The 91,592-nt window shown below is 71.6% G+C and carries 79 protein-coding genes, 4 pseudogenes and 1 riboswitch; of the genes and pseudogenes, 41 read left to right on the top strand and 42 right to left on the bottom strand.

All coding sequences use genetic code 11. The annotated features are described in order from the left end of the window. Positions 1–439: pseudogene (locus ABZZ74_RS34310) on the top strand (hypothetical protein); the annotation flags it as partial. Positions 440–445: 6 nt separating this feature from the next. Here the strand turns inward: ABZZ74_RS34310 and ABZZ74_RS34305 are convergent. Further along, positions 446–3,646, bottom strand: coding sequence for a VCBS repeat-containing protein (locus ABZZ74_RS34305; protein ID WP_356771700.1), 3,201 nt, complete (start codon positions 3,644–3,646; stop codon positions 446–448). Between the two features lie 220 nt (positions 3,647–3,866). On the opposite strand from ABZZ74_RS34305, the gene ABZZ74_RS34300 reads away from it, so the two are divergent. Then, entirely contained in the window at positions 3,867–5,216 is a 1,350-nt protein-coding gene (locus tag ABZZ74_RS34300) for a polysaccharide lyase family 1 protein (RefSeq protein WP_356771698.1), read from the top strand. A 71-nt stretch (positions 5,217–5,287) separates the two neighbouring features. Here ABZZ74_RS34300 and metG read toward each other — a convergent pair whose 3' ends face one another. Both metG and ABZZ74_RS34290 read right to left on the bottom strand, forming a co-directional pair. Then, positions 5,288–7,003 (bottom strand): methionine--tRNA ligase, encoded by a 1,716-nt coding sequence (metG, locus tag ABZZ74_RS34295; RefSeq protein WP_356771696.1) that lies wholly within the window; start codon positions 7,001–7,003, stop codon positions 5,288–5,290. A gap of 127 nt (positions 7,004–7,130) precedes the next feature. Continuing rightward, the gene (locus ABZZ74_RS34290) at positions 7,131–8,678 is read right to left on the bottom strand and encodes a VWA domain-containing protein (RefSeq protein ID WP_356771694.1); all 1,548 of its coding nucleotides are present in this window, start codon (positions 8,676–8,678) and stop codon (positions 7,131–7,133) included. A 375-nt stretch (positions 8,679–9,053) separates the two neighbouring features. Here ABZZ74_RS34290 and ABZZ74_RS34285 point away from each other — a divergent pair. After that, positions 9,054–9,340, top strand: a pseudogene (locus tag ABZZ74_RS34285) (phosphatase); the annotation flags it as partial. 147 nt (positions 9,341–9,487) lie between these two features. Here ABZZ74_RS34285 and ABZZ74_RS34280 read toward each other — a convergent pair. After that, positions 9,488–10,438, bottom strand: a complete 951-nt coding sequence (locus tag ABZZ74_RS34280) for an endonuclease/exonuclease/phosphatase family protein (RefSeq protein ID WP_356771692.1) — start codon at positions 10,436–10,438, stop codon at positions 9,488–9,490. 11 nt (positions 10,439–10,449) lie between these two features. Next, on the bottom strand, positions 10,450–11,193 hold the full coding sequence (locus ABZZ74_RS34275) for an alpha/beta hydrolase (RefSeq protein ID WP_356771690.1): 744 nt from the start codon (positions 11,191–11,193) through the stop codon (positions 10,450–10,452). 89 nt (positions 11,194–11,282) lie between these two features. Between ABZZ74_RS34275 and ABZZ74_RS34270 the strand changes: the two genes are divergently transcribed. Beyond that, positions 11,283–12,605: a PLP-dependent aminotransferase family protein gene (locus tag ABZZ74_RS34270; protein ID WP_356771688.1), complete on the top strand. Its 1,323-nt coding sequence runs from the start codon at positions 11,283–11,285 to the stop codon at positions 12,603–12,605. Here ABZZ74_RS34270 and ABZZ74_RS34265 read toward each other — a convergent pair. Together ABZZ74_RS34265 and ABZZ74_RS34260 are read right to left on the bottom strand one after the other, a co-directional pair. Further along, on the bottom strand, positions 12,511–13,428 hold the full coding sequence (locus ABZZ74_RS34265; RefSeq protein WP_356771686.1) for a hypothetical protein: 918 nt from the start codon (positions 13,426–13,428) through the stop codon (positions 12,511–12,513). The two genes, ABZZ74_RS34270 and ABZZ74_RS34265, sit on opposite strands and share 95 nt — an antisense overlap. Before the next feature lie 78 nt (positions 13,429–13,506). Further along, a complete protein-coding gene (locus ABZZ74_RS34260) occupies positions 13,507–13,974 on the bottom strand; it encodes a hypothetical protein (RefSeq protein ID WP_356771684.1) in 468 nt (155 codons plus the stop codon). A 207-nt stretch (positions 13,975–14,181) separates the two neighbouring features. Between ABZZ74_RS34260 and ABZZ74_RS34255 the strand changes: the two genes are divergently transcribed. After that, a complete protein-coding gene (locus ABZZ74_RS34255) occupies positions 14,182–15,255 on the top strand; it encodes a hypothetical protein (protein WP_356771682.1) in 1,074 nt (357 codons plus the stop codon). 21 nt (positions 15,256–15,276) lie between these two features. Here ABZZ74_RS34255 and ABZZ74_RS34250 read toward each other — a convergent pair whose 3' ends face one another. Then, complete coding sequence (locus ABZZ74_RS34250; protein ID WP_356771680.1) at positions 15,277–16,515, bottom strand: amidohydrolase; 1,239 nt, start codon at positions 16,513–16,515, stop codon at positions 15,277–15,279. A 79-nt stretch (positions 16,516–16,594) separates the two neighbouring features. Between ABZZ74_RS34250 and ABZZ74_RS34245 the strand changes: the two are divergent. The 5 genes and pseudogenes from ABZZ74_RS34245 to ABZZ74_RS34225 all read left to right on the top strand — a co-directional run. After that, positions 16,595–17,107: pseudogene (locus ABZZ74_RS34245) on the top strand (hypothetical protein); the annotation flags it as partial. Between the two features lie 247 nt (positions 17,108–17,354). Further along, the gene (locus tag ABZZ74_RS34240; RefSeq protein WP_356771678.1) at positions 17,355–18,698 is read left to right on the top strand and encodes a tetratricopeptide repeat protein; all 1,344 of its coding nucleotides are present in this window, start codon (positions 17,355–17,357) and stop codon (positions 18,696–18,698) included. Positions 18,699–18,976: 278 nt separating this feature from the next. Next, positions 18,977–19,360, top strand: coding sequence for an ANTAR domain-containing protein (locus ABZZ74_RS34235; RefSeq protein WP_356771676.1), 384 nt, complete (start codon positions 18,977–18,979; stop codon positions 19,358–19,360). 82 nt (positions 19,361–19,442) lie between these two features. Beyond that, on the top strand, positions 19,443–20,279 hold the full coding sequence (locus ABZZ74_RS34230) for a GAF and ANTAR domain-containing protein (protein WP_356771674.1): 837 nt from the start codon (positions 19,443–19,445) through the stop codon (positions 20,277–20,279). A gap of 57 nt (positions 20,280–20,336) precedes the next feature. After that, complete coding sequence (locus tag ABZZ74_RS34225) at positions 20,337–21,074, top strand: GAF and ANTAR domain-containing protein (RefSeq protein ID WP_356771672.1); 738 nt, start codon at positions 20,337–20,339, stop codon at positions 21,072–21,074. 22 nt (positions 21,075–21,096) lie between these two features. On the opposite strand, the gene ABZZ74_RS34220 is transcribed toward ABZZ74_RS34225, so the two are convergent. Further along, complete coding sequence (locus tag ABZZ74_RS34220) at positions 21,097–21,870, bottom strand: hypothetical protein (RefSeq protein ID WP_356771670.1); 774 nt, start codon at positions 21,868–21,870, stop codon at positions 21,097–21,099. Positions 21,871–22,155: 285 nt separating this feature from the next. Here ABZZ74_RS34220 and thrS point away from each other — a divergent pair, with 285 nt between their 5' ends. Both thrS and ABZZ74_RS34210 read left to right on the top strand, forming a co-directional pair. Then, a complete protein-coding gene (gene thrS, locus ABZZ74_RS34215; protein ID WP_356771668.1) occupies positions 22,156–23,391 on the top strand; it encodes a threonine--tRNA ligase in 1,236 nt (411 codons plus the stop codon). 48 nt (positions 23,392–23,439) lie between these two features. Beyond that, the gene (locus ABZZ74_RS34210; RefSeq protein WP_356771666.1) at positions 23,440–24,405 is read left to right on the top strand and encodes a nucleoside hydrolase; all 966 of its coding nucleotides are present in this window, start codon (positions 23,440–23,442) and stop codon (positions 24,403–24,405) included. 30 nt (positions 24,406–24,435) lie between these two features. On the opposite strand, the gene ABZZ74_RS34205 is transcribed toward ABZZ74_RS34210, so the two are convergent. Then, the gene (locus ABZZ74_RS34205; protein WP_356771664.1) at positions 24,436–25,518 is read right to left on the bottom strand and encodes a HoxN/HupN/NixA family nickel/cobalt transporter; all 1,083 of its coding nucleotides are present in this window, start codon (positions 25,516–25,518) and stop codon (positions 24,436–24,438) included. Positions 25,519–25,543: 25 nt separating this feature from the next. After that, positions 25,544–25,733: riboswitch (cobalamin riboswitch) on the bottom strand. Positions 25,734–25,813: 80 nt separating this feature from the next. Between ABZZ74_RS34205 and ABZZ74_RS34200 the strand changes: the two genes are divergently transcribed. Further along, positions 25,814–26,173, top strand: a complete 360-nt coding sequence (locus ABZZ74_RS34200; RefSeq protein WP_356771662.1) for a metalloregulator ArsR/SmtB family transcription factor — start codon at positions 25,814–25,816, stop codon at positions 26,171–26,173. Positions 26,174–26,795: 622 nt separating this feature from the next. On the opposite strand, the gene ABZZ74_RS34195 is transcribed toward ABZZ74_RS34200, so the two are convergent. Both ABZZ74_RS34195 and ABZZ74_RS34190 read right to left on the bottom strand, forming a co-directional pair. Further along, on the bottom strand, positions 26,796–27,719 hold the full coding sequence (locus tag ABZZ74_RS34195; protein ID WP_356771660.1) for an LAETG motif-containing sortase-dependent surface protein: 924 nt from the start codon (positions 27,717–27,719) through the stop codon (positions 26,796–26,798). A gap of 312 nt (positions 27,720–28,031) precedes the next feature. Further along, a complete protein-coding gene (locus ABZZ74_RS34190; protein WP_356771708.1) occupies positions 28,032–28,784 on the bottom strand; it encodes a DUF4142 domain-containing protein in 753 nt (250 codons plus the stop codon). 264 nt (positions 28,785–29,048) lie between these two features. On the opposite strand from ABZZ74_RS34190, the gene ABZZ74_RS34185 reads away from it, so the two are divergent. Then, positions 29,049–29,735: a DUF6445 family protein gene (locus ABZZ74_RS34185; protein ID WP_356771658.1), complete on the top strand. Its 687-nt coding sequence runs from the start codon at positions 29,049–29,051 to the stop codon at positions 29,733–29,735. 22 nt (positions 29,736–29,757) lie between these two features. Here the strand turns inward: ABZZ74_RS34185 and ABZZ74_RS34180 are convergent, their stop codons facing one another. Continuing rightward, a complete protein-coding gene (locus ABZZ74_RS34180; RefSeq protein ID WP_356771656.1) occupies positions 29,758–30,126 on the bottom strand; it encodes a DUF6479 family protein in 369 nt (122 codons plus the stop codon). 43 nt (positions 30,127–30,169) lie between these two features. On the opposite strand from ABZZ74_RS34180, the gene ABZZ74_RS34175 reads away from it, so the two are divergent. Beyond that, positions 30,170–30,406: a GrpB family protein gene (locus ABZZ74_RS34175; protein WP_356771654.1), complete on the top strand. Its 237-nt coding sequence runs from the start codon at positions 30,170–30,172 to the stop codon at positions 30,404–30,406. 206 nt (positions 30,407–30,612) lie between these two features. Here ABZZ74_RS34175 and pstB read toward each other — a convergent pair whose 3' ends face one another. From pstB to pstC, 7 genes are all read right to left on the bottom strand, one after another. After that, complete coding sequence (pstB, locus tag ABZZ74_RS34170; protein WP_356771706.1) at positions 30,613–31,377, bottom strand: phosphate ABC transporter ATP-binding protein PstB; 765 nt, start codon at positions 31,375–31,377, stop codon at positions 30,613–30,615. A gap of 91 nt (positions 31,378–31,468) precedes the next feature. After that, complete coding sequence (locus tag ABZZ74_RS34165; RefSeq protein WP_356771652.1) at positions 31,469–32,359, bottom strand: sortase; 891 nt, start codon at positions 32,357–32,359, stop codon at positions 31,469–31,471. 82 nt (positions 32,360–32,441) lie between these two features. Next, the gene (locus ABZZ74_RS34160) at positions 32,442–34,439 is read right to left on the bottom strand and encodes an Ig-like domain repeat protein (protein ID WP_356771650.1); all 1,998 of its coding nucleotides are present in this window, start codon (positions 34,437–34,439) and stop codon (positions 32,442–32,444) included. Positions 34,440–34,703: 264 nt separating this feature from the next. After that, positions 34,704–37,316, bottom strand: a complete 2,613-nt coding sequence (locus ABZZ74_RS34155; protein ID WP_356771647.1) for a hypothetical protein — start codon at positions 37,314–37,316, stop codon at positions 34,704–34,706. Then, positions 37,313–38,977, bottom strand: a complete 1,665-nt coding sequence (locus ABZZ74_RS34150; RefSeq protein ID WP_356771645.1) for a substrate-binding domain-containing protein — start codon at positions 38,975–38,977, stop codon at positions 37,313–37,315. Before ABZZ74_RS34150 ends, ABZZ74_RS34155 begins: the two co-directional genes overlap by 4 nt. Continuing rightward, positions 38,977–40,269 (bottom strand): phosphate ABC transporter permease PstA, encoded by a 1,293-nt coding sequence (gene pstA / locus ABZZ74_RS34145; protein ID WP_356771643.1) that lies wholly within the window; start codon positions 40,267–40,269, stop codon positions 38,977–38,979. The genes ABZZ74_RS34150 and pstA overlap by 1 nt, the downstream gene beginning before the upstream one ends. 1 nt (position 40,270) lies before the next feature. Then, complete coding sequence (gene pstC / locus ABZZ74_RS34140; RefSeq protein ID WP_356771641.1) at positions 40,271–41,287, bottom strand: phosphate ABC transporter permease subunit PstC; 1,017 nt, start codon at positions 41,285–41,287, stop codon at positions 40,271–40,273. Between the two features lie 246 nt (positions 41,288–41,533). Here pstC and ABZZ74_RS34135 point away from each other — a divergent pair, with 246 nt between their 5' ends. Both ABZZ74_RS34135 and ABZZ74_RS34130 read left to right on the top strand, forming a co-directional pair. Continuing rightward, positions 41,534–41,935, top strand: a complete 402-nt coding sequence (locus ABZZ74_RS34135; RefSeq protein WP_356771639.1) for a luciferase family protein — start codon at positions 41,534–41,536, stop codon at positions 41,933–41,935. Positions 41,936–42,092: 157 nt separating this feature from the next. After that, positions 42,093–44,054, top strand: coding sequence for an Ig-like domain repeat protein (locus ABZZ74_RS34130; RefSeq protein ID WP_356771637.1), 1,962 nt, complete (start codon positions 42,093–42,095; stop codon positions 44,052–44,054). An 80-nt stretch (positions 44,055–44,134) separates the two neighbouring features. Here the strand turns inward: ABZZ74_RS34130 and ABZZ74_RS34125 are convergent, their stop codons facing one another. Continuing rightward, positions 44,135–44,491: a hypothetical protein gene (locus ABZZ74_RS34125; RefSeq protein ID WP_356771635.1), complete on the bottom strand. Its 357-nt coding sequence runs from the start codon at positions 44,489–44,491 to the stop codon at positions 44,135–44,137. A 328-nt stretch (positions 44,492–44,819) separates the two neighbouring features. Further along, a complete protein-coding gene (locus ABZZ74_RS34120) occupies positions 44,820–45,344 on the bottom strand; it encodes a hypothetical protein (protein WP_356771633.1) in 525 nt (174 codons plus the stop codon). 503 nt (positions 45,345–45,847) lie between these two features. Here ABZZ74_RS34120 and ABZZ74_RS34115 point away from each other — a divergent pair. Beyond that, positions 45,848–46,462, top strand: a complete 615-nt coding sequence (locus ABZZ74_RS34115) for a DUF4328 domain-containing protein (RefSeq protein WP_356771704.1) — start codon at positions 45,848–45,850, stop codon at positions 46,460–46,462. On the opposite strand, the gene ABZZ74_RS34110 is transcribed toward ABZZ74_RS34115, so the two are convergent. Further along, positions 46,440–47,297 carry a hypothetical protein gene (locus ABZZ74_RS34110; RefSeq protein ID WP_356771631.1) on the bottom strand — a complete coding sequence of 286 codons (858 nt, stop codon included), beginning with the start codon at positions 47,295–47,297 and terminating at the stop codon, positions 46,440–46,442. The two genes, ABZZ74_RS34115 and ABZZ74_RS34110, sit on opposite strands and share 23 nt — an antisense overlap. 151 nt (positions 47,298–47,448) lie before the next feature. After that, positions 47,449–48,513 (bottom strand): chitinase, encoded by a 1,065-nt coding sequence (locus tag ABZZ74_RS34105; protein ID WP_356771629.1) that lies wholly within the window; start codon positions 48,511–48,513, stop codon positions 47,449–47,451. A 212-nt stretch (positions 48,514–48,725) separates the two neighbouring features. On the opposite strand from ABZZ74_RS34105, the gene ABZZ74_RS34100 reads away from it, so the two are divergent. Together ABZZ74_RS34100 and ABZZ74_RS34095 are read left to right on the top strand one after the other, a co-directional pair. Next, the gene (locus ABZZ74_RS34100) at positions 48,726–49,859 is read left to right on the top strand and encodes a substrate-binding domain-containing protein (protein WP_356771627.1); all 1,134 of its coding nucleotides are present in this window, start codon (positions 48,726–48,728) and stop codon (positions 49,857–49,859) included. A 165-nt stretch (positions 49,860–50,024) separates the two neighbouring features. Continuing rightward, complete coding sequence (locus ABZZ74_RS34095; protein WP_356771625.1) at positions 50,025–50,828, top strand: hypothetical protein; 804 nt, start codon at positions 50,025–50,027, stop codon at positions 50,826–50,828. Between the two features lie 28 nt (positions 50,829–50,856). Here ABZZ74_RS34095 and ABZZ74_RS34090 read toward each other — a convergent pair whose 3' ends face one another. The 3 genes from ABZZ74_RS34090 to ABZZ74_RS34080 are packed head-to-tail and all read right to left on the bottom strand — an operon-like array spanning position 50,857 to position 53,633. Continuing rightward, positions 50,857–51,678, bottom strand: coding sequence for an SAM-dependent methyltransferase (locus ABZZ74_RS34090; RefSeq protein ID WP_356771623.1), 822 nt, complete (start codon positions 51,676–51,678; stop codon positions 50,857–50,859). A 45-nt stretch (positions 51,679–51,723) separates the two neighbouring features. Continuing rightward, positions 51,724–52,383 carry a response regulator transcription factor gene (locus tag ABZZ74_RS34085; RefSeq protein ID WP_356771621.1) on the bottom strand — a complete coding sequence of 220 codons (660 nt, stop codon included), beginning with the start codon at positions 52,381–52,383 and terminating at the stop codon, positions 51,724–51,726. Beyond that, on the bottom strand, positions 52,371–53,633 hold the full coding sequence (locus ABZZ74_RS34080; protein ID WP_356771619.1) for a sensor domain-containing protein: 1,263 nt from the start codon (positions 53,631–53,633) through the stop codon (positions 52,371–52,373). The genes ABZZ74_RS34085 and ABZZ74_RS34080 overlap by 13 nt, the downstream gene beginning before the upstream one ends. Before the next feature lie 171 nt (positions 53,634–53,804). Here ABZZ74_RS34080 and ABZZ74_RS34075 point away from each other — a divergent pair, with 171 nt between their 5' ends. The 3 genes from ABZZ74_RS34075 to ABZZ74_RS34065 all read left to right on the top strand — a co-directional run bounded on the left by ABZZ74_RS34075 (position 53,805) and on the right by ABZZ74_RS34065 (position 57,409). After that, positions 53,805–54,041, top strand: a complete 237-nt coding sequence (locus ABZZ74_RS34075) for a hypothetical protein (RefSeq protein WP_356771618.1) — start codon at positions 53,805–53,807, stop codon at positions 54,039–54,041. Continuing rightward, positions 54,038–54,757: an ABC transporter ATP-binding protein gene (locus ABZZ74_RS34070; protein ID WP_356771616.1), complete on the top strand. Its 720-nt coding sequence runs from the start codon at positions 54,038–54,040 to the stop codon at positions 54,755–54,757. The genes ABZZ74_RS34075 and ABZZ74_RS34070 overlap by 4 nt, the downstream gene beginning before the upstream one ends. A gap of 132 nt (positions 54,758–54,889) precedes the next feature. Next, positions 54,890–57,409, top strand: a complete 2,520-nt coding sequence (locus ABZZ74_RS34065) for an ABC transporter permease (protein WP_356771614.1) — start codon at positions 54,890–54,892, stop codon at positions 57,407–57,409. Between the two features lie 20 nt (positions 57,410–57,429). On the opposite strand, the gene ABZZ74_RS34060 is transcribed toward ABZZ74_RS34065, so the two are convergent. Then, the gene (locus ABZZ74_RS34060) at positions 57,430–57,915 is read right to left on the bottom strand and encodes a hypothetical protein (RefSeq protein ID WP_356771612.1); all 486 of its coding nucleotides are present in this window, start codon (positions 57,913–57,915) and stop codon (positions 57,430–57,432) included. A gap of 183 nt (positions 57,916–58,098) precedes the next feature. On the opposite strand from ABZZ74_RS34060, the gene ABZZ74_RS34055 reads away from it, so the two are divergent. Both ABZZ74_RS34055 and ABZZ74_RS34050 read left to right on the top strand, forming a co-directional pair. Beyond that, a complete protein-coding gene (locus ABZZ74_RS34055; RefSeq protein WP_356771610.1) occupies positions 58,099–59,373 on the top strand; it encodes a histidine kinase in 1,275 nt (424 codons plus the stop codon). Next, positions 59,361–60,011, top strand: coding sequence for a response regulator transcription factor (locus ABZZ74_RS34050; protein ID WP_356771608.1), 651 nt, complete (start codon positions 59,361–59,363; stop codon positions 60,009–60,011). The genes ABZZ74_RS34055 and ABZZ74_RS34050 overlap by 13 nt, the downstream gene beginning before the upstream one ends. 47 nt (positions 60,012–60,058) lie before the next feature. Here ABZZ74_RS34050 and ABZZ74_RS34045 read toward each other — a convergent pair whose 3' ends face one another. Then, positions 60,059–60,715 carry a TetR/AcrR family transcriptional regulator gene (locus ABZZ74_RS34045; protein WP_356771606.1) on the bottom strand — a complete coding sequence of 219 codons (657 nt, stop codon included), beginning with the start codon at positions 60,713–60,715 and terminating at the stop codon, positions 60,059–60,061. Between the two features lie 103 nt (positions 60,716–60,818). On the opposite strand from ABZZ74_RS34045, the gene ABZZ74_RS34040 reads away from it, so the two are divergent. Next, positions 60,819–61,850: a medium chain dehydrogenase/reductase family protein gene (locus ABZZ74_RS34040; protein ID WP_356771604.1), complete on the top strand. Its 1,032-nt coding sequence runs from the start codon at positions 60,819–60,821 to the stop codon at positions 61,848–61,850. An 81-nt stretch (positions 61,851–61,931) separates the two neighbouring features. Here the strand turns inward: ABZZ74_RS34040 and ABZZ74_RS34035 are convergent, their stop codons facing one another. After that, positions 61,932–63,284: a S53 family peptidase gene (locus ABZZ74_RS34035; protein WP_356771602.1), complete on the bottom strand. Its 1,353-nt coding sequence runs from the start codon at positions 63,282–63,284 to the stop codon at positions 61,932–61,934. A gap of 164 nt (positions 63,285–63,448) precedes the next feature. Further along, positions 63,449–64,867 carry a helix-turn-helix transcriptional regulator gene (locus ABZZ74_RS34030; RefSeq protein WP_356771600.1) on the bottom strand — a complete coding sequence of 473 codons (1,419 nt, stop codon included), beginning with the start codon at positions 64,865–64,867 and terminating at the stop codon, positions 63,449–63,451. 186 nt (positions 64,868–65,053) lie between these two features. Here ABZZ74_RS34030 and ABZZ74_RS34025 point away from each other — a divergent pair, with 186 nt between their 5' ends. Both ABZZ74_RS34025 and ABZZ74_RS34020 read left to right on the top strand, forming a co-directional pair. After that, complete coding sequence (locus tag ABZZ74_RS34025; protein ID WP_356771598.1) at positions 65,054–65,800, top strand: DUF4232 domain-containing protein; 747 nt, start codon at positions 65,054–65,056, stop codon at positions 65,798–65,800. Between the two features lie 113 nt (positions 65,801–65,913). After that, positions 65,914–66,510, top strand: a complete 597-nt coding sequence (locus ABZZ74_RS34020) for a hypothetical protein (protein WP_356771596.1) — start codon at positions 65,914–65,916, stop codon at positions 66,508–66,510. A gap of 26 nt (positions 66,511–66,536) precedes the next feature. On the opposite strand, the gene ABZZ74_RS34015 is transcribed toward ABZZ74_RS34020, so the two are convergent. Both ABZZ74_RS34015 and ABZZ74_RS34010 read right to left on the bottom strand, forming a co-directional pair. Then, positions 66,537–67,577, bottom strand: a complete 1,041-nt coding sequence (locus tag ABZZ74_RS34015) for a LacI family DNA-binding transcriptional regulator (protein ID WP_356771594.1) — start codon at positions 67,575–67,577, stop codon at positions 66,537–66,539. Between the two features lie 119 nt (positions 67,578–67,696). Beyond that, a complete protein-coding gene (locus tag ABZZ74_RS34010; RefSeq protein WP_356771592.1) occupies positions 67,697–68,470 on the bottom strand; it encodes a polysaccharide deacetylase family protein in 774 nt (257 codons plus the stop codon). Positions 68,471–68,649: 179 nt separating this feature from the next. Between ABZZ74_RS34010 and ABZZ74_RS34005 the strand changes: the two genes are divergently transcribed. Both ABZZ74_RS34005 and ABZZ74_RS34000 read left to right on the top strand, forming a co-directional pair. Further along, positions 68,650–69,024, top strand: a complete 375-nt coding sequence (locus ABZZ74_RS34005; protein ID WP_356771590.1) for a hypothetical protein — start codon at positions 68,650–68,652, stop codon at positions 69,022–69,024. A gap of 596 nt (positions 69,025–69,620) precedes the next feature. Further along, positions 69,621–70,208 carry a hypothetical protein gene (locus tag ABZZ74_RS34000; RefSeq protein WP_356771588.1) on the top strand — a complete coding sequence of 196 codons (588 nt, stop codon included), beginning with the start codon at positions 69,621–69,623 and terminating at the stop codon, positions 70,206–70,208. On the opposite strand, the gene ABZZ74_RS33995 is transcribed toward ABZZ74_RS34000, so the two are convergent. Next, positions 70,196–71,173: a hypothetical protein gene (locus tag ABZZ74_RS33995; RefSeq protein WP_356771586.1), complete on the bottom strand. Its 978-nt coding sequence runs from the start codon at positions 71,171–71,173 to the stop codon at positions 70,196–70,198. The genes ABZZ74_RS34000 and ABZZ74_RS33995 overlap by 13 nt on opposite strands. A gap of 257 nt (positions 71,174–71,430) precedes the next feature. Further along, positions 71,431–72,816: a glutamate decarboxylase gene (locus ABZZ74_RS33990; protein ID WP_356771702.1), complete on the bottom strand. Its 1,386-nt coding sequence runs from the start codon at positions 72,814–72,816 to the stop codon at positions 71,431–71,433. Positions 72,817–72,987: 171 nt separating this feature from the next. Between ABZZ74_RS33990 and ABZZ74_RS33985 the strand changes: the two genes are divergently transcribed. The 7 genes from ABZZ74_RS33985 (at position 72,988) to ABZZ74_RS33955 (ending at position 78,779) form a co-directional block, all read left to right on the top strand. Further along, positions 72,988–73,323 (top strand): hypothetical protein, encoded by a 336-nt coding sequence (locus tag ABZZ74_RS33985; protein WP_356771584.1) that lies wholly within the window; start codon positions 72,988–72,990, stop codon positions 73,321–73,323. After that, positions 73,320–74,165, top strand: coding sequence for a hypothetical protein (locus ABZZ74_RS33980; RefSeq protein WP_356771582.1), 846 nt, complete (start codon positions 73,320–73,322; stop codon positions 74,163–74,165). Before ABZZ74_RS33985 ends, ABZZ74_RS33980 begins: the two co-directional genes overlap by 4 nt. A gap of 201 nt (positions 74,166–74,366) precedes the next feature. Beyond that, on the top strand, positions 74,367–75,125 hold the full coding sequence (locus ABZZ74_RS33975) for a DUF4232 domain-containing protein (protein WP_356771580.1): 759 nt from the start codon (positions 74,367–74,369) through the stop codon (positions 75,123–75,125). Positions 75,126–75,178: 53 nt separating this feature from the next. Further along, positions 75,179–75,313, top strand: coding sequence for a hypothetical protein (locus tag ABZZ74_RS33970; RefSeq protein WP_356771578.1), 135 nt, complete (start codon positions 75,179–75,181; stop codon positions 75,311–75,313). A gap of 272 nt (positions 75,314–75,585) precedes the next feature. Continuing rightward, positions 75,586–76,248, top strand: a complete 663-nt coding sequence (locus ABZZ74_RS33965; protein ID WP_356771576.1) for a hypothetical protein — start codon at positions 75,586–75,588, stop codon at positions 76,246–76,248. A 421-nt stretch (positions 76,249–76,669) separates the two neighbouring features. Then, positions 76,670–78,010, top strand: a complete 1,341-nt coding sequence (dacB, locus tag ABZZ74_RS33960) for a D-alanyl-D-alanine carboxypeptidase/D-alanyl-D-alanine-endopeptidase (RefSeq protein ID WP_356771574.1) — start codon at positions 76,670–76,672, stop codon at positions 78,008–78,010. Positions 78,011–78,194: 184 nt separating this feature from the next. After that, positions 78,195–78,779: a TerD family protein gene (locus tag ABZZ74_RS33955; RefSeq protein WP_356771572.1), complete on the top strand. Its 585-nt coding sequence runs from the start codon at positions 78,195–78,197 to the stop codon at positions 78,777–78,779. A 62-nt stretch (positions 78,780–78,841) separates the two neighbouring features. Here ABZZ74_RS33955 and ABZZ74_RS33950 read toward each other — a convergent pair whose 3' ends face one another. The 3 genes from ABZZ74_RS33950 to ABZZ74_RS33940 form a co-directional block, all read right to left on the bottom strand. Next, a complete protein-coding gene (locus tag ABZZ74_RS33950) occupies positions 78,842–79,543 on the bottom strand; it encodes a hypothetical protein (protein ID WP_356771570.1) in 702 nt (233 codons plus the stop codon). Positions 79,544–79,680: 137 nt separating this feature from the next. Continuing rightward, positions 79,681–80,400: a hypothetical protein gene (locus ABZZ74_RS33945; protein ID WP_356771568.1), complete on the bottom strand. Its 720-nt coding sequence runs from the start codon at positions 80,398–80,400 to the stop codon at positions 79,681–79,683. 40 nt (positions 80,401–80,440) lie between these two features. Further along, positions 80,441–80,986 carry an RNA polymerase sigma factor gene (locus tag ABZZ74_RS33940; RefSeq protein WP_356771566.1) on the bottom strand — a complete coding sequence of 182 codons (546 nt, stop codon included), beginning with the start codon at positions 80,984–80,986 and terminating at the stop codon, positions 80,441–80,443. Positions 80,987–81,093: 107 nt separating this feature from the next. Between ABZZ74_RS33940 and ABZZ74_RS33935 the strand changes: the two genes are divergently transcribed. Further along, positions 81,094–81,999 (top strand): serine/threonine-protein kinase, encoded by a 906-nt coding sequence (locus ABZZ74_RS33935; protein ID WP_356771564.1) that lies wholly within the window; start codon positions 81,094–81,096, stop codon positions 81,997–81,999. A 20-nt stretch (positions 82,000–82,019) separates the two neighbouring features. On the opposite strand, the gene ABZZ74_RS33930 is transcribed toward ABZZ74_RS33935, so the two are convergent. The 4 genes and pseudogenes from ABZZ74_RS33930 to ABZZ74_RS33915 all read right to left on the bottom strand — a co-directional run bounded on the left by ABZZ74_RS33930 (position 82,020) and on the right by ABZZ74_RS33915 (position 87,285). Further along, positions 82,020–82,319: a hypothetical protein gene (locus ABZZ74_RS33930; RefSeq protein ID WP_356771562.1), complete on the bottom strand. Its 300-nt coding sequence runs from the start codon at positions 82,317–82,319 to the stop codon at positions 82,020–82,022. Positions 82,320–82,461: 142 nt separating this feature from the next. Continuing rightward, positions 82,462–83,078: pseudogene (locus ABZZ74_RS33925) on the bottom strand (ATP-binding cassette domain-containing protein). A 299-nt stretch (positions 83,079–83,377) separates the two neighbouring features. Further along, entirely contained in the window at positions 83,378–85,156 is a 1,779-nt protein-coding gene (locus ABZZ74_RS33920; protein ID WP_356771560.1) for a sigma-70 family RNA polymerase sigma factor, read from the bottom strand. A gap of 191 nt (positions 85,157–85,347) precedes the next feature. Continuing rightward, positions 85,348–87,285 carry an autotransporter gene (locus ABZZ74_RS33915; protein WP_356771558.1) on the bottom strand — a complete coding sequence of 646 codons (1,938 nt, stop codon included), beginning with the start codon at positions 87,283–87,285 and terminating at the stop codon, positions 85,348–85,350. 356 nt (positions 87,286–87,641) lie between these two features. On the opposite strand from ABZZ74_RS33915, the gene ABZZ74_RS33910 reads away from it, so the two are divergent. The 3 genes from ABZZ74_RS33910 (at position 87,642) to ABZZ74_RS33900 (ending at position 91,590) form a co-directional block, all read left to right on the top strand. Then, positions 87,642–88,172, top strand: a complete 531-nt coding sequence (locus ABZZ74_RS33910) for a SigE family RNA polymerase sigma factor (protein WP_356771556.1) — start codon at positions 87,642–87,644, stop codon at positions 88,170–88,172. Continuing rightward, positions 88,169–88,963, top strand: coding sequence for a hypothetical protein (locus ABZZ74_RS33905; protein ID WP_356771554.1), 795 nt, complete (start codon positions 88,169–88,171; stop codon positions 88,961–88,963). The genes ABZZ74_RS33910 and ABZZ74_RS33905 overlap by 4 nt, the downstream gene beginning before the upstream one ends. A gap of 197 nt (positions 88,964–89,160) precedes the next feature. Then, positions 89,161–91,590 carry a non-reducing end alpha-L-arabinofuranosidase family hydrolase gene (locus ABZZ74_RS33900; protein WP_356771552.1) on the top strand — a complete coding sequence of 810 codons (2,430 nt, stop codon included), beginning with the start codon at positions 89,161–89,163 and terminating at the stop codon, positions 91,588–91,590. Positions 91,591–91,592: the final 2 nt, after the last annotated feature.

Here is a 91,592-nt window from a genome sequence, read left to right as displayed (position 1 = left end):
GCTCGCGGCGCTGTTGGTCGCCGGTTCCGCCGGCGCGGTCGTCGCACTACTGCGGTTGCAGGCCGGCCGCGGCACGTCCGGGCTGGACGCGGAGGCCGAGGCCAACCGCTGGCTGATCCGGCTGGGCGCCGGTCTGATCCCGCCCGGCGCCGCCACCTGGGCGAGCGCCGGCGAGACGGCGGGCCGGGCGCTCACCGAGGCCGCCGAGTGCCACCGCACCGCCCGCGCCCTGCTCGCCGAGGCCCGCACGGCGGCGGAGTACGGCCGCGTGACGCGCACCGCCCAGGAGGGACTGCGTCACGTCGACGCGGCCCGCGAGGCCCTCGGCCTGTCCACGCACCCCGCCCCCACCACGCCGGAGCCCCGGGTAAGGCAAGCCTTTCCCGGGGCCCTGACCAACAACGGCTCGAAACCGACGGCGATTTCCGCCCACCCCTGAAACAAGTCAGGAAAGGGTCTTGTACGACCCCCAGCCGCTCGCGATCTTCACCCGCGCCCCGAACGACCCCTTGCCGTCACCGCTGTTGCGGTACACATTGCCGCCGGAGTCACGGGAGACGAGGTCGGCCCGGCCGTCGTCGGTGATGTCGCCGACGCCGACGATCGCGTTGTAGGAACCGCCCCAGTCGGTGAAGAGCTTGGTCCGCGCCGCGAAGGTGCCGTCGCCCTTGCCGTTGAAGCGGTACAGGGTGTTCGCCCCGTCCTGGGCGAGCAGGTCGCCGATGCCGTCGCCGGTGATGTCACCGACGCCCACGATCTTCTTGTAGCCCTTCCAGCCGTCGTACAGCTTCACCCGGGCGGACAGCTTGCCGGTGCTGGTCGCCTTGTACAGGTACACGGCGCCGGTGGCGGAGTTGCGGGCGACCAGGTCCGTGCGGCCGTCGCCGCTGACGTCGCCGGGCGAGGTCAGGACGTCGTACTGGTTCCAGCCGCTGCTGCCGAGGGTCGTGTACGACGTCGACGGCTTGAGGGCCGCGTTGCAGCCCGGTTTGTACAGCCGCAGGGCGCCGCTGCTCAGCCGGACCAGGACGTCGTTGCAGCGGTCGCCGCTGAGGTCGCCGAACGGCACGAACCGCGCGCTGGTAGGCCAGCCGGTGCCGGTGGTCTTCTGCCCGAACTTCCCCGTGCCGGTGCCGTGCTGGTACGTCAGCCCGCCCGAGGAGCTGAGGGTCAGCAGGTCACCGCGGCCGTCGGGGCCGTCGACGCTGGCGAAGTCGTGGCGCACGGGGTTGCCCCGCTGCAGGAAGCCCGCGCCGGAGGCCACCGTGACCGGGGTGGCGGTGCCGAGGCCGGTGGCCCTGAGGGTCCAGGTGAAGTCGCCGTTGGGGAAGCGGTCACCGCTCGCGGTCTTGCCGTCCCAGCCCGCCGACAGCTGCGCCGTGACCGCCCCGCCGGTGATCGTGCGGGTGGCCCGGCCCTTCGGACCGCTCTGCACGGACGTGAAGGTCAGCGACCAGGAGGCGACCGGACGGGACAGCAGCCACGCGCCGGTCCAGGCGGTGGAGCCGCCCGGCTGCACATAGCTGCCGGTCTCCGTGCGGAAGGCGATCGGCGCGGACGGGGTGACGCCGGTGGTGGCGACGTGCGTCTGCTCGAACCGGTCGACCCAGGCGACCAGGCCCGTGTACTCGTCGACCGTCCAGCGGAAGCGGCGGTCCGCGGCGAGGCCCGTGTCGGGCAGCTCGGAGGCGATCACCCGGGTGGCGCCGGTCGTCGCGTCGGTGAGCACCAGCCGGTCTGCCTCGTGGTCGTGGCGGACGGTGAAGCCGTCGCCGAGCAGGACGTCACCGGGCGTCACCGCGACGGACTTCGCGGCCCTGGTGTCGTACACGCCCGCCGACGCCGTGCCGCAGGCCCAGTACACCCAGCGGCCCGCCGCCTGCAGCTCGCTCGGCGCGCAGGTCAGCGAGGGGATGGTGACCGTGGCGAGGGTCTTCTTCTCGGAGAGGCTGTAGGAGGTGAGTCGTCCGGTGGTGGCGGCGCTCCAGAGGGTGGAGCCGTTCAGCGCGGCGGCGCGGACGGAGCGCTTGAGCTGCTCGCCGTAGCCGAACTCGCCGACGTACTGGGTCGGCGTGGCACCGCCCGAGTTGTAGATCGCGTACCCGTCGGACACGTCGACGATCCCGCCGCCCGCGGTGCCGAAGCTCAGCTTGTCGTCGGAGGTGCCGTCGCCGATGGCGACCAACTGGTCGGTGTTCTCCGGGCCGTTGTCGTTGTAGTACGTGTTCTGGAAGACGTCCTGGGGTCCGTCGCCGGTGTTGCCCCACAGCACCGAGCAGGAGACGCCCGGGTAGGGGCAGACGGGCGCGATCGAGTCGCCGTCCCTGGCGTCCGACGCCGTCAGCCCGGTTCCGCCGTTCGTCGTGAGCGTGCGCTCGGACGTCGTGTCGGAGGTGCTGCGCGGATTGTCCTCGGCGACGCGCAGGCTGCCGCGGCTGAGCGCCAGACCCGTCTTGGGGTTCTCGTACGGCGGGATCTTGACCAGTTTCGTCAGCTGCGGGGTGCCGTCGGCGCCGAGGGAGACCCGCTGCACCCACCAGTCGGCCGCGGTGGTGCCGCCGGTGACGAGGGCGCCACCGTCGGGTGCGGCCAGCGGGGTGCCGTAGGAGGCGGTGAGCAGGGTCTTCTTTCTGCCGTCCGACAGGTTCACGGCCTGTACGCCGGGGGCGCCCGTCAGCACCGCCCAGTCCCCGACGAGCACCGGGACCGGCTTCGGGGAGACGTCGCTCTCCTCGCCGGCCAGCGGGACCGTCTCCGCCGCCGTGAGATCGGCGCGCGGCTTGAGGTGGAGGCCCGCGGACTGCGTGTACCAGCCCACCCGGTCGGCGGTGAGCACGACCTCCGGCGCCTCGTCCTCGGCCAGGCCGGTGAAGACGGGGGTGAAGCGGGCGGCGGCGAAGTCGACATAGCCGACGCTGTACGTCGTGAACTGGCCGTTCGCGTCGCGGTCGGGGTAGGCGAACAGGGCGCCCTTGTCGTCGCCGGTGCGCCCGTTGTTCCACTCCCAGGTGCCGTCGACCGGATAGCCGGTGACCACGCGGTCGCGCTGCTCGCCGTCGACCAGGTCGACGAGGTGCAGGACGTAGCCGTCCAGTTCCTGCCCGTCGACGACGCCGTCGTACTCGACGGTGACGCTCGTCTCGCCGTACGTCCCTACCCGGTCCGCCGACTGTCTCAGATCCACCGTCCGCAGGGCGCCGCCGCCCGGGCTCCACAGCGACACCGGGTCGCCGTAGGTGCGGTGGGGCAGCGCCACGGTGTCGGCGGCCTGTCCGAAGACGCCCGAGGCGCAGCGCGTCTCGATGTCGTTGCAGCTGGTCGTGGTCGGCTTGTAGACGCCGGACGGTCCCTCGACGGTGACCGTGCGACCCCCGTCGTAGTCCGTCCACAGCAGACCGGCGACGCCCGACTGCCGGTGCAGGAAGCCCGTCCGGCCCGCCGCGAGCAACTGCTCGGTGCGGGGGGAATCGGTGCGCGGGTCGTCCAGGACGAGCTCGGCGGTGCCGGCCGCGGCGGTGGTGGCGGCCTGTGCGGTGCCCCCGTCACGCGTGCCGGAGAACAGGGTGATCGAGCCGGCCGCCAGGACGACCGCGAGCGTGGAGACCAGGGCGTGCCGACCGCCCCGTCCCAGGGCGTGTCTGCCCACGTGAGGTTCCCTCCCCGCGAGGGCCCCCGCCCTCGCACAAGTGAGCGGACTTTACCAGTGCATGGGCCATGCATGGGAAGCGGGTGGGGATCCGGTGGGGAAAGGAAGGCGATCCGGACGGCAACTTCCTTGCTCTCGGCGGCCACTTGAGAAGAGAAGCGCTTTTCACGGGTGCTCCACGAACCGCACATGTCTCTCGACCGCTCGTAAGGAATTCCTCGTGGCCTCTGTGTCCCACCGCCGGTCCCTCCGCAGGCGGCGCACCCTCGTCGTCTCCGCCGCCGTCGTGGCCGCCGGTGTCGGTGCCGGTGTGCTCGTGATGAACGCGAACGCCGGGACGACCACCGTCGACCTGTACCACCGGACGCTCGCCGCCAAGGACGGCTGGGCGTCCTCCGGTTCCGGCACGACCGGCGGCGCGAAGGCAGACTCCGCGCACACCTTCACCGTCTCCACCCGCGCCCAACTGGTGAAGGCGCTCGGCTCGGTGTCGGACACCGCCCCGCGGATCATCAAGGTCAAGGGCACGATCGACGCGAACACCGACGCATCCGGGAGGAAGCTGACCTGCGCGAACTACGCGGCCGGCACCGGATATTCACTGGCGTCGTACCTGAAGGCGTACGACCCCGCCACCTACGGCCGCTCCAAGCTGCCCTCCGGCACGCAGGAGAAGGCGCGGGCCGCCGCGCAGAAGAAGCAGGCCGCGACCATCGTCTTCAAGGTGCCCGCCAACACCACGATCGTCGGCGTGCCCGGCACCAAGGCCGGCATCACTGGCGGGATGCTGCAGATCCAGAAGGTCGACAACGTCATCGTCCGCAACCTGACCTTCTCCCACACCGAGGACTGCTTCCCGCAGTGGGACCCGACGGACGGCTCCAGCGGCAACTGGAACTCGCAGTACGACTCGGTCACCCTGCGCGGCGCCACCCATGTCTGGGCGGACCACAACACCTTCACGGACGCGGGGCACTTCGACAGCGCCAACCCCAAGTACTACGGCCGTGAGTACCAGGTCCACGACGGGGCCCTGGACATCACCAAGGGCTCCGACCTGGTGACCGTCGAGCGCAACCAGTTCACCAACCACGACAAGACCATGCTGATCGGCGCGAGCGACAGCGACAGCACCGGCAAGCTGCGGGTGAGCATCCACCACAACGTCTGGAAGGGCATCGTCCAGCGCGCGCCGCTCTCCCGCCTCGGCCAGATCCACATCTACAACAACGTCTACGAGACGGCCACGCTGAACGGATACGCCCTGCAGTACAGCATCAACTCCCGGGCGAAGGCCCAGGTCGTGGCCCAGAACAACTACTGGCGGATCCCCGCGGGCCAGAAGATCTCCAAGCTCCTCAGCGGCGACGGCACCGGCTCCGTCAAGGGCAGCGGCAACGTCGTCAACGGCACGACGACCGACCTGGTCGCCGCATACAACGCCGCGAACTCGAAGAAGATCAAGACGACGGTCAACTGGACGCCGACCCTGACGGCGGGCCTGGAGTCCTCGGCGAAGAACCTGCTGACGGAACTGACGTCGACGACGGGGGCGGGCGTGCTGTCCTGACGGTGCCGGCCTGACGACGGCCAAGGGCCCGGAAGCCGTGTGCTCACCGGGCCCTTTCCTGTGCGGTGAGGCTACGCGGCCTCGCCGCCGAAGCGCTCCTTGTAGTTCTCCAGGTCCTCGTCCGTGAGCTTGGCGAAGAGGACCGGGGGGACCGTGAACGGGGTGCCGGCGGGGACCGAGGTGAGGGACTTCGCCTCGTCCGCGGTGACCCAGGAGGCGGTGTCGTCGGTCAGGGTGAAGGCCTGGCGCATGGCCGCCGACGTCGCCGGGATGAACGGCTCCGAGACCACCGCGTAGAGGTGGATGAGGTTCATCGCCGTGCGCAGGGTGAGGGCGGCGCCCTCCTTGTCGGTCTTGATCTCCAGCCAGGGGGCCTTCTCCTCCAGGTAGGAGTTTCCGGCCGACCACAGGGCGCGCAGCGCCGCCGCGGCCTTGCGGAACTGGAGGGACTCCATCTGGGCCTCGTACTCGGCGAGCAGCCGGGCGATCTCCTCACCCAGCTTCCGCTCCGCCTCACCGGGCTCGCCGCCCGCGGGTACCTCGTCGCCGAAGCGCTTGCGAGAGAAGGACAGGACGCGGTTGACGAAGTTGCCGAGGGTGTCGGCCAGGTCCTTGTTCACCGTGGCCGTGAAGTGCTCCCAGGTGAAGGAGGAGTCGTCGGACTCGGGGGCGTTCGCGATGAGGAAGTAGCGCCAGTAGTCGGCGGGGAGGATCTCCAGGGCCTGGTCGGTGAAGACACCGCGCTTCTGGGAGGTGGAGAACTTGCCGCCGTAGTACGTCAGCCAGTTGAAGGCCTTGACGTAGTCGACCTTCTTCCACGGCTCGCGGACGCCGAGCTCGGTGGCCGGGAACATCACCGTGTGGAAGGGGACGTTGTCCTTGGCCATGAACTCCGTGTAGCGGACGGTGTCGTCCGCCTCGTACCACCAGGACTTCCAGTCCCGGTTCTCCGGGTCGAGGTCCGCCCACTCCTTGGTCGCGCCGATGTACTCGATCGGGGCGTCGAACCACACGTAGAAGACCTTGCCCTCCGCCGCCAGCTCCGGCCAGGTGTCGGCCGGGACGGGGACGCCCCAGTCCAGGTCACGGGTGATGGCGCGGTCGTGCAGGCCCTCGTTCAGCCACTTGCGGGCGATGGAGGAGGCCAGCTGCGGCCAGTCGTCCTCGTGCCGGGAGACCCACTCCTCGACCTCGTGCTGCAGCTTGGACTGGAGCAGGAAGAGGTGCTTGGTCTCGCGGACCTCGAGGTCGGTGGAGCCGGAGATCGCGGAGCGCGGGTTGATCAGGTCGGTCGGGTCCAGGACGCGAGTGCAGTTCTCGCACTGGTCGCCGCGGGCCTTGTCGTAGCCGCAGTGGGGGCAGGTGCCCTCGACGTAGCGGTCCGGGAGGAAGCGGCCGTCGGCGGGGCTGTAGACCTGGCGGATCGCCCGCTCCTCGATGAAGCCGTTCTCGTTGAGGCGGCGGGCGAAGTGCTGGGTGATCTCGACGTTCTGCTGGGAGGAACTCCGGCCGAAGTAGTCGAAGGCCAGCGCGAAGCCGTCGTAGACCGCCTTCTGGGCGTCGTGCGCCTGGGCGCAGAACTCGGCCACGGGGAGGCCCTGCTCCTTCGCCGCCAGCTCGGCCGGGGTGCCGTGCTCGTCGGTCGCGCAGATGTAGAGGACGTCGTGGCCGCGCTGGCGGAGGTACCGGGAGTACACGTCCGCCGGGAGCATGGACCCCACCATGTTGCCCAGGTGCTTGATTCCGTTGATGTACGGAAGGGCGCTGGTGATGAGGTGTCGAGCCATCGGGGGCTGCTCCCAGGTCGGTTTCGTTGCTGGTTTGGCGAACCTTGAAATCGTAGCCGACATGTGTATGCCGCCCGCTTCCCGTTTTGCGGGCTGAGAAGCGGGCGGCGTGGGTGCGCTGCTGTGTTTACGGGCGCCAGTCGATCAGGATGCCGTCGTAGAGCTCCGCGTCGGTGAGCTCCAGGGGGGTCGGGCCCGCGTGGAAGAAGGCCGTGTTGTCGGTCTTCAGTTTGCGGAGGTAGTCGAAGGCCTTGTTGTCGTGGTCGCCGAACGCGACGAAGGAGAAGAACACCGAGGGGTGGGTCTTCGCGGCGTCGGTGAGGGACTGGGTGGCGGGGGTCTTCGCGTCGGGGGCGCCGTCGGTCTGGAAGACCACCAGGGCGGGGGTGCCGGGGGTGGCGTTCTTGTCGTAGTGGGCGAGTACGGCCTCTACGGCGGCGTGGTAGCTGGTGCGGCCCATGCGGCCGAGGTTGGCGTGGGCCTCGTCGATGGCGTTCTCGGGGGAGGCGGGGGTGAGGTCGGTCGTGCCGTCCACTTCCGTGGAGAAGAAGACGACGTGGACGGTGGGGGCGTCGGGGGTGAGGTGCGTTGCGAGGGCGAGGGTCTGGTCGGCCAGGGCCTGGGCCGATCCGTCCTTGTAGTACGGGCGCATGCTCGCGGAGCGGTCCAGGACGAGGTAGACGCCGGCTCGGGTGCCGGTGAGGTTGGCCTTGGTGAGGGCGGTTGACGCGGCGTCGCCGGCGACCACGGCCTCGGCTTCGCCTTCGGCCGTTTCGTTCCCACCCGCACCACCCGTGACAGTCTCGTCGTCGGGTGCAAGTGGCCCCTGTGGGGCGTCCTCGCCGTCGGCGACCGCGGGTTCGTCCGCTGCCGCGGCAAGGGTCGGCTGGGGCTCGGGTTCGGCGGTCACCTCGTCAGCGGCCTCATCGGGAACCTCTGCGGCCTCGGCCTTCGGCTCGGCGGTTTCGGGCTCCGCTGCCGTGGGCTCTTCCGCGACCGGTTCCTCGGCCGCCGGCTCGGTCAGCGGCGGTTCCGGTGTCTCTTCGGCTACGGGCTCGGTCGCCTCGGGCTCGGCTGCCTCTGCCTTGGGCGCTTCCACCTCGGTCGGGGCCGGCTCAGGCGTGGATTCCGCCTCAGCGGTCACCGTCGGCTCAGCAACCTCGGCAACCTCAGCCGACTCAGCGGCCGGCTCCTCAACCGCGGGCTCCTCGACCGCAGCCTTCGCCTCCGTCGGCTCCTCCGCAGGCGCCACTTCCGCAGCCTCCGTCGGCTCCTCCGCCACCGGCGCCTCTGCCACCGGTGCCTCTGCCGTCTGCTCCTCCGCCACCGGCTCCTGGACCGCCGGCGCCGCAGTGTCCGCCGGTTCCTCGGCCGCCCGCTCTGCAGGCTCCGTCGGCTCCGTGCCCCCCGGCTCTGTCGGCTGGGCCGGCGCCGGGACGGTGACGTTGTCGAAGGCCGCCGAGACCAGTTCGTGTTCGTCGTCCTTCGGCGGTTCCGGGGTCTCCGTGCGGGGCTCCGGGACGTGGGCGGAAGGGGTCGGTTCCGGGGCCGGGGAGGGGGACGGGACCGTGGGTGCCGGTGTCTGCGAAGGCGTTCCGTCGGCACCCTCTGTTTCGGAGGCACGCCCCTTGCGTGACCTGCCGAACGCATTCCGCAGGAGAGTGAGAATGCCCATGTGCGCAACCCTTCGCGTGAGTTGAAGCCCGTCAATCGCTGGCCAGGACGGACACGTAAGGTTAGCGGCCCCAGATGGCGATCTTGGGCAGGGGCGGAAGAGGGAAATCGTCCTGTGTCAATAGCGCCTGGACTCAAGGGCGTTCACTCATCGTTCATCTCTCGGCGATGCCCCCGCGCCTACGTCCTCCTATCGTCACGTTCACACCAAGGAGTAGTAAGGGGACAGTAAAGTGCGCAAGCTGCTGCCGCTCATCACGACGCATCCGGGTGGGCGGTCCGCCCTCACCTGCCGTTTCCGGTGTGGTGACGCCTGTTTCCATGACGTCCTCAACACCAGCGACAACGAGTACGTCGGCGACGTCATCGCCGGTGCCTCGTCGCCGGGGATCCCGATGACCCCGCCACCTACTTCGCCGGGTTCCCGAAGGACGCGTCAGTCCGATCTCCTGCCCGGACAACGTCGCCGTGCCGACGGGAGCGGAGACCTGCGGTCCCGTGATCCAGGAGCGGCGCGTGCTCGTCGCCGTACAGCATCCGGGAGAACTCGACGGGGCGTCCGTGGAGAAGCCGGCGAGCACCTGGCCGGACGGGCCCGGGCGGATCACCCGGCCCGCCGTGGTCGCCGTGTGGCGCAGGGACGGCCGCGACATCGGCGTCTGAGGCGTCCGGGGCGTCTGAGGTGCTTGGCGGTGTTCCGGGCGTCTCGGGTGGCTGAGAATCGGCTACGGGAGCGTCGGGACCGGGGTGCGCGGGTGCCGTGCGGCCCTCGCACCCTCCAGTTCCAGCCATTCCCGGTACGCCGGACCGTCATCCCCGCTGGTGAAGTGTGAGACGCACCAGCAGCGCGCGGTGGTCGGTGTCGGACACGTGCAGGAACCGGGCGTCGCTCGCCGAGAACTCCTTGGAGACGAGCACATGGTCGATCTGGGCGCCGATCACCGGGGCGGTGCGGGCCGGCCAGCTGGGGGTGCGGTCGTGGCCGGCGAGCCGGGCGGCGTCGCGCAGACCGGTGTCGAGGATGCGGCGGAAGGCCTCATGGTCCTGGGAGGCGTTGAAGTCGCCGGCCAGGATCAGCGGTGCGCGGGTCGCGGCGGCCGAGTCCCGCAGCCGCCCGAGTTCGCGGCTCCACAGGCCGACCTGGCCGGGCAGCGGGGGCATGGGGTGCGCGAGCTGGAGCCGTACGGCGTGTCCGCGCACGTCGGCGACGGCGCCGGGCATGCCCATGGTGCCGGTGACGGGGGCCGTGCCCCGCAGCCGGAAGCGGCTGAGGATGACCGAGCCCCCGGAGCCGTCCGCCTCGACGGACTGCCGGTAGGGGTAGTCGGTGCCGAACTCCCGGCGCAGGGTCGCCTGGCAGGTGTACTCGCACTCCTCCACGAACACGATGTCCGGTCTCCTGGCGCGGATGACGGGGACGAGGGAGCCGGTGCCGCGCCCGAACTCGACGTTGGAGGTGAGCACCTCGACGTCGGCGAGCGGGGTGCCGTGCGGTTCGCCGGACGGCCCGTACGGACGGATGAACCACGCCAGCAGGGCGAGGACGGCCAGACACCACACCAGGCCGAGCCGCCACCGCGCGAGGAGGGCGAGGAACACGGCCAGTGCGGTGGGCACCAGCAGCCAGGGAAGGAACGCGAGGACCTGCGGGATCGGCGTGACGCCGTCGGTGCCGGCGGCTCTGCAGCCCACGACCACGCTGACGGCGGCCAGCAGCAGCCCGGCGCACCAGGCGCCGAGCCGCCGGGCTGAGTAGGTCACGCATCCCGAGATTACGGGCGGTCGTCGATCCGCGCCAGGAACCGCCTCAGCGCCTCGTCGAACTCCTTGGGCCGCTCCAGGTTCGGCATGTGGGCCGTGCCCTCGATCACGCACAGGGTCGAGTCCGGGAGGGCCGCGTGCATCGCGTCCGCCTCCCGGACCGGCGTGTACTCGTCGTCCTCGCCCACGACGACCAGGGCCGGGACGCCCACCCTCGTCAGCAGGTCGCGGTAGTCGGGGCGGGCGGCGCGGGCGCGCAGGGCCGCCGCGGCGGAGGCCGGGGACGTGCCCGTCATCATGCGGTGGACATGCGCCTTGACCCGGGCGTCGGCGTAGGGGGCGACCATCTTCTCCAGGACCTCGTCGGCGTACCCGCGCATGCCCTCCCGCAGCAGACGGTCCGCCATGGCGTGGCGGGTGCGGACGCCCTCGGGGGTCTCGGCCGCCGGGAAGGTGTCGGCGAGGACCAGGCCCCGGACGCGGTCCGGGAACCGCCGGTAGCAGTCCATCGCGATCTGGCCGCCCATGGAGAGCCCGGCGATCACGCAGGTCTCCACTCGCTCCCGGTCCAGCAGCGCCTCGATGTCCTCGGCGAACTCCTCGAAGCGGGTCACCTCGGGGCCGGCCGGGGCGCCGCCGTAGCCGCGCAGGTCGGGGGCGATGACGCGGCGGCCGGGAGAGAACGCCTCGAGCTGCGGGTTCCACATCGTGTGGTCGAAGGGGTGGCCGTGGATCAGCACCAGGGGGATCGCCATGACCACGACCCTAGGTCGGCCCAACTCCTCGGTGCAATAAGATCTTTGCCCTCGGTGCAATCGATCCGTACAGGTCAGGGGGGCCTCGCATGGGACACGACTACCGGCGCATCGCCGACCGCATAGCCGCCGACATCGCCGCCGGACGCCTCCAGCCCGGCGAACGGCTGCCCCCGCAGCGGACGTTCGCCCGCCGGCACGGACTGGCCGCGTCGACGGCGGAGCGGGCGTACGGCGAACTCGTCCGGCGGGGCCTGGTCGTCGGCGAGGTCGGACGCGGCACCTTCGTACGGGCCGCTCCCCCGCGGCCGGGCGGACGCGCGCTCACCGAACCGGCGACCACGGCACCGGTCAACCTGGAGCTCAACTACCCTTCCGCGCCGGGCCAGGCGGAGCTCCTGGCCCCGGCCCTCGCGCCACTGACCCGCCCCGACGTCCTGACCGACGCCCTCCGCCCGGCCCCCGCCGCCGGCACCGCGGCGGCCCGCGAGGCGACGTCCGCCCTGCTCGGCCTCCCCGGCCACGTCCTGTTCACCGGCAACGCCCGGCAGGCCATCGCCGCCGCCCTCGCCTCCCTGGTCCGGCCGGGCGGCCGGGTCGGCGTCGAGGAGCTGACGTATCCGCTGGTCAAGGAGATCGCGGCGCGTATCGGCGGCACGCTGGTGCCGCTCGCCACGGACGGGGACGGACTGCTCCCGGACGCCGTGGCCGCGGCCCACCGCAGTGCTCCCCTGGCCGCCCTCTACGTCCAGCCGACCCTGCACAACCCGACCTCGGTGACCATGAGTGGCGCGCGCAGACGTCAAGTGGCGGCGGTCGCGAAGGACTTGAACATCCCGGTCGTCGAGGACCGCATCTGGTCCTTCCTGGCGGACGGTGCGGAGGAACGGCTCGCCGTCCACGCCCCGGGGCTCACCCATGTCGTCGACGGGCTCTCCAAGCGGGTCGCGCCCGGGCTCACCGTCGGCTTTCTCGTCGTACCGCCGCGCCGGGCGGAGGAGGTCGCGGACGTGGTGCGGTCCGGGGGGTGGAGCGCGGGGCGGTTCGCGCTGGAGGCGGCGGTGCGGTGGATCGAGGACGGGACGGTGGCCCGGCTGGTGGCTGCCAAGCGGGAGGACGCGCGGCACCGACAGCTGCTGGTTCGGCGATGGCTGGGCGGCTTCCGGGTGCGGTGCGATCCGCGGGCCTACTACGCCTGGTGGGAACTGCCCGCACCCTGGCGGGCGGACACCTTCACGGCCGCGGCGGCCAAGCACGGGATCGCCGTGACCCCGGGACCCGCCTTCGCCGTGGATTCCGGCCGGACGCCTGACGCCGTCAGGCTCGGACTTGCGTCGGCTGCTGTGCCGGATCTGGAACGGGCGCTGGCGACACTCGCCGCCGTCGCACGAGCCGGCCCCAATGGCCGCTGAGCCATGTGGTCAGAGCGACCCCCAGCCCGATCGCGACGAGCAGCCAGGCGGCCTCGCGCAAGGTCTCGGTGAGGGCGTCGTACACGGCGCCCGCGGCCGGACGGCGGGCCTCCTCGGGCAGGTCGGCCAGGGTGAGACTGCGGCCGACGACGACCGCGAGGCCCAGCAGCGCACCGCCGAGCGCGGTGCCGAGGGCGGTCGCGGTGAGCGCCCGGCGGCGGCGGACGGCGACCGCGATGCCCGAGAGGGCGAACACGACGGCCGCCACGGGGAGCCAGAAACCGGCGACTTCCAGCACGTGGAACCCTTTCCGGAGCCGGTCCAGGTCCTGGGCCGGGAGAACGTTGACCGCCGTGTGCTCGACCGGGATACGGCTGGCCAGCGGCATGTGGTCGTCGGCCAGCCGCTGCTTGACCTGCGCGGTGACGGGCGCGAGGTCGACCGTCACGTCGCCCTCGCGGTCGTCGCGCAGGGCCTGCAGCACCGCGTCGTGCAGGACCCGGTTGGCGGCGTCCCAGGCGGCGCGGAAGGCCTCGGTGCGGGTGAAGGAGCGCACCGCGTCCTGTACGAACGGGCGCACCGCCGAACGCATCGGGCGCACGTCGGCCCGGTCGCCGACCTCATCCATGATCCCGGCGCCCACGGTGTCCGCGACGGCGTTGCGGACGTTCGGGTCGGCGGCCAGCGGCGCCATCGTGGTGACGTACACGCCGGTGTCGGCGAGCCCGTACGCCGCCCAGGCCGCCAGCGCGCCGCAGGGCGCGAGCAGACAGGCGAGGGCGATCAGAGCGGCCGACAGGGCGCTCCTGAGGCGTGAGGGCACGCTCCCAGGCAACCGCCCGAGCGCCGGACCTGCGAGCGGTACGACTCCGTACGGGTGTACCGGTGCCGTCGCACCCGGTCAGCGGACGCGGTTGCCGACGGCGTCCTCGCGTGTGTAGTAGCGGTAGAAGAAGACGAGGAAGACGCCGGCCGTCACCACCACGCCCAGCGCGACCGAGCGCAGGACCGACTCGCCGGTCTGGCTGTAGAGGAAGCCGATCGAGGCGCCCGCGAAGGCGGACTTCACCAGGGAGTGCAGCTCCCGCCTGAGCAGCGGCGCGAAGGTCGCGACGGCGATGCACAGCACGATGAACACCGCGGCCGTCACGAAGCCGAACAGGATGTTCCAGCCGGTGATCTCACCGCCGCCACGGCGGTTGGCGGCCGCCCAGAAGCCGTAGAGGAGTCCGAGCACCACGGGGATGCCGTACCGCCCCGCGGTGTGGACGCGTTCGTCGAAGAGGTCGGGTGTACGGGTGGGGCGGGCGGCCCGGTTCGCCCGGACCCGCCCCATCATTCCGCCGGACGTGGATGCCGCATGAGCCATGAGAGCGCTCCTCTCTCTCCGCGCCTCCCTACCAATGCACACCTGGGGAAGGGGTCTGGCAAGTGGGGGGCCTGGCACGTGGGAAAGGGAAGGGGCAGGGCGGCGGACGGGGGCGGAAGGGCACGTTTGCAGTCCTGAGACCCACCTTTGCAGCCGCAGCGGTTACGGTGCTGCCGTACGTGATCGACGGGGGATGGGGAGGGACCGATGCCAGGAACCGTGCTGCTGCTCGCCGCCGCCCCGGCGGGCAAGGGGTGCTTGGTGGACGCGGCCTCCGTCCTCCCCGTCCTCGCCGCCGTCCCGCCGTCGGTGCTGGCGGGCACGGACACGGCCAACGTCGTCGAACTCGCCGACCCCCTGGAGCCGCAGGCCGTACTGACCCGGCTGCGGGCCGCCGCGGCGGCTCCCGGCCCGCTCACCGTCTTCGTCGCCGGACAGCTCCAACTCGACCGCCGCCAACGGCTTCCGCACCTGGCGCTGGCTCGGACGACCCCCTCCACGGTCCGTTACACCGGCCTGCCCTGGCACTGGATCCGGGAGGAACTCCGGCTGCGCCCCGCCGGTTCGACGACCCTGCTGCTCGATCTGCACGCGGACGCCGAGACCTGGGAGTGGCTGCGGGCGAACGCTCTGGACTCCGGCCGCACGACCGTGGTCCACGGGCGGATCGCGCCGCCGCCCGCCCGCAGGGAGGTGGCCGTGCCGACGTACATGAAGGCGGTGGCGACCCTGCTGAGAAGCGGCCGGCGTCCGCCCCTGGAACAGCTCCACCAGCAGGCGCTGAGCCGGATCGCCGACGAGGCACCGGGACTGGTGCTGACCGCGCCGACGCCGCCGCCCCGACAAGCGCCGGCCGTCGACGACCCGCACGCCGTCATCTCCGCCGCCGTCCGCTCCGGACGGCACCCCGACGCCGACGCGCTCGCCGCCCGGCACGAGCAGGCGGCCCTGAGGGCGTACGGTCCCGGTTCCGAGCCCGCGCTGCACTGGGCCGAGGTCCGGGCGGACCTGGCCATGTTCGCCGGGGATCCGGTGCGCAGCTGCCGTACCTGGCTGGGGGTGGCCGCCGCGCGGCTGACGGCGGGACAGGCTGCCGACGCGCCGCAGGTCGAGACGGCGGTGGACCGGGCGCACCACCAGTGGGGGCAGATCCGGGACCCGGAGGCGGCCCGCGAACTCGGGGCCCGGCTGGCGGACCTGCGCTCCCGGGTGCCCGGCCGCCGACAGGGGGCGCTCGACCATGTCCAGCGCCAGCTGCGTCAGTTGCAGACCCAGGGCTGAGCCGGCGCCCGGACGTCCCGCCTAGCCGGCGAGATACGCCAGCGCCCCCGACACCAGCGTCCGCACGCCCGGTGCGATCGTCGCGAGGTCGGGTGCGAAGCGGGGGCTGTGGTTGCTGGGGACGGCGAGGAACTTCTCCATCAGGTCCGCGCCCTCGGCCGCGTCCCAGACCTCGGCCGACGTCGTCGTCACGAACCAGTAGTCGTACGGGATCCCGCCCTCGGCCAGCCGCGGGAAGTCCTCGCTGCCCATCACCGGGCCGAAGTCCAGCACCGTCCCCGCCCCCAGCACCTCCTCGTGCACGGCGGCCACCCGGCGGTCGGTGTCCGCGTCGTTGACGGTCACCGGGAAGGTGGCGCCCACCCGGATCTCCGGTTCGCGGGGGCAGCCGGCGGCGAGCGCCTCGCCGGCCGCGATGCGTCGGATCGCCGCGACCATCCGCTCGCGCACCTCGTCGGACTGGGTGCGCAGGTTGAGGGCGATGCGTGCCTCGGAGGGGATGATGTTGTGCCGGGTGCCCGCCTCGATGCGCCCGACGGTCAGCACGGCCGACTCACGGGCGGCTATCTCGCGGGAGACGACCGTCTGCAGACGGGTGACGAGGTAGGCGGCGGTGACGACCGGGTCGACGGTCGTCTCGGGCCGTGAGCCGTGCCCGCCCCGGCCGTGCACGACGATGTCGATGTCCGTCGAGGCGGACATGATCAGCCCCGGGGTGTGGGCGTAGAAGCCCACCGGACCGGGCGCCGCGTGCTGTCCGAGCAGCACGTCCGGCCGGGCGAGCCGCTCGTACAGGCCGTCCGCCACCATCCCTGCCGCGCCCTCGCCGGTCTCCTCGGCGGGCTGGCCGACCACGAGCAGGGTGCCGCTCCAGGCATCCCGCCCCGCGGCCAGCGCCTCCGCGGCGCCCGCGAGCCAGGTCACGTGCAGATCGTGCCCGCAGGCGTGCATCACTCCCGGCACCTCGGAGGCGTACGGCAGCCCGGTCTCCTCGGTGACCGGCAGGGCGTCCATGTCCGCGCGCAGCAGGACCGTCGGCCCGTCGCCGTTCTGGAGCATGCCGGCGACGCCGGTGGCGCCGACGCCCTCCTCGACCTCGTACCCGGCCTTCCTCAGCCGCTCGGCGAACCGGGCCGCCGTGCGGTGCTCCTGGAGGGAGAGCTCGGGATGGCGGTGCAGGTCCCGGTAGAAGTCGGCCAGGTCGGCGACCGGGAGGTGGGCGGTGAGGTCGAGTGCGGCGCGGGCGGCGGCAGAGGTCACGGGAGGCAGCGTACGCAAGGCGGCCGCCGACGGCAGGGGGGAGTGCCGTCGGCGGCCGCGTTCTGGGGGCCCGGTGTCAGAACTCTTCTTCGGCCGGGGCCGGGTGATCGACGAGGTGGGCGAGCTGGTCCGCGGGCACCGGTTCGCCGTGCTGTTCGGCCTCTCGGGCAGCGGCAAGTCCTCCCTGCTGCGCGCCGGTCTCATCCCGAGGCTGCGGCAGGAGATCGCGGTACGCGCCTGCCCGGCCGCCCTGCGCATCCTCACCCCCGGCCCCACACCCGCCGCCACCTACGGACACCTGCTCAGTCCCGCGCCGGGGGAGCCCGAGAGCTGGGTCGTGGTCGACCAGTTCGAGGAGGTCTTCACCCTCTGCCACGACCGGCGGGAGCGCTCACGCTTCATCGACCTGCTGCTCGCCGCCCGCGACCCGGGCAGCGGGCTGCGCGTTCTGGTCGCCGTGCGCGCCGACTTCTACGCCCGCTGCGCCGAACACCGGGGCCTGGCGGACGCCTTGTCCGGCGCCGGGCTGCTGCTCGGCCCGATGACGGCCGACGAGCTGCGCGAGGAGGCGGCGGTCACCGGCCCGCGTCGTGGATCTGCTGTACCTGGCCGACCTCCCGCGCGTCGTCCGCCTTCGCCGGGACCGCGTTGGCGGCCAGCAGGAGGGCGGCCACCGCGACGATGGCTGCGCCGAGACCTCGGGCGTAACGCTCGGAGATGTTTCGGAGCACGGCAACCTCTCAATGGCGTTTCAACAGTGTTGTATTAAACGCGCTTAAGGTGCCGCTTAACCTAGGGGCTCCAGCGGACAACAGCAAGAGGGTCAGGGGGAGTTGGGGATGGCGGAACGTGACGATCCGGAGACCATCGGGCGCAGGGTGCAACAGTGGCGAGGAGAACGTGGGCTGACACAGCGGCAGTTGGCGGAGCCCGCGTACACGCCCGCCTACATCTCCACCCTGGAGGCCGGCCGGGTGCGGCCCTCCGACGAGGCGCTGCGGCACATCGCCGAGCGCCTCGGCGTGGCCTACGAGGAGCTGGTCACCGGACGACCGGCCCACCTCGCCACCGACCTGCGGCTCCGGCTGACCGGGGCGCAGCGCAGCCTCGCGGCCGGCGAGGTCGAGGAGGCCGCCGACCGGTACACCGCCCTGCTCGCCGAGGCCGAGGAGCACGACCTGGCCGACGTTCGGGCCGCCGCGCTGCTCGGACTCGGCGAGTGCGCCCTAGAGAGCGGCGAACTGACCGCCGCCCGCGGGTACTTCGAGCGCACCGAACAGGTCCTCGCCGACGCGCCGCTGCCCGCCCGGGTGCCGGCCCTGCGCGGGCGCGCCGTCTCCCACTACCTCGCCGGTGAACTCCGTTACGCCGTCTACCTGCTGGAGTCGACCCTCGACGAGCTGAACCGGGGCGGGCTGCACGACCCCGACGCGCTGCTGCTGCTCTACGCCAGCATCATCGGCCCCTACATGGACATGGGCGTCCACGCCCGCGCCGCCAAGGCCGCCGAGTTCGCGCTCGCCCTCGCCCCGCAGGCCGGGGACCCTGCGCTGGTCGCCCGGATGCACCGCTCGGTCGCCCGTACCCTGCTTGCCGAGGGACGCATCGCCGAGGCCGACGCCTCGCTCGCCAAGGCCGCCGAGCTGTACCGGACCCTGCAGCTGCGCACCGAGCTGGCCAACTGCCACTGGATGCGCGGGTACGTCTGCGCCCAGAACGGCGAACTGGAGCGGGCGGAGAGCGAGTTGCGGCAGGCCCTGAAGATGCTCTCGGCGGGCCGGGCCGCCCTCTACAGCAGCCAGGCCGCCGTCGAACTCGCCGACGTGCTGCACCGGCGCGGCAAGTCCGAGGAGGCCGCCGACCTGCTGAACGAGGTGCTCAGCACCCTCAACTCCGAACGCGGCGCCCTGCACTCCGCCGCCGCCCACCGCCTGCTCGGCATCATCGCCGAGGACGCCCGCGACACGGAGGCCGCCGAGGAGCACTACGTACGCGCCCTGAGCCTCCTGGAGCGGGCGGGCGCCGCCGGCGACCTCGCCGACCTGTGCCGTCTGCTGGGCGACCTGCTCCGCCGCACGGGCCGGGTCGAAGCAGCCCTCGACGCCTACCGCACGGGCCTCGGCCATCGCACGGCCCCCGGCACCACCACCCTAGGCCCGGCCCCGGCCCAGCCTCCCCTGTGACAAGGGCCCGCACGGCACCCGGGCAGGGGTGGCGGCCACCGCCTGGTGGTGGGCGGTGGCCGCCGGGCGAGGGCGCGCCGCTCCCCGTACGCGCGCTCGCCCGGGAAGCCCCGTGCCCGCTCGGGACGGCGGGAGACGCCCCGGTCGGCGTGGCGGTCACGGGGACGAGGGCTCGCGGGCGGTCCGGCGGGTCGGGCCGACGGTAGGGAACGCCACCGTGCGGGCGGCTCGGGAGAAGCACTCACAACGGGATCCGGCCACAGGCCGGCACACCGCCCGTGAACGCCCACCCGGGAGCGGCGCCACCGGGCTCGCCCTCGTGCGGCCGCTGCCAGACGCGCACCACAGCCGACGGTAGCGAGCGGTGCCCGCGCTGTGAAGCCCGGTCCGGGAAGCCGCTTCCCGGCAGCGCGATCGTCTCGCGCGGCGTCATCGACCAGGCCCTCGGCGTGATCATGGCCGGCCGCCGCTGCACCGCCGACGAGGCCTTCGAGCTCCTCACCCGCGCCTCCCAGCGCCGGAACATGAAGCTGCGCGACGTCGCCGCCGAGTTCGTCACCGGTGTCACGGGCGAGCCTCCTTCCCCGCGCCCTCCGGCACCGCGCAGGTCACCGCTGGGCGGCGAGGACACGACGACGTTTCGCTTCTCGGGCGACGGGTAGTCGGGGTGCGCCCCTGAGCGGGCTCGCCACGATTCACGAACCCTCCTCCGGGTGAACCCGCCCCGGGGAACCGTGGTCGATAATGGCCGCGCTGCGATTGAAGGAGGCGGTGGCCGTGCGGCCCAGGGACGACCGCGACGGCTTCTACGGTGACGGACCGGGAGACGATCCGCGTCGCGGCGGTGCCGACGCACCGGCGGAGCGCAGGATCAACCGGGTCCGGGCCGCCGACGTGATCGCCGAGGGGGTGCGGGGCGCCGAACCCCGCGAGATCCCCGGCCGGCTCTGCACGGTCGCGGTCAAGCTGCTGCCGGTGGCCGGTGCCAGCGTCTCCCTGCGCAGTGACGGCATGCCGATACAGCTCAGCGCCAGCGACGACCAGGCGGCCCATCTCGCCGAGGTGCAGGCCACCCTGGGCGACGGACCGTGCATGTACGCCGCCGAGATCGGCGCCCCGGTCCTCGCCTCCGATCTGACGGACGGCCCGGACGCACGCCGCTGGCCCGTGTTCGCGCACGAGGCGACCTCCCTCGGCGTCTCCGCCGTGTACTCGGTGCCGCTGGGCAACGACGCCGTCTGCGTGGGCACGCTCGACCTGTACCGCGACACCCCCGGCGAGCTCACCGAGCGCGAGGTACGCACCGCGCTGCTGGTCGCCAGCGTCATGACGATCGCGCTGATGGCGCTGCCCCGGCAGGCGGACAATGGACCGCCGGGCGGAGACGAACCCTGGCTGAGCGGCCTCGCCACCGATCACGACGAGGTCTACCAGGCCATCGGCATGATCATGGCGCAGCTCGGGGTCGACTCCGACGAGGCGCTGGCCCGGCTGCGTGCCCGCGCATTCGCGCAGAACCGCACGGCGCTCGAGGTGGCGCGCGACATCGTCATGCACAGGAAGAGGTTCGACCGTGACTGAGGGCGCTCCGGCACGCCGACCGGTGAACAGGCGTAGTGTCGGAGTGAGGAGGAACGGATGAACCGCGAGCTGCGGCTGACGCGTGCCTTCGTCGATCTGGCGGACACCCTCGCTGCGCACTTCGACCCGCTCGACCTGTTCGCCCGGCTCGGCGAGCACTGCCTCGGCCTGCTGGCCGTGGACGCCGTCGGGGTCGTGATGGCGGACTCACGGGGCGAGTTGCGCCCCATGTCCGCCTCCGAGGACGGGCTCGGCCGCCTCGACCTGTTCCAGGTGCAGCGGGACCAGGGGCCGTCCGTCGACTGCTACCGCACCGGGGAGCCGGTCGCCGCGGACGATCTGCGCTCCGGTGGCCGCTGGCCGGAGTACACCGAGTGCGCGCTGGCCGCCGGTTACGCCTCCATGCACGTGCTGCCCCTGCGCCTGGACGGGCGTCCGATCGGCGCGGTGGCGCTGGCGAACCGGCACAGCGACGTGCTGTCGGCCGCCGACCTCGTCGTCGCCCAGGGCATGAGCGACATCGCCGCGCTCACCCTGACCCACTGGCCGGCCGCGCCCAGGCGCCCGCACGACCTGCTGACGTCCCTGCAGGCGGCGGTCTCCGCCAAGGCGACCGTGGAACTGGCCAAGGGCCTGCTCGCGGAGACCGTGGGCATCTCCCTCACCCAGGCCTACGAACTGCTGCGCCGGCACGCGGAGAAACGGCAGCTCTCCCTGTCGACGGTCGCCCGCGCCCTCGCCGAACGCAGACTCGACCCACGGGAACTGCTGGAGGAGACCCCGGAGCCCCTCTGAGCGCTCCGCGGGTCCGTGCCGCTCAGACCTGTGCGCGGCCCTGTTTGCGTACGTCGGCCAGGCGTTGGAGGCCCTTCTGTACGGCCGTCGCGGTCACGTCGGGGGAGACGTCCCCGAGGCCGCCGTCGGTGACGGCGACGGTGTCCTCGCCGGCCCGGACCGCTGCGACGTCCAGTGTCAGCACGGTTGGCTCGCCGTCCGCCGCCGCGCCGGTCAGCGTGACCCGCAGCCCCTGCCGCGCGTCCCCGACCTCGGGCAGCCGCGCCTCCGTGACCTGCACGCCCTGCACGGCCCCGTACTGGGTGACGGCCGTGAACCGTCCGCACGTCCGCGGCAGCGCCCGCATCCAGTCCAGGGTCCGCGACACCTCCCCCGCGTCCAGCGTGAGCACCTGGTAGCGCAACTGGGCCTGGTCGAGGGCGTCGTCAAGCCCCACCACGGCCCGGACCCGGGCGTCGGTGCCGAACAGGTCGTCGGCGTACAGGGCGTCCAGCAGCCGACGGCAGTCGGGCGCGTCGGTGGTCGCCTTCAGTACCCCGTCCCGCCAGGTCGCCGCCCCCTGCGTGGGCGCCCAGGGGTCCCCCAGGTCCGCGGCCGTGACCAGCGCGGCCTGCGCCTGCGCCTCGGTGAGGGCGGGCGGCGCGGCAGGGGCGGTCGACGAGGGTTTCGCGGTCGGGGAGGCACCCCGCACCGGCTGCTCCGCCCCGTCCGTCAGAGCCGTGCAGGCGCTCGCGCCGGCGAGGACGGCGGCGGTGAGGGCGGAGGCGGCGAGGACGCGGGCGGGGGTGCGGGGCATCGGGGGCTCCTGACCGACGTACAGGACGGTGTACGTCTCCCACGGGACCATCGCCTCCGACGGCCCACCACCGAGCCGGGCCGTACGGGTTACGAGGACCGTTAATCCCTCGCGGCCCCGGCCGCCCCCGCGCTACGGTCGTCGCCATGCAGCGCGCCCAAGCCTTTTCCACGACGACGCCGGAGAACGTCCCGGCGCGCTGAACACCGGACTGGATGTCCGAAGCCCCGGGGCGAGTGCCCCGGGGCTTCGTCATACGTCGCCCGGGTCGCCCGTCCCTCCCGAGTGAGGAGGAGGACCATGCACGACCACCGACGTCTCGGCCGTGAACTGGCGCTGTTCGACACCGATCCGCTGATGGGCGCGGGGCTGCCGTACTGGCTGCCCGACGGCGCGACCGTGCGGCACGTGCTGGAGGAGTACGTGAGGGGGCTGGAGCGGGTGGCCGGGTACCGGCACGTGTACTCGCCGGTCCTCGGCAAACGCGAGCTGTACGAGATCTCAGGGCACTGGGCGCACTACGGCGACGACATGTTCCCGCCGATGCGGCTGGGCGGCGAGGAGGTCGTGCTGCGCCCGAGCCTGTGTCCCCACCACGCCCTGATCTACCGCTCCCGGTCCCACAGCTACCGCGAACTTCCCTTGCGTATCGCCGAGTTGGGCGGCATGTACCGCTCCGAGCCGTCCGGGGTGCTCGGCGGGCTGACCCGGGTGCGGTCCATCCAGCTCAACGACGCCCATGTCTTCTGCACCCTGGAGCAGGCGGTGGAAGAGGCGCGCGGGGCCTTGGAGTTGATCGGGCGGGCCTACGCGGACCTGGGCATCCGAGCCGCCCGTTACCGTCTCTCCCTCCCCGGCGAGGGCGGCAAGTACGTCGCGGACCCGGCCCTTTGGGAACGGGCCACCGCCCTGCTCCGCGAGGTGCTGGACGGGGCCGGCGTCGCCTACGACGCGGTCGAGGGCGAGGCCGCCTTCTACGGCCCCAAGATCGACGTGCAGATCGCCGACCCGGCCGGGCGCGAGTCGACCCTGTCCACCGTGCAGATCGACTTCCACCAGCCCGAACGCTTCGACCTGCACTACATCGGCGCGGACGGGGCGAGGCACCGGCCGGTCATGGTGCACCGCAGCGTCATCGGCAGCATGGAGCGGGCGGTCGCGCACCTCGTCGAACAGCACGGCGGCGCCTTCCCCGCCTGGCTCGCCCCCGTCCAGCTGGTGGTGCTTCCGGTGTCCGAGCAGCAGCGCCCGCAGGCGCAGGCCCTCCTGACCAGGGCCCTCGCCCGTGGTCTGCGAGCAGAGCTCGCCGGCCCCGAGCACGGCTCCCTCGGCGCCCGCGTCCGGGCTCACCGTCTGGTCCCCTACCAGGCGGTGATCGGCGAACAAGAGGCAACCGAGGGCCTGGCGGCCCCGCGCCTCCGCGACGGAACCCACCCCGGAGCCCTGCCGGCGGAGGAACTACTGCGCCGGATCGACGCCCGGGTGGCAGCCAGGAGCACCGACTTGTGGGCGCCCGCATAGGCATAAGGTCGGTCTCGTACCGATGGTGTGACGAAGAGGGAGTCCGCTGTGACCGGTCAGCCCGTTCCTGTGATCATCGACTGTGACACCGGTGTCGACGACGCCCTCGCCCTGCTGTTCGCGGTGCGGCACCCGGGGATCGATCTGCGGGCGGTCACCTGTGTCGCCGGGAATACGGACGTGGACGGCGTCGTGCGCAACACCCTTACCGTGCTGGAGCAGGCCGGTGCCCCGGAGATCCCCGTCGGCCGGGGCGCCGAGCGGCCGTTGATCGAGCCGGTGCGCACGGCACGGCATGTGCACGGGGTGGACGGCATGGGCGACATCGGTCTGCCCGCGCCGACCCGCGCCCCGGCCGACGTGGACGCCGTGACGCTGCTGCGCCGCGAGATCCTCGCCTCGCCGCGCCCGGTGACGCTGGTCCCGACGGCGCCCCTGACCAACATCGCGCTGCTGCTGCGGACGCACCCGGACGTGGTCCGCAACATCGAGCGGATCGTCTTCATGGGCGGCGCGGTCGCGACCGGGAACGCCACGGCGGTCGCCGAGTTCAACGTCTGGCACGACCCGGAGGCCGCCGCCGTCCTGCTCACCGCCGGCGTGCCGATCACGATGTACGGCCTCGACGTCTTCCAGCGGGTCGTGGTGCCGGGCGCGGACGTACGACGGCTGCGGGCGAGCGCGGAGCCCGGCACCCGTCTCGCCGGTGAACTCCTCGCCCACCGCCCGTCCTCGCCCGACCCGGACAGTGACGAGACCGCCGGCGGGCTCGGTGACGCGGGCGCGGTCTGCTCCGTCGCCGACCCGGCCGGCATCACCACCAGCCTGCTCCCCGTCGAGGTCTCCCTCGCCCCCGGACCCACCCGGGGTCAGACGATCGTCGACCGCCGCGCCCGCCCCGGCGAGTCCGAGATCCACGAGGGCGCCCGCGAACAGCCCCTGGTGGACGTGGCCTTGGACGTGGACGTGCCCCGCTTCGTCAAGCTGTGGCTGTCGGCGGTCGAGAGGCAGTGACGGCGCGCCGGCCGGCAAGGACGGTGCGGGTCACGGGGTTTCCGCGGTCCGCACCGACCACTTCTGTTCCACCTTCGCCACCCGCCAGTAGGTCAGCGCCGCCGCCCACACCACCACGAACAGGCCGACGATGACGTAGCCGACGTTGTCCAGGTCGAGGTCGGCTATCCAGCCCGTGACCGAGTCGGTCAGGTCGAACTTCTCGTGCAGGACGCCCACCAGCTCGATCGTGCCGATGAAGAAGGCCACCGCGATGGACAGGCCGGTGATGGTCAGGTTGTAGAAGACCTTGCGGACCGGGTTGGAGAAGGCCCACTGGTAGGCGAAGTTCATGAACGTGCCGTCCAGCGTGTCGAACAGGCTCATCCCGGCCGCGAAGAGCAGCGGCAGGCACAGGACCGCGTACCAGGGCAGCCCCGCCGCCGCGCCGGAGCCCGCCATCACCATCAGCGTGACCTCCGTCGCGGTGTCGAAGCCGAGCCCGAAGAGGAAGCCCAGGGGGTACATCTGGCCCGGGCGGGTGATCGACCTGGTGAGGCGGCCGAGGATCCGGTTCATGAAGCCCCGGGAATCCAGGTGCGCCTCGAGCTCCGACTCGTCGTACGTCCCCGCCCGCATCGCCTTGAAGACCTTCAGGATGCCCATCAGCGCCACCAGGTTGAGCGCGGCGATGACGTAGAGGAACGTGCCCGAGATCGTCGTACCGAGGAAGCCGAGCACCTTGTGGGTGCTTGAGTTCTCGTTCATGACCTTGCCGGCGAGTGCCGTGCCGCCCGCGATCATGGCGGCCAGCACCACGACCACACTGGAGTGCCCCAGCGCGAACCAGAAGCCCACCGACACCGGCCGTTTGCCGTCGGCCATCAGCTTGCGGGTGGTGTTGTCGATCGCGGCGATGTGGTCGGCGTCGAAGGCGTGCCGCACGCCCAGGGTGTAGGCGGTGACGCCGAGGCCGATGCCGAAGGCCTTGGAGCCGACCTCGTAGTGGCCGGGGACGACGAGGAGGAAGAGGATTCCGAAGGCGGCGACGTGGAGGGCGGCGATCACCGCCACCAGCCCCACGGTCTTGACGGTGTCCTCGCGCTGCCAGCGGAAAGAAGCAGCGTCGGCCATGTTCACGCTCCAGCACCTCGTGGATCATCTCGTGAGATGCCGTGGCCGGTCTCCTGGCTGACGGGTCGTGCGTCCCCGGTCCGCCTTCCCGGCCGTGGTGAAACGGCCAGTGGCTGTCCCGTGCGGGACGTGGACCGGTGACTTCCCGATCACAGTGGCGAGGGCCGCGTCGGCATCGCACCGACTTCCCGAACACCACGGCCCGCCCACCGTAGGGGGGAGCGGCCCTTCCTGCATAGCTGCGTACCTGTGCAGGTATCGAAGATCACAGAGGCGCGCCTGCGAGGATGTGCGCATGCATCTCGTCCCGGCCGACCGCGCGGACCGCCGCACCATCGATGGCCACCGGGTGTGCGACGCCATCGCCGCCATCGGTGACGAGGCCCATGTGCGCACCTGGGCCGACCGCTTCTCGCTGCTCGCCGACCCCAAACGGCTCGCGCTGCTGCTCGCCCTGCACCGCACCGGCCCGCTCGCCGTCTCCGACCTCGCGATCGCGACCGGCATGAACGACCCCGCCGTGTCCCAGGCCCTGCGCCTGCTGCGGGCGGCCGGGGTGGTGGCCGGCGAGAAGGAGGGCCGCGTCGTCCGCTACCGCGTGGTCGACGAGGACACCCGCCTCCTCCTCAAACACTGCACAGCCGACGGCACGTGACCGCCGACGGCACGTGAGGGCCGTCGGGTCGTGGGCGTCGACGGTTCGTGGGTGGGTGAGGGTGTGTGAGGGGTGGCGGTCGTGGGTGGGTGACGGCGTGCGGGGACCGACGTTCGTGGGGGGTGACGGTTTCTGGGGGCCGACGGGTCGTGGCGGTCGACGGGGCGGTCGTGGCGGTTGACAGCATGTGGCCATCAAGAGCTCGTGACCGCCGAGCCCTCATGCCCCGGGAACTCATGACCGCCGACAGCTCGTGACGGCGGACGGCACGGGAGCCTGACGGCACGGGAGCCCGACGGTGTGTGACAGTCGCCAGCTGATGACTGTTCGAGGGCACACGGCTGGCGACGACTCGTGACCAGCGACCGCACAAGGCTGACGAGGGCTCATGACCGCGAGGGAACACGCCCCGACGGCCAATGACCACCGGGGGCGTGGGCCCGTCGAAGGCTTATGACCAGCAACGGCACATCACCGGTCACGGCACATCACCGCTCATGACCAGCACCCGCACCGCACACCACCCGCACCGCACACCACCCGCACCGCACACCACCAGTGCCGCGTGCGAACGAACGCCCCGGAGCGGGGGATCTCCGGGGCGTTCGTCTTCGGGGGTGGTTCAGGAGCGGGCGCCGCGGCGGCGCTTGCTCGCGACGACGATCGCCGCGCCGCCCGCCAGGAGCGCCGCCGCGCCGCCGGCGATCAGGCCGGAGTTGCTGCCGCCGCCGGTCTCGGCGAGGCCGCCGCCACCGCCGTTCGGCGTGGCCGCCGGGACGGTGGTGGACGCCGAGGCGACCGGGGTGTCGGTCGAGGCCGGCGTCGACTCGGAGGCACTCGGTGTCGGGGTGGCGCTCTCGGAGGCCGGGGGCGTCGACGGCGGCGTGGAGGCCGGCGGGGTGCTCGGGGGCTGCGACTCGGTGTTCGTGCAGTCCTTCGTACCGCCGTTCCAGGACGCGATCAGCTTGTCCTTGATGACCGCGTGGTCCGGGCCGGCCGGCAGGTCCCCGTGCTGGAAACCGTCCTTGGCGTCCAGCTTGCCGTCGAACTTGGTGGCGCCGCGGTAGAGGTCGATCTGCGCGAAGCAGCCCGCGTCCGGCACCGCGATGTCCAGCGAGTCGGTCTGCCCGGACTTGACCGTCACGGTGTCGAAGTCGACGAAGACCTGCTGCCCCGAGGTCGCGAAGGTCGCGCCGTGGGCGAGGTAGGAGGCGAGCGAGGCGGTACAGGTGGAGGCGTCACCGGCGGTACGGACCTTGATGTGGACCTTGCCGTCGTCGGTGGGCTTCAGCGTCTGGTCGTCGACCTTCACCGAGTCGTAGAAGCTCGTGCCGTCCAGCGAGAACTGGCAGCGGTCGGCCTCCGTCTTGGTGCCGGCACCGGTGCCGGGCTTGTAGGAGCCGCCGGCCTTCCAGCCGTCGCCGCCCGGAGTTCCGCCGTGGGCCCAGGCGCCGGAGGCGGCGGCGACGGTTGCGGCGCACAGGGCGAGCGACGCGGCGCCCGTCCCCATGAGGCGGCGCACGGTGACACGTCTCACTATGGACATGCGGATCCCCATCTTCGCGTGCGTGACCCGGGCACGGCGGCGCGGGACAGCACGCGGCGGCCGGCCGTGCCGGGGAGAATGGTCTGTGAAAACACCAGGCCCATTGGTCACATGCGCCTCAGTGCGCTCACATGGTGGATGTCCCGGCCGAACGCTGTCAACCTGCGGTGATGCGCCGAAAGTTCAACCAGCCATCACGATTACGCCACAGTAGGAACGGGCGGATCCGCTTCCGTTCGACCGCCCGAACCTCCAGTCCCACACGGGCCGTACGACCGTGCCCGTAGGGCCGTACGACCGTTCCCGTGGGGGCTATCCCACCGTCGGGCTGGGGCTGGCCGCGGTGCCTCCCGCGCCGCCCGTGCCGGGCGAGGACTCGCCGGGCAGGATGGGGGGCTGGGTGGTGGTGTCCACCGGCGGGGTGAGCACGATCTGGGGCTGGCCCGCGAGCGGAGGCGGCGGGGTCAGGTCCTTGGCGGGCAGCTTCGGCGGGGTGGTCTCCTGGAAGAGCACCTGGTCGAAGTTGACCAGCCCGGTCTGCTCCATGACCGTGATGTGGTCCAGGACCGTCGCGTTGGCCTGGTCGGCCAGGGCGCGCACCACGGTGTTCTTGGTCGTGGAGCGGATCTTCGCGATCGTGTTGAAGATCGAACCGTGCGTCACCCGCAGGATGTTGGCGAAGTCCGTGTCGAACTGCTTGCCGCTGTCCGCCTTGAGGGTGTTGACGAAGCCGACCTGCTGGGGGCTCGCGATGTTGGGGATCGTGATGTTCAGCATCGTGCTGATCTTGCGGCAGCTGGCGTCCAGCGCCGCGTGACCGTCGATCAGGTGCTTGCTGGCGATCTTGACCGCCTGGCTCTGGCCCTTCTGCAGGCCCAGCTGGCCGACGGGGTACTCCCACAGACCGGCCGCGCGCACCTTGACCACGAAGTCGCGGTCCGACTCCGTCAGCGGACCCCACTGGGTCTGAGCGATGACTCTTGTTCCTGAGGCCGACACGGTGTTCACCCCGAGCATCGCGGGATAGGCGAGCGCGGCCAGAGTCAGACTCAGAGCACCGCCCACGAAGAGAGTTCCCGTCGCGTTCCGCGAAAAGCGCACCGTGCCTCCTGCCCGGTCGGGGATCCGCCGTCGTGCGGCGGGGTAGGACGGTGTGGAATACGGACCGGACCCGGGCGCGGAACCTTTTGGTTTGGTAAAAACCGGGGGATGTGAGCCATGTCTCCGGGGAGTTGGCGGTCCGGTTCTTCGGTGGCCATGACAAGGCGTTGACGGAATGTTGACCCGTTCACGGGAGAGTGCGGGGAACCCCCGACCTAGATTCGGCTCATGCCCCCACAGCCCGCGCCCAGGGTCCCCGCGGCCCTTCCCGTCCTGCCCTACCGCAAGCCCACCAAGGGCCGCGACTACTGGGTCATCGACGACGTCCTGCCGGACGTGGACGCCGTACGGGAGCGCTGTCTGGCGAAGGACGACTGGGTCAAGGGCTACCCGTACACCTCGGAGACCTGGCCGGGCCTGCGCACCATGCCGGGCCTGGAGCCGGACGAACTCGCCCGCGTCGAGCGCCTGGTGAGGAAGGCGACCGGGGCGAGGGACCTGTGGGTGCAGCAGGCGCCCGGCGGCGGCACGCTCAACCACAACTGCGTCCAGGTCGTGGGCGAGGGCGAGAGCGAGCCGCGGCCGCACACCGACTCACGGGCGCTGTGCCGGTACGCGGCCGTGCTGTATCTCAACCCCGGCGTCGGCAAGGACTGCGGTACCGCGTTCTACCGCCAGTCGCTGCCCGGCGGACGGCTCGGTGGCAACATCGTGCAGGCGCCGCACAACAACCTCGTCGAGGCGCTCGGCACCCGGTTCGTGCCCGGGGACCACTTCGAGGAGGACATACGGGTCCCGCACAAGTACAACCGGCTGCTGCTGTACCACGCCAACCTGGTGCACAGCGCGACCGGCTACTCCGGCAGCACGCTGGAGGACAAGCGGATGACGGCCGTCTTCTTCTGGATGGCCTGAGCCGGCCACGCCGGCCGCGGGGCTAGCGCACGCCCAGGCCGCCGCTGCCGAAAGAGCCGCTGGAGCCGGGCATCCAGCGCCGTCGGTGCTGGTCCTTGCCCGTCCTGCTCGACGAGGGATGCATCTCGTGGGGCATCAGCCGTTTCCCGTCCTCGGACAGCGGCACCTCGTCCGGTTCGCGCACCTCGCGCATCTCGCGGACGGCTCCGCCGTCGGGAAGGTGGGGCTGCTCGTCCGGGAGCGGCCGCGGCAGCTCACGGTCGCGCACCCGCATGCCGAACCAGAAGGCCCAGACCAGGGCGCCGGCGATGACCAGGCCACCGATGAAGGCGCCGACCACGTGGCTTATGTCCACCGACGTGGCCGCCATGACAAACGTCGCCGTACTCATGCCTCGATTATCGACCCAAACGCCGCGAAAGGGGAGGTCGAGCATGCGCATCGTCGCCTCCGACCCGGACCGACCCCGCCGGGCGGCGGAGGCGATCGACGCGCTCCTGGCCGCCGCGCTCGGACCGTTCGTGGCGCTCGAGCCCATCGGCTCCACCGCGGTCCCGGGCCTCGCGGCCAAGCCCGTGATCGACCTCATGGGCGCCGTCCCCGCCCTGACCGCCGCCCGCCCCCACGAGCCGGCCCTGGCGGCACTCGGCTTCCGGCTGCACTCGGCATGACCGACCGCCTCCTGTACGTCCGCGCCGACGCCGGCGTGCGCAGCCACATCCTGCACGTGGTGACGCCTGCACGTGGTGACGTACGACAGCCGGGCCCGCCGCCCACGCAAAACGCCCGGCTGGGAAACCCCGGCCGAGCGCCTGCATGAACCGCTCACGGCCTGATCAACACAACCACGTGTTGCAACGACCGTCAGAAACTGCCGTCAGCCGAAGCGGCCCGCCACGTAGTCCGCCGTGCGCTGGTCCTTCGGGGTGCCGAAGACGTCGTCGGTCGGGCCCGCCTCGACGATGCCGCCGGGGGTGCCCTGCTCGGCGAGGAAGAAGGCGCACTGCTGGGAGACGCGGGCCGCCTGCTGCATGTTGTGGGTGACGATCACGACCGTCACCTGGTCGGCGAGCTCGTGGATGGTCTCCTCGACACGGCGGGTCGAGGTGGGGTCCAGCGCCGAGCACGGCTCGTCCATCAGCAGCACCCGGGGCCGTACCGCCAACGCCCGGGCGATGCACAGGCGTTGCTGCTGGCCGCCGGAGAGCGCGCCACCCGGCTTGCGCAGCCGGTCGCGGACCTCCTTCCACAGGCCGGCCCGGGACAGCGACTCCTCCACCAGCTCGTCCTTCTCGCGGCGGTTCGCGCGGGCGCCGGTCAGCCGGAGGCCGGCCACCACGTTGTCGTAGATCGACATCGCCGGGAACGGGTTCGGCTTCTGGAAGACCATGCCGATACGGCGGCGGGCGTCCGTCAGCCGCCACGAGGCGTCGTAGATGTCCTCGCCCTCGAAGAGCACCTCGCCCCCGAACTGCGCCCCCGGGATCAGCTCGTGCATCCGGTTGAGCGTGCGCAGGAACGTCGACTTGCCGCACCCGGACGGCCCGATGAGCGCGGTGACCCGCCCCGCGGGCATGGTCAGCGACACCTGGCTGAGCACCTGGTGCCCGCCGAACCAGGCCGAGACCGACCGGGCCTCGATCGTGGCGGGAGCGGTCGCGGCGGCGGTCTCCACCGGCGGCAGGACGACCGTGTCGGTCACGGAGTCGGTCACTTCGGTCACTTGGGACACCTCACAGCAGGTTCGGCAGGAGTTCGGTGGTACGCGTGGCGACCTGGAGGCCCAGCACCGCGACGAGGGGCGCGAAGACGATCCACGTCTGGTGGCGGCCCCAGCGGTGCCAGGCCCACACGGCGGCGACGGCGGCCAGCAGCAGCGCCTGCAGCCACATCACCAGTGGCCACGGCACCCCGGAGGGCCTGGCCAGCGGCTCCTCGGAGCCGGGCAGCGTGCCGGTGCGGATCACCGCCGCCGGCGTCTGGAAGGGCGCGGAGACCAGGTCGGCGTCGACGCGCAGCACCCCGGCCGGCACGAACCGGGCGCCGGTCGCGGTGACCAGCACCAGCCGCCCCTTGCCGGCGGCCACGGGGGCGGGAGCCGGATCACCGGCCCGGCGCACGTCCAGGACCTGGTACGTCGCCTTGCCCTGGCCGGTGACCACGGTGATCCGGTCGCCGGACGACAGCGAGCCGAGCCCGCGGAACGGCCCGCCGTAGGCCGCGGCCCGCCCCATCAGCACGCTGGTGCCGGCCTGCCCGGGCATCGGGGTGTCCCGACGGTGACCGGGCCCGTCGGTCAGCACCGAGGAGTCGGTGCCCTCCAGAACCACCTGCGTCGTCCCCAGCCTGGGGATGTCGACGATCGCGACCGGCGTCCCCGGCGCGAGCAGCCTGCCCTGCTGGTCGGTCTGCGCCACCGGCGCGGTCCCGAGGGCGAGTTGGCCGCGCAGCTCGTCGAAGGCGGAGTGCTGCGCGGATCGCTCCTGGATGCCGCTGACCAGCAGCAACTGGACGGTGATGCCGAGCAGCAGGGCGGCGAGGCTGAGCAGGCCGCCCCGGGCGAGATGGCGGACGACGGTGACGCTCCGGACGCGCGTGAGCGTGAGGGGTACGGCGAGTGTCACGGCGGCCCGCCTCCTTCGGGAAGTTCGAGAGGGGGGCTGCCGGGGAGGAGGGGCCCTCCCCGGCAGCCCGGTGGGAGATGGATCAGGTGGACTTGATCGTGAAGACGGGGCCGGTCTTGGCGTTCACCGTCGCGGAGCCCGAGTAGGTGGCGTGCAGGCTGTGCTTGCCCCGGGCCAGCTTCGGCAGGGTGATCGTCACCTTGCCGCCGCTGAGGGTGCCGGTGCCGAGCAGCCTGGAGCCCTCGTAGATCTTCACGGTGCCGGTCGGCGTGGTGCCGGTCGCGGTGACCTTGACGGTGACCTTGGCGCGCGCGGTGTGGCTGACCGTGGCGGGCGCGGTGCTCGCGAGGGAGGCGGTGGCCTTGGTGACCTTCAGGGTGGCGGTCGCCGAGGAGGAGTTCAGCTTGGCGGCGCCGCCGTAGGTGACGGTCAGGGAGTGCGTGGCGACCTTGAGGTGGTTCGACAGGGCCACGGTGACCTTGCCGGAGGCGTCCAGCGTGCCGCTGCCGAGGACGGTGGCGCCCTCCTTCACGGTGACCTTGCCGGTGGGCGCCACGCCGTGGCTGCCGGTCACGGTGACGGCGACCTTCGGGGCCTTGCCGTAGGGGGTCGCGGCGACCGCGGCGGTGGTGGCGCTCTTGTACTTGACGGCGCCGGTCCAGGTGGACGGGGCACCGCTGCCGTTGATGTTGTTGCCGGTGACCGTGGCGGTGTAGCTGCCCACCGCCAGACCCGTGAAGCTGTACGAGGTCGTGGTGGCCGGCAGGTCCTTGACGGCGACGACCGCGCCGCCGGCGTCGGACAGCGTGACGCGGTAGTCGGTCAGCGGAAACGCGGTGGCGGCCGGGGCGGTCCAGCTCAGCTTCAGGCTCGCGTCGCCCGGCGTGGCCTTCAGCGCCGGCGCGGCGGGGACGGCGACGGAGATGCCCGACTCCTCCAGGCCGCCCTGGTGGACGTGCTTGTTGGTGAGGTTGATGAAGCCGTTGTACGACTCGTTGACGAAGCCGAAGGAGGCGATGACCTTCTCGGCGTCGTCGGAGGCCAGGGCGGCGGTGTGGCTGCCGCTGGTGACGAAGACGTCGTAGAGGTCCTTGTCGAAGAAGAAGCTCGTCGTGTCGATCGCCCGGGTCGGCACGACGTTGAAGACGTCGCGGCCGAAGGTGGAGTTCTCGTAGTACGGCTGGACAGGCGCGAGCTTGCCGTTGACCGTGGTCACCGGGCTGGTGGCGCCTTCGTCGCCCGGCAGCTGGATGGCGGCCAGGTGACCGCCGTTGCCGACCGAGGTCGTGGTGTAGTCGGGGGCCACGCCGTTGTTCTGGGCGATCCAGCTGCCGACGGAGAACGGGACGAGGGCGCCGTCCTCGGTGAGCGCGGCGTTGCCCTGGTTCTCCTGGACGGCCTGGACGCTCGGGGCGAGGTCCGCGTCCTGCAGGCCGAGGATGGACAGGAAGAACTTGCGGGTGCCCGAACCGCTCTGCGGGATCTTCGGGTGCACGGTCTGGCCGTTGACCTTGGTGAGCGTGCCGACATAGATGTCGTGCAGCTGGGCCGCCGTCAGGGTGTCGAGACCGGAGCCGCGCACCGCCACGCCGATCGCGTCACGGGCCATCGGGATGTAGGTGAGCGTGGAGCCTGGGACCGACGGGCCGCTGGAGGAGCGGGCGAAGTCGACCTGGCCCTTGATGGCGACGCCGGAGGAGTCCGGGAACTTGTCACCGGTCAGCGACTCGCTCAGGGCGAGGCGGCCCTTGCCGGATCCGTTCGGGCGCAGGAAGGACGGGCCGCCGGAACGGGTCGTGATGTTCGACGTGGTGGAGCCGGTGCCGGGCTCGATCGCGTCGTAGGAGGCGATGCCGGCACCGCTCGCCGACTTCACGGCGGTGGCGGCGTAGCTCTTGCCGGCCACGGTGTCGCCGGCCAGGGCGTTGAGCACGTCCTGGGTGGTGTCGGAGCCCACGCCGACCAGCTGGCGGAAGGTACCCGCGGGGGTGGGGTCGGCGTACGCCGGGCTCGCGAGAGCCAGGCCGCCGGCCACCACGGCGGCGGCGACGAGCGCCGCCGTAGAGCGCGTTCTGCGCATCGAGAGTCTCCGTGACTGTGCGAAGGGGTGGATCTGGCAGGGTGGTACGGGCCGTCCGCCCCGACTGCCTTTCGGGGCGGGCGGCCGTCTGTGGGAGCGCGGGCCCCGCGGGGGGCTCGGCTCGGAGGATGCGGCGCGGGCCGGTGAGGGCCGCCGCGCCGACGGGCCGATGACGCGGGCTCGGCACTCGGCGGGGCCGGAGGGCCCGGCGTCAACTCCCGCCCGGCGGCGGGCCGGTGCCCGCCTCGGTCCGTGGCACGGCGCTCACCCCCGGCCCGGCGGCAGCAGCTTGCGCAGCCGCTCCGGCAGGGTGTCGGGCACGAGCGTCACAGTCCGTCCCCCGGGGAGGGGGATGCGCAGCGGCAGGCGCAGTCGGCCGCCGCCCGCGAAGGGGGCGCCCGCGCCGGCCACGGCGCCGAGGGCGGCACCGACCGGGACGGCGTAGCGCAGCGGGTTGGCCGGGTCGGCGGGGGTGTTGCCGGCGGCCGTCGTCTGCACGGCCTTTCCGCCGCCGTACGAGGCCTGCGGACTCGGCGAGGTGCTCGCTCCCGCGCTCGGCGTACCGGTGCCGCCGTCGGTCGCGCCGCCGCCCGAGGAGCCGGAGCCGGTCGAGCCGCCCGGGCCCGTGCCGCTGCCGCCGGACCCCGCGGACGACCCGGAACCGTCGTCCGCGGAGCCGCCCTTGTAGTGCTCGAGCGTGCCGGCGACCTGCAGGGCACGGGCGCGCAGCTGCTGCGGCAGCGGGGCGTACCCGGCCGGCAGCCGGCCCGGGTCGGCGCCGCTGAGCTGCCCGTTGCCCGCCGCGTACCGCAGCAGGGCCGCGTAGTCCCGGCGGGCGTCGGCGGTGAGCTTGGCCGGGCGGGCGGCCGCGTAGACCAGCTGGGCCAGCGGGTAGGCGCCCTTGGCGGTGGCCCCCGCCGGGGTGATCTCGGCGACCGTCTTCCCGGCGGCGCTCTTCGCGGCGGCGGTCAGGGAGTCGGTCGTCGGGGCGACGAACGTGCCGGCCGCGTTGCGCAGTTGGGCCGTCTGCAGGCCGTAGCGGGCCGCGGAGGCCGCGTCCGTGACGGTGATGACGAAGCGCGAGCCGACCAGCTGCGGGCCGGGGCTCTTGAAGGCCGGCGGGCTGGCCAGCGGGTCCCAGCTCGACTTCCACAGGATGTCGGTGCGCCGGGTGTGCAGGGCACCGGCGTGCATGTCGTCCACGTACGGGTGGAAGTCGGTCATGCACTGCTGGAGCGTGGCGCCGCTGCCGGGCGGGATCGTGCACCAGGGGTCGCTCTTCGGGTACTCGTCGAGGTTCGACGGGTCGAAGGCGGCGCCGGTCGGGTTCAGGTCGGCGTTGGTGCTGTAGTACGGGTTGACCCGCATCCCGTCGTCGTCGGGGACCCCGGCGAGGAACTGCCGGGCCTCCTTGTCGGCCCAGATCCACTGCCACAGGTCGTGCGCCGTGTCGCTGTGGCCGAGCGAGGTCATCAGGTCGGTGTCGGTGGCCGGGGTCTCGGCGACCGACAGATACGCGAACTCGGGGTTGAGCGCGATGAACTCGGGGTCGCTCGCGAGGCCCGCCGGGTTGTTCCTCGCCCAGCCGTACTTCTTGGCGACGGTGGAGCCGACCACCGCCCCCCAGGGCGAGTTGCGGTAGGACTCGGTGAGCAGCTTGGCGACCAGCCGGGGCGTGAGCCGGATCGACTCCACCTTCGTGCCGGCGAGCTTCGTCACCGAGTCGGGCGCCCCCGCCTTCGGTCTGCGTTCGATGGTGAACCCGATGACGGCTCCGGAGAGCGCGACCGGCGCGTAGGTCGTGGTGTCCGGGGGCGCGGCCGAACTGGCGTCGGCCCCCAGTGCCCGGGTGGTGAAGGCGAGTCCGGAGGAGCCGTCGTTGCCGAGCCGGCCCCGGGCGTCGGGCTCGCCCTGCTCGGTGTAGCTGTACACCTTCCCGGCCGGGCACAGCGCCGCCTGCCAGCTGGTCATGGCGTCGGCGGCCAGCTCACTGCCGGTGGTGGGGCGTTCCTTCGCGCCGAGGGCGCAGTTGGTGCCGACCGAGTTGAAGTGCAGCGGGATCGCGACGCGGTTCTGCCAGTTGGTGGAGGACACCGGGGAGCCCGCGTTGACCTGGCTGTGGTCGGCGTACGGTTTGCCGTCGAGGTCGAGGTGGCCCTGGGGGACGATCACCAGCCAGCAGTCGCGCGGCTTCGTCACGCCGTTCGTCTTCACCGGCAGGCCGCAGCCCAGGTGCGGGGCCTCGTTGGCGGTCTGCACCTCGAAGTACTCGGTGCCGGTGCCGCCGGCGCCGGTGCGGGCGAAGTCGACCTCGTTGGTGGTGTTGCGGTTGAAGAACGGGTTGTTCTGGGTGTTGGTCGTGACCGTGGTGCCGTCGACCGACTTGAAGGGGACCTCGCCGGGCGCGTTCGGGTTGGCGGCGCCGTAGCGGTTGTCCTGGCCGTAGTTGGTGGGGTCGGCGCTGTAGAAGACCTTGCGGGTGTCGTCGTAGTCGTTGCCCGGCCAGCTGGTGCGGTCGGTGGTCGGGGAGGCGCCGTACTGGCACTGGGTGCGCGGCGGACCGGGGTTGGACGGCACCGTGCCGTCGTCGTCGCCCCAGCACTGCATGATCTGCACGAAGTCCGTGTTGAACTGCGTGCCCGCGAAGGTCGTGGGGGTGCCGCCGGTCCAGGAGACGGTGATCGCCTGGCTGGTGAGATGGCTGGTCTGGGAGACCGTGAACTTCATGGTGCCGAACTCGCCGCGCCCCGACACCGTGACGGCGGAGGAGCTCGCCGCCGTCGCCGGCGGTGCCGACTGGGCGACCGCCAACCCGGCGAGCGCGCCGACTGCGGTCCCGGCGACGACCCTCAGCAGCAGACGTCGTACCCGGTTCATCGCGAACCCCCGTCGGAGGCGCGGCTGATGAGACGGGAGACCAGCGAGGGCAGCAGGACCAGGCCGAGGACCAGGAGGACGGCGAGCACCATCAGGGTCTGCGTGGTCGTCCAGCCGCTGTGTCCGGCCACCGCGACGGGCTGCGCGAGGGCGATGGTGCCGCCCGCGGTCGTGGCTGCCCCGGTGCCCGTGCCGTCGGCGGCGATGGTCTGCCCGGTGTCGGGGTCCACGGAGGGCTGCGCGGAGGCGGCGCCCCCGGCCGCCGTACCGCCCCCGGCAGCCGTGCCACCGGAGGACCCGCCGGCCGAACCGCCGGTGGACCCGCCCGTGCCGCTGCCGCCCGAACCACCGCTCGAGCTGCCGGACTTGGCGCCGCCGCTGCCCGTCGTGCAGGGGGCCGCGCCCTTCTTGTCGCAGGCGGCCGGGTAGGGAGCCGTCTCCGCGAGCTTGTTGCGGCCGTTGGCCGTGAAGGTCGGGTTGTTGCAGCCCCGGATGTTGATGTTCTGCGTCTGCACACCCGGGATGCGGCGGATCTGGTCGAAGCCGGCCTGCACGAGGTTGATGGGCAGCGGCGAGTAGCCCAGCTGCGGCGCCTGTTGCTGGCCCTGGCACATGAAGTAGTACGAGAACGCCCCCAGCGTCTTGCCCTTGGCCTTGGTGAAGGTGCCCTGCACCTTCAGCGGCAGGATCATGTACGAGTAGCTGGAGAGCGGGTAGTTGCGGCGGTCGCTGTCGGTGTAGACGCCGTCGAGCTGCTGGGTGAGGTAGTCCGGCGAGCTCTTGTTGGTGTTGATTTTCGCCTTGAGCAGCGAGACCGCCACGTTCTGCGGGGTCGGCTCGGTGTAGTAGCCGGCGTGGTTGAGGACCTTGGCGACCGGATAGTGCGCGTTGAGGGCGTAGGAGTAGTTGACGTAGCCGATCGCGCCCTCGCCGTAGTTCTGCGCGACGTAGCCCGCGACGCCGAGGTCGCCGGACTGGGCGATCATGCCGGAGACGGTCGGGTAGTACGAGGTCTGTCCGCACGCCCCGGAGCGGCCGACCTTGGCGCAGTACGCCTGCCACAGCGCCCTGTGCTGGTTGGCCATCCACATCGTGAACTGGGCGGTGGAGCCGGATCCGTCGGAGCGGACGACCGGGACGACCGGGCGGTGCGGGAGCTGCAGACCGGGGTTGTCGGCCTTGATCGCCGGGTCGTCCCAGGTCTTGACGACCCCGGTGAAGATCTTGGTGACGACGTCGCCGGAGAGGCGGAGGTTGGTGACGCGCTGGCCGTTGACCGTCAGGTGGTACATGAAGACGGTGCCGCCGGCGACGATCGGCATGTAGGCGTACGACCCCTGCGCGGGGCGTTCGGCCGCGCTGCCGTCGGTCGGGTGGGTCTGGAAGGGGATGTCCGAGACCGCGAAGTCGACGGTGCCGGAGAGGAACTGACGGCGGCCGTCGGAGGAGCCGGTGCCGGCGTAGCTGATGCGCATGCCGTACTGGTTGACGGCCCGGCGCCACTCGTCGACGGCGTTCTCGGCCCAGGTGGATCCGGCTCCGGCGATCGGCGTGTAGCTGTCGGCGGAGGCGGGGGTGGCGGCTGTCGGAACGGCGAGGATGCCCAGCAGCGCGGCGAGGATGCCCAGCCGACGGAGGGCGTTGATGACAGGGCTGGACATCAGTGACTGTCTCCGGAGTCGTTGGTCTGCTCGGTGTCGTCTTGGGAAGCGCTGTCGAACAACTGCAGTGCGGGAGCGTGCAGTTCGGCGAACCTCTCCTCGTCCCGGCGGGACGCCTTCGCCGTCCTGCGGGCCTGGCGCTTGCTCTGGTGGCCCGGCCCCCTTCCGCCGATCACCCGGGCGATCGCGAACAGCACCAGGACCAGGGCCATCAGGACCGCCGCCGCTCCGAAGCCGCGGGCGATCATCGTGGGCTCGGGGGACTTGACGAACGTGAAGACGGCCAGCGGGAGGGAGATCATCGGGCCGTTGGTGGGGTCGCCGTTGAGGGCCGCCGTGAAGCCCGCCGTCAGCAGGACCGGGGACGTCTCGCCGATACCGCGGGCCGTGCCGAGGATGACCGCGGTGGCCAGCCCGGAGCGCGCGGTGGGCAGGACGACGTGCCAGACGGTCCGCCAGCGCGGAGCGCCCAGCGCCTCCGCCGCCTCCGTCAGCGTGCCGGGGACCAGGCGCAGCACCACGTCCGAGGCCCGGATCACGATCGGCAGCATCATCACGCTGATCGCGAACCCGGCCGCGAGGCCCGACTTCTGCATGCCGAGACCGAGGATCCAGACCGCGTACACCATCAGGCCGGCGACGATCGACGGCAGCGCGGTCATCGCCTCGACGATGGTGCGCACGAACCGGGAGAAGCGGCCCGGGATCTGGTTGAGGTAGACCGCGCAGGCCAGGCCCAGCGGGACCGTGATGGCCAGCGCGATCGTGATCATGATGAGCGTGCCGAGCATCGCGTGCGCGATACCGCCGTTGGTCAGCGGGTCCAGGGGGCCCGCCGCCTGCATGTCCTGGGTGAAGAAGTTGCCGTGCGGCAGGGCCTCGCGGCCGCGCCAGGCGGTGAAGCCGACGACCAGGGCGAGCGCGGCGAACAGCAGCACGGACGCCGTCCACAGCACGACCGTCATCACCCGGTCCCGTACCGCCTGCCGGTCCTCATCCAGACCGGTCAGCACCGCGTAGACGGCGAGGAAAGCCGCGTACGCTGTGACGGTGAAGCCCAACGCGCCCGAGAAGGGGGCGACTTCACCGAACAGCAGCACGGCGACACACAGGCCCGAGATCGCGGCGCCGGCCAGGGACAGCACCCCGGAGCGGCTGACGCCGCCGATACGGCGGGGACGGTCGGGGAGTTCGGTCCCGGGGACGGCGTCCACCGGGCCGTCGGCGTCCGTCCGGACGTCGGTTCCTTCTCCTCGGCCCTCGGTCAGGCCGGTCTCTTCGACGACGGTCATCTCATGCCTCGCTCTGCGCGCCGGACCGGGAGCGGGCCACGATGGAGGAGGCGGTGAAGTTGACCGCCAGGGTGAGCAGGAACAGCGCCAGGCCCGCCGCCATCAGCGCCGACATGCCGAAGGTGGACGCGTCGCCGTAGTGCAGGGCGATCAGCGAGGACACCGAGTTGGAACCGGTCTGCAGGATGTGCGGCTGGATCACGAAGACCGGCGAGATGATCAGGTACACGGCGATGGTCTCGCCGAGCGCCCGCCCGAGCCCGAGCATCGTGCCGCCGATGATGCCGCCCTTGCCGTACGGCAGGACGACCGCGCGGATCATCCCCCACCGGGTCGCGCCCAGCGCGTACGCCCCCTCGCGCTCGCCCGCCGGGGCCTGCGCGAACACCTCGCGCATCACCGAGCACTGGATCGGCGCGACCATCAGCGCCACCACGATCCCGGCGACGAAGGTGGAGGCGGTGTAGACGCTCTCGGAGGCCAGCGGCTCACCGGGCCGGGTGCCGTCCACCGTGAACAGCGGTATCCAGCCAAGCCAGTCGGACAGCCAGCGCGACAGACCGATCACGTGCTGCTGCAGGAAGAACAGTCCCCACAGCCCGTAGACCACCGAGGGGACGGCCGCCATCAGGTCGACCATCGTCACCAGCGTGCGGCGCAGCCGGCGCGGTGCCACGTCGGAGATGAACAGCGCGGTTCCCACGGCCAGCGGCACCGAGATCGTCACCGCGACGGCGGCGATCAGCAGGGTGCTGGTGAGCACGGCGGCGATGCCGAAGTTGTGGACGTCGGGCTGCCAGGCGGCGGTGGTGAGGAACTTCAGGCCCCGCACGCGCAGCGCCTGCGCGGCCCGCAGCAACAGGAAGAGTCCGACGGCCGCCATGATGGCGAGGACGGCGAGTCCGGTGGCCGTGAGCTGGTACCGGAAGAGACGGTCGCCCAGGCCACGCGCCGTGAGGAGCCGGCGAGGAACGGGTCTGTCGGGCTCCGGTTCGCCGGAAGCCTCCACTGCGGACACCACTGAGGGCCCCCCAAAGGAAACGGTATTCCCCATGCGGCCTCGTGTTCGAGCCGCGCGGGGGAGAGTCAATGGCCGATTCCTGTCGGTGCGAGGCGTCGGATATGGAGGAACGGTGAACGGCTGATGTCATTTCGGTGGGACTGCTGTGGAGGCGGCGGTCCGGTCAACCGGGCGTTCGTCACCTAAGGGTTACGGATCCCTCAATCCCTGGTGGCCGGGCGGTGAGCACCGCACCATGGGCACATGACACCGGCCCAGAGAGCCATGCGCCAGTTGGAGACGTGGCCCGACCTCAGCCCGTGTCCGGCCGACTGCGGGACGGGCCGGGCGTTGCGCTCCGCCCACCACGAGATCGTCCACTTCCACTCCGAGCGCGATGTGGACCTGCAGCTGACCGCCCGGGCGATCCAGCGGCTGCACTACGACTTCGCCGAGTCGACCGCCATCCGCCTGGTCCCCGGCTCGCGTTGGGTCACCGTCCACCTCGACTGCGACGCCGACGTGGATCTGCTGCTCGGTCTGGTGAGCGTGGCCCTCAAGGCGCACTCCGGCGGGCGCCCGGGGAGCGCGCCGAGCGAGCGCGCGGTGTGCAACTTCCGCCGGGTGACCGTGCTCGACACCGTCACGGAACCTCCCCACGGCTGAAATTCCCTCCACGACTGTCACAGGCATGACATAGGCTGCCGAGGCAGCCGCGCCCCGTGTGTCATCGCCGTCCGGCGGTCGTGCCCGGGTGCCGCGCGGCGCACTCGTCCACCCGGTGGGCCACCGGGTTTCCTCAGGGGGTTTCAGCACTGTGCGTATGCGCAGCATCTCGACGGCGACAGCGCTTGCCGTCCTCTTCGGCTCGGCGGCGCTCGCCGTCGGCGCGGCGGGACCGGCCGCGGCCGACTCCGCAAGGATCCTGCCGGTGAAGTCCGTCGGAGACATGGTCGTCGACGGCGTCCACCGGCTCGTGTACATCTCCGACCCGACCAGCGGCAAGATCCTGATCACCGACTACTCCGGCACCGTGCGGGCGACCCTCGCCAACGAGCCCGGTGTGACGGGTCTGGCCCTGTCCGCGGACTCCAGCCAGTTGTACGCGGCCGTCAAGGGCGACGACCGGATCGTCGCGATCGACACGCAGACGGCCACACCGACCGTGAGCTACCCGCTGGGCACGGCCGCTCCCTCCGACCTGGAGGTCGTGGACGGGCGGATCTGGTTCTCCTACGACTCCGACCTCGGTTTCGTCGACCCGTCCGGCACCGAGCCCTCGGTGCACCTGGACCAGGCGGCGGGCGCCGTGGCCGGCCAGGTGCAGCTGGGCGCCGACCCGTCGGCCCCGGGTGTGCTGGTGGCCGGCGGCGGGGGCGCGCTGGCCGTGTACGACGTCTCGGCACAGGGTGCCACCGTGCGGGCCAAGGGCAGCATGGACTATGGCGTGAAGCAGATCGACCTGACGCCTGACGGCAAGCAGGTCCTCACGTCGTGGGCCGCGGGCGGAGGTTACGGCATCGGTGCCTACTCGGCCGTGGACCTCACCCAGCAGCCGAGCCTTCCCATCGACGCGTACCCCAACGCGGTGCGGGTCGCGCCGAACGGGTACGTCGCGGGCGGCAGCTCCTCCTGGTACGAGCCCGACGTCCACATCTACCGGGCAGGCGCCACCAAGCCGCTGCGGGAGTACGACTTCCCCAACACCGGTCACAGCAGCGGCGCGGACACCCTGGTGGACGGCGCGCTGGCCTGGGCCCCGGACAGCAGCCGGCTGTTCGCCGTCTCCGAGAACGACGGCGGCGTGTACACCCTGCGCGCGCTGACCGACCCCACCAAGGAACTGCCCACCCTCACGGTGTCGGCCCCCGCCACGGCGGCCCGGGCCAAGAAGCTCACCGTCACGGGCAAGCTGACGTCGAAGACGCCGCTGCCTGCGGGCACCAGCCTGACGGTGACCCGCACGGACCTGGAGTCGCCGAACGGCAGGGCGCTGGCCGCCGTGAAGACGAAGGCGGACGGCAGCTTCTCCTTCACGGACACCCCGCCGGCCGGCGGCAAGGTCACCTACAAGGTGTCCTTCGGGGGCGACGCCACCCACGTGCCCGCCTCGGCCTCCGACGCGGTCCAGGTCTCCCGCACGGCGACCGCGCTCAGCCTGAACAACAACGGCAAGGTGTACGCGTACGGCGCCGACGTGAAGTTCACCGCGCACCTCGGCAAGACCTACAAGAACCGCACGGTGGAGATCTGGGCCGACCCCTTCGGCGCCGACAAGCCCAACAAGCTGGTCAGGTCCGCGAAGGTCAACTCCAGTGGCAACCTCACCGTGACCGTCGACATGACCCGCGACACGGCGGTCACGGCGGTGTTCAAGGGCGACGCCCAGTACGCGCCGAAGTCGGTCAAGGTCAACGCCTTCGCCAAGGTCCGCGTCTCCACGGCCATCACCAAGCACTACAAGAAGGCCGCGATCGGCTCGCACACGTACTACTGGTTCCACAAGAACACCGCGCCGATCGTCACGACGACGATGACGTACTACAGAGGCCGCGCCCAGCGCCTCGAGCTCGAGATCTACTACCAGGGCAAGTGGTACCCGAGCGAGGACAGCCCGCAGTACTTCGCCCTCGGCACCAACGGCAAGTCGGCCGTGAACCTCGGCGCCCCGGGCCAGTCCGGCATCAAGGCCCGCGTCCGGGCGGCGTACGTCAACGGCGCGTCGGGCGACACGGTCAACACGACGACGCTGAGCGACTGGAAGTACATCTACTTCACCAACTAGCGCCGCGCCGACCACCCGTGCCGGGGACCTCAGCCCAGGTCCCCGGCACGGACGCCGTCCTGGAACGGTGAGGGACTTCGTCACGTAGTGGGGCGGAGTCGCGCGGATGCGATCCGCCGCACCTCGACGAACCGCCCGTCCTGCCGAGTACCACCGGCAAGCGCGCCCAGGGCGTACGCCGTGTACTTGAACCCGTCCGTCGTGTGGAACTCCGCTCCCCAGTTGCCCAAAACCACCGCACTGACGCGCGACCACGCCAGTCGCTGCGTGCCCCAGGGGTTGACCATGACGATCACGTCTTCGTGGAGTTCGAGGCGCACGCGGAGCAGGACCCACCAGGCGAAGAGACCGAACCCCACGGCGACGGCGGTCGCGATCCCCGCGGAGCCGAAGTTCTGGGCGTTCGGGTGGATGAGAGCGCTGAGCCAGGTGATCACCGCGCCCAGCGCAGGGCCGCCAGCCAAAAGGTACCCGCCGACGCGACCGGACCGGCTGACTCGCCATATGCCGAGAGTGCCGTCCGGATCATGGTCCGCACAGTGCACGGTGCTCCATCGCGAGACCCGCCTCATCCTCTTCGCGGCCACTTCGCCGTCGAGCGGATCCGCCACCACAGCTTCCGCAGCGCAGGAGTTTCGGTGGAGTAGGTGACCGGGGTCCTCGACCGGTGGGCGGGACCGTGTCCCAGGGGCTTGCCCTCGGCCGGGTATTTCTCGGGCGGAATCCGCGTCATTGATCCTCCGCTCGCTCGACTGATCAGACGGCTCAGTGGGGTTTGGGCGGGTGCGGGTCCAGGCCAACGGTGAAGGACCACATGACATCCGGCTTCGCGGTGAACCGCAGTGAGCCCAGGGAGTGGCTCGAATCCATCTGGAACTCGTTCAACGCGGGCAGCACCGTGCCCTTCTCGCACGGAAGGGAGAAGGACATACCGACCGCCCGCACCTCCGCGTCGAGCCGACCGGGCCCCTGACAGTTGACCGCGATGACGAGGGCCTCACCGGCCCTGACTCGGCCCGGAATCGGATAAATGACACTGCCCTTGAGGTGCGACCCGCTGACCAGGACGGTGATGCCGTCCGAGGCAAGTTTCGGAACCTTGTTGACCGACGGCGCGTAAGGATCACGGGCTGTGCTGGGGGACGCGGCAGCGTGGGGTGCCTTCACGACGCCGGCGGGCTGAGTCACGGCGGAAGGGGCATGCCGGCCGGAACCGCAGCCCGTTGCCGCCAGTACGACGACGAGCGTGCAGCCGGTCAGCCGGGCGGCGTGCTTCACAGTGGGACTCACGTTCATCAGTCAGCCTTCGTACCCTTCCAGGTCGGCTACGACATCGACCGATCCGTTCGCGTTGTGGATGCGGATGTTGCCGTCGGCGTCAACGGGGACAACGGCGAGAACGGGACGGGTTTCGCCCGCGGAGAGGCTGTCGTTGAATGACCTGCGTCCGCGTGGGCCGTGCCCGTGTCGACACCCCCGAGCAGTACGGAGAGAACGGCGGCGGATGTCGCGAGCAGGCGCCTGCGGCTCATGGACGTGTATCCCCCCCGGGCCGTGGGACGACGGACGTCGGCGCGCAGCCACTGAAATCCAGTCACCTGTCTGCTGGAGTTGGCGGAACGATAAGCCAGTGATCGACTCCATGGGCGTCCCGGTATGGACTTTTGAGTGAGCCATTACCGTGGGACGGGTCCGTGTCGTCCTGGTCAGCCGCCCCCGCAGTACGCCAGGATGCTCTGGTGAACGATCACATAGCACCCCCCGCCCCCCTCCCCGCTCCCGCCCTGCACCCCATGGGCGGAGCCACTCGGTTCGCTGTCGGAGCGCTCGGTTTCGCCGGGGCCGCATGGACCGTGCGGGCCCTGTGGGAGATACGGCTGGCCCTGGCCGGGGAGCCCGCCTCCGGGCCGCCGGATCAGGGGGACGGAGCGCATCGGACGCTGACCGGGCTGGAGAACCAGTACCACCTGGTCGTCTCGGTCTGCGGGGTCGCCGTGTTCGTCTGCGCGGTGGCGTTCCTGGGATGGCTGGGGCGCGCGCGGGACAACGCCCGTGAGCTGTCCGGGAAGCAGCCCCGCTACTCGGGGCTGTGGGTCTTCCTCGGCTGGGTCGTCCCGGTCGTCAATCTCTGGTTCCCGCGCGGCATCGTCGCGGAGGTCCACCGCGACAGCGCGCCCGGCGAGCGGCTGCCGTGGTCCGTGAACGTGTGGTGGGCCTGCTGGCTGATCGGGTTCTTCAGTGGCGTCGGTCTGATGTCCGCCGACTCCACGGACAAGATGATCGGCCGCGCCTACACGAACGTCGGGACGCTCCTGGTGTCCGACGCCGCCATCGTGGGCGCGGCCGTCGCCGGCATCTTCGTCGTCCGCGCCCTCAGCCGGAACTTCAGCTCACGCAGATCAGGTTGAGCACGCACAGGCCCGACGGGGACGTCGAGGCCGTGCCGGTGTTCGTGCTCGAGCTCGTGCCGGAGGACTGGGACGACGTTCCGGACGTGCCGGTGTCACCGGCCGACGTGGACGACGTTGAGGACGAAGACGACGAAGACGACGAAGAGGTCGTCGACTGGCCCGACTTCGTGCCCGTACCACCCGTGCCGGTCGTCGTCGTGGCACCGCCGGCCGTGGTCGTCGTTGATGACGTGTCAGCCGTCTGCCGCTGCGTGCCCGTCGATGACGTGTGCGACGTGGAGGCGCTGTACGGCGCGGAGTGCGCCGAGTCGGTGTGCGCCGCGGTCGGCGTGGTGCGGCGGTGCTTGCCGCCGGTCGTGGCGGGCCGGGAGGAGTCGGCGCGTGAGGTGTGGAGCGCGGTCGGGGAGGCGGGAGTGTCCGTCGGCTCCACCGCGGGCTTCTCCTCCGTGCCCATGCTCGTGAGGTCGGGGCCCGCCGAGGCCTGACTGTGGTCGCCGGAGCCGCGGTCCATCGACGCGACCGTCAGGCCGCCGCCGACGAGCGCGACGGCGGTCGCCACCACCGCGCGGCGCTGGTTCTTCTTCCAGCGCGCCCGCTGACGGCGGCGTGCCGCCCGGCCCGCCGGGGCGGACGGCACGTCCTCCATGTCCTCGGGTTCGGCGAGCTCGGCGGACGGCCCAGGGTCCGGTTCCGGCCGGCTCGCCGGTGTGGCGAGGGCCGGGGTCACCCGGCCGGCCCCGGTCACCGGCGCGATGTCGGGCGCATAGGCACCGCAACCGGGGCACACCAGAGCGCCGTTGAGGTGCCGGCGGCACGAGGAGCAGTAGTCCATCCGCTGTTTACCTGACCATTCGCACGAGGGATCGAACGGCCAGCAACGCTAACGAGGGATTCGAAAGAGTCTATGGAGTCCTTGTGGGGCTCCTGCACGGATTCGGCGCTGAAGTTCCAGACGGTGCCGGAAGTGCACCCGTACCGACCCCTCAGCCCCGGGTGAACCGCTCGAACGCGTGGCTGAAGTACCACGTGTCCTGCGCGATCCCGGAGCAGGAGTTGGCGCCCGCCGTGCCCACGCAGCCGCCGTTGTCCCGCTGGAGCGCCCAGAAGGAGAGGGTGTTGATGCCCTGCGCCGCGGCCCAGCGCTCCACCTTCACCGCGTCCTGCGTGGTGAACGTCTCCTCGGGGCCGAAGTCGTCGATGCCGGGCATCTCCGTGACACCGATGCGGTGCCACAGCCGGGCCGGGTCCGACTTCGGGTACAGCGCGGTGAGCTGGGTGTGCAGGCCGGTCGCGGCCGTCAGGGTGTCGGCGGCCATGTCGTGCGTGGCGCCGTCCCAGTAGTCGAACGTCATGATGTTCACGACGTCCACACGGGCGTGGTTGTCGACGGCGTTCTGCAGCAACGCGACCCCGCTGGGCGCGAGTCCGGTGTTCGTCGTGGGGAGCGTGTACGAGAACTGCACCTGCCGTCCCGTGTGCGCCGCCCAGCGCTGCACCTGCGCGATCGCCTTGTTGCGGCGGTCGATCCCGGCCGCGTTGGTGATCGAGTCGGCCTCGACGTCGAGGTCGATGCGGGTGATGCCGTACGTCGTCACCAGGCTCTCGTAGACCTTGGCGATGGAGTCGACGTCCGTGCAGCTGTCCGCGAGTTCGGTGTTCGTGGTGTCGGCGCCGTAGCCGCCGAACGAGGGGATGACGTTGCCGCCGCGCGCCTGGATGGCCGCGATGTCCGCGCCGAAGGTGGACTTGGAGATGGGCTGGGTGGTGTCGCCGTTCCAGTAGGCGGTGCAGGAACCGGGCTTGTCCGTCTGGAGGAAGGCCATGGTCAGGTACTTGTTGCCGGAGGCGGCGGCCAGCGCGGCCGGGCTGTCGCCGGTCCAGGCCTCGAAGTAGGGAGCCGCCACCTGGGCGGGCAGGGGCCGGACGGGATGGGCGGGCGCCTGCTCAGCGGCGAGCGCGCCACCTCCTCCGAGGGCGACGAGACCGGCCGCAAGGCCGGTCACCGAGATACAGGACAGCAGCGCACGCAGCGCGCGGGGTGGTCTCATGGCGACCCATAGTTGGACTAGACCATTCCACTGTCAAGGTTCTTTACAGTTGCCTGACCAACCGTTCCACCGCGGCGCTGCCATAAGCGGGCGGGGAGATTCCGTGGGTATTCGCGAAAAGACATCCAGATGTCTTGACCTCACCTTCACAGCGCCGTTGGCTTCTCAGTCACCGTGGCCCGCTCCCCTCCCGCCCGGAAGGCACCTCGCACGTGAACGCTCGAACTCCCCGTAGAACCAGCGCACTTCGCCCCGCCCTCCCCCTCGCCGCCGCCGGTGCGCTGCTGCTCAGCGGCTGCGGTGTCGTCGACGGCGTCACCGGCAGCGGCGACTCCTCCACCCCGCCCCGGCGCGAGGACATCAAGGTGGGCCTGCTGCTGCCCGACAAGGACACGGCCCGTTTCGAACGGTTCGACTACCCCCTCATCAAGTCCCGGGTCGCCTCCCTCACCGGCGGCAAGGGCAAGGTCGTGTACGCCAACGCCGAGGCCAGCGCCTCCCGGCAGAACAAGCAGTTCGCGCAGCTCGTCGCCGACAAGGTGGACGTGATCCTGGTCGACGCGGTGGACGCCAGGGCGATCGCGCCGGGCGTCCGGAAGGCCAAGGACGCCGGGATACCCGTCATCGCGTACGACCGGCTCGCGCAGGGCCCGATCGACGCCTACGTCAGCCACGACAACGAGCTGGTGGGCGAGGTGCAGGGGCGGGCGATCGTCGACGCGCTCGGGGACAAGGCCGCCACCAGCAAGATCGTCATGATGAACGGCTCGCCGGCCGACCCCAACACGGCGCTGTTCAAGGAGGGCGCGCTGAGCGAGCTCAAGGACCGGGTCGTCATCGCCAAGTCGTACGACACCAGGGAGTGGCTGCCCGAGGTCGCCAAGGCCAACATGGCGAAGGCGATCGCGTCGGTCGGCCTGAAGAACATCGCGGCCGTCTACTCGGCCAACGACGGTATGGCGGGCGCCGTCATCGACGAACTGGAGCGGGCGGGCGCCACCAAGCTGCCGCCGGTGACCGGGCAGGACGCCAACCTGGACGCGGTGCAGCGGATCGTCGCCGGCGAGCAGACCATGACGGTCTACAAGTCCTTCCTGCTGGAGGCGCAGGGCGCCGCGGAGATGGCGGTCTACAAGGTGCAGGGGCGGGACATCGCCTTCGACGCGATGACGCAGGACACGATCGACAGCCCGACGCGGAAGGGCATCCCGGCGATGCTGGTGCCGGTGGTCGCCCTCACCAAGAGCAACATCAAGGACACGGTGATCAAGGACGGCGTCTACACCGTCAAGGACATCTGCACGGCGAAGTACGCGGCGGACTGCGCGGCCATCGGCCTGAAGTAGCGCCGCTTGTACCACTGTTCACAGACCCCTGGCCAGCGATACGGCTGCGGCTTTCAGGTTGTGTTCAGGCTCGGGCGTCCCCCGGGCAACACCATCTCCAGAAGCGCCAAAACAATGGCAAAGGGGTCTGTGGCAGTCGTGCGGCGCCGTGCCATCGTGCCCGCCATGAGCACAGATCGCCTCGCCCCCGGCCGGCACCCCGGCCCCGTACGCCACGCCCTGAGCAAGGTCCCGGAAGTGACCGTCTACTTCTGGGTGATCAAGGTGCTGACCACCGGGATGGGCGAGACGGCCTCGGACTGGCTCGCCCATCTCCTCGGCCCCGTCCCGGCGGTCGCGCTCGGCGCGGTGGCGCTCGCGGCGGCCCTGGCCGTGCAGTTCGCGGTGCGCCGGTACGTGGCCTGGATCTACTGGACGGCGATCGTCATGGTGAGCGTCTTCGGCACCATGGCCGCGGACGTCCTGCACGTCGGCCTGGGCGTGCCCTACCTGCTCTCCACGCCCTTCTTCATGGTCGCCCTCGCCACCGTCTTCGCGCTCTGGTACGGCAGCGAGCGCACCCTGTCCATCCACAGCATCCACACCCGCCGCCGTGAGGTCTTCTACTGGGCCGCGGTGCTCGCCACCTTCGCCCTCGGCACCGCGGCCGGCGACCTCTCCGCCACGCTCGGCCTCGGCTACCTGGGCTCCGCCGTCCTGTACGCCGCCGCGATCGCCGTCCCCGCGCTCGCCCACCGCGGCGGCAGGCTGAACGCGGTGACCGCCTTCTGGTCGGCATACGTCCTCACCCGTCCCCTCGGCGCCTCGGTGGCCGACTGGATGGCGGTCGGCCACGGCCGGGGCGGCCTGGCCTGGGGCCTGGGCCCGGTGACCCTCGCGTGGACGGCGGCGATCCTGGTCCTGGTGGCCTATCTCGCCGTGTCCCGGAAGGACGTGCAGACCGACGAGGCCCAGAGCGTTCGGAGTTAGTGCGCTCGGAGACGGCCGGCCCCGGGGCTCAGCGGTCCTTGCGCGCCACCCCGCCGTAGATGCCGATCGGCGAGGCGTCCGGCGCCGGGGGCTCGTCGGGACGCCACTGCGGGACGGGGACCAGGCCCGGTTCGAGGAGCGTGAAGTCGCCGAAGAAGCGCGCGACTTCGGCGTGCGAGCGGAGGTTCATGCTCGCGGTCGCCCGCTGGTAGACGGCCGCGGCATCCGCGCGCCGGTCCGCGTGGACGTCACCGGTCGCGTGCGACAGGACGAGATACGAGCCGACGGGCAGCGCGTCGCGCAGGGTGCGGACGACGCCGTACGGGTCGTCGGACTCGGCGAGGAAGTGGACGACGGCCACCAGCAGCAGTGCCACCGGCTCGTCGAGGTCGATCACCTCGCGGACGCCGGGGTGGTCGAGGACGGCGCGGGGGTCGCGCAGGTCGGCCAGGACGACGGAGGTGGCGGTGTCCGTGCCGTCCAGCAGGGCGGCGGAGTGGGCGCTGACGAGGGGGTCGTTGTCGACGTACGCGATCCGGGTGTCCGGTGCGAGGGCGCGGGCGGTGCGGTGCACGTTCGGCTCGGTCGGCAGGCCCGTGCCGACGTCGAGGATCTGCCGGATCCCGCCCTCCCCGACGACGTGCCGGACGGCACGGTGCAGGAAGCGTCGGTTGGCCCGCACGCCCTCCCGGACCTCCGGTGCCACCCTGACGAACTCCTCGGCGGCGGCCCGGTCGACCTCGAAGTTGTCGGTGCCGCCGAGGAAGTAGTCGTACATCCGCGCAGGATGCGGCCTGCTCGTGTCGATCGCGACCGGCCGTCCGTCGCCGCCGCTCTGGGAAGAGTCCATGGACGGCATCGTGGCACGGCCAAATCCCTTGCGGAGCACATGAGTTCATGTCAGGCGGCGCAGGTCCTCCAGATACCGCAGGACCGCGGCCACCCGGCGGTCCACCCGGTCCGTGGGGGCCAGGTCGAGCTTGGCGAAGATGCTGCGGATGTGCTTGTGGACCGCGCCGTCGGTGACCACGAGGCGTTCGGCGATGGCGCCGTTGCCCAGGCCCTCGGCCATCAGGGCGAGGACCTCACGCTCGCGCGGGCTGAGCCGCTCGAGGCGGCTGTCCTGGCGGGAACGCGTGAACAACTGCGCGACCACCTCGGGGTCGATGGCGGTGCCACCGCCCGCCACCCGGTGCAGCGCGTCCAGGAACTCCTCGACACGGCCCACCCGTTCCTTGAGCAGATAGCCGAGCCCGCCCACGCCCTCGCTCAGCAGCTCGGTGGCGAAGCTCTGCTCGACGTACGCCGACAGCACCAGGACGGCCAGGTCGGGCCGGCGGCGCCGGGCCCGCACGGCCGCGACGATGCCCTCGTCGGTGTGGGTCGGCGGCATCCGCACGTCGAGGATGGCGACGTCCGGCTTGTGCTCGTCGATCGCGGCGAGAGCCTCGTCGGCCGTGCCCGCGGTGGCCACCACGTCCAGGCCCTCGGCGCGCAGCAGCAGGGCGAGCCCCTCGCGCAGCAGGGGGTCGTCCTCGGCCATCACGATCCGCATGGAAGCTCCACTTTCAGGGTGGTCGGGCCGCCCGGCGGGCTGGCCAGGGACAGGGTGCCGTCGTGGGCCGCGACCCGGCGGCGGATGCCGGTCAGCCCGGAGCCGCCGTGCTCGTCGGCGCCGCCCCGGCCGTCGTCCTCGACGCACAGGACCAGACGGCCACCATGACTGCGCGCCGTGACGGTGGCGTGCGCGGCGCCGCTGTGCTTGGCGATGTTGGTCAGTGCCTCGGCGACGACGAAGTAGGCGGTGGCCTCGACGGAGGCGGCGCACCGCGCGGGTACGTCGACGACGATCCGGCACGGCACCGCGCAGTTGGCCGCCAGACCGGAGAGCGCGCCTTCGAGCCCGCGGTCGGCAAGGACCGGCGGCAGGATGCTCCGGGAGACGGTGCGCAGCTCGGCGAGGGCCTGTTCGGCGGCGGACTGGGCGCGTTCGAGGAGTTCGTCGGCGCCGGCGGGGTCACGGGCGACCATACGGCGGGCCGCGCCGAGCAGGACCGTGACGGAGACGAGGCGGTTCTGGGCGCCGTCGTGCAACGACCGCTCGATACGGCGCAGTTCGGTGGCATGGGCGTCGAGGGCGGCGGCCCGGGTGGCGGTGAGCTCGGCGACCCGCAGCGAGAGGTCGGTCTCCGGTCCGGCCGCCAGCAGCGCGCGTCCCGGGCGGCCCTGCAGCCGGGCCATGCCGGGGCCGAGCCCGAGGAGGATCAGGATCCAGCCGACGCCGAGCAGGGCCACCGCGAGGGCGTCCGGCCAGGAGTGCGCGGTGCCGATCCCGATGGAGGTGGCGGTCGCGTCCTTCGGCGCGAGCTTCCAGTACAGGGGGAAGGCGCTGTCGCGCACGGCGGAGATCGGGAGCAGGACCCCGAGCAGCCCCAACAGCAGGCCCAGGGTGGCGTGTTGGGCCAGCCAGCGCAGTTCGCGTCGGGTGGTGGCGTCGACCAGGGCGGCGCGCAGCCGGGTGGGCGGCGGGTCGGGTGCCGGGACCTCGGGACCCCAGCGGCCCAGCCGCCGCCGCTCCCGCTCCGCCAGGGCGTGCAGTGCCCGTAGCGGCGCGGGCGCCATGAGCAGCCCCACGCCGGCCGCGCTGGTCAGCGCGGTGACGGCCAGCCACAGCAGCACGAACAGGGCCAGGAAGGCGGTGCCGAGCCCGGAGGCGAGCTGCGCGATCGCGGCACCGGCGGAGCCCAGGGCCCGTACGACGGTGTCCGTGAGCCCGGTGTGCGCGGTCTCCGTCCGGACGGGCATGCGCGCCCTCCCTTCGTCGCGAAAAACCTTATGCCGTACGCCCGTTCGCCGTCGTCCGTGGGGCCGGGAAGTACAGCCTGCTGTACCTCGAACCGGGCGGGCTGCGGGATCGGCCCGAGGGGTGCCCGGTCCCTAGCGTCGAGGACGACAGCCGACCTTGGGAGGAACACCGTGCCGAACACCGACCCCTACCGTCTGAGCAGCGCCGACACCACACCATCCACCACCACCGTGAGCCGCGGCGAGGTGGCCCGCGCGCTGTTGTGGATCCTGGTGGTGATCAGCGCCGTCGCCAACATGGCCGCCTCCTACGGCGACGCGAACACCTGGATCCATCTGGCGTGCGGCGCGGTCACCGTGCTGTGCGGCGGCACCCTCGTCGTGCGCAACCTGCGGGGCCGTCGGTGAACCCGGCGATCGCCCTGGACCGGGTCAGCAAGGAGTACCCGGGGGGCGTACGGGCGCTCGACGAGGTGTCGCTGACGGTGGAACGCGGCACATTCCTCGCGGTGATGGGGCCCTCGGGCTCCGGCAAGAGCACCTTGATGCACTGCGCCGCCGGCCTTGACTCGCCGACCTCGGGCAGTGTCCGCATCGACGGGCGGGAGATCGCGGACCTGAACGAGACCCGCCGTACCGAACTGCGCCGGGAGCGCGTCGGGTTCGTGTTCCAGGCGTACAACCTGATCCCCTCGCTCAGCATCGAGGACAACATCACCCTGCCGCTGCGGCTCGCGGGGCGGACCCCGGACCACGACTGGCTGCGGACTCTGGTGGAGCGCGTGGGCCTCGCCGACCGGCTCACCCACCGCCCGGCCGAACTCTCCGGCGGGCAGCAGCAACGGGCCGCCGTGGTCCGGGCGTTGGTGACCCGTCCGGCCGTCGTGTTCGCGGACGAACCGACCGGCGCGCTCGACCTGCGCAGCGCCCACGAGGTCCTCGACCTGCTGCGGGACCTCGTCCAGGACCTGCACCAGACCGTCGTCATGGTCACCCACGACCCGGCCGCCGCGGCCCGCGCCCACCGCGTCCTGGTGATGGCCGACGGCAGCGTGGTCGACGCCCTCGACAAACCGACCGCCCCCGAACTGGCCGACCGCCTGGTCATGTTGGGCGAGGCCTGAGCCATGTGCCGCGCCCCCGCAGCCCGCCTTCCCGCCCGGACACCCACCACCCACCCCGAGCCCCGGACGCCCGTCACCGGTCTCGCACGGACACCCACCACCCACCCCGCCACTCCGAAGGAGAACTGAGCCATGCTTCGTCTCGCCACGCAGATGGTCCGGCATCGGCTCAGCGCGCTGATCGCCGTGGCCTGTGCGGTGCTCGGCGGTGCCGCGTTGATCACCGCCACCGGGGTTCTCGCCGAGTCCGGGCTGCGGTCCCACCTGCCCGCCGGTCGTCTCGCGGGCGCGGACGTCGTGGTCGCGGCCGACCAGGAGTACCACCCGCCCGGTGACCTGCCGATCGCCCTCCCCGAACGCCGTACCGTCCCCTCCCGGCTGGTCGGCGAGCTCGCTCATCTCCCGGGTGTCACCGCCTCCGTCGGCGACCTCGGTTTCCCCGCCGCTCTCCTCGACGCCCACGGCCGCCCCGTACCGGCCGCCGATCCGCGGTCGGCGGGGCACGGCTGGTCCTCGACGCGGCTGCTGACCGGTGCCCGGATCGACGGCAGGGCGCCCGCCGGGGCCACCGAGGTCGCCGTCGACAGCGCCACGGCCAACGCGGCCGGCGTACGGCCCGGCGACCGCGTCCGGATCGTCGCCGCCGGACGCGGGGCCGCCGCCTACCGCGTCTCGGCGCTCGTCGACGCCCCGGGCGCCGGCGTCTACTTCGCCGACCCGACGGCCGTACGGCTCTCCGGCCGTGGCGACCGGGTCGACCTGGTCGGCCTGCGCACCGCGCCCGGCGCCGGGGAACGGGTCGCGGCGGAGGTCCGTACGAAACTGAAGGGCACCGGCCTCGTCACCGCGACCGGAGCCGGGCGCGGCGACCTGGTCTCGCCCGGCGAGGGCGCGTCCCGTTCGCTGCTGATCCTGCTGGCCGGTTCGCTCGCCGGGGTCATCCTGCTGATCACCGGGTTCGTGACCGCGAGCGCGCTCGCCGTGTCGATCGCCGGTCAGCGCCGGGATCTCGCGCTGATGCGGGCCGTCGGTGCCACGCCGAAGCAGATCCGCCGGCTGGCCGCCGCCCAGTCGACGGTGGTCGCGGCCGTGGCCATCGCTCCCGGTGCGGGTCTCGGCTATCTGCTCGCGGGGCAGTTCCGCCGGCTCCTCGCCGACCGAGGGGTCATCCCCTCGGAACTTCCGCTCACCGACAGCCCGTTGCCCGCCCTGGCCACCGTCCTGCTGATGGCACTGGCCGTTCAGCTCTCCGCCCGGGGCTCGGCGTGGCGCACCTCGCGGATGCCGGCGACCGAGGCGGTCGCGGAGTCGCGCAGCGAACCCCGCACCCCGTCGCGGACCCGGACCCGTATCGGCCTGCTGATCGTGGTCGCCGCGACCACCATGTCGGTCGTCCCCCTGTTCTCCCGCACCGTCATCGCCGCGACCGCCACCTCCATCGCGGGCATCCTCGGCGCGATCGGACTGGCGCTGTCCGGCCCCGCGCTCGTCCGGGCCATCGGTGCCGCGGCGGCCCGGCGCACCCGCACCGGGGCCTCCGCGCCGACCTGGCTGGCGATGGCCAACGTGCGGGCCTACGCGCTGCGCAACGCGGGGATCGTCAGCACGCTGGCGATGGCGGTCGTGTTCGTGCTGACGTACACCCTCACCCAGACCACCGTGCTGGCCGCCACCGCCGACGACACCCGCACCGGCACCACCGCCCAACTGCGGCTGACCGCCCCGGCGTTGGGAGGGCTGCCGGAGGGCACACTCGCCGCTGTGCGCGGGACGCCCGGTGTGCGGGCGGCGGCGCCGGTCGGGTCGACGACCGTGGTGTGGCCGTACAGGATGCTCGGCGACACGGAGACCGACTCCGGCTCGGCGATGATCCTGACCCCGGACACGGCGCACGTCCTCGACCTGGACGTGCAGGAGGGCGGCCTGGACCGGCTCACCGGGGACACCGTCGCCGTCAGCAGCGACGTCGTCCGCTCGCGGGACGCCGGGCTGGGGAAGCGGGTACGGCTGGTGCTCGGCGACGGCACCCCGGTCGAGGCGACGGTGGTCGCCGTCTACGGCCGCGGGCTGGGCTTCGGAACCGTGGTGCTGTCCCGGGACCTGGCCGCCGGGCACACCACGACGCGGCTCGACCAGAGCCTGCTGGTCCGGACCGACGGAACGGCGGCCGCGCGGCAGGCCCTGACCGCCCTCGCCGCTGCCCGGCCGGGGCTGGCGCTCGCGGAGACGACTCCCGCGTCGGGCCTGAGGAACGCCCCGCCGGAGGTGTGGATCAACCTGGCGACCATCGTGGTCCTGCTGGTCTACCTGCTGCTCAGCATCGCCAACAAACTGGTCGCCGCGACCGCCCAGCGCCGGGTCGAGCTCGGCGCCCTGCGCCTCAACGGCACGACCCCGCGCCAGATCCGCACGATGATGCGCCGTGAGGCGGCGGTGACGGCGGCGACGGCACTCGTCACGGCGCTGCTGCTGTCGGCCGTACCGCTCGCCCTGCTCGGCCAGGGTTTCCTCGGCCGCCCCTGGCCGTCCGGACCGGTCTGGCTGCTGCCCGCGCTCGCCGTCACGGTCACCGCCACGGCGTTCCTCACCACGGAACTCCCCACCCGCCAGGCCCTGCGCACCCCGCCGGCCGACGCCATCCGGGCCCAGTGACCCCGGGACCCGGGGGCGGCTCAGCCGTGGTTCCTCCGGGGCAGCGCACGGACCGCGAGTGCCGTGCACAGGGCGGCCATGGGCAGTTCGGCGCCCAGGGCCATCGCGACGGCCGTGGTGAGTTCGGGGCCAGGCGCCGAGGTCGTCACGTCGAACCAGGCGTCGACGACCAGCAGCGCGGCCGTCGCCGTGGCCGGGAGGCAGAAGCGGGGGTCCCGGCGCAGCAGCAGCCGGCCGGTGGCGGCCAGACCGAGCGCCTCCAGGGCGTCGAGCCCCACCCAGGCGGCGGACCAGTGCCGGACCTGGGCCGTGTCCGGCAGGGTCTTCGCCAGGACGACGAGCCAGGGCACCATCGCGACGCCGCAGCCGACGAACGCCAGACCCAGATGCCGGGACCGGAGCCCGATCAGTCCGCGGCGCGGTGCGGGCGGTGGAGGGGACGCCATGGGCGGGCGGTCCTGCACCGCCCGCCGGGCTCCCGAGTCGTCCGTGTGCGCTGTGTGCATGGCGTCCTCACCCCGTTCGTGTTCGCCAAGTGCCGCCGTCCGACGGCCTGTTCACCAGCCTGGGCGTCGGGGCGGCGGCTGTCGGTAACGGCCGGGTCCGGGTTCGGGGTGGTGCCTGCTTCACCGTGGATCCTGCAGACAGGTGCATGGTCCGGGCCCCGCCCCGGGTTCTACGGTCGGTGCATGACGCTCCCCTCCGTACTGGGGCCGCCCGCCCGCCTCCTGCGCCGCCGGATCGGGACGGCCCGGCGGGACACCGCCTTCCTCGCCTCGGGTGTGCTGCCGCATCTCGCCGCCGTACCGGGGTGGCTGTGGCTCGGGGCCAAGCCGCTGGTGAAAACGGTGCACCGGCCCTGGGACATCCTTCCCGGCCTGTACGTCGTCCTCCTCCTGCTTCTGCTGCTCGCGCCGCCGCTGACGGCGGTCCAGCGGTGGAGACATCGGGAACTGCTCGGTGCGGACATCCCCCGTTCCCTGCCGGCCGAGGGGTCGCGGTCTCAGCGGGCGCTCCGTCTGCTCGGCTCCGCCCAGACCTGGCGGCGGGTCGCCTACCACACCCTCCTGGGGCCGTTCCTCGCCGCCGCGGAGGTGCTGGTCCTGGCCGTGTGGGGTGCGGGCGCGCTGGGCGCCACCGTCTATGGGTGGATGTGGGCGGTGCCGACCCACACCGGCATCGCCGACCTGTACACGGTCCAGGCGGCGTACGTCACCGCCGCCGGTCTGCTGCTGCTCGCCGCCGCACCCTGGTGCGCCGGGACGGTGAGCCGGGCGGAGAGCCGCGCGGCACGGGCGCTGCTCGGACCGAGCCGCGCCCAGCGGCTGGAGCGGCGGGTCACGGACCTGTCGGTGAGCCGGGCCGACCTGGCGGACGCGGCCGACGCCGAGCGGCGCCGCATCGAACGCGATCTGCACGACGGCACCCAGCAGCGGCTGGTCTCCCTCGCGGTCAACCTCGGGCTCGCCCGGGCGACGCTCAAGGACCTGCCCGAGGACGCCCGCTGGGTCATCGACGAGGCGCACCGCGAGGCCAAGGAGGCCATCAGCGAACTCAACGACCTGGTACGGGGGTTACACCCCGCGGTGCTCGACGACCGCGGTCTCGACGCGGCGCTGTCCGGACTCGCCGCGCGGGTACCGTTGCCGGTGCGCCTGCACGTGGACCTGGACGGGCGGCCGGCGCCCGCCGTGGAGTCGGTGGCGTACTTCGTCGTCTCCGAGGCGCTGGCCAATGTCACCAAGCACGCCCGCGCCGGCCGGGTGGAGGTGACGGTACGGCGGACCGGGAGGGCGGTGCGGGTGGAGGTCACCGACGACGGGGTGGGCGGCGCCGACGCGGCCGCCGGCACCGGACTGACCGGGCTGGCCGGACGCGTCCGGGCCGTCGACGGCACCTTCCGCATCGACAGCCCTGTCGGGGGCCCGACCACACTGGTCGCGGAGCTGCCGTGCGGGCGGTGATCGCCGAGGACTCCGTGCTGCTGCGGGTGGGCCTGGTCAGGGTGCTGCAGGCGGCGGGCTTCGAGGTGGGCGCCGAAGTGGGCGACGCGGAGGCCCTGTTGGCGGCGGTCGAGGAGCAGCGGCCCGACCTGGCGCTGATCGACGTCCGTATGCCGCCCGGGTTCAGCGACGAGGGCGTGCGCGCGGCGCTGTCGATCCGCCGCCGGTGGCCGGGGACCGCCGTCGTCCTGCTCTCCCAGTACGTCGAGGAGCGCTACGCCGCCGACCTGCTCACCGCCGACACCAGCGGCGTCGGCTATCTCCTCAAGCAACGCGTCGCCGACGTCGAGGAGTTCGCGGCGACGGTACGGCGGGTGGCGGCCGGCGGTACGGCCCTGGACCCGCAGGTCGTCGCCCAGTTGCTGCTGCGCCGGGACAGCGACCCGCTGGAGCGGCTGACTCCGCGCGAGCGGGAGGTGCTCGCGCTGATGGCGGAGGGCCGGTCCAACGCCGCCATCGCCGAGGACCTGGTCGTCACCGACAGCGCGGTCGCCAAGCACATCAACAACATCTTCGCCAAGCTCGACCTGCCCCCGGCGGACGGCCACCACCGACGCGTCCTCGCGGTCCTGCGGTTCCTGGGCGCGACCCGGGACTGAGGGCGTGCCCGACCGGCAGCCGAACGACGCCTCGAACGGCCTCGGGGTCAGTGCGCCGATCGGTCTGCCAGGTCGTCCAGTTCGGCGGCGAACAGACGTGCCGGGTCGAAGCCCATGCCGGTGAAATGGCCGGCGAGTTCCAGGGACAGCACGCCGTGCAGCCGGGTCCAGAAGGCCAGGGCGCGGTGCAGGACCGCGGGCGGTGCCGGATGGCCGGCCGCCCAGGCGCGATGGCCTTCGAGGTGTTCGTCGAACGGTGACGCGGGGCCGGCCGGGGGCAGCTCGGCGCAGGCGTCCAGCAGCACGGCCGTGATCTCGACCGCGATCGCGGTGATGTCCTCGGGCGCGTGGTAGCCGGGGGCGGGCGTGCCGTAGATGAGGAAGTACCGCTGGGGATCCTCCAGCGCCCAGCCGCGCAGGGCGTGCGCCAGCGCGGTCACGTCGGCGCCGGACTCCGCGGTCGCGCGGAAGGTGTCCGCCAGGCTCCGGTACGCGTCCCGGACGAGCTCGGTGATCAGCTCGTCCCGCCCGCCGAAATACCGGTACAGGGCCGGTCCGCTCATGCCCATCCGCTTGGCGATCGCGTTGAGGGACAGCGCCGAGGCGCCCGCCGTGGCGATCTGCTCCCACGCGTGTTCCTTGATCTCCGTGCGCACCTGGGCGCGGTAGCGCTCGCGGGGGCTCTTCGCTTCCGAACTCACCATAGTTAGAGGGTATCACTGAAGTTATTGACACTTCCGCTCGCGATGCGTTACAACTTCTAACGAACGCGAAAACAAGTAACCAACCGAAGCGGTGGAGGTCGTCATGCGTACCGAGGAACTCGTCGAGGTCGTCCTGCCGGGCAAGGTCGAGCCCGAGGGGCTGCGGATCCGGCACGGAGCCGTCCCCACCCCGGGCCCCGGTCAGGTCCTGATCCGCATGGAGGCGACCGGCGTCTCCTTCGCCGAGCAGCAGATGCGCCGGGGCCGCTACTACGATCAGCCGCCCTTCCCCTTCGTCCCGGGGTACGACCTCGTCGGCACCGTCCAGAGCACCGGCGAGGGCGTCGAGCCGGGCCTGGCCGGCACCCGGGTGGCCGCGCTGCTCAAGGTCGGCGGCTGGGCCAGCCACGTCCTGGTCGACGCGGCGGACGTCGTGCCGGTGCCCGAGGGGATCGAAGCGGCCCAGGCGGAGACCCTCGTCGTCAACGGCATCACCGCCTGGCAGATGCTGCACCGCAAGGCCCGCGTCCGCGCCGGGCACACGATCGTGGTGTACGGCGCCAACGGCGGCGTCGGCTCGGTCCTGGTCCAGCTCGCCCTGGCCGCGGGCGCGCGCGTGATCGGCACGGCGTCCGTACGGCACCACGACGCCCTGCGCGAGCGGGGGGTCGTGCCCGTCGACTACCGCGCGGCCGACGTCGCCGCCCGCATCCGCGAGCTCGCCCCGGGCGGGGTGGACGCCGTCTTCGACCACGTCGGCGGGCGCGGCATCGTCGACTCGTGGCGGCTGCTGGCCCCCGGCGGCACCCTCGTGTCGTACGGCAGCGCCTCCACCCGGGACGCCGAGGGCTCGAAGCAGCTGCCCGTGCTGAAGCTGCTGGGCCGGGTGTGGCTGTGGAACGCGCTGCCCAACCGCCGCCGTGCTTACTTCTACAACGTCTGGGCCGGCCGCGCCCTGGCGAAGAACCGCTTCCGCTCCCGCCTGCGCGCCGACCTCACCCAGGTCTTCGCGTCTCTCCGGCGCGGCGACCTCACCCCCCAGATCGCCGCCGAACTCCCCCTCGCCGAAGCCTCCGAGGCCCTGCGCCTGGCCGAGTCCGGCACGGTCGCCGGAAAGGTCGTCCTGCATCCGTGAGCAGTGTCCAGCCCTCACTTCGCCGGAACGCGGGACGGCCCGGGTCCGATGACCCGGGCCGTCCTTGTGCGGTGCAGCGCGTCAGCCGTGGCGGCTCGCCTTCGCGAGGGCCGGGACGAAGCGCAGGGCGTCCACCGTGCCGACGCCGGTGGCGAGGTCGTAGCCGTTGACCGCCTTGTAGCCGGTCACACCCTGGTAGCTGTTGTCCGTGCCGTCGTTGACGTCGACAACGCCATTGCGCCCCGCGTGGTGGGCGTAGAGGCCGTACAGGGCCTGCTGGATGTTGCCCACCCGGTGGCCGGCCACCTGGTCGGCGAGGGCGACGATGCCCGCGAAGAGCGGGGTGGCCTCGCTGGTGCCGCCGGTGACGTCCCAGCCGACGGCGGTCGGGTCGTAGCTGGAGTAGATCCAGGCGCCGCCGTTGACCGCGGCGGCCATCGAGACGTCCGGGGTGCCGCGGCGGGCCCCGACGACCTTCTTCACACCGTTCTGGAAGGCCGGGCGGGTGAACACGTGGGACTTGCCGCCACCGCCGGAGCCGTAGTCGTTGTAGACGCTGTCCGGCTTGACGCGCTCGCCCTTGTCGTCCAGGTGCAGCTGCGTACCGCCGATCGAGGTGACCAACGGGTCCGAGGACGGCCAGGAGTTGACCCGCTTGTTGTAGTACGTCGTGCCGTCCAGCTGGAGGTCGGTCGCGCCGCCGTCTCCGGAGGCGGCCAGCACCGTCACATGCTTCTTGTCGGCGTCCTTGAAGGCGTACCGCAGCTTCTTGATGCTGGAGAAGTCGCCCTTGTCGAAGCCGGGGAAGGTGTTCTCGGTGGCACCGAAGCTCTGGCTGATGACATCGCCGACGCCGTGGTCGATCAGGTGCTTCTCGGCGTCCATCATCTCCGGCAGACCGGTGGTGCCCTCGGTCTCGGAGACCGCCGTCTCCACCAGGATGATCTTGGCCGCGGGCGCCACCGCGTGCGCCATCTCGACGTCGAGGGTGCTCTCGCCGGCCCAGCCGGTCATGTCCTCGTTCTTGGGGTCGAAGACGGGGACGTTGCCCCACTTCACCACCTGCACCTTGGTGCTGGGCAGCCCGAACTGCTTGCTGTAGACGTCGAGATCGTGCTGCACGGTCGGCGAACCGTAGGAGTCGACGATGACGATGGTGCGTCCCTTGCCCGTGACGCCCTTCTTGTACAGCGCGTTCAGGTCGTACGCGGTGCGGTACTGCAGCGGGTTGTAGCAGTTGATGTGCCACTTGGCCTGGCACTGCTCACTGCTGAGCGGGCTGCTCACACCGTGGACCAGGGTGTGCCCGGCGACGGCCGGTACCGCCAGGGTGTGCGGTACGGCGGCGGGAGCGGCGGTCCCCAGCGCGGTGACCGCGAGGGCGGCGGCCGACGTGGCGGCCGCGAGGCCCAGCCCGGTACGGGCTATGTGCATGGATCCCCCTGGATTCGGAGTCTCACGAAGTGATCGCGATGTGATCGCGAGAGGTCTCCGCGCATCCCATCCAATGGGTCATGCACATATCAAGGCCATTGAACGGACGATTCCGAACCCTTTACCCGCGACGGACCGCCGGGTGGCGGTCCCTTGACCCGAAGTCAGCCTCCCTCCCGCTTGATCCACTCACTGCCGCCCAGCGGATAGTCGTAGCCCGGCCGGTTGGCATCCGCACTGGTACGGAACGGTGTGCCCGAGTTGTCGATGTGGACCGTGCCGCGGCGGCTGCCGCTGGACCAGTCCAGGGTGAGGTCCCAGCGGACGTCGTACGCCGTGGTGTGGGCGACGACGTAGAAGACCTCCGGGTCGGACTCGCTGACCTTGTACGGGAAGTCGCGCTGGCCGCCCTTGACGGTGACCGTGGGGCTGCCGCCGTCGAGGGCGATGTCGAAGGACTTGGTGTCCACGCCACCGCCGCAGCCGACGCCCATCGAGTAGTCGTTCCAGGCGAGCGGCGCGCCCTTGCTCAGGACGCGGACGTGCAACGCCTCCAGGACGACCGTCTCCGCGCCGGTGCCCTGGACGGTGAGCGCGATCTCCTGCTCGCCCGAGGAGACCGCCCCATATGCGGCGGCCCAGCGCGGCGCGTCCTGCTCACTGGCCGGCGGGCCGACCTGCGCGGGTTCGCTGTCGACCAGGAAGTGCTGGCTGCACGGACTGTCGTAGACGTAGGGCCGGGTGCCGACGGTGAGCGGTACGGCCCCACCGGTGGCGTTGGCGGAGGGCTTCTCGGTGCTCTGCCCGCCGCCGCCCTTCGAGGTGCCGACCCCCGAACTCGCCGACCTGGAAGGGGAGACGGAGGTCGATGCGCTCGCTCTGCTCGGGGACGGGGTCGCGGAGGACTTCCCGGCGTCCGCCGTGCCGTCGGCCCGCTCCGTCACCCCGGTCGGCCGCCGGGCGGCCGTGTCGTCCCCGCTGAACGGCTGCACGGCGAGCACCACGGCTCCCACCACGGCGGCCGCGGCGACGGAGGCGATCAGCGCGGTGCGGCGGCCACGCCCTGGCCGACGCGGCGGCGCGGATCCGCCGGGGACGTCCACGACGACCGGCTCGTCGTCGTCGACATCGCCCTGCCCGTGCGGGCCGGCGGAGGAGGGGAGTGACGTGACGGGCGGCGCGCCCGAACTGTCCTCAGCGGCAGCGCTGTTGGAGGCCGCTGCCGGATCGGAACCGGTCACCGCTCTCTGATCCGAGTCCGTCGGCGCGCCCTGATCCGTGTCCGCCACCGCCTCGGCCGCCGTCCCCGCCTCGGCCCTGCGGCCCCGCGCCGCGTCCGCCAGGATCCAGCGCCGGTGCAGCTCCACCAGCTCCTGCGGAGTCGCCCGGCAGACCCTGGCGAGGCGTTCCACCGGCGCGTACTCGACCGGCACCGCGGTGCCGTTGCAGTAGCGGTGCAGCGTCGACGTACTCATGTGGAGCCGCTTGGCGAGCACCCCGTAGCTCAGCCCCGAGCGGTCCTTCAACTCCCGTAGCAGCCGCGCGAACTCCTCGGTCCGCTCGGCCTCCGTTGCTCCCGACACCCGTTCCCCTCAACCCCCGCGTTCCAGTCGCGCGTTCCAGGGCCCGTGTGTTCGCCCTGGTCAGCGCCTGTTCCAGCGTTCCGGCGTCCCCAACTGCCCGCAGGGCGTGGCGGTTGGGACGGATCGCCGCACAAGCTTCGGTCATCCAATCACCACCGCCACCCGAACACCGAAGGGCTCAGACGCATGTTCAAGCTCCGCACCTCCCGCACCCGCCTCGCCGGCGTCGCCGCGACCGCCGTTCTCGCCGCGCTCTCCCTGACCGCGTGCGGTGACGGGACGGGCGCCAAGAACGAGGGCGCCGCGAGGAGCACCTCCACGAACTCCTCGTCGAACGTGGTTCCGGCCGGCTCCGTCGCTTCCCCCCACCCCGGCGGTTCGGCGAGCGCGACGGCCTCGACGGTTTCCCAGAGCACCTCCGGCTCGACCGGTTCCGGTTCGACCACCGCCCGTTCGAAGCGGACCGTGCGCACCCCCGCCCCGAAGGTCCCCGCCCCGTCCACCAAGCCGGTCACCTGCGAGGGGTCCAACACCCGTACGGTCGCGGCCCCGTTGACCCGGCCGGTGAACCACATGCTGCTCACCGTGACCAACACCGGCAACAGGACCTGCTACCTGTACGGCTACCCGGCCGTCCAGTTCACCGACGCCCAGTCCGTGCCCCCGGTCATCGAGGCGTCGAAGCCGCAGGCGGTCGTCACCCTCCAGCCCGGCGAGTCCGGTTACGCGTCGGTGAGCCTGTCCGCCACCGACGGCAGCGGCACCGACGGCCGCACGGTGAAGTCCCTCGCCGTCCACTTCTTCGGCCGCTCCATGTCCGGGAGCGTCGGCGCCGCCGCCCATCCGTCACTGCCCGCGAAGGGCGTCTACATCGACGACTCGCTCGAGGTCAGCTACTGGCAGCAGTCGATGGACGACGCCCTCGGCTGGTGACACCGGCCGGGCTCCCCGCACGGTAGGGGAAAAACAACAACCCAAACGTTTGGGCTCACTCCTTGACCCAAACGTTTGGGTTCGTCATCGTGGGCATTCGGAAGGGGGAGCCGATGAAGCAAAAGGTGGAGTCCGTGGTCCTCGGGTTCCTGGCCGGTGCCGTCGTCGCGGCCGGGCTGTGGGGTGCGGCACGCGGGCTCGCCGGACTGGCGTACGACCAACGCAACGACAGAATCGTCCTGTTGTGGCTCCTGGTGACCGCCGTGGTGTTTCTCACCGTCGTGCAGATGAGCGAACAGGGCTGGGTCGCGGCCCTGCTCGCCGTGGCGGTCTGCGCGATGCCGATGCTGCGTCTGCACGTGCTGCACCAGGAGGCGTTCCACGACCGTGGCCGGGTCGAACGGGCCGTCCTGACAGCCGAGTACGAGCAGGGCTCGATGGACGGCAGCAGTTACTCGTACGACCTGAAGGTGCCCGGCGCGACTGCCGACGGCGAACTGAACACCGGTGCGCAGCGGTTGAGGGTCGGCCACACGGTGACCGTCACCGTCGACCCCCTCGGCGAGGTCGCCCCCGCCCTGGGCCGCCGTACGGGCGCGCCGACGGTCACCCGCGCCCTGGAGACGGGTGCCGAGGTGACGGTGGTGCTGATGACCGTCGGGTTCGGGGCGTGGCGGGGGCTGCGGCGACCCGTGGTGGGAGAGCCGTAACGGCGTCGCTGTCGAACCCTCGGCCGTCAGTCGAGGGGCGGGCCGACCGGACCGCCCGTCGAGGCGCGGGCCATCAGCTCCGGGCGCAGCCGCTCGGAGCCGGCGCTCTCCCCGGCGATCAGGCGCACCAACTGGCGTACGGCGATCCGGCCGAGGTCGGCCATGGGGGAACGGACGCTGGTGAGCGGGACGGGGAGTTCGGCGGCGAGCGGGGTGTCGTTGAAGCCGGCCAGGGCCAGGTCCTCGCCGAGGCGCAGGCCGAGGTCGCGGGCGGCGCCGATGGCTCCGATCGCGGCGAGGTCGTTGACGGCGAACACGGCGGTCGGGCGGTCGGGGCGGCCGAGCAGTTCCGTGGCGGCGCGATGCCCGCCGGTGGTGTCGAAGCGGCAGTGGCGGACGCGGTGGGCGGGCAGGGGCAGCCCGGCCTCCCGGTAGCGGTCGGTGAAGCCTGCGGTGCGGTCGACGCCCGTACTGGCGAACGACTCACCCGCGATCACCGCGACCTCCCGGTGTCCCAGGGCCAGGAAGTGCTCGGCGACCAGCCGGCCGCCGAGCCGGTCGTCGCAGGTCACCGCCGGAAGACCGGTCCGGGTGCGGCGGTTGACGAGGACGAACGGGGCACGTTCGAGCGCCGGGTCGGCGAGCGCGGCGCCGTCCAGATGCGCGTCCCCGATGATCAGCCCGTCCACCCGGCGGCCCAGCACCATCGCGATCCGCTCGCGCTGCAGGGCGGGGTCGTCATGGGTGTTGGTGACGAAGGTGGACAGGCCGTGCTCGGTCGCCTCCTCCTCCACGCCCTCGTAGATGGTCGCCACGACGATCTCCGACAGCCGGGGGAACAGCACGCCGACGAGGTTGCTGCGGCGGGTGCGCAGGCTGGTGGCGTGCGGGTTGGGCCGGTAGCCGAGCTCGTCGGCGAGTTCCCGGATCCGCCGGGCCGTGTCGCCGGAGGCGGCGCCTCTCTGCGCGTCCGCCGGGCCGTTGAGCACCCGCGAGACCGTCGAGACATGCAGCCCCAGGCGCGCCGCGATGCCCTGCAACGTCACCGGCCGTCCGTCACCCGCCACACCCGACACCTGCTCACCGCCACCCGATCCGCGCGCCTCGTCCCCCCATTCTCACCGGCGGCCGGCCCCGCCCGGCGCGGGGCTCTCCGGCCGCTGGTCCTGGCGCGGCCCGCGAGGGCTCAGCGCACCGGGAAGCCGAAGGAGTAGCCCTGCCCCTTGAGCCAGGGGAGGATCCGGCGCAGCGCCTCGACGGTCTGGGAGCGGTCGCCGCCCGCGTCGTGGAAGAGGACCGTCGGACCGTTCGGCAGTTCCCGCTGGACGGTGGCGACGATGGCGTCCGTGCCCGGCCGCTCGAAGTCCTTGGAGTCCACGTTCCAGCCCAGCGGCCGCATGCCCCGGGAGGCGGCCAGCTTGCGGCTGTAGGGGGTGAACGCTCCGCCGGGCGCCCGGTAGTACATCGGCCGTACGCCGCCGGACGCCTCGGTGATCATGCGCTCGGCGTCGAGTATCTCCTTCGACTGGTAGGCCTCGGGCTTCTTGTCCATCGTGGTGTCGTGCGAGACCGAGTGGTCGCACAGCCGGTGGCCGGCCGCGACCACCTTCTTCACCAGGTCGGGGTGGGCCTGGGCCTGCGTCCCCACCATGCAGAACGTGGCCTTCACCCCGTACTGCCGGAGCACGTCGAGCACTTGGGGCGTCCACACCGGGTCGGGACCGTCGTCGATGGTGATGTTGACGCCGCGGGCGCCCTTGTCGGAGGCGTGGACGATGGTCACGGCGACCGGCTTGACCTCGGTGTTCCGCTTGGCCGAGGCGTTCGTCCGCGGCGACGACCCGTTCACGGCACCCGCCTGCGCGGTCCACACCGAGGCCCCGGCGGCCAGCAGCGTCACCCCGAGCGCCGCGCCGATCACCTTGCCGTACCAGCCCCGCCCACCGACGTGCCGTGCCATGTCCGCCCCGCTTCCGCTCAGTTCCTCGCCGGCCTTCGGCCGCCCCTCGACCCATCTGGCAGGACGAGCGGGGAGGACCGGGGGATGCGTCCGTTACGGATCACGGACAATTCCGGGGAGGTTCGCGGACAACTCGTCCGGCCACGCGTGCGGCCGCCGGTCCGGAATAGACTCCTGTCATGTCGAACCCTGATGAGCTGCTCGTCGCCATCTCCGCCGCGGTGGAGTCGGAGCGGAGCAATCAGATGACTCTCACCGTGGTCGTCGGCGGTGCCGTCATCACCGGCCGGCTGGCGCCCGAGGCCGTGTGGCGCGAGCGGGTGGCGGAGGTCCTGAAGAACTCGGACCGCCTGGGCCCGTTCTCGGACGTCTTCGCCGACCCGCCGCGAGCGAAGGGCCCCGCGCGCGGCGAGGCGCCCACCCATCTGCACTTCCATCTCGCCCGGATCCTGCAGGGCAGCCTCGGAATCCCGGAGACGGGTGGCATGTACCGCGTCGCGATCAAGGACGTCAGCGCGTGGACGGTGGGCGACCTCACCTACACGGACCGCTGAGACGCGCGCCCCGCCCGGTGCCGTGCGGCGCGCTGACGAGGCCGCCGTGTGCGCAGCGGGCGGGGGAGGCGTCGGGGATCGCGGACCACCCCGGGTGCCGTATCTGCAGTGAGGAGACCAGGGCGTCTCCCAAGGCGAGCAGACGGGTGCCGTGGGAGGTGATGACGAAGCCGCCTTGTTCGCCCCCGTGACCGGGCAGGGCGAGGGGCCTGGTCTTCAAGCCTGTTCACGGACGCCCCGGGCATCGACTACGCCTTCGTCCGGGTCACCATGGACGAGGTCCGCGCGCTGGGCGGTCCGACGCGGGCCGTGGAGAGCCTGTGGACGGACGGGGATGCCGGCACCTGACAGGACGCGTGAGCGCAGGGCGCCGCGCCCGCGGCGGCGAGGTGCCGCTGGTCGGGGCTGTCCTGCGGCATGACGTGGTGCAGGGTCGTGGTCCGGCGTCCTGCCGGTGACCGCCCCCTGCCACAGCCCGTACAGGGGGCCCGCCGGCGCGCCCCTGCGCCGCACGGTTGCACGGCTGTTGCCCGGCAACCGTCGCGGCGAGGCGGTCGGGTCGGTGAACATGAGGTGTGCGATTCGACTCCGTTCCCATGCCGGCGAGCGTCGAGGCCAGGCCTCGTGACAGCCGTGGCTATCCGGTCCCCGCCATCACCCCGTGGGAGGGCGACGAGCCACAGTTCGCACTCACCGACTACGGGCGCAGCGCCGAGTGCGCGCAGCGGCGTCTGTGCTCGGTGTGCGACACGCTGATTCCCAAGGGCCCGGTGTGGCGAGTGGTCGGCGCCGCCGAGAGCTCCGCGATCCGTGAGGCGCTCGCGGCCGGGCGGCCGTACCGCAACATGGCGGCGACGCTGGAGGCTCCGGGGCACCGCGCGTGCATGCTCTACGCCTCGATGGTCTGCCCGTACCTGGCCCGCCCCAACGCCCGGCGGGGGCTGAGCGCACAGACCCCGGACGACATGACCGAGCATGTCGTCCGGGGCGCCGTCCGTGGTGAGCTGGGTGCCGTGGTGGGGTTCGCCGACTACGAGTTCGCCGTCACCCCTTCCCGGGTCCTGTTCCGCTTCCTCGACGTGGTCGAGTACCTGCCGCATGACACGGCCGATCAGCACCTGGAGGAGCTGCGGGCCGAACTCGCCCGCTCGGCAGGCCGGTCGGGCGGCGGTCAGCCGCGGTAGGCCGGCAGGCCGGTGCGCGTGCTGACCTTGACCGGCTTGCCGAAGCCGTGGGCGGTCCTGGTCACCGTGTAGGTGCCGGTGGGAGTGCGGAAGGCGATGGTTTTGCCGTTCGGCGACCAGGCGGGCTCGGTGTAGTCGGTGGTGGCGTGCGGGGTGATGTCCTTGGCGGCGTTGGTGCCGGCGCCCAGGTCGTCGACGAAGAGATGGTCATGACCGCCGACGGAGCGCACGAAGACGACCTCCTCCTCGCCGGGAGAGAGCGCGGGCTCGGAGCCACGGGCCAGCGCACCGCCCTGCTGACGCAGGTAGTCGTCGCGGATGTAGACCTCGCCGGTGTGGGTGTTCTCGTAGACGGACGTGCCGTACGACCCGCCGGCGTTGGGCCAGGTGTTGTTCGTCTGCGGGACACCGCCCTCGCCCGGTTCGCCGTTCAGGCCGAGCTTCGCCGGCTTGCCGTGGTCGCTGGTGGCCTTGACGCGCTCGAGTACGGTGCTGCTGTGGATCTTGGCGGAGAAGATGATGTTGTTCTTCGCGGGGATGCCGTTCGCCCGGTCCGCCGCGGCGACCTGCCAGGTGGGGTGGGACCAGGTCTGTCCGCCCGGACGGGCGGCGACGGTCACCCGGTGGCTGCCGTCGGGGTCGGAGACGACCAGGTTGCCGTGCCCGTCGATGAAGGCGGCCTTGGTGCCGCTCGGGTTCCAGGCCAGGTCACGGACGACCGTGCCGAAGTCGACCGACCTGCCGCCGATCACGACGTGCCGGGTGCCGTCGCTGATGGTGAGACCCCTGGGCACGCTGAGGGTGTGGGTGGACGCGGCCGCGGCGACCATCGTGGCACTGCCCCTGGCCTCGCGGCCGGAGGACGGAAGGGCCATCGCGGTGGCGGCCGCGCCGCTCAGGGTGAGCAGTGCGGCGACCCCCGCGGTGACGAGGGCTGCGGAGCTGCGGCGGTTACGAGCGGACATCGGTTTCCCCCAGGAATGTGAACGACGCTGCGGCGACGGACTCGCGGAACTGCCCGCCGCCCCGGGACCCGGACCGGTCTGCTCGGCTTGCCGCTCTGCGCGATGGGAGAAGTCTTCCCCCCAGGGCATGACGGAGCTGTGCGCCCGCCGTCACAGCTGTGCAATAACGGGTCGAATGAGATGAGCAGACGTCACGGACCCCGGGCCGGTGGCCCGGGGTCCCTGCTTCCGGCGGAAGCCGTCAGTGGCGGAAGCGGTCAGTGGTGGAAGCCGACACGCGCGGAGTCGTGCGGACGCCCCTTGTCGAGGTGCTCGATCGCCCGGCGCATGTCCTCGGCCAGGAGTTCGATCTCGTCACGGTCGACGCCGTGGCGCACGAGCACGCGCTGGATGACGGTCTCCTGACGGTCGGGCGGCAGCGGGTACGACGGGACCTGCCAGCCGCGCATACGGAGCTGGTCGGACAGGTCGTACAGGCTCCAGCCCACCGAGGCCGGGTCGGTCAGCGTCCAGGAGACGGCCGGGAGCGCTCCGGCGCCGTCGTAGAGCAGGGTGAAGGGGCCCATGCCGGCGACCTGGCGGGCGAAGTGTTGCGCCGTGTCGGCGCAGGCCTGGTAGACGCGCCGGTAACCCTCGCGGCCCAGGCGCAGGAACATGTAGTACTGGGCGACGACCTGGCCGCCGGGGCGGGAGAAGTTCAGGGCGAGCGTGGGCATGTCGCCGCCGAGGTAGTCGACGTGGAAGACCAGGTCCCCGGGCAGGGCCGCCTTGTCGCGCCACAGGGCCCAGCCCACGCCGAGCGGGGCCATGCCGTACTTGTGCCCGGAGGCGTTGATGGAGGCGACCCGGGGCAGGCGGAAGTCCCATTCCAGGTCGGGGTGGAGGAAGGGGGCGATGAACCCGCCGGACGCCGCGTCGATGTGCAGGGGAACGTCGAGCCCCTTCTCCTGCTGGAGACGGTCGAGTTCGGCCGTGATCTCCGCGACGGGTTCGTAGGTGCAGGTGTAGGTCACTCCGAGGATCGCCACGACGCCGATCGTGTTCTCATCGACGTACTCGCGCAGCTGATGGGCCTGCAAACCGGTCGCGCCCGGCTCCACCGGCACCTGGCGCAGCTCCACGTCGAAGTAGCGGGCGAACTTCTCCCAGCACACCTGCACCGGCCCGCACACCAGGTTCGGCCGGTCGGTCGGCAGACCGGCGGCCCGACGGCGGTCGCGCCAGCGCCATTTCAGGGCCAGACCGCAGAGCATGGCGGCCTCGCTGGAGCCGGTGGTGGAGCACCCCACGGCGGGCTCGGTCTCCCCATCGCGACCGGGCGCGTGCCACAGGTCGGCGAGGATGTTGACGCACCGGGACTCGATCTCCGCGGTCTGCGGGTACTCGTCCTTGTCGACGATGTTCTTGTCGAGACACAGGTCCATCAGGCGCCGGACCTCGTCGTCGGTCCAGGTGGTGCAGAAGGTGGCGAGGTTCTGCGCCGCGTTGCCGTCGAGAAGCAGCTCGCCGCGCAGCAGCTGGAAGACGACATGCGGAAGGGCCGGCAGGAGCGGCATGGTCCGTTTGGACAGGGGCTCCTCGCTGATCGGCGACGTGAAGATGTCGGCGGCCGGGTCGACGGCCCTCTCCTGAGCGTTGTGCAGAGCCACCGGTCGTACCTCTCGCGTCGTCGTGCCGTGTCTCTTCGGAGGCTATGAGCGACACCGGGGGCCCGACACCGGACGTACTCCACCCGTGGACCGCCCCGGGAGAAACCACCGATGGAACCAATCGAACTGATCGAAATGATCTGTATGTGTGCTTAGCTCCGCTTCATGAGCGACGCACGCGACGAGCAGGAGCCGAGACCTCCGTCCTGGCGGGCGCTGATCACCGAACTGCTGATCGCCCTCGTCATGACCACGATCACGGTCACCACGTACGTCTCGGCTCAGCACGCGGTGGTGGCCCGTGACCTCCCCGGTCAGCTGCCCGCCTTCTACGAACAGGCCGCCAAGGCCACGGGCACGCACCTCGGCGTGGTCCCCGGCATCGTGGCGTCCGTCCTCATCGCCGCCTACGGCCGGCTCATGTGGTGGCGCGGCGGCAAGCGGCGGCGCCCGATCAGTCCCGAGGAAGAGGGCGGCATCGCCGCCATCCCGCCCGCATGACATCCACCGACCAACGCGCGGAGGGCGCGGGGCCGTTCACCACCCGGCTCACCTGGCAGCCGCCCGGCGGCGGCACCGCCGTCTGGGAGTCACGGCCCGCCCGGCGCCGCGGCACCATCGCGGTCCGGCCGTCCGGCGCACCGGCCGGCCGGGACATCAGGGGTGACGCCGTCGCGCTCGGCCGACTGCGCAGGCTCAACGCGGTCGCCGCGACCGCTTTCATCATCGGCGGCGCGCTCTTCGCGGCCGGTGCGGGTGTGGCGCAGTTCGGCTCCGGCGACGCCACCACCTGCGCCTCGATCTACTTCGCGGGCGGTCTGTTCTTCAACACCGGCGGATACGTCTCCCTGCTCCAGGTCGTCAACGCCCCCCGGCACGTACCCGGCGGCGAAGGGCGCCTGGTCACCCGCCACTGGCGCTGGTGGAGCTACGAGCCGGGGCGGGTGGACTGGCTGAGCGCGCTCGTCCTCTTCGCCGGCACGCTGGTCTTCGCCGTGGACCTGCTGGACTCCTTCCTCAGGGGACTGAGCGTCCAGCAGATCAACCGGCTGGTCTGGGCCCCGGACATGATCGGCTGTGTGCTGTTCCTGATCTCCGGCCACCTCGCCTTCGTCGAGATCTGCCACCGCGGCCGGCCCTGCCTGCGCCGCCGCAGCCTCGGCTGGTGGATCGTCGCTGTGAACCAACTCGGCTCCGCCCTCTTCATGGTCTCGGCGATCGTCGCCTACACCCGCCCCGCCACCGGCAGTCTGATCAACGCCGGCATCGCCGACTGGGGCACCCTCCTCGGCGCCGCGTGCTTCTCCGCGGCCGGCGTGCTGCAGCTGGGCGAACGCCCCTGAGAGCACCAGGGCACCCGTTCCCCGCAGTCCCCACGTCCCATTCACCCGTTCCAGGGCACGGGCGTTTCCCCTGCTCATCCTGCGTTTTGGCGTTCCAGCGTCCCCAACTCCCCGCCGGACGTGGCGGTTGGGACGGATCACCTCACAAGCTTCGGTCATCCAGTCACCACCGCCACCCGAACACCGAAGGGGCACAGCGACATGACCGCTCTCCGTACCTCCCGCACCCGTCTCGCAGCCGCCGCCGCGACCACCGTTCTCGCCGCGCTCTCCCTGACCGCGTGCAACGGCGGAACGGGCGCCCACGACGAGGGCGCGGCGACGACCAGGTCCACCAGCACCGCGACGGGTACGGCCTCGCCGGGCGCGGACTCCGGCTCCACGGGTTCGACGGGAACGACGGCCTCCCAGGGCACCACCGGCTCCACCGGCGCCTCCGGCTCCACGGGCTCCACGGGTGCGGGTTCGACCACCGGCGGTTCGAAGCAGACCGCGCGCACCTCCGCCCCTAAGGCGCCGGCCTCCTCCGGCAAGACGGTCACCTGCGAGGGGTCCAACACCAAGACGGTCGCGGCCCCGCTGAACCGCCCCGTGAACCACATGCTGCTCACCGTGACCAACACCGGCAGCAAGACCTGCTTCCTCTACGGCTACCCGAGCGTCCAGTTCACCGACGCCCAGTCCGAGCCGCCGGTCATCGACGACTCGCAGCCCCAGGCGGTCGTCACGCTCGAGCCCGGCCAGTCCGGGTACGCGGCCGTCAGCCTGTCCGCCGCCGACGGCAGCGGAGGGAAGGGCCGCACCGTGAACTCCCTGACCGTCTACTTCTACGGCCGCTCCCTCTCCGGGAACGTCGGCGCCCCTGCCCACCCGGCACTGCCGGCCAAGGGCGTCCACATCGATGACTCGATCAAGGTCACGTACTGGCAGCAGTCGATGGACGACGCCGTCACCTGGTGACGACCCCGAGCAGCCGTACGCCAGTCCACACACCCGGAAGGCAGGCAACCCACATGCGCAGCAGCACCCGCAGGATCTCCCGCTTCGTCACCGCCTACATCGGCGCGGCCTTCCAGGTCGTCGTCCTGGGCACCACCGGCCACGCGGCGACGGAGGCGGGGGTCCTCCGCCGCGACCACACGGCCTGACGGCCCGAGCCGCGCACGTGAAACCGGTCGGCTCACCTTGACGTGAGCCGACCGGTTTCCCGCGTGGGGGGAACACGACGGCGAAGGGGCCGGTGCGCGGGGGCGCCGAGCGGGCGGCTCCTGACCGAACTGCGGGGCAGATCGGCCGCGTTGGCCGGAGCGCGCCGGCGTGACCGCCCCAAGACCCGCTCAAGAGCTGTGCCCCGCGCGGTAGGGCCGTGACCCGGTGGGGGAGTATCTGCTCAGTCATCGCCTGCCTCTGAGGGGTCGCCATGCCTTCCGTCCGCCGTCTCGTGCCGCCCGTCGTCCTCGCCTGTCTGCTGCTGGCCGGATGCAAGTCCCCCTCGCTCGGCACCCCGGCCCCGTCGGGGAGCGGCAGCCCCGCGGGGGGAGCGGCCGGTACGACCGGCTCGGGGCGGGCGATAGCGGTGGGCGCGGGCCCGCAGAAGCACTACACCGTCCAGCGGCAACCGGCGCCGGGCACCTGCCACTACCGCTACGAGCACGGGGAGCCGCTGGAGGACCCCAAGTGCACCCCGGGCGCGATATCCCCGGCCGTCACGCAGGCGAACCTCAAGTCGACGATATGCCGCAAGGGCGGATACACCTCGGGCGTGCGCCCCTCCGCGTACGTCACCGGCAAGGAGAAGAAACTCAACGCCGCCTCCTACGACTACACCGGCAGCCTGTCGGAGGGCGAGTACGACCACCTCATAAGCCTCCAACTCGGCGGCGACCCCAACGACCCCCGCAACCTGTGGGTCGAACCGGCCGACCCCCACCACAGGGCGAGCCAGGGGATCAACAACAAGAAGGACCCGGTGGAGACCAAACTCCACACCGCGGTCTGCGCCGGCCGGATCACCCTCGCCGCCGCCCAGCAGGCGATAGTCACCGACTGGACCACCGCCCTCAGCCGCCTCCACCTCCAGTAACCGGACCGGCCTGAACAACAGCCGCCGGTCCCATTTCGCCCGGCCGGCGGCGGAGGCGGGCGCGGTGTTCCCGGGCGCCCGGGACGGCCTTGGGCCGTCGGCACCGCCACCCGTGCCCCCGGCGGTCGCGAACGACACCCTCGGCCGGGCCCCGCGCACGCGCCGACCCGCACAGCCCGGCGACGTTCGGCCCTCCTCGGGCCGTGGGGCACCTCAGCCGTGGCAGCCCTCCGGGCCGACGACGACATCGACCGAGCCGAACGCGTTGTGGACGCGGATAGCGCCGCCGGCCCCGACGTGGCGTCCGTCACCCATGAGATTCACAGAAAGCTCGGCCGTGGTTTTTGCCGACCGGATAGCTTGCGCTATCAACATCCGTTCTCCGGTTCGTCGTTCGAACCAGCATCGAGGTATCCCCCACATGCCCCGAATCACCTCGTCCACCGACGCTTCCGGCGGCCGTCACCGCAAGCCCAGAGCCATGAGCCCGTCGGTCCGCCGAGCGCTCCTGGCCGCGGCGACCGCCCCGATCGCGGGGTCGATCCTGGCCGGTCCGTCCGCCTTCGCCGCCGACAAGGCCGTGCCCAGGACGACCGCGCCCGAACTCGACCCCGCCGAGCAGAAGATCGCGGACAACCTCAACACCCGTACCGTGGACGCACGTCTGGGCAGCACGCTCAGCGGTGTCGTGATCGACGCCGAGTCCGACAAGGCGGTCTGGGGGCATGACGCCACGACCGCGCTGATGCCCGCGTCCAACACCAAGCTCGCCACCTCCACCGCCGCGTTGACGGTGCTCGGCCCCGACCACCGGTTCACCACCAAGGTGGTCTACGGCGACGGCACGCTCACCCTGGTCGGCGGCGGCGACCGCACCCTGACCACCGGTGATCTGCAGGCGCTGGCGAAGACCGCGGTCGCGGGACTGAAGAGTGCGGGCCTCGCGTCGGTGAAGGTCAAGGTCGACGACAGCCTCTTCCCCGAGCCCACGCTCGCCAACGGCTGGAACACCGGCTACTACCCGGACGAGGTCGCGCCGGTACGGGCCCTGGTGGTGGACGGACACGCCGTCATGGACACCTCGCTGGACGCGGGCCAGGTCTTCGCGGGCCTCCTCACCCAGCAGGGAGTCACCGTCACCGGAGACGTCACCCACGGTGTGGCCGGGCCGGGGGACGTCCCCGTGGCCCAGCACCGGTCCGGGAAGCTCTCCGGGATCGTCGAGCACATGCTCAAGGTGAGCGACAACAACATCGCCGAGACGCTGCTGCGGATGACCGCGCTCGGCGCCGGCCGCCCGGCCACCTTCGAGAACGGTGCCGCGGTCGTACGGGACGTGCTCAGCCGGCGGTACGGCGTCTCACTGGAGAACTTCGAGATGTACGACGGCAGTGGGCTCTCCCGCGCCACCCGGATCCCGGCACGGACCCTGGCCGACATCCTCGACCTGACCACCGACCCCCGCTACGGCCACACCCTGCGGTACATCGCGGAGGGCCTGCCCGTCGCGGGTGAGGCGGGCGCCACCCTCGGACCCGAGTGGGGAAGGTTCGACACGGCGGACTCCAAGTGCGCAGTGGGAAAGGTCAGCGCCAAGACCGGCACCCTCACCGGTGCCATCGCGCTGAGCGGCATGACGAAGGCGCAGGACGGGCGCCTGAAGATCTTCTCCTTCGTCGAGAACGGCTCCACCGCCAACCCCGCCGACATCAAGGACGCCCTGGACGGCCTCGCCGCGACCGTCAACGGCTGCTGGGCCTGACCCGGGACCCCGAGCAGTGTTCCATGCGGTGGCCGCGCTCGCAGGACGGCCCCTGCGGCGCCGGACCCCACCGGCACCGCATCGCCGTCCCCCTCAGCGCACTTCGGGCCCGATACGCGGAACCACGAAGGCGCCGGGCACACTCTGCGTGTTGTAGTCCCTTCGACACGAGGATGCGCCACCCATGATCACGCTCACCAAGGAAGACGGCCCGGCAGACCTGGACGGAGTGACCCATCTGTCCATCGGGGTCTCATGGGATCCCACCGCCGGCAGCAGCGGCGGAGTACTGGGCAAGCTGCGTCGCAAGAGCGGCACCGACCTCGACCTGATCGCCATCGCCCTGCAGGGCGGGGACCCGGTGCGCCTCGCGGGCCTCGACTCGCTCGACCCCATGGGCAACGGCTCGTTGGTCCACAGCGGCGACAACCAGACCGGGCACGGCGACGGCGACGACGAAACGGTGACCGTCGAGTTCGCGCGGATCCCGCCCAACATCACGTCGATCGTGTTCGTCGCCGCCGCGTACAAGAAGGGGAGTTCCTTCCAGAAGGCGCGCAACATCAGCTTCAAGGTCTACGACGCGACCGGGGGCAGCTCGCAACAGGTCGCCGACATCTGGCCGAGTCTGCTCACCCAGGACAACGGCTGCGCCGTGGCCAAGGCGGTGCGGGCCGGGGGCAGTTGGAAGCTTGAAGTGATCAATGCGACGGGCAAGATCAAGCAGGGCGACGAGCACTCCCTGATGCGTTTCGCCGTCAGCAAGTAGGACGGCCGACAGGCTGTACGTACGGTCGGTGCGGTCCTGGTTGGCGCCGCCGCGCAGGCGGATCAGTCGCTCAGCCGGTTGATGGCAGCCGCCGCGATGCCTTCCATGTAGGCGGCGTCATCGCTGGGCTGGCCGGAGAGCTCGACGATGCCGACCCTGTTCCCGCTGCGGATCACCGCGACCCCGCCGGCGACCTTGCCGTCGCCGTTGTAGGACGGGTACCAACTGCCCTTGCCGCCCCGCACGGTGATCGCACGCCCCTTGCCGTAGTACCAGTGACCCGCCGGCTCGTCCTGGCAGCCGCGCACCAGCTTGTTGAGCTGCCGCTCGTAGGACGCCGCCGACGTGCCGGTGGAACCTGCGGTGACGGACTCGGTCAGCGAGGTGTGCTGGGTGTCGAAGGCCCAGGCGACCTCGGCATAGGCGACACCCTTCCCCTTCGTCAGCGTTCGCATCGTCTCCTCGCCGGAGCACGCCGAGAGGGCTTGCTTCCCGGTCAGGCCCACCTTCGCGCCGACCGGCGACAGACCCGACTGGAAGAAGTCCTCACTCTGCATCAGGTCGCCGGAGCCGAGCCCGGGTTCGGCGACAGCGGCGGCAAGCGCGGCCGCCGACCGGTTCGGAGCACCGCTGCCGACGCCCGCTGCAGCGGGATGCGTGCCGATGACGAGCGCGATCAGGGCGGCACCGGCGGTGGCGGCCACCCCTGCCGTACGACCGCGACGCGAGAACCTCTTGCCGGCTGCTTGGTGGTGGTCGAACATCTCACTCTCCTGTCTGGTGGCGACGCGGTTCGCATCGTCGTACACCTGGGAGATGCGGCGGGTCCGCGAGATGTTGGATGGAAATCCGCGGCGATCGATGTGATCCGGGTCACTTCTGCGGGTGGGCGCGGGCGGCCTCAGAGCCGGGTCACGGCCGCCTGAACGATCCGCGTCATCGCGGCCGTGTCGAGGCAGACCTCGACCTCCAGGACACCGTAGTGAGAGCCGTTGCGCAGTATGGCGATGCCGCCGCACGGCTCCTTGCCCCGTGGCGCGGTCCCCCTGCTGTTCAGGTCGCCGTCGTACATGCCCATCCAGCTCGCGGTGATGTCCGCGGCGACGTCGATCGTGTGCGTCGGCCCGTAGACCCAGTGGGTGGCCACCTCGCTCTGGCACGGCACTTCCTCCAGCAGCAGGCGCTCGGCGTAGTTCCGGGCCAGTGCCCGGCTCCCGGCGTCGTCGGCGACTTCGAACGCGACGTCGTCCTTGATCTTCGCCGCCTTGGTGGCGCCCTCGTCGCCCGTGTCCTTGGGCGTCACCAAGGCGCGGAAGTGCGCGTCGTACGACCCCAGGGTCTGGCCGAGTGTCCTCTCACCCGTGCAGACGGCGTTGGCGTAGTAGCCGTCCCCCACACGATCGCGCACCTGGATGCGCTGGGAGACCCCGGCCTCCCTGAAGTCGGCGCCCGTCACCAGGTGCCGGTTCGTCATGGGACCGCTCGAGGGCTTCGGTGCCGTGGAGCGGGCACCCTGCGAGGACGCCGTAGCGCCTGTCGTCGCCGACGGGCGGGCCGGAGCGGAGCGAGCGGGCAGCACGAACCGGCCCGTCAGCAGGCCGAGTCCGACGGCTGCCGTCATGATGACGGCGATCGTCCGGGTCCGCACGGCGGCAGACGCCTCAGCAGCCACTGGCGAGCCGGTCCCGCATGAAGCGACGGGCCTGATGGATACGGTCCTTGACCGTACCGAGGGGAGCGTTGGTGATCTCGGCGACCTGGACATAGGTCAGGTCGCCCAGATCGCGCAGCACGAAGGATTCCACCAGGGCCGGATGCCGCTCCTCGAGCGCGGCCAGCGAGTCCATCAGGTCCACGCGGGTCCCGGCGATGACGCTCGTCGTACGAGGGTCGGCACCTTCGGGAAGGACCGCGTGGCTGTCCTCCGCCCGTCGGCGCATCGAGCGGTACGTCGATCTGGCGGCGTTCGAGGCGATCACCGTCACCCACCCGAGGAACGAGCCTCGCCCGCTGTACTCGTGCAGGTGGGTGCTGATGGACAGCAGGGCGTCCTGCGCGGCCTCCTCGGCGTCGGCGTGGTGCGGGAGAAACCTGGAGCAGCGCCGCATGACCGTCGGGCGCAGCCTGACGAGAAGGCGATCCAGGGACGCCCGGTCACCTGTCTGGGCGGACGCCACGAGCTGGGTCAGTTCATCCTGGTCGATCATCCTGCTGTCCCCCGTTCACGCATGACCTTGGACTCCACTGACCTGGACTCCACCTGGCCGCACCGCAGTTCCCGGTCCCACCAGCGCCTCGGGCAGAATGTCGCCGCATGCGGAAGCTAGGTCGTTACCTCCTCGAGGACAGGCTGGGAGCCGGTTCGTTCGCGACCGTCTGGAGAGCCTACGATCCCGAACTCGACACCGATGTCGCGGTCAAGGTGCTGGCCGACAACTGGGCGTCGAACGCGGACGTACGACAACGGTTCCTGGCCGAGGCGCGGCTGCTCCGAAGGATCTCCAGCCCACGTGTCGTACGCGTGCATGACGTGGGCGTCCAGGACGACCGGCCCTACTTCGTCATGGACTACGTCCGAGGCGGCACGCTGGCCGAGAAGGTCGGGCACTGCCGGCCCGAGGAGGCCCTCCGTCTGGCGGCCGAGGCCGGATACGCCGTGCAGGTGCTCCATGACGCGGGCGTCGTCCACCGTGACATCAAGCCCTCGAACCTCCTGCTGGACGTCGGCCGCACGCCCGCCGCCGTCCTCGTCGCGGATCTCGGAAGCGCGAAGCAGCTGGCCGACGCGTCGGGGCTGACCGTGACCACGGGCACGCCCGCCTACATGGCGCCCGAACAGGCTCTCCAGACCGGCGGGTTCGACAATCGGGCCGACGTGTACGCCCTCGGTGTCGTCGCCTATGAACTCCTGACCGGCCGCAAGCCGTTCGGTCCGGCCGGCCGCGCGACCCTGGCGCCGACGCAGACCCCGCCGCCGCCCCCGAGGGTTCCCAGCGAGCTCGGGGCCCCGAACGGCATCGACACCCTCCTCCGTGCCGCACTGTCCGCCAAACCTGAAAACCGCCCCCAAACCGCCCAGTCCTTCGCGGACGCCCTGCTGTCCCAGGGAGAAGGGGGGCACCCGTCGGCCACCCCCACAAGGACGACACCCCTGGCGATCTGGCTCACGGCGGCTGCCGTCTTCCTGCTGACAACGGTGCTGACCTGGTGGGCCCGCTGAACGGGGCTGATGGCGCCGCGCTACTGGGCGGTCGGATCGGCCTCATCCGCAGGAGCCGGCGCAAACCAGTGGCCGATGTTGGTCCAGGTGAAGCCCTCCCGCCAGGCGGGCTCGTCAGCCACCCAGCCCAGGAGTGCTCGCAGGACCTCCTCCTGCGACACCGTCTCCGTCTGGTAGTGCTCCGCGGGAACGCCGTCGCGGTACTCCAGCTGGTAGGTGTTGTTGTCCCGGAACAGCACCTGGACGTACCAGTTGCCTTCCCGGCCCTCGTCCTGCCGCTCAAGGATCAGATGATCGCCCTGATCCAGTTCAGCGAGCATCGATCCTATCTTCGGCTCCGCAGGGCGCTTCACGACGTGGCCCCGACTGTTGGTCGCAATCACCATGAGCAGAGCATGACGGAAGGGTCTGACACTCGGGTCTCTGGGCAGCGACCCGGGGACCGGTGTCCGCCGCGCTTGCTCAGTCGCCCTCGTTGATGCGGCGCAGGAAGGCGCGTGTGCGTTCGTGGGCGGGGTCGGTCACGAGCTTCTCAGGGGGGCCTTCCTCCAGGACGGCCCCCTGGTCGCACATGACCAGTCGGTCCGCGGCCGAGCGGGCGAAATCAACTCCGGCTTCATGGCGAGGGCGCGGGCGATGGCGACGCGCTGCTGCTGGCCGACAGGGCCGACGGCCGCGACGACGCCTTGTGTCCGAGGCCCACCCTCGCCAGGAGCTCCTGTGCCTGCTCCCGGGCCTCGGCTTTCGGCATGCCGAGGACCTTCGCCGGCGCGACGGCCACGTTGTCGAGCGCGGTCAGATGGGGAAAGAGGTTGAAGCGCTGGTCCGCTCGGCCGCGGCCGGCAGCCGACAGGACGGCCGTGAATGAGGATCTCGCCCTCGTCGATGCGTTCGAGGTGGTTGAGGCAGCGGAGGAACGTGGTCTTGCCGGACTCGGACGGCCCCACCATGACCACGACCTCGCGGGCCCGCACGTCCATGGAGATACCGTTCAGCACCCGGACGTCGCCGAAGCGCTTGACCACCCCGCGCGCCGCCATCACCGCCGACGCGTCAGCCGGCCTTGTGATCGGTTCCATGTCAGTGGGCCTCCTCGCCTACGAGCGTGGAGTCCGCGGCTGGTGGTGTGGCCCAGGCCGCCACCGGTGAGCCGCTCGCGCAGCGAGGGTGCGGCGATCGTGTGCGCCCGCACCGTGCGCTCGGCGTTGTCGAGGCGGCGGGCGAACCACTGGTTCCGTTCGCCGGTGGCGAGCAGGAGCAGGACCGCCGCTCCCGGTCGGTCAGAGGGCGGGCGGATGCGCCGCGGGGTTCGAGGCGCGAGCTGTTCGCAGGCGGCACGCCATGGGCACGGCACGCCCGCCTGGGCAACCGCCCATGGTCAGGACACGACGGAGCGCTGGGGCACGGTGCCCGCGTCGGTCGGCGTGGAGCGGGTGGCGTACTGCGGTACGGGGGCGTCGTCGCGGCCGGTGTCGCGCACGAGTCCGTACCGTTCGCGGTCGGCGGAGTGCGGGGCCGGGGGACTGGCGATGTCGTCGGCTGTCTCCTGCCAGGAGGAGTGCAGGACGTCGAGGTTGTAGTCGGCCTGGGTTTCGTTGAGGTGGAGTGTGACGCTGCCGTCGAGGTAGTAGTACTCGTTCTGCCACATCTGCTGGGCTCCCGGCGGCAGGACGATCAGTCCTTGCTGCCGGTTGCCCATCCAGGTGCCGCCGGCGGGCGCGCCCGGCTGACGGTCGTCCATGCGGTGGCCGCCGCCCGAGGCCACGTGGAAGAGCCTTCCTCGCAGTTCGGTCCACGAGGGCATGGTCAGCAGCCCGGGGCGCCCGTACATCACGTCCCAGTGGACGGTGAAGTAGCCCTTCCCGCGCAGTACCACCGTGTCCCCGCGGTGGACGAGCTGATAGCCGTCCAGGTGTCTCTTCAGCCCCGTCATCGTCACCGTGGTCTGCGGGCGATGGGGCAATGCGGCGGGCGGCCGGTCCGGCGGTGGCGCGCTGTCCACGGTGTCGACCACGGACCCGTACCGCGGCCGGGGCGAGGGACGCGAGACGGCCGAGCCCCGTACCGGCGCCGGCCGTGACGGTGATGCGGATGCGGATGCGGTGGGCGAGGGCGACCGCGCGGGTGCCGGGTCGGAAGCCGTCGGGGCGGTGGCCGGACGCGCCGAAGGGCTGGACCAGGGGGTCGCGTACACGAGCACGCCACCGCCCACGGCAAGCAGCGCACTCGCCGCCGCCACCACGGCCTTCGCGGTGAGGCTCGTCCCTGCGGTCCCTGCGGTCCCTGCCGTCGCGGAACCCCCGCTGCCTGAAGTGGCCGTGGTGCCGACATGGCCGGCCGCCGCCGCGTGCGTTCCCGCGGACAGCCACGGGCGCCAGGCCAGCAGTGCCGCCGGCGCGGGCAGGAGGGCCAGGGGCGCCAGCAGTCCTTCCGGGGCCAGCATGCCTTCCTCGTGGCGCACGCACCGCGGGCACTGCCGCACATGGCGGCCGAGGCGTTTGCGCCACAGGCCGCTGGGGGCCCCGTTCCAGTCCAGGGTCAGCCGGGTCAGTTCCCCGCATGCGGGTCTGGCCGCGAGGGCTCGGACGATGACGCGGGAGGTGTGCAGGCGCTCCTTCATGCGTTGCACCCGTACAGCCGCTTGATGGCCGGTCATGTCCAGAGCGGAGGCGAGCTCGGCCCGGGCGAGCCGGCCGGCCGTCTCCAGCCACCACAGTGACAGCAGTTCCCGGTCGTCCTCGTCGAGCCAACGGGTCGCGCGCACGGACTCCTCGCGCTGCCCGGACAGCCGCAGGTCGAGGAGGACCCCCTCGGCGAAGTCGGCGGCCGGGTCGGGCCGGTGCTCAGCCGCGTCGAACGCCGCTCCCGTCGTCTCCCTCCTGGCGCGCCTGCGGATGTGGTCGCGGACCTCGTTCACGGTGATGGTGATCACCCAGGACCGGAACGCCTCCGGGTGCTCCAGTCCCCCGACGCCGCGCAGGATGCGCATCATCGTCTCCTGGACGATGTCGTCGACGTCGTCGCGGTACGGGTGCGCACGCGCCGCGACGCTGTAGACCAGCGGAAGCGTCCGGGAGCTGAGCTCTTCCAGGGCGCCGCGATCACCGGCCCGAGCCGCGGCTATCACGTCGGCCGCGGGCGCGGCATGCCTTGGCATCGGGTCTCCCTTCGACCTGACGCGGGTACGAAGCCCCGCTCGCGCCGACCGAGCCGGGTTGCGGAGGTCCTCGGGCACATCGCTCGGCCGGATCGCCGTCGGTATCACACACACCGTGGCAGCGAAGTCATCGTAAGGGGTGAGCGCCGACGGCCATGGGCGGGCCGGTGGAATCCGTGGCGGCCGGGGGATCAGCGGGCGTGACGCGGGGACGTACGCGGACGCGAGCGGACGCGCACGAAGACGAAGACCGCGGCGACGCCTGCGAGTACGACGCCCGCCAGTCCTGTGACGCCCCACAGAGCACCCAAGTTGTTGCCGGTGTCCGCCATGGTGCCGGTGGAGGCGCCCAGGGGCGTGGCCGTTCGGCCGGTCCGGGCGGGGGAGGGTGCCGGTGCGCTCGCGGCGGAGGACGGGTGTGCGGTCTTGGTGGACGGGAGAGCGGTCAGCACGGTGCGGGCGGCGGCCCGGCTGACGGAGAAGCGCATCCCGCCGATGGCGAGACCCTTACCGGAGACTGTTGCGGTCGTCGAACCGACGGTCAGCTCAGGGGAGTTCCGGGAAAGAAGGATCTTCGCGCCTGTGACGACCCGCAGCCTGCGCAGTGTCGTGTCGCGTGCCTTGCTGAGATCCAGGACGGCCGAGGAACCGGTCAGAGCGACCGCACTCGATGTCCGCAGAGAGGTCCCGGAGACGATCAGGCTGCCTTTGGCCACAGTGGTGGCGCCGGTGTAGGCGGCGCTGGTGACGGTGGTGGCGGCGGCTCCGTTCTGCGTCACCGATCCGGCACCGGTCACCGCCGGGAGGGAGATGGGTGTCCCGGTGTTGCGGATCACGAGTGAACCGTTGTCGATCACTTTGTCGAGGGCTCCGCCGGTGTGGAGGCGCCCGTCGCCGCCCGTGGTTCCGGAGCCGAGACGGAGGGTCGCCTTCCTGTCGATGGTGGTGGATCCGTCGTAGTACTGCGCTGCTGCGAAGGTCACGTCGTTGCCGCTGGTGCCGGCGATGACGACGTCCCCGGCGCCGGGAGCGCTGAGGGTGTCGTGATACATGCCGCCGCCGATGGGCGCGCCCAGGGTCACCGGTCCGTTGTAGTCGAAGGTGAGCCGGGAGCGCTGCCGTCTGGCGTGCAGGTTGATGTAGACCGTCTGCGCCGTGCCGGGCATGAAGATCCGGTGCGTGGTCCCGTCGCCCCACTGGACGTCGGCGCCCTCGATGTTGGTGCCACGCTTGTTCAGGTTGTGGGCCACGGGCCGCCAGTTCAGTCCGGGGTCGCTCAGCGAGGGCGCCGCCCCGTCGCCGCTGTCACTCCAGCTGTAGACGCCGGTGAGGATCACCTTGCTGCCCGGGCGGGAGTGCACATTGACGTCGTTGCCGTACTCGTGGCTGTAGAAGTTCTGCCGCTCTACGACAGTGTGGTAGAGCGGGGTGTCGATGATCCATGAGCCGCGGTTGACGACGGAGAGGGCGTTGGGCAGGTCGGCGGCACAGGTGGTGCTCGCGAAGTTGACGCCCGTGCCGTTGTCGAAGATGCCCGAGAACGGGTTGGTGCCGCAGATCTGGAGCGTTCCCCACATGTTCCGGGGCTGGGTGACCAGGCCGGAGCCGCTGATGATGCCCAGGTTGAACAGCCGGGTCAGCGACAGACGCAGTGTGCCGTCCACCCGGATGTTGTCCTGGTTCTGCTGGTAACCGGGCGTGTTGTACGGGAAGGACCCGATCAGGCCGGTCGTACCGCCGGTGCCGTACTGGAGGGTCGCCCCCGCGTCCACGGTGACCGCGGGCTCGTCGGGACTGTCGACCACGACGTACGGGTGGTTGCCGCCCGGGATCCGGACCCTCTGGTGCTGCCGGGAGCGCGGCAGGGTGAAGGTGCTGTCCTTGGCGAGGACCAGCGTGCCGGTGCCGGACACGCGAAGGGCTCCTTCACCGCTGATCACACCGGTGTACGTGTGGGTTCCCTGCGGGACGCGCACGACCGCGTCACCGGTCAGGACGACATCACGGTTCGCCAGGACGGCCGAGGTGATGTCGCCGTCCGCGGCGACCGCGCTGCCCACCGCGACCACCGGTGTGACGGCTCCCGCGACGAGAGCCGACGCCAGGACAAGGTGCCAAGATCGCTTCATCGAGTCAGGGTGCTTTCCTGAAGTGCTGGTGATCCTTACGGACGTGTAGACCGGTGACCGGCCACCGGGATCTCAAAAACCCGGCAACCTTCTCGTCCTTTGCGGCAACTGGGGGCCGTAAGGCCGAGTCGACCTACCGGATGGACGGGCATGAGAGCAAAGAAGTACGCCGCGCAGCCGCCGTGGCGCAGACGCGAACTGGTCCGGCATTGACCAGCCCGCCGGTCAGCCTTCACCGCCCCGCAACCGGGCACGACCGCCGTTCTAATCCCGGGCTGGGCACTGCTAGGCTGCGCTCCCCGTTGTTGAACGCGCAACCAACGCGCACATCATTGCCAGGAGAGGGCGACCGGGGGATGGTCCTCGATGACGCGTCCGCGGAGTTCCACGAATTCTTCGAACGCCACTATGCCGAACTCGCCCGTCTGGCTTACCTGCTGACCGGCGAGACCGACGCGGCGGACGACCTCGCGGCGGATGCCCTGGTCGCCCTGTGGCAGCGCTGGGACCGCTTGCGGCAGGCCGACCACCCGCTCGCCTACGCCCGCGGTGTGGTGGCCAACATGGCGCGGGGACGGATCCGCAGCGCGGTGCGCGAGCGACGCCGGATCACGCTGTTCTGGTCCCGCAGCCCCGAGAAGGTGGAGGGGCCGGACATGGCGGCCGTGCTGGACGTCCGAGCGGCACTCGCCCGGCTGCCGTTCCGCAAGCGCGCCTGCGTGGTGCTGCGGCACGCCTTCGACCTGTCGGAGAAGGACACCGCGGTGGCGCTGGGCATCTCGGTCGGCACGGTGAAGAGCCAGACCTCGAAGGGAATGGCCGAGCTGGAAAGGATACTGGGCGCACGAGCGGCCGGGGACCTGGTGGCAGGGAGGAGGAACCGGTGAACGAGGAGATCGCCCGTCAGCTGCGCGCGGTTGCCGAGGCCCACCGGCCCGACCGTGCGAGGATGCTGGCCCGGGTGCAACGCGGCATGGCCGGCCCCGCCGTCCGCCACCGCGCGCGGCCGTTCGCGAGGTCCGGGACCAGGGTCGCGCTCGCCGGGCTCGCCGCCGCCGGCATCCTGACGACCGGCGGCCTGGCCGTCGCCGCCATCGTCACGACCCCCTCGCCGCCGCCGTCGGCCACCGTGACCGTGCCTGCCACCCCGTCCCCGACCCCCGGCTCCCCGCACCCGACATCGGCCCGCCCCACCCCTGTCGCGCCGGCCCCGGTCACCACCACCCCGGGCAGCGCGCGCCCGACTCCGCCGGCCACCAGTCCATCGCCGTCCGCCGGTGAGAGCCAGAACGGGCCGCTGTGGTCGGCCGGCTCGCTGGATCCGAAGAGCAGCGTCTACTGGACGCAGAGCAACCTCGCCCTCAAGACGACCCAGCCGCTCACCTCGCTCACGGTCGAGATCCGGATCGTGCAGACCGGCCAGGCGCAGAACACCGGCACCTGGCAGACCCTGCCGAACGGTGACTTCACCGTCACCGTCCAGGAGGACGGCGGCGCGCTGATCTACCGCTGGGTCCTCAAGCCGGGCCTGACCGTGCCGGCCGGGAGCCATGAGTTCGCCGCACAGTTCAACAACGGCGTCGGCGTGCGCAGTGCTGCGGGCGACGGCTACCGCGTCGACGCGCGGGGTTCCGGCGGCTCCGCGTCGGTCCGGGGAGGGTTCGTCCCGACCCGGTGAACGCCGCTGTGCGGCCAGTCGGCCGGGGGGAGCCGGGTTCGGCGGCCGTGAAGATTCTCCCCTCGCTCGCGGCAACGTTTGTGTGCGTGGCGACAACTGGTGGGTGACCGGGCCCGGAGCAGGGCCCGCTGTGCCAGAAGGACATGCCGTTGTCAGATCAGAACCGCTCTCATCGCCGCCGTCCGGCAACTCGCCGCGTGCTCGCCGCCGCCGTGGTCCTCGCCGCCGCGGGTGCCGCCGTACCGCTGGTCGCGCTGGCCGCACGCACGCCGGAGACCCCCACACCGACCCTGGCCGCCGCCGCGTCCGGCAGCGGCCGCTACTTCGGCACGGCAGTGTCCTCTGGCAGGCTCGGTGACTCGACGTACTCCACGATTCTCGACCGGGAGTTCAACGTGATCACCCCGGAGAACGAGATGAAGTGGGACACCACCGAACCCTCCCGCGGCAGCTTCAACTTCGGCCCCGCCGACCAGATCGTCAACCACGCCACCGCCCACGGCCAGCGCATGCGCGGCCACACCCTCGTCTGGCACTCCCAACTGCCCGGCTGGGTCAAGTCCATCACCGACGCCAACACGCTGCGCAGCGTGATGGACAACCACATCACCCAGGAGATGACCCACTACAAGGGCAGGATCTACGCCTGGGACGTGGTCAACGAGGCGTTCGCCGACGGCGGCAGCGGTCAGCACCGCAGCTCGGTCTTCCAGGACGTGCTGGGCAACGGCTTCATCGAGGAAGCCTTCCGCACGGCCCGCAACGCCGACCCCTCCGCCAAGCTCTGCTACAACGACTACAACATCGAGAACTGGACCGACGCCAAGACGCAGGGCGTCTACAACATGGTCCGCGACTTCAAGTCCCGCGGCGTGCCCATCGACTGCGTCGGTTTCCAGAGCCACTTCGGCGCTGGCGGCCCTCCGGCCAGCTTCCAGACCACTCTGTCCAAGTTCGCCGCGCTCGGCGTGGACGTCCAGATCACCGAACTCGACATCGCCCAGGCGTCCGCCACCGCGTACGCCAGCACCGTGCAGGACTGCCTCAACGTCGCTCGCTGCACGGGCATCACGGTGTGGGGCATCCGCGACAGCGACTCCTGGCGCACCGGTGAGAACCCGCTGCTGTTCGACAACAACGGCAACAAGAAGCCCGCCTACGACGCGGTGCTCACCACCCTGGGCGGCAGCAGCGGCGGCGGCACGACGGCGGCCGGGGACATCACCTCCGGCACCGTCTACACGCTCTCCGACGTGGCTGCCGGACGCGTTCTCGACGAGCCCGCGGGACAGAACGGCAACGGCACCCCGCTCCAGGTGTGGGACGCAAGCGGCGCCGCCAACCAGCAGTGGCGGGCCACCAAGAACGGCGACGGCTCCTACACCCTGACCAACGTCGCCAGCGGCCGGGTACTGGACGAGCCCGGCAACCAGACGGGCAACGGGACGAGGATGGAGGTCTGGGACTCCAACGGCGGCGCCAACCAGCACTGGAAGGCCGCCCGGAACAGCGACGGCTCCTACACGCTGACCAACGTCGCCAGCGGCCGGGCGCTGGAGATCCCCGGCGGTCGGACCGCCAACGGCACCACCGTCCAGATCTGGGACTCCAACGGCGGCGCCAACCAGCACTGGAACTTCAGGTCGTCCGCGTCCACGTCCGCGTCCACGTCCACGTCCACGCCGACGCCGGTATCGACATCGACGGGCGGCACCTGCGCTCTTCCGTCGACCTACCGGTGGTCCTCGACGGGTGCGCTGGCGCAGCCGGCGAACGGGTGGACGTCGGTGAAGGACTTCACCGACGTGGTGTACAACGGCAAGCACCTGGTCTACGCGTCGAACGTGTCGGGATCGTCGTACGGCTCGATGATGTTCGGCCCGTTCACGAACTGGTCGGACATGGCGTCGGCCGGCCAGACCGGGATGAGCCAGTCCGCGGTGGCGCCCACGCTGTTCTACTTCGCGCCCAAGAAGATCTGGGTGCTGGCGTCCCAGTGGGGCGCGTCGCCGTTCGTCTACCGCACGTCGAGCGACCCCACCAACCCGAACGGCTGGTCCGCGCCGCAGGCGCTGTTCACCGGCAGCATCCCCAAGACTGAATCTTCCACCGGCCCGATCGACCAGACCCTGATCGCCGACGACCAGAACATGTACCTGTTCTTCGCCGGTGACAACGGCAAGATCTACCGGGCGAGCATGCCGATCGGGAACTTCCCGGGCAACTTCGGCTCGTCGTACACGACGGTCATGAGCGACACGACGAAGAACCTGTTCGAGGCGCCGCAGGTCTACAAGGTTCAGGGCCAGAACCAGTACCTCATGATCGTCGAGGCGCGGGGTGCGAACGAGCAGCGTTACTTCCGCTCGTTCACGGCCTCCAGCCTGGGCGGTTCATGGACCCCGCAGGCCGCCAGTGAGAGCAACCCGTTCGCGGGCAAGGCCAACAGCGGCGCCACCTGGACCAACGACATCAGCCACGGTGACCTGGTCCGCAACAACCCCGACCAGACCATGACCGTCGACCCCTGCAACCTGCAGTTCCTCTACCAGGGCAAGTCCCCCTCCGCGAGCGGCCCCTACGACCAGCTGCCGTGGCGGCCGGGCGTCCTCACCCTGCAGCGCTGACC

Origin of the sequence: Streptomyces sp. NPDC006476 (assembly GCF_040612015.1) — a bacterium.
Classification (GTDB): domain Bacteria; phylum Actinomycetota; class Actinomycetes; order Streptomycetales; family Streptomycetaceae; genus Streptomyces; species Streptomyces griseorubiginosus_B.
This window is presented reverse-complemented; position numbering and strand designations above follow the sequence as displayed.

Bases quoted from the DNA above. Each gene is read 5' to 3' on its own strand.
- metG (WP_356771696.1), bottom strand. From the start codon at position 7,003: ATGGCTCGACACCTCATCACCAGCGCCCTTCCGTACATCAACGGAATC.
- ABZZ74_RS34290 (WP_356771694.1), bottom strand. From the start codon at position 8,678: ATGGGCATTCTCACTCTCCTGCGGAATGCGTTCGGCAGGTCACGCAAG.
- ABZZ74_RS34275 (WP_356771690.1), bottom strand. From the start codon at position 11,193: ATGGCGATCCCCCTGGTGCTGATCCACGGCCACCCCTTCGACCACACG.
- ABZZ74_RS34270 (WP_356771688.1), top strand. From the start codon at position 11,283: ATGGGACACGACTACCGGCGCATCGCCGACCGCATAGCCGCCGACATC.
- ABZZ74_RS34260 (WP_356771684.1), bottom strand. From the start codon at position 13,974: ATGGCTCATGCGGCATCCACGTCCGGCGGAATGATGGGGCGGGTCCGG.
- ABZZ74_RS34255 (WP_356771682.1), top strand. From the start codon at position 14,182: ATGCCAGGAACCGTGCTGCTGCTCGCCGCCGCCCCGGCGGGCAAGGGG.
- ABZZ74_RS34240 (WP_356771678.1), top strand. From the start codon at position 17,355: ATGGCGGAACGTGACGATCCGGAGACCATCGGGCGCAGGGTGCAACAG.
- ABZZ74_RS34230 (WP_356771674.1), top strand. From the start codon at position 19,443: ATGGCCGCGCTGCGATTGAAGGAGGCGGTGGCCGTGCGGCCCAGGGAC.
- ABZZ74_RS34225 (WP_356771672.1), top strand. From the start codon at position 20,337: ATGAACCGCGAGCTGCGGCTGACGCGTGCCTTCGTCGATCTGGCGGAC.
- ABZZ74_RS34220 (WP_356771670.1), bottom strand. From the start codon at position 21,870: ATGCCCCGCACCCCCGCCCGCGTCCTCGCCGCCTCCGCCCTCACCGCC.
- ABZZ74_RS34205 (WP_356771664.1), bottom strand. From the start codon at position 25,518: ATGGCCGACGCTGCTTCTTTCCGCTGGCAGCGCGAGGACACCGTCAAG.
- ABZZ74_RS34200 (WP_356771662.1), top strand. From the start codon at position 25,814: ATGCATCTCGTCCCGGCCGACCGCGCGGACCGCCGCACCATCGATGGC.
- ABZZ74_RS34195 (WP_356771660.1), bottom strand. From the start codon at position 27,719: ATGTCCATAGTGAGACGTGTCACCGTGCGCCGCCTCATGGGGACGGGC.
- ABZZ74_RS34185 (WP_356771658.1), top strand. From the start codon at position 29,049: ATGCCCCCACAGCCCGCGCCCAGGGTCCCCGCGGCCCTTCCCGTCCTG.
- ABZZ74_RS34180 (WP_356771656.1), bottom strand. From the start codon at position 30,126: ATGAGTACGGCGACGTTTGTCATGGCGGCCACGTCGGTGGACATAAGC.
- ABZZ74_RS34175 (WP_356771654.1), top strand. From the start codon at position 30,170: ATGCGCATCGTCGCCTCCGACCCGGACCGACCCCGCCGGGCGGCGGAG.
- ABZZ74_RS34160 (WP_356771650.1), bottom strand. From the start codon at position 34,439: ATGCGCAGAACGCGCTCTACGGCGGCGCTCGTCGCCGCCGCCGTGGTG.
- ABZZ74_RS34155 (WP_356771647.1), bottom strand. From the start codon at position 37,316: ATGAACCGGGTACGACGTCTGCTGCTGAGGGTCGTCGCCGGGACCGCA.
- ABZZ74_RS34150 (WP_356771645.1), bottom strand. From the start codon at position 38,977: ATGTCCAGCCCTGTCATCAACGCCCTCCGTCGGCTGGGCATCCTCGCC.
- pstA (WP_356771643.1), bottom strand. From the start codon at position 40,269: ATGACCGTCGTCGAAGAGACCGGCCTGACCGAGGGCCGAGGAGAAGGA.
- ABZZ74_RS34135 (WP_356771639.1), top strand. From the start codon at position 41,534: ATGACACCGGCCCAGAGAGCCATGCGCCAGTTGGAGACGTGGCCCGAC.
- ABZZ74_RS34130 (WP_356771637.1), top strand. From the start codon at position 42,093: ATGCGCAGCATCTCGACGGCGACAGCGCTTGCCGTCCTCTTCGGCTCG.
- ABZZ74_RS34115 (WP_356771704.1), top strand. From the start codon at position 45,848: ATGGGCGGAGCCACTCGGTTCGCTGTCGGAGCGCTCGGTTTCGCCGGG.
- ABZZ74_RS34110 (WP_356771631.1), bottom strand. From the start codon at position 47,297: ATGGACTACTGCTCCTCGTGCCGCCGGCACCTCAACGGCGCTCTGGTG.
- ABZZ74_RS34105 (WP_356771629.1), bottom strand. From the start codon at position 48,513: ATGAGACCACCCCGCGCGCTGCGTGCGCTGCTGTCCTGTATCTCGGTG.
- ABZZ74_RS34095 (WP_356771625.1), top strand. From the start codon at position 50,025: ATGAGCACAGATCGCCTCGCCCCCGGCCGGCACCCCGGCCCCGTACGC.
- ABZZ74_RS34090 (WP_356771623.1), bottom strand. From the start codon at position 51,678: ATGGACTCTTCCCAGAGCGGCGGCGACGGACGGCCGGTCGCGATCGAC.
- ABZZ74_RS34085 (WP_356771621.1), bottom strand. From the start codon at position 52,383: ATGCGGATCGTGATGGCCGAGGACGACCCCCTGCTGCGCGAGGGGCTC.
- ABZZ74_RS34080 (WP_356771619.1), bottom strand. From the start codon at position 53,633: ATGCCCGTCCGGACGGAGACCGCGCACACCGGGCTCACGGACACCGTC.
- ABZZ74_RS34065 (WP_356771614.1), top strand. From the start codon at position 54,890: ATGCTTCGTCTCGCCACGCAGATGGTCCGGCATCGGCTCAGCGCGCTG.
- ABZZ74_RS34060 (WP_356771612.1), bottom strand. From the start codon at position 57,915: ATGCACACAGCGCACACGGACGACTCGGGAGCCCGGCGGGCGGTGCAG.
- ABZZ74_RS34055 (WP_356771610.1), top strand. From the start codon at position 58,099: ATGACGCTCCCCTCCGTACTGGGGCCGCCCGCCCGCCTCCTGCGCCGC.
- ABZZ74_RS34045 (WP_356771606.1), bottom strand. From the start codon at position 60,715: ATGGTGAGTTCGGAAGCGAAGAGCCCCCGCGAGCGCTACCGCGCCCAG.
- ABZZ74_RS34040 (WP_356771604.1), top strand. From the start codon at position 60,819: ATGCGTACCGAGGAACTCGTCGAGGTCGTCCTGCCGGGCAAGGTCGAG.
- ABZZ74_RS34035 (WP_356771602.1), bottom strand. From the start codon at position 63,284: ATGCACATAGCCCGTACCGGGCTGGGCCTCGCGGCCGCCACGTCGGCC.
- ABZZ74_RS34025 (WP_356771598.1), top strand. From the start codon at position 65,054: ATGTTCAAGCTCCGCACCTCCCGCACCCGCCTCGCCGGCGTCGCCGCG.
- ABZZ74_RS34020 (WP_356771596.1), top strand. From the start codon at position 65,914: ATGAAGCAAAAGGTGGAGTCCGTGGTCCTCGGGTTCCTGGCCGGTGCC.
- ABZZ74_RS34010 (WP_356771592.1), bottom strand. From the start codon at position 68,470: ATGGCACGGCACGTCGGTGGGCGGGGCTGGTACGGCAAGGTGATCGGC.
- ABZZ74_RS34005 (WP_356771590.1), top strand. From the start codon at position 68,650: ATGTCGAACCCTGATGAGCTGCTCGTCGCCATCTCCGCCGCGGTGGAG.
- ABZZ74_RS34000 (WP_356771588.1), top strand. From the start codon at position 69,621: ATGCCGGCGAGCGTCGAGGCCAGGCCTCGTGACAGCCGTGGCTATCCG.
- ABZZ74_RS33995 (WP_356771586.1), bottom strand. From the start codon at position 71,173: ATGTCCGCTCGTAACCGCCGCAGCTCCGCAGCCCTCGTCACCGCGGGG.
- ABZZ74_RS33985 (WP_356771584.1), top strand. From the start codon at position 72,988: ATGAGCGACGCACGCGACGAGCAGGAGCCGAGACCTCCGTCCTGGCGG.
- ABZZ74_RS33980 (WP_356771582.1), top strand. From the start codon at position 73,320: ATGACATCCACCGACCAACGCGCGGAGGGCGCGGGGCCGTTCACCACC.
- ABZZ74_RS33975 (WP_356771580.1), top strand. From the start codon at position 74,367: ATGACCGCTCTCCGTACCTCCCGCACCCGTCTCGCAGCCGCCGCCGCG.
- ABZZ74_RS33970 (WP_356771578.1), top strand. From the start codon at position 75,179: ATGCGCAGCAGCACCCGCAGGATCTCCCGCTTCGTCACCGCCTACATC.
- ABZZ74_RS33965 (WP_356771576.1), top strand. From the start codon at position 75,586: ATGCCTTCCGTCCGCCGTCTCGTGCCGCCCGTCGTCCTCGCCTGTCTG.
- dacB (WP_356771574.1), top strand. From the start codon at position 76,670: ATGCCCCGAATCACCTCGTCCACCGACGCTTCCGGCGGCCGTCACCGC.
- ABZZ74_RS33955 (WP_356771572.1), top strand. From the start codon at position 78,195: ATGATCACGCTCACCAAGGAAGACGGCCCGGCAGACCTGGACGGAGTG.
- ABZZ74_RS33950 (WP_356771570.1), bottom strand. From the start codon at position 79,543: ATGTTCGACCACCACCAAGCAGCCGGCAAGAGGTTCTCGCGTCGCGGT.
- ABZZ74_RS33945 (WP_356771568.1), bottom strand. From the start codon at position 80,400: ATGACGGCAGCCGTCGGACTCGGCCTGCTGACGGGCCGGTTCGTGCTG.
- ABZZ74_RS33940 (WP_356771566.1), bottom strand. From the start codon at position 80,986: ATGATCGACCAGGATGAACTGACCCAGCTCGTGGCGTCCGCCCAGACA.
- ABZZ74_RS33935 (WP_356771564.1), top strand. From the start codon at position 81,094: ATGCGGAAGCTAGGTCGTTACCTCCTCGAGGACAGGCTGGGAGCCGGT.
- ABZZ74_RS33930 (WP_356771562.1), bottom strand. From the start codon at position 82,319: ATGCTCGCTGAACTGGATCAGGGCGATCATCTGATCCTTGAGCGGCAG.
- ABZZ74_RS33920 (WP_356771560.1), bottom strand. From the start codon at position 85,156: ATGCCAAGGCATGCCGCGCCCGCGGCCGACGTGATAGCCGCGGCTCGG.
- ABZZ74_RS33915 (WP_356771558.1), bottom strand. From the start codon at position 87,285: ATGAAGCGATCTTGGCACCTTGTCCTGGCGTCGGCTCTCGTCGCGGGA.
- ABZZ74_RS33910 (WP_356771556.1), top strand. From the start codon at position 87,642: ATGGTCCTCGATGACGCGTCCGCGGAGTTCCACGAATTCTTCGAACGC.